The sequence below is a fragment of the Hymenobacter actinosclerus genome (assembly GCF_900111515.1).
Lineage (GTDB): Bacteria > Bacteroidota > Bacteroidia > Cytophagales > Hymenobacteraceae > Hymenobacter > Hymenobacter actinosclerus.
Window position 1 is genome coordinate 1 of record NZ_FOHS01000002.1, and the last position, 113,201, is coordinate 113,201.

Annotated in this window: 102 protein-coding genes and 1 pseudogene (1 of these 103 running past the window's edge); 48 read left to right on the top strand and 55 right to left on the bottom strand. The window is 61.4% G+C overall.

Annotation, left to right across the window (positions count from 1 at the left end; all coding sequences use genetic code 11):
* Positions 1-453: 453 nt before the first annotated feature.
* The 3 genes from BMY67_RS19570 to BMY67_RS18840 all read right to left on the bottom strand — a co-directional run bounded on the left by BMY67_RS19570 (position 454) and on the right by BMY67_RS18840 (position 1,615).
* Positions 454-1,005 carry a Fic family protein gene (locus BMY67_RS19570; protein ID WP_245745006.1) on the bottom strand — a complete coding sequence of 184 codons (552 nt, stop codon included), beginning with the start codon at positions 1,003-1,005 and terminating at the stop codon, positions 454-456.
* Between the two features lie 32 nt (positions 1,006-1,037).
* Positions 1,038-1,301, bottom strand: coding sequence for a DUF4172 domain-containing protein (locus BMY67_RS19575; RefSeq protein WP_245744927.1), 264 nt, complete (start codon positions 1,299-1,301; stop codon positions 1,038-1,040).
* Between the two features lie 182 nt (positions 1,302-1,483).
* Complete coding sequence (locus BMY67_RS18840; protein WP_143069714.1) at positions 1,484-1,615, bottom strand: sensor histidine kinase; 132 nt, start codon at positions 1,613-1,615, stop codon at positions 1,484-1,486.
* An 828-nt stretch (positions 1,616-2,443) separates the two neighbouring features.
* Between BMY67_RS18840 and BMY67_RS19810 the strand changes: the two are divergent.
* The 3 genes and pseudogenes from BMY67_RS19810 to BMY67_RS06400 form a co-directional block, all read left to right on the top strand.
* A pseudogene (locus tag BMY67_RS19810) lies at positions 2,444-2,578 on the top strand (integrase core domain-containing protein); the annotation flags it as partial.
* A gap of 60 nt (positions 2,579-2,638) precedes the next feature.
* Entirely contained in the window at positions 2,639-3,682 is a 1,044-nt protein-coding gene (locus tag BMY67_RS06395) for a sensor histidine kinase (RefSeq protein ID WP_092769674.1), read from the top strand.
* A 21-nt stretch (positions 3,683-3,703) separates the two neighbouring features.
* Positions 3,704-4,417 carry a LytR/AlgR family response regulator transcription factor gene (locus BMY67_RS06400; RefSeq protein WP_245744928.1) on the top strand — a complete coding sequence of 238 codons (714 nt, stop codon included), beginning with the start codon at positions 3,704-3,706 and terminating at the stop codon, positions 4,415-4,417.
* A gap of 1 nt (position 4,418) precedes the next feature.
* Here BMY67_RS06400 and BMY67_RS06405 read toward each other — a convergent pair whose 3' ends face one another.
* The 7 genes from BMY67_RS06405 to BMY67_RS06425 all read right to left on the bottom strand — a co-directional run bounded on the left by BMY67_RS06405 (position 4,419) and on the right by BMY67_RS06425 (position 10,954).
* Positions 4,419-7,502: a lantibiotic dehydratase gene (locus BMY67_RS06405; protein ID WP_092769678.1), complete on the bottom strand. Its 3,084-nt coding sequence runs from the start codon at positions 7,500-7,502 to the stop codon at positions 4,419-4,421.
* A 51-nt stretch (positions 7,503-7,553) separates the two neighbouring features.
* Positions 7,554-7,691: an IS3 family transposase gene (locus BMY67_RS19815; RefSeq protein WP_394333364.1), complete on the bottom strand. Its 138-nt coding sequence runs from the start codon at positions 7,689-7,691 to the stop codon at positions 7,554-7,556.
* The gene (locus BMY67_RS19820) at positions 7,627-8,034 is read right to left on the bottom strand and encodes a DDE-type integrase/transposase/recombinase (RefSeq protein ID WP_092769680.1); all 408 of its coding nucleotides are present in this window, start codon (positions 8,032-8,034) and stop codon (positions 7,627-7,629) included. The genes BMY67_RS19815 and BMY67_RS19820 overlap by 65 nt, the downstream gene beginning before the upstream one ends.
* On the bottom strand, positions 8,031-8,414 hold the full coding sequence (locus BMY67_RS06415; RefSeq protein ID WP_092769682.1) for an IS3 family transposase: 384 nt from the start codon (positions 8,412-8,414) through the stop codon (positions 8,031-8,033). The genes BMY67_RS19820 and BMY67_RS06415 overlap by 4 nt, the downstream gene beginning before the upstream one ends.
* Positions 8,415-8,470: 56 nt before the next feature.
* Positions 8,471-8,731 (bottom strand): transposase, encoded by a 261-nt coding sequence (locus BMY67_RS18845; protein WP_143069715.1) that lies wholly within the window; start codon positions 8,729-8,731, stop codon positions 8,471-8,473.
* Between the two features lie 110 nt (positions 8,732-8,841).
* Complete coding sequence (locus BMY67_RS06420; RefSeq protein ID WP_092769684.1) at positions 8,842-9,138, bottom strand: transposase; 297 nt, start codon at positions 9,136-9,138, stop codon at positions 8,842-8,844.
* A gap of 1,084 nt (positions 9,139-10,222) precedes the next feature.
* The gene (locus BMY67_RS06425) at positions 10,223-10,954 is read right to left on the bottom strand and encodes a LytR/AlgR family response regulator transcription factor (RefSeq protein ID WP_092769686.1); all 732 of its coding nucleotides are present in this window, start codon (positions 10,952-10,954) and stop codon (positions 10,223-10,225) included.
* Between the two features lie 678 nt (positions 10,955-11,632).
* On the opposite strand from BMY67_RS06425, the gene BMY67_RS06430 reads away from it, so the two are divergent.
* Together BMY67_RS06430 and BMY67_RS06435 are read left to right on the top strand one after the other, a co-directional pair.
* Positions 11,633-12,778, top strand: coding sequence for a glycoside hydrolase family protein (locus BMY67_RS06430; protein WP_092769688.1), 1,146 nt, complete (start codon positions 11,633-11,635; stop codon positions 12,776-12,778).
* Between the two features lie 224 nt (positions 12,779-13,002).
* Positions 13,003-13,809 carry an IS5 family transposase gene (locus BMY67_RS06435; RefSeq protein WP_092769690.1) on the top strand — a complete coding sequence of 269 codons (807 nt, stop codon included), beginning with the start codon at positions 13,003-13,005 and terminating at the stop codon, positions 13,807-13,809.
* A 191-nt stretch (positions 13,810-14,000) separates the two neighbouring features.
* Here the strand turns inward: BMY67_RS06435 and BMY67_RS19580 are convergent, their stop codons facing one another.
* Positions 14,001-14,144 carry a hypothetical protein gene (locus tag BMY67_RS19580; protein WP_245744930.1) on the bottom strand — a complete coding sequence of 48 codons (144 nt, stop codon included), beginning with the start codon at positions 14,142-14,144 and terminating at the stop codon, positions 14,001-14,003.
* On the opposite strand from BMY67_RS19580, the gene BMY67_RS19825 reads away from it, so the two are divergent.
* The 4 genes from BMY67_RS19825 (at position 14,127) to BMY67_RS06455 (ending at position 16,728) form a co-directional block, all read left to right on the top strand.
* Positions 14,127-14,651, top strand: coding sequence for a DDE-type integrase/transposase/recombinase (locus BMY67_RS19825; protein WP_394333352.1), 525 nt, complete (start codon positions 14,127-14,129; stop codon positions 14,649-14,651). The genes BMY67_RS19580 and BMY67_RS19825 overlap by 18 nt on opposite strands.
* A 48-nt stretch (positions 14,652-14,699) precedes the next feature.
* A complete protein-coding gene (locus tag BMY67_RS06445; protein ID WP_092769694.1) occupies positions 14,700-15,695 on the top strand; it encodes an aspartate-semialdehyde dehydrogenase in 996 nt (331 codons plus the stop codon).
* A 155-nt stretch (positions 15,696-15,850) separates the two neighbouring features.
* Entirely contained in the window at positions 15,851-16,165 is a 315-nt protein-coding gene (locus BMY67_RS06450) for a hypothetical protein (RefSeq protein ID WP_092769696.1), read from the top strand.
* 170 nt (positions 16,166-16,335) lie between these two features.
* Positions 16,336-16,728, top strand: coding sequence for a hypothetical protein (locus tag BMY67_RS06455; RefSeq protein WP_092769698.1), 393 nt, complete (start codon positions 16,336-16,338; stop codon positions 16,726-16,728).
* Here the strand turns inward: BMY67_RS06455 and BMY67_RS06460 are convergent.
* On the bottom strand, positions 16,710-17,849 hold the full coding sequence (locus BMY67_RS06460; protein WP_092769700.1) for a replication initiation protein: 1,140 nt from the start codon (positions 17,847-17,849) through the stop codon (positions 16,710-16,712). The genes BMY67_RS06455 and BMY67_RS06460 overlap by 19 nt on opposite strands.
* A gap of 1,126 nt (positions 17,850-18,975) precedes the next feature.
* On the opposite strand from BMY67_RS06460, the gene BMY67_RS06465 reads away from it, so the two are divergent.
* Both BMY67_RS06465 and BMY67_RS06470 read left to right on the top strand, forming a co-directional pair.
* Positions 18,976-19,782 (top strand): IS5 family transposase, encoded by an 807-nt coding sequence (locus BMY67_RS06465; protein ID WP_092769703.1) that lies wholly within the window; start codon positions 18,976-18,978, stop codon positions 19,780-19,782.
* Between the two features lie 138 nt (positions 19,783-19,920).
* On the top strand, positions 19,921-20,310 hold the full coding sequence (locus BMY67_RS06470) for a hypothetical protein (protein WP_177189724.1): 390 nt from the start codon (positions 19,921-19,923) through the stop codon (positions 20,308-20,310).
* 24 nt (positions 20,311-20,334) lie between these two features.
* Here the strand turns inward: BMY67_RS06470 and BMY67_RS06475 are convergent, their stop codons facing one another.
* The 3 genes from BMY67_RS06475 to BMY67_RS06485 form a co-directional block, all read right to left on the bottom strand.
* Positions 20,335-21,711 (bottom strand): 4Fe-4S binding protein, encoded by a 1,377-nt coding sequence (locus tag BMY67_RS06475; protein ID WP_092769707.1) that lies wholly within the window; start codon positions 21,709-21,711, stop codon positions 20,335-20,337.
* A 221-nt stretch (positions 21,712-21,932) separates the two neighbouring features.
* Entirely contained in the window at positions 21,933-22,157 is a 225-nt protein-coding gene (locus BMY67_RS06480; protein ID WP_092769709.1) for a hypothetical protein, read from the bottom strand.
* Between the two features lie 38 nt (positions 22,158-22,195).
* Entirely contained in the window at positions 22,196-23,527 is a 1,332-nt protein-coding gene (locus BMY67_RS06485; protein ID WP_092769711.1) for an NAD(P)/FAD-dependent oxidoreductase, read from the bottom strand.
* Positions 23,528-23,728: 201 nt separating this feature from the next.
* Between BMY67_RS06485 and BMY67_RS06490 the strand changes: the two genes are divergently transcribed.
* Both BMY67_RS06490 and BMY67_RS06495 read left to right on the top strand, forming a co-directional pair.
* Positions 23,729-24,133, top strand: a complete 405-nt coding sequence (locus tag BMY67_RS06490) for a hypothetical protein (protein ID WP_092769713.1) — start codon at positions 23,729-23,731, stop codon at positions 24,131-24,133.
* 324 nt (positions 24,134-24,457) lie between these two features.
* A complete protein-coding gene (locus BMY67_RS06495) occupies positions 24,458-25,195 on the top strand; it encodes a carboxypeptidase-like regulatory domain-containing protein (RefSeq protein WP_092769715.1) in 738 nt (245 codons plus the stop codon).
* A 96-nt stretch (positions 25,196-25,291) separates the two neighbouring features.
* On the opposite strand, the gene BMY67_RS06500 is transcribed toward BMY67_RS06495, so the two are convergent.
* Positions 25,292-26,779 carry an APC family permease gene (locus BMY67_RS06500; RefSeq protein WP_092769717.1) on the bottom strand — a complete coding sequence of 496 codons (1,488 nt, stop codon included), beginning with the start codon at positions 26,777-26,779 and terminating at the stop codon, positions 25,292-25,294.
* A gap of 236 nt (positions 26,780-27,015) precedes the next feature.
* Here BMY67_RS06500 and BMY67_RS06505 point away from each other — a divergent pair, with 236 nt between their 5' ends.
* Positions 27,016-29,772, top strand: coding sequence for a hypothetical protein (locus BMY67_RS06505; protein ID WP_092769719.1), 2,757 nt, complete (start codon positions 27,016-27,018; stop codon positions 29,770-29,772).
* 161 nt (positions 29,773-29,933) lie between these two features.
* On the opposite strand, the gene corA is transcribed toward BMY67_RS06505, so the two are convergent.
* The gene (corA, locus tag BMY67_RS06510; protein WP_092769721.1) at positions 29,934-31,145 is read right to left on the bottom strand and encodes a magnesium/cobalt transporter CorA; all 1,212 of its coding nucleotides are present in this window, start codon (positions 31,143-31,145) and stop codon (positions 29,934-29,936) included.
* A 129-nt stretch (positions 31,146-31,274) separates the two neighbouring features.
* Here corA and BMY67_RS06515 point away from each other — a divergent pair, with 129 nt between their 5' ends.
* From BMY67_RS06515 to BMY67_RS06525, 3 genes are all read left to right on the top strand, one after another.
* A complete protein-coding gene (locus tag BMY67_RS06515) occupies positions 31,275-32,312 on the top strand; it encodes a GNAT family N-acetyltransferase (RefSeq protein ID WP_177189725.1) in 1,038 nt (345 codons plus the stop codon).
* Positions 32,313-32,471: 159 nt separating this feature from the next.
* Positions 32,472-33,731 carry an MATE family efflux transporter gene (locus BMY67_RS06520; protein ID WP_092769725.1) on the top strand — a complete coding sequence of 420 codons (1,260 nt, stop codon included), beginning with the start codon at positions 32,472-32,474 and terminating at the stop codon, positions 33,729-33,731.
* A 196-nt stretch (positions 33,732-33,927) separates the two neighbouring features.
* Complete coding sequence (locus tag BMY67_RS06525) at positions 33,928-34,824, top strand: glycosyltransferase family 2 protein (RefSeq protein WP_092769727.1); 897 nt, start codon at positions 33,928-33,930, stop codon at positions 34,822-34,824.
* 218 nt (positions 34,825-35,042) lie between these two features.
* Here BMY67_RS06525 and BMY67_RS19725 read toward each other — a convergent pair whose 3' ends face one another.
* Positions 35,043-36,713: an ArnT family glycosyltransferase gene (locus tag BMY67_RS19725; RefSeq protein WP_092769729.1), complete on the bottom strand. Its 1,671-nt coding sequence runs from the start codon at positions 36,711-36,713 to the stop codon at positions 35,043-35,045.
* Between the two features lie 208 nt (positions 36,714-36,921).
* Between BMY67_RS19725 and BMY67_RS06535 the strand changes: the two genes are divergently transcribed.
* Both BMY67_RS06535 and BMY67_RS06540 read left to right on the top strand, forming a co-directional pair.
* Positions 36,922-38,574 (top strand): hypothetical protein, encoded by a 1,653-nt coding sequence (locus tag BMY67_RS06535; RefSeq protein WP_143069719.1) that lies wholly within the window; start codon positions 36,922-36,924, stop codon positions 38,572-38,574.
* Between the two features lie 90 nt (positions 38,575-38,664).
* A complete protein-coding gene (locus BMY67_RS06540) occupies positions 38,665-39,645 on the top strand; it encodes an acyl-ACP desaturase (RefSeq protein WP_092769733.1) in 981 nt (326 codons plus the stop codon).
* A gap of 127 nt (positions 39,646-39,772) precedes the next feature.
* Here the strand turns inward: BMY67_RS06540 and BMY67_RS06545 are convergent, their stop codons facing one another.
* Together BMY67_RS06545 and BMY67_RS06550 are read right to left on the bottom strand one after the other, a co-directional pair.
* A complete protein-coding gene (locus BMY67_RS06545; RefSeq protein WP_143069720.1) occupies positions 39,773-40,393 on the bottom strand; it encodes a hypothetical protein in 621 nt (206 codons plus the stop codon).
* 185 nt (positions 40,394-40,578) lie between these two features.
* Positions 40,579-40,860 (bottom strand): DUF427 domain-containing protein, encoded by a 282-nt coding sequence (locus BMY67_RS06550; protein ID WP_177189726.1) that lies wholly within the window; start codon positions 40,858-40,860, stop codon positions 40,579-40,581.
* Positions 40,861-40,983: 123 nt separating this feature from the next.
* Here BMY67_RS06550 and BMY67_RS06555 point away from each other — a divergent pair, with 123 nt between their 5' ends.
* From BMY67_RS06555 to BMY67_RS06570, 4 genes are all read left to right on the top strand, one after another.
* Entirely contained in the window at positions 40,984-41,967 is a 984-nt protein-coding gene (locus tag BMY67_RS06555) for a GNAT family N-acetyltransferase (protein WP_143069721.1), read from the top strand.
* Positions 41,968-42,240: 273 nt separating this feature from the next.
* Positions 42,241-43,350, top strand: a complete 1,110-nt coding sequence (locus BMY67_RS06560; RefSeq protein ID WP_092769741.1) for a vWA domain-containing protein — start codon at positions 42,241-42,243, stop codon at positions 43,348-43,350.
* Positions 43,351-43,504: 154 nt separating this feature from the next.
* Positions 43,505-45,067 (top strand): sigma 54-interacting transcriptional regulator, encoded by a 1,563-nt coding sequence (locus BMY67_RS06565; protein ID WP_092769743.1) that lies wholly within the window; start codon positions 43,505-43,507, stop codon positions 45,065-45,067.
* Between the two features lie 5 nt (positions 45,068-45,072).
* A complete protein-coding gene (locus BMY67_RS06570; RefSeq protein WP_092769745.1) occupies positions 45,073-45,345 on the top strand; it encodes a CPCC family cysteine-rich protein in 273 nt (90 codons plus the stop codon).
* Between the two features lie 64 nt (positions 45,346-45,409).
* Here the strand turns inward: BMY67_RS06570 and BMY67_RS06575 are convergent, their stop codons facing one another.
* Positions 45,410-45,676, bottom strand: coding sequence for a hypothetical protein (locus BMY67_RS06575; protein WP_019947317.1), 267 nt, complete (start codon positions 45,674-45,676; stop codon positions 45,410-45,412).
* Between the two features lie 168 nt (positions 45,677-45,844).
* Positions 45,845-46,306: a peptidylprolyl isomerase gene (locus BMY67_RS06580; protein ID WP_092769747.1), complete on the bottom strand. Its 462-nt coding sequence runs from the start codon at positions 46,304-46,306 to the stop codon at positions 45,845-45,847.
* Positions 46,307-46,513: 207 nt separating this feature from the next.
* Between BMY67_RS06580 and BMY67_RS06585 the strand changes: the two genes are divergently transcribed.
* On the top strand, positions 46,514-47,164 hold the full coding sequence (locus BMY67_RS06585; protein ID WP_092769749.1) for a fasciclin domain-containing protein: 651 nt from the start codon (positions 46,514-46,516) through the stop codon (positions 47,162-47,164).
* 122 nt (positions 47,165-47,286) lie between these two features.
* Here BMY67_RS06585 and BMY67_RS06590 read toward each other — a convergent pair whose 3' ends face one another.
* Positions 47,287-48,675, bottom strand: coding sequence for a UDP-N-acetylmuramate--L-alanine ligase (locus tag BMY67_RS06590; RefSeq protein ID WP_092769751.1), 1,389 nt, complete (start codon positions 48,673-48,675; stop codon positions 47,287-47,289).
* Between the two features lie 400 nt (positions 48,676-49,075).
* Between BMY67_RS06590 and dnaB the strand changes: the two genes are divergently transcribed.
* The 3 genes from dnaB to gyrB all read left to right on the top strand — a co-directional run bounded on the left by dnaB (position 49,076) and on the right by gyrB (position 55,525).
* Positions 49,076-51,718, top strand: a complete 2,643-nt coding sequence (gene dnaB, locus BMY67_RS06595) for a replicative DNA helicase (protein ID WP_245744933.1) — start codon at positions 49,076-49,078, stop codon at positions 51,716-51,718.
* Between the two features lie 300 nt (positions 51,719-52,018).
* Positions 52,019-53,374: a T9SS type A sorting domain-containing protein gene (locus tag BMY67_RS06600; protein ID WP_092769753.1), complete on the top strand. Its 1,356-nt coding sequence runs from the start codon at positions 52,019-52,021 to the stop codon at positions 53,372-53,374.
* Between the two features lie 162 nt (positions 53,375-53,536).
* Entirely contained in the window at positions 53,537-55,525 is a 1,989-nt protein-coding gene (gyrB, locus tag BMY67_RS06605) for a DNA topoisomerase (ATP-hydrolyzing) subunit B (protein ID WP_092769755.1), read from the top strand.
* Between the two features lie 233 nt (positions 55,526-55,758).
* Here the strand turns inward: gyrB and rsgA are convergent, their stop codons facing one another.
* The 6 genes from rsgA to BMY67_RS06635 all read right to left on the bottom strand — a co-directional run bounded on the left by rsgA (position 55,759) and on the right by BMY67_RS06635 (position 62,134).
* Positions 55,759-56,685, bottom strand: a complete 927-nt coding sequence (gene rsgA, locus BMY67_RS06610; RefSeq protein WP_092769757.1) for a ribosome small subunit-dependent GTPase A — start codon at positions 56,683-56,685, stop codon at positions 55,759-55,761.
* A gap of 166 nt (positions 56,686-56,851) precedes the next feature.
* Positions 56,852-58,120: a 3-deoxy-D-manno-octulosonic acid transferase gene (locus BMY67_RS06615; protein ID WP_092769759.1), complete on the bottom strand. Its 1,269-nt coding sequence runs from the start codon at positions 58,118-58,120 to the stop codon at positions 56,852-56,854.
* Between the two features lie 231 nt (positions 58,121-58,351).
* Positions 58,352-58,990: a peroxiredoxin gene (locus tag BMY67_RS06620; protein WP_092769761.1), complete on the bottom strand. Its 639-nt coding sequence runs from the start codon at positions 58,988-58,990 to the stop codon at positions 58,352-58,354.
* A gap of 128 nt (positions 58,991-59,118) precedes the next feature.
* Entirely contained in the window at positions 59,119-59,604 is a 486-nt protein-coding gene (locus BMY67_RS06625; RefSeq protein ID WP_092769763.1) for a Fur family transcriptional regulator, read from the bottom strand.
* Between the two features lie 317 nt (positions 59,605-59,921).
* A complete protein-coding gene (locus tag BMY67_RS06630; protein ID WP_092769765.1) occupies positions 59,922-60,701 on the bottom strand; it encodes an enoyl-CoA hydratase-related protein in 780 nt (259 codons plus the stop codon).
* A gap of 164 nt (positions 60,702-60,865) precedes the next feature.
* A complete protein-coding gene (locus BMY67_RS06635) occupies positions 60,866-62,134 on the bottom strand; it encodes an aspartate kinase (RefSeq protein WP_092769767.1) in 1,269 nt (422 codons plus the stop codon).
* Positions 62,135-62,281: 147 nt separating this feature from the next.
* Here BMY67_RS06635 and fbp point away from each other — a divergent pair, with 147 nt between their 5' ends.
* Positions 62,282-63,304: a class 1 fructose-bisphosphatase gene (gene fbp, locus BMY67_RS06640; protein ID WP_092769769.1), complete on the top strand. Its 1,023-nt coding sequence runs from the start codon at positions 62,282-62,284 to the stop codon at positions 63,302-63,304.
* A gap of 88 nt (positions 63,305-63,392) precedes the next feature.
* Here fbp and BMY67_RS06645 read toward each other — a convergent pair whose 3' ends face one another.
* The 3 genes from BMY67_RS06645 to yihA form a co-directional block, all read right to left on the bottom strand.
* Positions 63,393-64,046 (bottom strand): DUF5606 family protein, encoded by a 654-nt coding sequence (locus BMY67_RS06645; protein WP_092769771.1) that lies wholly within the window; start codon positions 64,044-64,046, stop codon positions 63,393-63,395.
* 86 nt (positions 64,047-64,132) lie between these two features.
* Positions 64,133-64,534: an energy transducer TonB gene (locus BMY67_RS06650; RefSeq protein WP_092769773.1), complete on the bottom strand. Its 402-nt coding sequence runs from the start codon at positions 64,532-64,534 to the stop codon at positions 64,133-64,135.
* A gap of 84 nt (positions 64,535-64,618) precedes the next feature.
* Complete coding sequence (gene yihA / locus BMY67_RS06655; protein WP_092769775.1) at positions 64,619-65,239, bottom strand: ribosome biogenesis GTP-binding protein YihA/YsxC; 621 nt, start codon at positions 65,237-65,239, stop codon at positions 64,619-64,621.
* Positions 65,240-65,722: 483 nt separating this feature from the next.
* Here yihA and BMY67_RS06660 point away from each other — a divergent pair, with 483 nt between their 5' ends.
* From BMY67_RS06660 to BMY67_RS06675, 4 genes are all read left to right on the top strand, one after another.
* Positions 65,723-67,945 (top strand): OmpA family protein, encoded by a 2,223-nt coding sequence (locus tag BMY67_RS06660; RefSeq protein ID WP_245744935.1) that lies wholly within the window; start codon positions 65,723-65,725, stop codon positions 67,943-67,945.
* A 132-nt stretch (positions 67,946-68,077) separates the two neighbouring features.
* Positions 68,078-68,806 (top strand): bifunctional demethylmenaquinone methyltransferase/2-methoxy-6-polyprenyl-1,4-benzoquinol methylase UbiE, encoded by a 729-nt coding sequence (gene ubiE / locus BMY67_RS06665; protein WP_092769779.1) that lies wholly within the window; start codon positions 68,078-68,080, stop codon positions 68,804-68,806.
* Positions 68,806-69,582: a type IX secretion/gliding motility protein PorT/SprT gene (gene porT, locus BMY67_RS06670; RefSeq protein WP_177189727.1), complete on the top strand. Its 777-nt coding sequence runs from the start codon at positions 68,806-68,808 to the stop codon at positions 69,580-69,582. Before ubiE ends, porT begins: the two co-directional genes overlap by 1 nt.
* A 108-nt stretch (positions 69,583-69,690) precedes the next feature.
* Positions 69,691-70,440 (top strand): SDR family NAD(P)-dependent oxidoreductase, encoded by a 750-nt coding sequence (locus BMY67_RS06675; protein WP_092769783.1) that lies wholly within the window; start codon positions 69,691-69,693, stop codon positions 70,438-70,440.
* Positions 70,441-70,537: 97 nt separating this feature from the next.
* On the opposite strand, the gene BMY67_RS06680 is transcribed toward BMY67_RS06675, so the two are convergent.
* Both BMY67_RS06680 and cdd read right to left on the bottom strand, forming a co-directional pair.
* Positions 70,538-71,182, bottom strand: a complete 645-nt coding sequence (locus BMY67_RS06680) for an alpha/beta hydrolase (RefSeq protein WP_092769785.1) — start codon at positions 71,180-71,182, stop codon at positions 70,538-70,540.
* Positions 71,183-71,293: 111 nt separating this feature from the next.
* Positions 71,294-71,788, bottom strand: coding sequence for a cytidine deaminase (cdd, locus tag BMY67_RS06685; protein ID WP_092769787.1), 495 nt, complete (start codon positions 71,786-71,788; stop codon positions 71,294-71,296).
* 162 nt (positions 71,789-71,950) lie between these two features.
* Between cdd and BMY67_RS06690 the strand changes: the two genes are divergently transcribed.
* The 3 genes from BMY67_RS06690 to BMY67_RS06700 all read left to right on the top strand — a co-directional run bounded on the left by BMY67_RS06690 (position 71,951) and on the right by BMY67_RS06700 (position 75,079).
* On the top strand, positions 71,951-73,315 hold the full coding sequence (locus tag BMY67_RS06690) for a saccharopine dehydrogenase family protein (protein WP_092769789.1): 1,365 nt from the start codon (positions 71,951-71,953) through the stop codon (positions 73,313-73,315).
* 44 nt (positions 73,316-73,359) lie between these two features.
* Entirely contained in the window at positions 73,360-74,307 is a 948-nt protein-coding gene (locus BMY67_RS06695; protein WP_092769791.1) for a hypothetical protein, read from the top strand.
* Between the two features lie 70 nt (positions 74,308-74,377).
* A complete protein-coding gene (locus tag BMY67_RS06700) occupies positions 74,378-75,079 on the top strand; it encodes an ATP-binding cassette domain-containing protein (RefSeq protein WP_092769793.1) in 702 nt (233 codons plus the stop codon).
* A 54-nt stretch (positions 75,080-75,133) separates the two neighbouring features.
* Here the strand turns inward: BMY67_RS06700 and BMY67_RS06705 are convergent, their stop codons facing one another.
* The 7 genes from BMY67_RS06705 to BMY67_RS06735 form a co-directional block, all read right to left on the bottom strand.
* Positions 75,134-75,856: a tRNA1(Val) (adenine(37)-N6)-methyltransferase gene (locus BMY67_RS06705; RefSeq protein WP_092769795.1), complete on the bottom strand. Its 723-nt coding sequence runs from the start codon at positions 75,854-75,856 to the stop codon at positions 75,134-75,136.
* A 166-nt stretch (positions 75,857-76,022) separates the two neighbouring features.
* Entirely contained in the window at positions 76,023-76,478 is a 456-nt protein-coding gene (gene rnhA, locus BMY67_RS06710; protein ID WP_092769797.1) for a ribonuclease HI, read from the bottom strand.
* Positions 76,479-76,639: 161 nt separating this feature from the next.
* Positions 76,640-78,424 (bottom strand): chloride channel protein, encoded by a 1,785-nt coding sequence (locus BMY67_RS06715; RefSeq protein ID WP_092769799.1) that lies wholly within the window; start codon positions 78,422-78,424, stop codon positions 76,640-76,642.
* 159 nt (positions 78,425-78,583) lie between these two features.
* Entirely contained in the window at positions 78,584-79,408 is an 825-nt protein-coding gene (locus tag BMY67_RS06720) for a mechanosensitive ion channel family protein (protein ID WP_092769801.1), read from the bottom strand.
* Between the two features lie 84 nt (positions 79,409-79,492).
* Positions 79,493-79,894 (bottom strand): hypothetical protein, encoded by a 402-nt coding sequence (locus tag BMY67_RS06725; RefSeq protein WP_092769803.1) that lies wholly within the window; start codon positions 79,892-79,894, stop codon positions 79,493-79,495.
* The gene (locus BMY67_RS06730) at positions 79,891-80,214 is read right to left on the bottom strand and encodes a hypothetical protein (protein ID WP_092769805.1); all 324 of its coding nucleotides are present in this window, start codon (positions 80,212-80,214) and stop codon (positions 79,891-79,893) included. Before BMY67_RS06730 ends, BMY67_RS06725 begins: the two co-directional genes overlap by 4 nt.
* A 75-nt stretch (positions 80,215-80,289) precedes the next feature.
* Entirely contained in the window at positions 80,290-80,724 is a 435-nt protein-coding gene (locus BMY67_RS06735) for a nucleoside deaminase (protein WP_092771589.1), read from the bottom strand.
* A 60-nt stretch (positions 80,725-80,784) separates the two neighbouring features.
* On the opposite strand from BMY67_RS06735, the gene BMY67_RS18855 reads away from it, so the two are divergent.
* Positions 80,785-81,333: a hypothetical protein gene (locus BMY67_RS18855; RefSeq protein WP_143069722.1), complete on the top strand. Its 549-nt coding sequence runs from the start codon at positions 80,785-80,787 to the stop codon at positions 81,331-81,333.
* Between the two features lie 59 nt (positions 81,334-81,392).
* Here BMY67_RS18855 and BMY67_RS06745 read toward each other — a convergent pair whose 3' ends face one another.
* On the bottom strand, positions 81,393-84,554 hold the full coding sequence (locus tag BMY67_RS06745) for a PD-(D/E)XK nuclease family protein (RefSeq protein WP_092769809.1): 3,162 nt from the start codon (positions 84,552-84,554) through the stop codon (positions 81,393-81,395).
* Positions 84,555-84,636: 82 nt separating this feature from the next.
* Between BMY67_RS06745 and BMY67_RS06750 the strand changes: the two genes are divergently transcribed.
* The 3 genes from BMY67_RS06750 to BMY67_RS06760 all read left to right on the top strand — a co-directional run bounded on the left by BMY67_RS06750 (position 84,637) and on the right by BMY67_RS06760 (position 86,992).
* Positions 84,637-85,347: a hypothetical protein gene (locus BMY67_RS06750; RefSeq protein WP_092769811.1), complete on the top strand. Its 711-nt coding sequence runs from the start codon at positions 84,637-84,639 to the stop codon at positions 85,345-85,347.
* 35 nt (positions 85,348-85,382) lie between these two features.
* Positions 85,383-86,303 (top strand): alpha/beta hydrolase, encoded by a 921-nt coding sequence (locus tag BMY67_RS06755; RefSeq protein WP_092769813.1) that lies wholly within the window; start codon positions 85,383-85,385, stop codon positions 86,301-86,303.
* 185 nt (positions 86,304-86,488) lie between these two features.
* Positions 86,489-86,992 (top strand): vitamin K epoxide reductase family protein, encoded by a 504-nt coding sequence (locus tag BMY67_RS06760; protein WP_092769815.1) that lies wholly within the window; start codon positions 86,489-86,491, stop codon positions 86,990-86,992.
* A 108-nt stretch (positions 86,993-87,100) separates the two neighbouring features.
* Here BMY67_RS06760 and BMY67_RS06765 read toward each other — a convergent pair whose 3' ends face one another.
* A complete protein-coding gene (locus tag BMY67_RS06765; RefSeq protein ID WP_092769817.1) occupies positions 87,101-88,351 on the bottom strand; it encodes a TCR/Tet family MFS transporter in 1,251 nt (416 codons plus the stop codon).
* A 157-nt stretch (positions 88,352-88,508) separates the two neighbouring features.
* Between BMY67_RS06765 and BMY67_RS06770 the strand changes: the two genes are divergently transcribed.
* Together BMY67_RS06770 and BMY67_RS06775 are read left to right on the top strand one after the other, a co-directional pair.
* Positions 88,509-89,159, top strand: a complete 651-nt coding sequence (locus tag BMY67_RS06770; protein WP_092769819.1) for a hypothetical protein — start codon at positions 88,509-88,511, stop codon at positions 89,157-89,159.
* A 44-nt stretch (positions 89,160-89,203) separates the two neighbouring features.
* Positions 89,204-89,998, top strand: a complete 795-nt coding sequence (locus BMY67_RS06775; RefSeq protein ID WP_092769821.1) for a M48 family metallopeptidase — start codon at positions 89,204-89,206, stop codon at positions 89,996-89,998.
* A gap of 154 nt (positions 89,999-90,152) precedes the next feature.
* Here the strand turns inward: BMY67_RS06775 and BMY67_RS06780 are convergent, their stop codons facing one another.
* Entirely contained in the window at positions 90,153-93,656 is a 3,504-nt protein-coding gene (locus BMY67_RS06780) for a UvrD-helicase domain-containing protein (protein WP_177189728.1), read from the bottom strand.
* A 391-nt stretch (positions 93,657-94,047) separates the two neighbouring features.
* On the opposite strand from BMY67_RS06780, the gene BMY67_RS06785 reads away from it, so the two are divergent.
* A complete protein-coding gene (locus BMY67_RS06785) occupies positions 94,048-94,770 on the top strand; it encodes an NADPH-dependent F420 reductase (RefSeq protein WP_092769825.1) in 723 nt (240 codons plus the stop codon).
* A gap of 96 nt (positions 94,771-94,866) precedes the next feature.
* Here the strand turns inward: BMY67_RS06785 and BMY67_RS06790 are convergent, their stop codons facing one another.
* Positions 94,867-95,292: an acyl-CoA thioesterase gene (locus BMY67_RS06790; RefSeq protein ID WP_092769827.1), complete on the bottom strand. Its 426-nt coding sequence runs from the start codon at positions 95,290-95,292 to the stop codon at positions 94,867-94,869.
* 235 nt (positions 95,293-95,527) lie between these two features.
* Here BMY67_RS06790 and BMY67_RS06795 point away from each other — a divergent pair, with 235 nt between their 5' ends.
* Positions 95,528-95,719, top strand: coding sequence for a cold-shock protein (locus tag BMY67_RS06795; RefSeq protein ID WP_019947277.1), 192 nt, complete (start codon positions 95,528-95,530; stop codon positions 95,717-95,719).
* 448 nt (positions 95,720-96,167) lie between these two features.
* Entirely contained in the window at positions 96,168-98,084 is a 1,917-nt protein-coding gene (locus tag BMY67_RS06800; protein ID WP_092769829.1) for a DEAD/DEAH box helicase, read from the top strand.
* Positions 98,085-98,370: 286 nt separating this feature from the next.
* Here BMY67_RS06800 and BMY67_RS06805 read toward each other — a convergent pair whose 3' ends face one another.
* A complete protein-coding gene (locus tag BMY67_RS06805; RefSeq protein WP_092769831.1) occupies positions 98,371-98,817 on the bottom strand; it encodes a PA2169 family four-helix-bundle protein in 447 nt (148 codons plus the stop codon).
* 350 nt (positions 98,818-99,167) lie between these two features.
* Here BMY67_RS06805 and BMY67_RS06810 point away from each other — a divergent pair, with 350 nt between their 5' ends.
* Positions 99,168-100,793 (top strand): hypothetical protein, encoded by a 1,626-nt coding sequence (locus BMY67_RS06810; protein WP_092769833.1) that lies wholly within the window; start codon positions 99,168-99,170, stop codon positions 100,791-100,793.
* Positions 100,794-100,938: 145 nt separating this feature from the next.
* Here BMY67_RS06810 and BMY67_RS06815 read toward each other — a convergent pair whose 3' ends face one another.
* Together BMY67_RS06815 and BMY67_RS06820 are read right to left on the bottom strand one after the other, a co-directional pair.
* Positions 100,939-102,192: a BaiN/RdsA family NAD(P)/FAD-dependent oxidoreductase gene (locus BMY67_RS06815; RefSeq protein WP_092769835.1), complete on the bottom strand. Its 1,254-nt coding sequence runs from the start codon at positions 102,190-102,192 to the stop codon at positions 100,939-100,941.
* Between the two features lie 37 nt (positions 102,193-102,229).
* Positions 102,230-103,075, bottom strand: a complete 846-nt coding sequence (locus BMY67_RS06820; RefSeq protein WP_092769837.1) for an NAD(P)H-binding protein — start codon at positions 103,073-103,075, stop codon at positions 102,230-102,232.
* Between the two features lie 153 nt (positions 103,076-103,228).
* Here BMY67_RS06820 and BMY67_RS06825 point away from each other — a divergent pair, with 153 nt between their 5' ends.
* Positions 103,229-104,110: an SDR family oxidoreductase gene (locus tag BMY67_RS06825; RefSeq protein ID WP_092769839.1), complete on the top strand. Its 882-nt coding sequence runs from the start codon at positions 103,229-103,231 to the stop codon at positions 104,108-104,110.
* A 169-nt stretch (positions 104,111-104,279) separates the two neighbouring features.
* On the opposite strand, the gene BMY67_RS06830 is transcribed toward BMY67_RS06825, so the two are convergent.
* Positions 104,280-105,131, bottom strand: coding sequence for a DUF1571 domain-containing protein (locus BMY67_RS06830; protein ID WP_177189729.1), 852 nt, complete (start codon positions 105,129-105,131; stop codon positions 104,280-104,282).
* 179 nt (positions 105,132-105,310) lie between these two features.
* Between BMY67_RS06830 and BMY67_RS06835 the strand changes: the two genes are divergently transcribed.
* Positions 105,311-106,072: a glycosyltransferase family 2 protein gene (locus BMY67_RS06835; protein WP_092769843.1), complete on the top strand. Its 762-nt coding sequence runs from the start codon at positions 105,311-105,313 to the stop codon at positions 106,070-106,072.
* A gap of 144 nt (positions 106,073-106,216) precedes the next feature.
* On the opposite strand, the gene BMY67_RS06840 is transcribed toward BMY67_RS06835, so the two are convergent.
* From BMY67_RS06840 to BMY67_RS06855, 4 genes are all read right to left on the bottom strand, one after another.
* Positions 106,217-107,491, bottom strand: coding sequence for a metal-dependent hydrolase family protein (locus tag BMY67_RS06840; RefSeq protein WP_092769845.1), 1,275 nt, complete (start codon positions 107,489-107,491; stop codon positions 106,217-106,219).
* Positions 107,492-107,651: 160 nt separating this feature from the next.
* Positions 107,652-109,901, bottom strand: coding sequence for a S46 family peptidase (locus tag BMY67_RS06845; RefSeq protein WP_092769847.1), 2,250 nt, complete (start codon positions 109,899-109,901; stop codon positions 107,652-107,654).
* 218 nt (positions 109,902-110,119) lie between these two features.
* Entirely contained in the window at positions 110,120-110,638 is a 519-nt protein-coding gene (locus BMY67_RS06850; RefSeq protein WP_092769849.1) for a YkvA family protein, read from the bottom strand.
* A 142-nt stretch (positions 110,639-110,780) separates the two neighbouring features.
* The gene (locus tag BMY67_RS06855; RefSeq protein WP_092769851.1) at positions 110,781-111,293 is read right to left on the bottom strand and encodes a hypothetical protein; all 513 of its coding nucleotides are present in this window, start codon (positions 111,291-111,293) and stop codon (positions 110,781-110,783) included.
* Between the two features lie 158 nt (positions 111,294-111,451).
* On the opposite strand from BMY67_RS06855, the gene BMY67_RS06860 reads away from it, so the two are divergent.
* Entirely contained in the window at positions 111,452-111,982 is a 531-nt protein-coding gene (locus BMY67_RS06860) for a DinB family protein (RefSeq protein ID WP_092769853.1), read from the top strand.
* 284 nt (positions 111,983-112,266) lie between these two features.
* Here BMY67_RS06860 and BMY67_RS06865 read toward each other — a convergent pair whose 3' ends face one another.
* Positions 112,267-112,905 carry an AlbA family DNA-binding domain-containing protein gene (locus tag BMY67_RS06865; protein ID WP_092769855.1) on the bottom strand — a complete coding sequence of 213 codons (639 nt, stop codon included), beginning with the start codon at positions 112,903-112,905 and terminating at the stop codon, positions 112,267-112,269.
* Positions 112,906-113,001: 96 nt separating this feature from the next.
* On the bottom strand, positions 113,002-113,201 hold the end of the coding sequence (locus BMY67_RS06870) for an SDR family NAD(P)-dependent oxidoreductase (RefSeq protein WP_177189730.1). It continues 676 nt past the right edge of the window; only the last 200 of its 876 coding nucleotides appear in the window; the start codon falls outside the window, past its right edge; it ends in the stop codon at positions 113,002-113,004.

The window sequence follows — 113,201 nt, forward strand, 5'->3', positions numbered from 1 at the left end:
CTGACGATGCAGCAATTTCACTTCCTGGCCTTCGTTACACTCCTGCTGGCAAAAGGCGTTTTCCGAGCCACCAGTCCATAACAGCCTCTAGGGATGACCAAGTGCACGGTGGCCCTTAAGGTATTGGGAGAGAGACTGGTGGCATTACTGGCACTCAGCGATGACGGGACCCGAGCAGATGACTGCACTAGGCATCCACAGCTTCGCCTGTATACCGGCCGCGATATTGCCGACCTGATAGTTGCCACCATTCAGTGGCGGATACTTCCTGCCGCCTTACACGGGCTCCGGCCACTGCAGGCGGTAGCTGCTGCTGCGACCACCCGCGCTATCCTGGCGCAGGATTGCTTTAGCCACCAGGTCGGCGATATCGCAACCGGCGGTATCCTGGGAGCACTTGGCCATGCGGGCCCATTTCGAAGAAGTCAGTTTGCCCTCGAAGTCGTCGAGCAGTCAGGTCACCAGCCGCTGCTGGCGCTCCGTCAGCGCAGTCGACCGGTGCAGCTCCCAGAAACGGGCCCTCGCCAGCACCCGTGCCAGCATCTGCTTGGCCGCTGGCACAGCCCGTCCCAGGCAGGCCAGAAACCACAGGAGCCGAGCCGTCAGATCCAAGGAGCCGCGCTGGCTGGTTTCCAGCAAGTCGTAGTACTGCTGGCGCTCGGCTTGAATCTGGGCCGACATACTGTAGCACCGCTGCCCGCTCTCATCAGCCCGGGCCAGCTGCAGGTCGGCAATGGGGCGGGCGATGCGCCCGGTGCCATCGTCGAAGGGGTGAATGGTCACAAACCAGAAGTGGGCCCGGCCTGCCTTGAGCACCGGGTCCAGTTCAGGCGAGGCATTGAACCAGTCCAGAAACTCCTGCATCTGCTGCTCCAGCGGCTCAGCCGCCGGGGCTTCGTACTGCACGTGCTCCCGCCCCATCGGGCCGGATACGACCTGCATCGGCCCGGTGCGCCAGGCCCCGACCTGCAACGGGTAAAGGCCGCTATAGCCCGTGGGAAACAGCGCGTGGTGCCAGCCGAAGAGGCGTTGCGCGGTTAGGGGTTGATCCGCTTGCTGCGTCGCATCGAGTACATGGCCACAACGCCCTCCGCCCGGCGGTCGACGGCCGGCAGTCCTCCACGCTCCAGACCGAGCCGGTGGGCGAGGGAGGAGCGCACCGAGGCCGGGGGCAGCATTTCGCCCTCGATCTCACTGGACTTGAGCACATCCAGCGTCAGTGTGCGTAAGGTGGCTTCAGTGCGCAGTTCCACTCCCAGGGATTGCACGCGCCCCAGCAGCCGGCCTTGCCGGTAACGCACTTCTCCCAGGAGCCTTTCCAGGGCATCTGGCTGCCAGCTAAACTTCGGTCAAGCCGGGAGTTGATGGATGTAGGGTTTTATTCTCCGCATACTATGCGGTAAATACGCGCATTATTCTCCGCATGCTGCTCTCAGAAAATGAAGACTATAGCCCCTTTTCCACTACATCGACCTGTGGCATGCTAGGCGCAAAACGTCACGGTGAATGTGGTACCCACGTTGGGCTCGCTGCTTACGGCAATGGTGGCGTCCCCGTTCTCAATGAGGCGCTTGATCATGTAGAGGCCCAGCAGGCAATCGGGTACGGTATGCATGGCCGGATCCGAGTCGGTTGTGCGGAGGGCAAATGAGAGAGCTGTTGGGTTCGCAGCCCGTGAATCTTCAGTACGCTGCGAATGCCCCAGAGCTCCACCCGATGGCCCTGGGTCTGTATTTCGGCTAGCAGCCGAAGGGTGCCATAGCGCTGGCTGTGGTGGACAAACGCCTAGAGCACTATCACTTGACCGGCTCGACGGGCGGCCGTTACCGGCAGCGTTGTTAAGCGTAGTAGGCGACCGGGCCACGAGCAGCGCCTGGCAGAGCTGGCGCACGGGCACGCGCGCGGCGCGTTAGGCGATGTGCTGGTCAGTGCTTAACGGGTCGGCTGGCCGAGCCTGCGCTTATAGCAGGCATCTGACTAAGGCTTTTTTTAAATATCGGCCCGCTTGAGGCGGGCGCGGGGACTACGCGCGTTGCAACCGCGCGCCTTCACGCTGCGCATGATCGATTCGATCCACGGGCTGCGTTGCACCCCTAACCGCTTGCTCGACCAACCGGCTCCGACTCATACCAACCAGATGTGGGTCAGTGACATCACTTATTTGCCACTGACCTCGGGGGCGTGGGCTGGCAGGTGCGCGAGATAACGCCCAAATGTTTCGAATTTAGCGAGTTGCGCCGGAGGTTACTGACCCGTACCCCTGCCCCCAGCCTGCTAGTACATTCCGACCGGGGCGGGCAATACTGCGGCAACGCCTATCGGGCTTTGCTGGCCGAGCACGGCTGCCTGCGTTCACAAAGTCGGCGGGCCGAGTGCCTGGAATGCGCAGGCCGAGAGCTTGTGGTCTTAGCTCAAAACCGAAGAGCTCGAAGCACGCGAGTGTCCCGTTTTCCGCGACTTGGCCGCCGCCCAGCAGAGCTTGACCACCTATTTTGACTACTACAATCACGATCGCCGCCATTCAGCGCTAGCCTACCAGAGACCTCAAACCTTTTACCTCCAACAATTTAAAAAATAAACCCCTAAACTGTCCCACCTCAGTGATCCATATTTAATACTTGCCGCTTACTTTCACTCTATGCAAACCAGGGACACAAATTTTAAACCATTCTTATACCACCTCACAGCCTGGGCAGTATTTATCCTATATGAAGTCCTAATTGGAGTCGCCATTAGCCCGGCATCCGTTAGTTTGCTGGAAACCGGAATGGGTTTCTGCATCAATGCCATGCTATTTTATGCCAATTGCCTGGTGCTCATGCCTTGGCTCTTTGCTCGACGGCGCTACCTACTCTACTTTTTATCCCTCTTAGGGTTACTGGCCTGCTTTATCATGTTACGCCATATTCTCAAGGTTGGATTATTTCCCTTATTGAGCATCCCTTCCATCAATCCTGTCATTTCACTTCAGGTCTTCATCGCCGAGTCGCTTTATCGGGGCATGTATTTTCTCTTACCAAGTATCGGTTATTGGTTTGTCGGAAACACGATCCAATTGGAGAAGCAAAAACTGGAGCGGGAACACGAGCTGCGGGTGGCTGAAAAAAGTCTTATGGAGGCAAATATATCCTTCCTGAAAAATCAAATTAACCCCCACTTCTTATTCAACTCGCTCAACTTCCTTTACGCGCAAGTGTATCCCCATTCAGAGAAATCGGCAAAAGGAATTCTGCTGCTCTCAGATATCATGCGCTATGCCTTGAAGGAAGGGGACGATCATGGCAAAGTAATGTTAGAACAGGAAATCCAGCATCTGCATAATTATATAGATATAAATCAATTGCGTTTCAACAATCTATTGCAAGTGCAATTTGAGGTAAGCGGCAGTTTGCAGTTTACAATGATTCTGCCACTTGTCCTGATTACATTCGTGGAGAACTGCTTCAAGCACGGTGACCTATCGGATCCACATAATCCGCTGAAGATTCAACTCAGGGTCATGAATAATGAACTGACTTTTTACACCCACAATATGAAACGTAACGGTCCTAAGGAAAAATCGATGGGCATCGGCCTAGCTAATACGAAGCAGCGACTCAGTTTGACATATCCTAAACGCCACACTTTGACTATACTTGATGAACGAGACTATTATTGCTGCCATCTAACTATAGCACTGTAATTTATGATTTCTTGTCTAATTGTGGATGACGAGCAGGGAGCAATAGATATTCTGCGCACCTTTATCGAGAAAACGCCTTTTTTAACCCTGCAGGGTAGCACGACCAACCCGCTGGAGGCGTTGGCCATGGTTCAAAACCAACCAGTGGATTTGCTATTCCTGGATATCCACATGCCTCAACTCTCTGGTCTTGACTTTATGCGTCTGCTCAAGGGCCATACCAAGGTCATTCTCACAACCGCTTACAGCGAGTTTGCTGTGGAAGGCTTTGAACATGACGCTTTAGATTACCTACTTAAACCTATTGCGTTTGAACGCTTCTTAAAGGCTGCCCATAAGGCGCTTGCCGGCGCGGATGAATCTTCTGCGCATTGGCAGATCGTGGATAAAGAAGATGATTATATATTCATTAAGACGGAGAGTAAAGGCAAAATGACGAAGGTTAACTTCAATGAAATCGTATTTGTAGAAGGTATGAAAAACTACGTTTCCATCAACACTTACGAAGACCGAATTGTCACGCTGCTTAATCTTAAAGACTTGGAAAATCGGCTGCCCTCCAAGCAGTTTATGCGCGTCCACAAATCCTACATTGTAGCGCTGAATAAGATCAAGGCACTCGACGGCAACCAGATTATATTTAATAAACTAAAAGCCTATGTGCCGTTGGGCGAAACCTACCGCATTGCTTTTTTCGATGCTTTAAACGAGAAAGTGTTGGGTGGCAAAAGGTGACTCAACCGCTCTTCTGCCTTATCGCCTGCCGCGACTTATAATAGCGGTGCAGAAAGTCGTAAACCAACAGTTCGTGTAGTCGGGCCTGGGCCGGAATCAGCCGATTGAGCAGCATGTGCAGGTAAGATCCTAGTAATTGCTCTTTGTTCACACCTAGTGTCTGCTGCTGCTCGACTAGTACCATTACTTGTTGGGCTATGGCTGCCAAGTCCGGTGGAACGAAGGCTGCTTCAGTCCGCGTTAGCGCCTGCTCAATGGCCGTCCGGGCCACTCGGTATTTGGCGTCAAGTTGGATCTGGAGAGCCTTATCAAGGTTGAATTCAAGTCCGAAAGCTTCCTTTAGCCCCCGTAGCAAAACTGTTTTTTCCGTTGCCGAGCACTGGAAAGCAGTTAGTAATTCCTCTGCGGCGCTCATTGCCCACAGCCAGTTTTGAGCCTCGTCGCTCTGATCGGCTAGCATGTTCAACACCAACTTGCTCTGGTAGCCAAAAAGCAGTTCGGCCAATTCAATGGCTTTGCCCCCGAAGCGTTCCAGCTCCCGCCGATAGGTATCAGTCTGTACCCTCCAAACCACACCGCTGGCAATGAAAGGCTGCAAATAGTGGTTCAGGAGCGTTATGACTTCCCCAATTCGAACAGGGTCAGGCAGGTAAAAACGCAGCCGCAGGTGGTTGTCGGGGTCAGCGTAGCGAACAAAGAACCAGTTTTCAATCAGCCCCTGTTGCTGTAGTTGTTGAGTTAGCGGTTGAATGACTTGCAGCAGAACGCTGTTGGCAGCTTTCTGACCACAGTATAATTTGTAGTATAACCATTCTGAACCAATAGAAAATTCGCGCTGCTCCGTTTCTGGCTCAGTCATTAGCTTCCTGGGCAGATTGCTTTGGTAGTTTGGCTGCTGGCGCACCAATAGGGCAATGAACTGATGGGCATAAGGCTGCGCCATCGCGTCTTTTACTGCACTAGTGGTAGCATCAAACAGAAACTCTTTTAGATCAACGCGGGAGTGATTACGAATAATATCGAGCCACATCCCGACCAATAGATCGTTTTCTGCATCCACCAGCAGCTCATTATCGCCATCGGCGAGCGTAAATAGGCGGGGCAGCTTCCAGCGCTCCCGAAATTGACGGAAACAGCCTGCAAAATCGGCCGGTTCAGCTGCTAACAGTGGCTGTAGGTCAGCTTGGGTGAAGCGCCAGCAAGCTGGTTGCAGCACCACTTGCTGGTAAATAAGCCGTGGCAGGAATACATGGTGCGGCGATACGGATCGCCAGCTGAAGCCTAGCTCTGACTGCAGGCCCTGAGTTTGCAAGTCGCACAGAAACTGATATACTGGCAGGGCTTCGCGCGAGAAGTTGTGGGCAGTGCTCAGGCGCGGAATAATCTGCTCTCCTGTAACGCTGGAACGCAATACCAGTTGCTGGTTTCGTACTGAGAGTAATAGGTCTTTTACTTGTGCCTGTTCGACCTTTGGCCGGGTCGACTGGGCCAGGTAAGGGATTTCCAGCGCCCGGAAACTGGGGCGCAATAGTATGTTGCCGACGCGACTGGCGGGCAGGTGACAGATTTCGGCGAACGTTATAGCCGGATTGCGTTCTTGTTCCTGCGCAGCGATTACGCTTATTATTTGCCCAATAGCAGGCGAGGCGTGCGCAAAGCGGCCGAGTAAATTAACTGCGCTGGCCCCTCCCACAGTTTCTACAAGTACTTGCCCACCGCCAATGAGGCGAAACATTACGCCCAGAGAGGGGGGCAAAGCCTCGGCCGCTGGTGTAAAGTCCTCTAGCTCCGTGCGTGTCACCTCAACACTGTACTGGCCGGTCTGCGTTGCTGCAGACAGCTTTCGAAGCATGTACTGCTGCACTGACGTGTGTACGGTGGCCCCGCCACTAGCTTCCGCCCAAGGCATAACCAGATCGTCAATCAGGGGCGAGTAGCTGCTCTGGCCATACTCGGTATAAGATAAACCGTTTTCGTTGTCGAGGGCTTCGAGCAGAGGCACCTCCCGATCTTCATAACGAACTTGAAAACGGCGGCGGAAGTCATCGAGCCGCGGGTGTAGCGGGGCCGCACTTAGGTAGCGCAATGCATCCAGTGCCTCAAGCAACTGGTCCTGTATAGTGGTTGCTAGTGTAGGGGCAGCCGATAGGCCCAGCACCATATCGGTCTGAAATAGTTTGCCGGGCTCAATAGGCACGCCCAATGGGGCTAAAGCAGCGACAATTTGCTCATACGAAGCTGAATGGTTGACGGCCGTTTGGTCTAACGCTGCTAGACGCAGGCGAACTACCTCCAGAATTTGAGCGATAGTAGTTAGATCCACTGCCTCAGGGGCAGCCTCTACTATCCGTGTTACTACTTGCTGAATGCGGTGAAAAAACTCATCTCCTGTTACGGTGGGCTCAAGTTCATGGACCAATACTTGAGCCTGTATCAGCTCATCAATAAACTGTGCGGCCTGCGGCTGATCTTGCTCTTCATCACTGAGCATAGCAATCAGGTCCGAATACTGCAAACCTGTTTGGGCCGCTGCCAACAGCTGCAGCAGGTAGGGCGAACTATCAATGGCACTAATCTGATGGTGCCTCACCCCATGCTGGTAATTATACTCAATATAGCGTAGTTCTGCTCCGACTTGGTAAAGGCTATTGTTGGGCCAGTAACGCAACCAGAATTTACTGCTGGGAAGATTGGCCAATTGCTGCGCTAAAGCACATAAATAGTGCATATCCAAGCGCGTGTGCCTAGTTGACTCTGCCGGTAACAGCTCAATCCGGTTATGTTTGCCCCACGTCACGACACTACAGCCGGCAAATAGGCCAAATGGAGTGCAGCGACTGGAACTGCGCAGGTAGTAGCGAGTCAGGGTAGCCTGCAGCCTGCTTATCCTGCGGGGATCAATAAGCTCTCCACTTTGCCACTTGCGGCATTGCTCGTGCAGGGCTGGCGAAGCCAAATAGACCGCCTCCATGAAGCTGGCATTGGTTAGGCTATCCCGGATGGTCGCTTCGTTGATAGCCAGTTGAAAAGGCTGACTGGGGGTGCGCAGAATAAGCTGAGAATGGAAGCAATAAATGTCTTTCATAATGAGTAGTAGGGCATTTTCTGGGGTGGCCCAGTGAAAACGGACAGTAAGCTAAGGTAGGTTGGTTTTCAGGTCCTGCTCAAATTGATGGGGCGAGCAGTAGCCGAGGGCGCAGTGGCGGCGGTCAAGGTTGACGTAGGTGTCCAGGTAATGAGCCACTTCCGGTCGGGCCTCTTCCAGAGAGCGAATGGGCCGTCGCTAGGCAGTAATTCGGTTTTGAGCGTGTTCCATCCGCTTCAGCCTGCGCGTTGTCGTAGGGATTGGCCGGCCGGCGAAAGCTGACCACCGCGTCGGCGGCGATGCGGGCCCGACAGGCGGCACTGGTATGCTGGCAGCCGCGATCAGCATGCATAGCCCGGCGCGGGTGTCGCAGGGGCAGGGCTTGTTCGAGGGTAAAGAGCACGAGTTCAGTGGGCGGCATCTGGGCCGCCAGGTGCCAGCCCACAACCCGGCGCGAATAAGTATTACACCAGGTGGCCAGATAGCACCAGCGTCCGCCCGCCCGCGGCGAATGAGTAATGACTTGACTCACCCATACCTGGTCGGGGGGGGAGCAGGCTGACCGAACAGCCGATTTTCATCCACGATGGCGGCCGGGTCGGCCACCGTCGTGCGCGGCCGGTGCGGGCGGGTGCTCAAGGCCTGCAGCCCGTGCCGGCGCAGCCAAGTGCGCAACGCGTAGCGGCCCACGGTGTGGCCTTCGGCGCGCAATTCGGCCCGCAGCCGCCGGGTGCCGTAGCGTCGGGCGTGGCGCGTAAAAGCCGCTTGCGCCACCACTTGCCACGGAGGCGGAACGGCGGCCGGCCGGTGCCGCCACTGGTAATAGCCGGCCGGGCTCACGGCCAGCACCTGGCAGAGCAGTTGCACGGGCCACGGCTCGGTGCAGGCAGCGATAAAGGCGTAGCGGCTCATGGCTGAGGCGGTTGGGAGAGCCTGCGTCTAAGGCAGGCAACGGGTCACGACTTTTTTTAACATATCGCGCGCCATTTCCACGCGTTTGAGCGCGGCACGTAGCTGCCTGATTTCTTCGCGCTCGGCGCTGCTGGGCACGGCGGCTTCCAGGGCCTGGCGTTGCCAGCGCCCCAGCAAGGCCGGCAAATGCCCTGGGCACGCGCCACGTCGCTCTGTCGGGCACCGGCCGCCACTTGGCGCACGCACTCGGCCTTGAAAGCCGGTGTGTATTTCTTACGGGTGGCGGGCAAGCCGCCAGAATTCAGTTTTTCAGTCATGGGCAGCGGAAGTTAATACTTCGTGCTGTCCGTTTTAGCTGGACCACCCCGCGTTGCGCCTCGTTAAAGCGGTAGCGGGTCATTGGTCCGGTGTCTGCGGGAGCCTGCGCTTAAAGCAGGCAACTGGCAATGGCTTTTTTTAACATTTTCAGTTCCTGCGCCTGCTGCCGATTGGTGGCCCGCAGTTGGCGCAACTCGTCGGCGGTGGCCGGGTCCAGTTCCGCCCCACGAGCGGCGGCCACCGGGGTCAGCGTTTGCTTTTGCCACTGGTAGATGCGTTTGGAGTCAATGTTCGGGGCGCGTGCCGCGGCCTGAGTCGAGCGACTTTCACTGGCCAGGCGCAGGGCTTCGGCCCGGAAGGCAGCATCGTAGCGCCAGCGTTTGCTAGGTTGGGGGCTGTCTTTCATGGCTTTCGAAAGATAAGACCCTATTCTGTCCACATTTACCCGACCACCTCAAGGTCCTCTTTAAGAAAAGGTCTGGTCCTAGAGCGAGTACGTGCCCTGCACGCCTGTGCCGCCGATGGTTCTCTTTAAGAAAAGGTCTGGTCCTAGTCGACCGCTATTTAATTCACCGATGAGCTACCACAACTTGCCCGTCATCAACACTGGTGAGTGGCTTGCTTAGCATAGTTTCGAGAATTGGTACTCCTAATTAGGGAGTTGGTGTAATAATGTTTAGGGAATAGTGGCGTTTAGTTATGTTTGTTCAAGTAAAAAGCATTCACACTTTCAATTCTTCCAACAACAGCTGATGAAAAACGCAAACACTACCGTCAAGTTTAAGCTCACCAAAAAGATTGTTACTCGGTTCACGAAAGGTGCCCATGGCTCAGCCACCGCCCCCACTTCTGTCGCTACCGTCTCGCAGCTGCTTACTACTATGTAAACATCTGCGCTAAGCCGAGAGCTTAGGGCTGCCCGTTCTGATTCAATTGAGCATGGAGCCCCCACACTGCGGCTGAGCGTTACACTTTTATTGCGCTTTTTGACAATGCAATGAATGCAGCTCAATCATATTGAGGACCACTAACAAGAGCTGGCCTAGTATAGCCGCAATTTTGACGCTATGATTAGACCTGTTGTATCGACCAACCACGGGGTTCCGCGCTTAGGACAGTCGTCCTTATTTGCTGGGTATCCTACGGGAGCTGCAAAAACCCAGGGGGGGCACTAATTCAAGCTTGAGTGTCAGCTGCACAGTCGAACAGCAGCATACTCGCACGCGGAACTCTGGCTGGCCCCCTTTATTGTTCGCAATGAAGGGGGCCAGCAAGTGACCCACGCTGCCAACCAAAGCTTTAAGGTGAAAAGCCGCGCGATCAAGCCATCTAAACCTGCCTGTTAAAGGCACCTAGTACGCTTTAGCAGGGCAGTAGTTGAATAAGCGGGGCCTACCTGGAATGCTGATTAGAGGCACTCTAGGTAGGCCTTGCTTTTCCATCATTCCTCTGACTGATCGCGCTGAATCAGCTGATCCAAGCCAAAGGGCTTACTTCCTGCCGACCATAATCTTCTCTTGTAGGGCTTGAAAAAAAGCCGGTCGGTAGGTTTCCCCTAATGGCACGCAAGTTTTTATGTCTTTTATGAGAATTTGATTCCCGTCCAGAGCGCGGATTTTGTTCAGAGCCACCACGTAGGATTTGTGGACGCGCATAAACTGCTTGGAGGGCAGCCGACTTTCCAAATCCTTAAGATTGAGCAGCGTGACAATTCGGTCTTCGTAAGTGTAAATGGAAACGTAGTTTTTCAGGCCTTCGACGTACAGGATTTCATCAAAGTTGACTTTCGTCATTTTACTTTTATTCTCGGTCTTAACAAAAATATAATTATCTTTTTCTTCTGGTGGCATCCACTTCCCAGAAGGCTTTACGAAAAAATTAAGCGCCTTCTGCGCTGATTTCAAAAATCGCTCGAAGGCAATAGGCTTGAGTAGGTAATCTAGGGCGTCATTTTCAAAACCTTCCACGGCAAACTCGCTGTAAGCGGTTGTGAGAATGACCTTACTTTTGCCGTTTAGCAACTTCATGAACTCAATGCCTGAAAGCTGGGGCATGTGAATATCAAGGAAGATTAGATCAATAGGCTGCTTCTGCACCAACTTAATGGCTTCCAACGGGTTGGTAGTAGCTGCTTTGAGCTCTAAAAAAGGCGTCATATTAATGAACGTGGTCAGAATATCTAACGCTCCTTGTTCGTCGTCTACAATGAGGCAGGAAATCATACGCTTATAGGTTCAAATTAAGGTTGCCTGGATAACGCTCGTCCCAGCATCCGTGAATGTAGGGAAAATTGCTCCAGGGGTGCTGCTTCTAGCTGCGTGCGGAGGTACGCTCTTCTAAGCCCCTTAAAAGATATGGTTCCTCTTGCTAACTAAGAGCAGTCAATTCATCGATGCTAAAATCAACGTTCGTCCCTAGAATAACTGTGTTGGTGTATTAAGTAAGAGTGGTCTGTATTCGCTGCCTAAGTTTACTCTACTTAATCACCCAGCCAAGCAAGCGGCTTTTCAGTATTTTCTAAATTCCGTGATACCGACCTGAATCATGACAAAAAAAATCAGCCCAAATAAAGTGTTGTAACGCCATTTTCGTTGGCAACCTAACCGCCGCGCAGGATACGGATCTATAATTAGCTACGCGTCCGTTATAGCGGTTTTGCGAACAGTGTGTATCGTGTTGGAGACGAGACGCAATATTTGCATTTCGTCGTTGACCGACAGTAGGCGCCGGACAATGTCAGCAACAAAGAGACGCAAAATTTGCGTCTTTACGACAGGGTAAACCGTTCACGAAACGGCTATAAAGCACTCTAACTACTAAGCCCGTTCCGATTTTAATACTGCCCTCACCTGCGCGGGTTACTATGCTTTGATGATTAACAAGTGAAAAGGCAGTTGTAAATGGCATACGATGAGGTCATATACGCAATAATTCGCGATAAAAAGAGCGATATTCCGTCGATGGAAAATTCTAGCAGATTGGCTATTTATTATTATTTATTATATCAACGCCTAGGACAAGAGCAAGACTTACAGCATTCAGAAGCGCTATTCAATGCCCAATTAACCCTGGCCTTGGCACCTGACAGCCCGTCAGCTGCTACCGCTGGCGTAGTGGGCTTGGCTTGGTTGCATTCTAACTTGGCTAACTCCCTAGTAAGCCACAAAGGGGCAGCGCAAATAAGCTTACTGGACCAGCACTTGCTTGAGCGAGCCTTAAAGTTGCTACCTGGGAAGGAGCCTGGCGTTCACCCCGAGTTGTGGCATATTATCCGGTATTTCTCCCAACGGATGGCCATCGGACAAGTCCGGGAGCAGCTTCAAATGCTTATTGCTGAGCTATATGGGAGAAATGCCTCGTTAGGTGCAACCGAAAATGTGGATGAACAAGGTTGCTGGACAATTCCGATGGGACTGCCCGGCAGTCTAACCAGCGAAATCGTATTGCTGGCTGAAGTGGGCATTGCTGGCATTCATAATGAGCTAATCCGCCAGCAGGTCCACCAAAGAGTAGAGCTTCTGTTGGCCACCAGACGTGAAATAGATTTTTCGGATGGGTGTTATTCCATGTTCCCGGTGACGGTGGATAAAATCACCTATCAACCCGTTTTTTCAAACCACCTCAGTTTGCTAACTGGTGCTGACCTAGGCGCCTCGCTAGCCTTATACAAAGCGCAGCAACTGTTACAAGACGCTGAATTAGGTCACATTGCCGAGTTGGTTGGGCTCAACACAATATTGCGCACCCAAACGGCGGCCACCAAAATCGAGGGTGCCCAATTTTGTCAGGGGGCCTTTGGGGTAGTCTACGCTTATGCGCAACTTTATTCACTTAGCCGGCACCCGGCTTACTACCAGTCCTACAAGTATTGGTGCACACAAGCCGAGCGTTGGCTTGGGCAGGAGTTGAGCAGTGGACACTATGAGCGGCAGCCATCCGATTCCCTGTGTGGGGCACTCGGGATTGGGCTCATGCAACAGTTGGTTGCAGGGGCCGAACCAGATATTAGCTGGTACGCCGAAGCTATTAGAGCCTGCCTGAATTAAAGCTATGTTCTAATTCAGGCAGGCTGCCCCCCACGCCCCGGGTTGCATTTACCCTGCAGTCCGCAGACGTAATGGGTGCTATACATACTAGTTTACGCACCAACAAGTTATCCTTTGCACAGTGTTGACCAACGTATATTTCTGGCCCATACGTCTGACAATTAGTTGTTAACATATTTTGAGGTGGTCTAGAGCCTGTTATGAACTGATGGCGTAATTTGGGTATGGTACAGCGAAGTGGTTACCCCAGCGACGTGACGGATGACGAATGGGCATTTGTGGCGCCCTATCTGGCGCTGGTGCGCGAAGATGCGCCGCAACGGCAGCACGTGCTCCGGGCCCTGTTCAACGCCCTGCGCTACCTGGTTAAAACCGGCTGCGGCTGGCGCTACCTACCCCACGACCTGCCGCCTTGGCCCGCGGTCTACCAGCAATGGGCGCGCTGGCGCGATAACCGCTGTTTTGAGCATATGATGGCCGATTTGCGCGCGTTGGCCCGCATGCTGGCCGGACGTGAGGCTGAGCCCACGGCCGTCATTTTGGACGCGCGCACCGTGCAAAGCACGCCCGAAAGCGGGGCCCGCGCCGGTTACGACGGGGCCAAGCGGCGCAGGGGTAGCAAGGTGCACGTGGCCGTCGACACGCTGGGCCACCTGCTGGCCGCCGTCGTCACGCCGGCCAACGTGCCTAACCGCGGGCAGGTCGACGCCCTCTGTGAGCGGGTGCAGCAGGTCACGGGCCAAAAAGTGCAGGTGGCCTACGTTGACCAGGGCTACACGGGCGAAGACGCTGCGTACGCTGCCGCCGTGCACGAGATTGACTTACAGGTTATTGCCAAGCCCAAAGGTCAAACGGGCTTTGTGCTGCTGCCCCGCCGCGGGGTCGTCGAACGCAGCTTCGGCTGGGCCGCCCGCTTCCGCCGCTTGGCTCGTGACTACGAACGCCTGGCCCTGACTATGCACCAATTTCACTTCCTGGCCTTTGTTACGCTCCTGCTGGCAGAAGGCGTTTTCCGAGCCACCAGTCCATAATAGGCTCTAGACGAGACGGACATAAGAAGGACGTATATTTCTGCTGTTACGGCAACCAAAACCAGCGGGGCGTCGCCCGACAAACGGTATAAATACGACGAGGCATTTTAAGTAGAGGCCCTGCGCTTGGCCGGCGAGAGCCGCAGCACGCAGGCGGCCAAGCGCCAGCTGGGTATTAGCCCCAGGCTGCTTTACCGCTGGCAGCGGCCCACTTCCTCACTGCCCACATCGGCCAGCGAGCCGGCCTGGCAAGTGGCCGTGCGCGAAGCTTTGCCCACCACAGCCAGTGCTACGGCACTCGCCGGCTGCGGGCCCAAGTGCAGGACCAGGGCCATGCCGTGGGCCGCTGGCGCATTCGCCGCGTGCTCAAAGCCCGCGGGCTGCGGGCCCAACAGCCCCGCTCGTTTGTCCCCCGCACGACCGACTCGGACCCGGCCGTGCGGGCCGCACCCAACCGCTTGCGCGGCCTACCGGCTCCCTGCGCGCCCGACCAAGTCTGGGTCGGCGATATTACGTATCTGCCCCGGCAGGGCGGCGGCTGGCTCTACCTGGCCATCTGGCTCGACCGCTGCCCGCGCAAAATTGTGGGCTGGGACGTGCGCTCTGGCCATGCCCGAAAAGCTGGTCAGCGAAGCGCTCGCCGAATCATCTTGGAGCAGTTTCAAAGCCGAATTACTCGACGGCGGCTCCTTTCCCGGCCTGGCCGAAGCCAAGCTCTAAATCAGCGATCACATCGCCTACTACAACACCGAGCGGCGATATTCTTCGCTTGGCTATCTTGCCCTCAACCACTTCGAAAAGCATCTTCAAACAACCTCCCAACTCTGTCCGGCTTAGCTTGACCAGCTCAAGATAACGGCTTTACCTTTACCAATCAACTGATAAATTATATGAAAGTAGCTGTAGTGGGCGCCACCGGTTTGGTGGGCACCGAAATGCTCAAAGTGCTGGCCGAGCGCAACTTCCCGGTCACCGAACTGCTGCCCGTTGCCTCGGCCCGGTCGGTGGGACAGGAAATCGAATTTCAGGGTAAAAAGTATAAAGTGGTGAGCATGGACGATGCCCTGGCGGCCCGGCCGGCGGTGGCTATCTTCTCGGCCGGCGGCGCTATTTCGTTGCAGGAAGCTCCGCGCTTCGCGGCGGCTGGCACCGTGGTTATCGATAACTCCTCGGCTTGGCGCATGGACCCAACCAAGAAGCTGGTGGTGCCCGAAATCAACGCCCATACACTTACGGCCGACGATAAAATCATTGCCAACCCTAACTGCTCCACCATTCAGCTGGTGGTGGCCCTCAACGAGCTACACAAGCGCTACCGGGCCACTCGCATCGTAGTAAGCACTTATCAGAGCGTAACCGGTACCGGCAAGCAGGCCGTGGACCAAATGATGCAGGAGCGCGCTGGCCAGACGGCCGGCAACCCCGCTTACCCCCACCGCATCGACCTGAATGTGCTCCCCCACATCGACGTGTTCCAGGACAACGGCTACACCAAGGAGGAGATGAAAATGGTGCTCGAGACGAAGAAAATCTTCCGCGACGACTCCATCCGCCTCACCGCCACCACCGTGCGCGTGCCCGTAATAGGGGGCCATTCCGAAGCCGTGAACGTAGAATTTGCCCAGGAATTCGACCTCGCCGAGGTGCGCGAGCTACTGCGCCAAACCGAGGGCGTGGAGTTGGTGGACGACGTAAAAAACAACGTGTACCCCATGCCCCAGGGCGCCCATGGTCGCGACGCCGTGCTAGTGGGCCGCCTGCGCCGCGACGAAACCCAGCCGAAGACGCTAAATATGTGGGTAGTGGCCGACAACCTGCGCAAAGGCGCCGCCACCAACGCCGTGCAGATTGCCGAGGTACTACTGGAAATGGGGCTATTGAAGTAGCTTGCCGCCACTACGCTAAGAACAGCACTTTTCGCTTTGCCGCTGAGCGTATTCCTATTCGCGGGCCTGCTTCTTCCTGATACCTTACCGCCCGTAGCCGCACCCGTGGCCCTGGATTTCACCACCGATTTCCGCACGCTGGGCCGCTCGATACGTTGGTGCCACGCTACGACGTTTTCGTGTCGGGAGAAGCGCACAACAATGCCGGCAACGAGCAGCGTCATTTCAAGCTATTCGCTTACCTACATCAGAAAGCCGGGGTGCGCTACTACGTGAAGGAGGGCAGCTACACCTACGTGTACTTTGTGGACCGCTACGTGCAAACTGGCCAAACGCAATGGCTGGATTCGGCTGCCACGTCGGTTCGAGAGCAACCGAGCAAGCCGTCGGCGGAAATGCAACGGGAGTTCGGGCTGTGGCAGCAGTTGCGGAAGCTCAACGGAGTAGCGGCCGCCGGCCAAAAAACCTAGGTAGTAGCCATCGACACCGAGCCCTACTGGACTAATGGCCGGCTTTGCGACCTGATGGCCCGCCATCCGCGGGTGCCACCTGCGCTGCAGGCAACGATTCAGAAACTACTCGTCCTTCGGTCCCGGTACCAACTGAACGGCGCGAAACTTCATCGGCGCGGGCCTGGGCTTTGGTGCAGGTCCACGAAGCAGAAGCCCTCGCCTGGCTGGGCGATGACTACCGCTACATGGTGGTGCTTGTGAATAACCCGGCGGCTCTGCAACGAAACGAGAGGGAATTGGCCAACAACTTCGAGCGGCTGCAACAGGCGCTACCCGCCGGGGGCTATTTCCTGCAGTACGGCCGGCTGTACACCCACCTTAACACCACCACGCTCACTGGCGCCTGGCTGGCCGGCGAATTACAAAAGCAGCATCGTGTGTTGAGCATCCTACCGAAATACGATAACTGTCTCGCGGCCTGGAATAACCAGCCTTACCCGGACGCCCGCTGTCCAACGAGCGGCTGCAAGCATCATCTGGCTTATCAGCAGTTCCTTGGCACTTACTTAAGCAATGGATAGAGGCGGGGGAATTCCGTTTTAAGCAGGTTAATAGCCGCCCCGCCCAGGTTATCGAAGGTCTTATTGCCGGCCTCAAAGTCGCGCAGCAACGGGTGGCTTATTTTCATGAGCCGGGCAATGAGTGCTTCATCATCGGCCACAAAATCGAGCACGTGCCGGATCTGCGCATCGGTCATGCGGAGTTTCTGCAGACGCGTGACCATGCGCTGCTGCAGCGTGGAGGCGTCGGCGGGCAGCTCCAGGCTCATCTGCGCCTGCGGCGTCCGTGCACGGCCCTTGCCGACGACCTCCGTACCCTGCTCGGCCAGCTGACTCAGAGGACGAGGAATGGCAAAGCGCACGGCGTGCACCTTTTTGCCGTCCTTGAGGGGCTCGTAGGTAACTACCCATCCCAGCGCATACAGCTCTCGCAAAGCAGGCTCAAGCACGTAGCGCTTGAAATCGTAGAACAGCGGATAGGTCACCTCATTGTCATCGCCCAGCACCTGCCGGCGCAGCACCTCGAACGGCACCTCCCACTGGCCCACGTCATCCCAGGATTTGAGCAGCCAGTACAGGCGGTGGGCGTGGGCCGAGCGCAGAGTGAGCAGCGTTTCCAGTTCCACATGGGTGTACTGCTCGGCCAGCTGAAGCAGAAAGGGCTTGATCTCGGGGGCGAAGTTGCCGGTCAGAAACCCAGTGCCCTCGTTTAGGTCCAGGTAGCTGATGATGGAATAAGCCGTAAACCGCCGCCTGTTACCCGTCTGCGACTCGATGCTAACCACTTTTGACATCAGGCTTTTGCAGGCATCGCGAATCGTTTCATACACGCTGCCGCCTTTTTTCTGAGTCATCACCCGGCTCAGGGGAATAGAGATACCTGGCAACTCCGTCTGTCCCTGATGAATACAGCTTAGGGCGAGCGCGAATATGCGGGCCTCCACATGAGTCAGCTTCAGCGGGGCCCTCACCAGGGCATTAGCCTGGTAAGCCCGGGGGTATAGCGGGACGGGCACGGTGGAGGAAGCCATAGCAGATACAATGCCCTCGGTTATAAGGGCCGGGGGCGGCCCCAAGATAAGCGTTTCGCGGCATTCGCGAACGCCCTGATTCCGGCCGTAGATTGGCAAGCCCGGTGCCATTTTTCACGTAGGTAGCCCCATCGCCCGTGACCGCTGTGGCGAGAGTCTGCTAAAGACTGCTGGCCCGGGGCTAAGACACGGGTGCCATTTTTCACGCAGGCGGTGCCAGTGTTCACGCAGCAGAGTGCCATTTTTCACGTAGACAGTGCCAGTATTCACGTAGGAAAGTGCCGTTTTTCACGCAGCAGAGTGCCGTTTTTCACGTAGATAACGGTTTTAAAATACTGTTAAACAGTTAGTTATGAGCCCCTGAATATAGAATAGTAAAAGAATAGCTTTAAGAAGACAGAAGAGACTCTGATTTTTTGAAAGTTAAAAAGGCTAAAGCAGCTTTGTAATCCGGCTAATTTAGCCAAAAAAGGGCCTCCAGGAGTAAATTAGGGCCATATAGGGCGCCGGTAGAATTGCAGGGAATCACGTGGGCCTAAAGGAATTATCTCTTCGAGCGACTACGTGAAAAATGGCACTTGCTTTTTGCGGTCATTCGCTCCACTCGGATGATGTAGAATAAGCCGCCGATCTACGTGAGAAATGGCACCCCCCTCCCCTACGCCCGCGAAGTGATAACCAAAGTTTTAAACAAAGTGGTGCGCAAACTGGAGGAAAAGCTGGCCAACTCCCTGCGCCAGACCATGTAGACGGCCCTACTAGGCGGGATTGCATGCAACGCAACCCCCATTTCCACAAAACTAACTGGGGCGCCACTATCAAAGCTCACCTGCGCTACTACCAGATGGCGCACAAAACTGTGATTGCCAAGCGGCTGGTAGGGTTTGGGCGGCGCGGGCAGGCGCTCACAGCGACAGCGCTGTGCGTGGACTAGACCGGCTTGATAGCCCGTCGGTGGTGTACGCGGGCAAAGTTGGCGCGATACCCGCCGCGCTGATGGCGGTGATAACCTACTTGGTCGTCTTCAATACGGCCATCGTCAACCTGCGCCAAGACCTGCGCGCCTCGGGGGACCGGCTCTTTAGCATGCAATTGGGCGGGGGAGCGACCTAGGCACTCCCGTATTGCCAGCAGCTCATCACCCGGTTTACGGACACCATTCTGGCGCTTATTACCGCCTTGTATGAACGAGACAGCGGGCTAGAGGCTGTTATGCACTGGTGGCGTAATTTAGGGGATGGCACAACGAAATGGTTATCCCAGCGACGTGACGGATGACGAATGGGCGTTTGTAGCGCCCTATCTGGCCCTGGTGCGCGAAGACGCGCCACAACGGCAGCACGACCTTCGGGCCGTCTTCAATGCCCTGCGCTACTTGGTTAAAACCGGCTGCGGCTGGCGTTACTTACCCCACGACCTGCCGCCCTGGCCCGCCGTGTACCAGCAGTGGGCCCGCTGGCGCGACAACCGCTGTTTTGAGCATATGATGGCCGATTTGCGCGAGTTGGCCCGCGTGTTGGCCGGACGAAAGGCTGAGCCCACGGCCGTCATATTGGACTCGCGCACGGTGCAGAGCACGCCCGAAAGCGGGGCCCGCGCCGGCTACGACGGGGCCAAGCGGCGCAAGGGCAGCAAGGTGCATGTGGCCGTCGACACGCTGGGCCACCTGCTGGCCGCCATCGTCACGCCGGCCAACGAGCCCGACCGCGGGCAGGTTGACGCGCTCTGTGAGCGGGTGCAGCAGGTCACGGGCCAAACCGTGCAGGTAGCCTATGTCGACCAGGGCTACACGGGCGAAGACGCTGAGTACGCGGCCGCCGTGCACGACATTGACTTACAAGTCATTGCCAAGCCCGAAGGCCAGACCGGCTTTGTGCTGCTGCCCCGCCGCTGGGTCGTCGAGCGCAGCTTTGGCTGGGCCGCCCGCTTCCGCCGCCTAGCCCGCGACTACGAACGCCTGGCCCTGACGATGCAGCAATTTCACTTCCTGGCCTTCGTTACACTCCTGCTGGCAAAAGGCGTTTTCCGAGCCACCAGTCCATAACAGCCTCTAGGGATACGCACTCTCACTAGCGACCCAAACCGGTTTTCGGTGGGCTATGTGCTAAGCTTCTCTGACGAAGTGGCGGTGCTACGTATTATTAATCGCGACGGTATGCCCACTGCCATCCAATCCTACAATATGGCCGACGTATTTCAGATTGACTACGATGACCAGTATATCCGTCATATTGAATTCAAAGCTGATAATCTGGATAAAGTATACGCTGGCCTTAAATCTCCGGCATTCCTGGAACAGGAGTACCTGACGATACCACTGTTGTTAGAAAGGGCACATGAGCAAGGACAGCTCGTGAATGTGTACACGCAAATCGGCATGGATTACTCGGGCTATGTGCGCCGCCTTACGGCCGAGCAAGTGCTCATGGAGTGCTACACCGAGTATGGCGCTAATGACGGACTGGTGGTCTTCCGCATCGAAGACGTGCAAAACTTCATCTGGAGCAACGAAGATACCCGGGTCCTGGAACTACGCCTGAGCCGCCAGCGGAGTAATACGGATGGAGAATAGGGCGCGGTAGTCCTTACAATCAGCTTAACTCAGAATCCGCAGCGAGTCGGCGTGGATGAGCTGGGAGCCCTGGTAACGGCCTTCGCGGGGGCCGTTTTCGAGGTTGAGCACGCCGCGGGGGCAGGCCGTGGAGCACATGCCGCAGCCCACGCAGGAGGCCCGGATGATGGGCTCACCGCGCTGGGCATACTGCTTGACGTCGATGCCCATTTCGCAGACGTTGGAGCAGTTGCCGCACGAAATGCACTGAGCGCCGTTGGTGGTGATGCGGAAGCGCGAGAAGTGCTTCTGGAGCAGCCCCAGGTAGGCGGCCATCGGGCAGCCGAACCGGCACCACACCCGCGCCCCCATCAACGGGTAAAAGCCCACCCCAATCACGCCCGAAAACACTGAGCCGATGGCGAAGCCGTAGGCCTGGCTGAGCGGCTGCGTAACGGAGGCCAGGGCCGGCACCGCGCCCGAGGCGCCCACCCACAGCAGGGCCGTAAGCAGCACGATAACTACCAGCACGGTGTAGATAATGCGTACTTCCCACTTCCAGGCGGTGCGGCTGGTGTCGGCGAGCTGGCGGTACGGGTCGCCGGCGGTTTCGGCCAGGCCGCCGCAGCCGCACACCCACGAGCAGTACCAGCGCTTGCCGAAAAAGTAGGTGAGCACGGGCACGCCGACCAGGGAAATAACGGCCGTCCAGAACACCATGAACACGCCCAGCCCCGGCCCGCCATCCTTCAGCAGGTAGCCTACGGTATCCGGAAACAGGTACTCCGGCTTGAGGGGCCAGAAGTAGCTGAAATAGAACTCGGGCCGCTGAAAGGCCAGCAGCAGCCCCGGCAGCAGAAAGGCAAAGCCCAGCTGAAAAAACATCAGCACCCCGGTGCGGATGAGGTGGTAGGGCGAGTGGCGGTACTTCCAGAGCGCCCGCCCGCCCATCAGCAAGATGGCCAGCGTGTAGAAGGTGCCGTACAAAAACCACTGGTCGGAGGGCCGGTTGCGCAGCAGCTGGCTGACCGGGTCGAGGGCGTGCACGAGCTGGTTGAGGGGGCCGAAATTGCCCTGGTCGTCGGGGCTGCTGAACCAGTAGAGGATGACGTAGAAGCCCGTGAGCACGAGGCCCGTAACCCAGGCCACGGCCCCGCGGCTGGTGCTGGCGCGCAGCCACAGGTTATGGTTGTGCACTCCCGGCGGCTTGCGGCCGTATTTCCAGGCGGCCCAGCCCAGCGTACCGGCGCTCAGCAGCCCCAGCGCCGCGTAAAAGCACCAGCGGGCCCGCCAGGCATCAGCATCGAACGTGGCGGGCAGCAGCAGCAGCAGCCCCAGGGCCACCAGGCTCAGCAGCAGCTTTTCGGTGCCCGCCACCTCGGGCAGCGGCGCATCGGCAGTCAGGGTTTGGGAGGAATCCATTGGTCAGGCTTGCATATATAAAGAACGTCGTTGCGGGAAGCGCGAAGCAGTCCGGGAATCACCAGCAAAGTTCTGTGAAGAGAAAGCCTTTTAAATAGCCGCGCTGAATAAGGACTTTCTGCTTGGAAATACTTGTCATTTTGCCCAGCCAGATTGCCTCGCGCCGCTCGCAATGACGTGCCCTTTCGCACTTCTCACTTCTCACTTCTCACTTCTCACTTCTAATGATGATGGTGGCCGTCGGAGGGTTTGCCGAACAGGTTGAGCAGCGAGCCAACGATATAGAGGCCCAGCCAGCACCAGTAGAGGTAGAGGTAGCCTTCGGGGCGCGGATAGTCGAGCAGGCGGATGATGAGCTGGGCGCCGCCGCTCATGATGGCGCCCACCAGGGCAATGTACTGGAAGCTGTTGAGGGCGCTGGGGTGGTAAAGCTTGCTGAAATCCATGCGGGAAAGGAAAAATAGAGTCGGAATACGCTGTCCGGCTATACGCGGAACAGGCCCTTGCGGCGGCGCAGCTGCACCGCGTGTTGTGGGAACTGCTGGTTAAAGTCCGCCACAATAATCTTCTCATACTGGCGGAAAAACTCAGGGTCGAAGTTGGCCGCGCCCAGGTTGGCCAGCACCTCGGTAACCGGCGTGCCGGCTTGCAGCCAGGCGGCCCAGGTGTCGTGGCGCTGGCGCAGGCCCAGCACGTTCAGGCCCGTAACGGCCAGCGAGTCGGACCGGAAGTTGATGCGTAGCAGCGCCGCGCGGGTGGGGTGCTGCCAGCAGAAACTGAGTTCGCCCGTAACTGGTTCGGCGGGCACGCGGCCGTAGGTCTGGTATTCGAGGTCGAAGAACTTGGCCGAGTTAAACCACTGGCCGCGCCGGTAGGGGCGGGGGGCGGCCCCGCAGAGGGTGTGGGCCACGGTTTCGCCCTGCTGGCGGCCAGTGTACCAGAGCTGCTCGACGGCCACCTCGCCCTGGGCAACTACCCGCAGCTGGGCACAGTCGCCGGCCGCGTACACGTCGGGGGCGCTGGTTTGCAGGTGCTCATCCACGAGCACGCCCCGGTCGGTTTCCAGGCCACCGAGCTTCGCCAAATCCAGGTTGGGCTCAACGCCGATGGCCAGGCCCAGCCACTGGCAGGGCAGCTCCCGGCCGTCGGTGGTGCGCACGGCCCGCACCCGGCCGTTTGCGTCGCCTATAATCTGCTCCAGCCCGGTTGCGTAGCGCGTAAGGATGTGGTGGGCATCAAGCTGGTGCTGCACCAGCGCGGCTTCCTCGGGCGGCAGCACCGAGCCCCAGTAGCGGGCGTCGCGGATGAGCATGGTAACCCGGATGCCCTTGACGGCCAGCATCTCGGCCAGCTCCACCCCAATCAGGCCGCCGCCCACAATTACGGCCTCGCGCACGCCCTGGCGGGTGTCGCGGGTCATCAGCTCCAGGTCGGGCAGCGTCACGAAGGTTTGCACGCCGGTTAGCTCCGAGCCGGGCCAGATGCCCCGGCGGCCCCGCGAGCCGGTGGCCAGCAGCAGCTTGTCGTAGCTCAGCGCCGGGCCGTTGTCGAGCTGCACGGTTTTGGTGGCGGCATTAAGGCCGGTGGCCGTGGCGTGCACCAGCTCCAGGCGGTTTTCGGCCCAGAACCAGTCTTCGTAGGGCTTAATGTCCTGGTAGCGCAGGTCGCCCAGGTACACGTACATCAGGGCCGGCCGCGAGAAGTGGTGGGCGCTTTCGGCCGACACCAGCGTGATGCGGGCCTCGGGCCGCAGCCGCCGCGCCGTGAGGGCGCAGGTAACGCCGGTGATGCCGTTGCCGATGATAACCAGGTGCATAGCGTCGGTGAGGAAAACGAAAGGGGTAGCGGGCGGTTATACTGTTGCCCGACGCCGCACACCCGGAACACGCGGGGCCGCCAGGTGTTTGAAAGCGAAGACACCCCGGCTCACCTACGAAAGTAGCCCGAATTTAGACTTAACCCCACCTGTTGGCCCCGCGTAAAGCAAACATCTTCTTTCACTCCCTTCGTTAATCCCATGGCTACTGCTAACCAAAACGACAACGACCTGAATACCAACAAGCAAATCGTGAACGACACGAACAGCGCTATTCCCGACAACGAGCAACTCCAGCAGAAGCAGGAGTACGACGAGCTGCTCAGCAACGGCAAAGATGCCTCCGACCCCTCGGCCCAGCGCAACGTGGGCGCCGGCGGCTATACCCAGCGCGCCGACCAGAAGGACCAGCTCGAAAACCTGACTATCGGCGGCGGCGAGGGCGTGCCCCAGGGCGGCAACGACCACTCCGACGCGGCCCCGGCCAACACCGGTCCCGGTTTCGGGGTAGAGGGCAGCTACGAAATGGGCAACGGCGTGCGCACCCAGGACCAGGAGTTTGGCGACGATGCCCCCAGCGGCCCCGCCAAGCCCGCCCACGACTAAGGCGCGACCGGCAAAAATAAAGGCCCCGCAGGGTGTCTGGCTACCTCTGATCGTATCCTCGGATTCGGTGAAGGCAGGCCAGACGTCCTGCGGGGCCTCTGCTTTTATCAGCCGGCCTATTTCAAGGACGAATTGCGAATAATAGGCTAAAGCAACTCTTTCTCTGGGCAGAATTGTTTTTTTAACCGAAGAAAGGGTTGAAAAAGACAGCACGAATCCTATATCTTTAGGAGCCGATAATGTCGGATCAGGATAATACAGAAGCTATTGTCTTAATCCGGCAACTCAGGCGCTCTTCTTTTTTGCTTTTACCAAGCCGCGCTTATGGACCCTTCTACTCCCACCACGCCCGAAACCACGCCCGAAAACGAGGACTATTCGCCCGGTATGTTCCCGGACGAGCAGGAACTGTCGTCGGGCAACGGCCGGCTGGCACTCATTGCCGGCGGCATTGTGGCCGCCGTGCTGGCCGGTTACCTGATGCTGCCGGCCTCCATAACCCAGGCCAGCAGCGCCCCCGAGCTGCCCACCCCTACCATGGAGCTAGGCGAAGCCTCGATAACGGGTACGCGCATCGCCGACGAAACGGCGCCCGCTACGGCTGCCACTGCCACTGCCGCCGCTACGCCCGCCGATGCGGCCAAGCCGACCCCGGCCGCCGCCGCGCGTACGGCTGCCGCTGCCCGCGCCGCCGCCAACCCGGCCACCGCCGCCGCCGATAACGACGCGGATGAGCCAATACTGGCTCCGGTAGTGCCCGCCACCCCCGTAGCGGTGGCAGAGCCCATCGAAACCGCCCCCGCTACGCTGAACATGACCGGCCGGGTGCTGGACGAAAACGGCCGTCCGCTGGCCGGCGCCACCATTCTGCTCAAAGGCTCGCGCGCGGCCACCAGCACCGACGCCAACGGCAACTACTCGCTCGAAGTGCCGGCCGGCACCGAAAACACGCTGCTCTATGGCTACGGCGGCTACGAAGACCAGCTGCTTCGCTCGCGCAACGCCAAAACCCAGGTTGTGACGCTGCTGCCCAAGGAAGGCACCAAGCGCCGCAAAAGGTAGGAGTCAAGTTGAAGAGAAAAAGCTAAAAGGAAAAGCCGTTGAACGCCCGCACGGGGCTTGTTCAACGGCTTTTCCTTTTAGCTTTTTCTCTTCGGCTTACCCTTCTTCCTCTCCCTCCAGCTTCTTGAACCGGTTGCGGAACAGGTAGTACACCGGAATGCCCAGGGCCACGAGCATCAGGCCGCGCTGGGCGAATTTGGAGTTATCGGGGTCGGTGAGCAGGATAAAGCAGAACGTGGAGGCCAGCGCGATGTAGAGCAGCGGTACCACCGGGTAGCCCCAGGCCCGGTAGGGGCGGGGCGCGGCGGGGCGGGTGCGGCGCAGCACGAAAATGCCAATGATGGTGATGACGTAGAACAGAATTATCGAGAACATCACATAGTTGAGCAGCTCGCCATATGAGCCCGACAGGCACAGCAGGCTGGCCCAGGCGCACTGCCCCCACAGGGCCACGCCCGGCACGCCGGCCTTGTTGAGGCGGGCCATACCCCGGAAAAACAAGCCATCCTTGGCCATGGCGTAGAAGGCCCGCGCGCCCGCGAGCAGGATGCTGTTGTTGGCGCTGAAGGTGCTAACCATAATCAGCACGGCCATTACGTAGGCTCCGGGGGCTCCCAGGATGCTTTCGGCGGCGGCCGTGCCTACGCGGTCGTCGGTGGCGTACTGAATGCCGCGGCCCAGCACATCGGTGGCGGCCGGGTCGCCGTGCAGGGGCAGCACCAGCAGGTACACCAGGTTGATGAGCAGGTACAGCGCCGTTACGATGCCCGTGCCCAGGGCCATGCTGAGCACGATGTTGCGCTCGGGCCGCACGATTTCGTCGCCCGCGAAGCCAATGTTGGCCCAGGCATCGGAGCTGAACAACGAGCCCGTCATGGCCAGGCCAATGGCCGTAACGAGGGCGGCCACCGTGAGGGGCGTGCCCTGGCCGGCGGCATCAAAGCTCACGGCCTGCCACACGTTCTGGAAGTTCTGGCTCAGGGCCTCCTGCTTGATGCCGAAAAACACGCCCGACAGCACGAGCAGCGCCAACGCCACCAGCTTGGTGCTGCCGAATACATTGGAAATAAACTTGGCCGCCCGCACGCCCCGCGAGTTGATATAGGTGAGCAGCACCAGCATGGCAATGGCCACCAGCTGCACCATCGTGAACCGAAACGAGCCCAGCAGCGGCATGTTCTGCACCTCAAACAGCACGTTGGTTTCGGAAATCTGGGGTACCAGCACCCCCGTAAACCGGGCAAAGGCCACGGCCACGGCCGCAATTACACCGGTCTGAATGACGAGAAACAGCGTCCAGCCGTACAAAAAGGCCACCAGCTTGTTGTAGGCCTCGCGTAGGTACACGTACTGGCCGCCCACTTTCGGAAACATCGACGACAGCTCGCCGTAGCTCACGGCCCCGGCCAGCGTAATCACGCCCGTCAGCAGCCACACCACCAGCAGCCAGCCCGAGGAGCCCACTTTGCGGCTGATATCGGAGGAAACGATAAAAATACCGGAGCCAATCATGCTGCCGGTGACAATCATGACGGCATCAAACAGCGTAATGGCCCGCTGGAAATGGCCTTGCTTTTCAGACATCTGGTAAAGAGAAGAGAGGGAATGGGGCCGGAAGATAGAGAATGGCCGGTGAATCGGTGAACGGGTGAGTTGGTGACTGAGTGAATGAGCGGGTTGGCGACTGAGTAAGCCAGACTATCCTCTGGACGACCTGCCCGGCTGACAAGGACAACCCACCCATTCACCGAGTCACCGCCCGCTCCGGCCCGATTGCCTATTTTTGCCCACCTCCCCCATTGCGCCCCTGTTCCCTCTGCATGTCGAACCGTGTACTCGTCTGGCTTACCCTGCTGCTGCTGCTCACGGCGCTGGGCTCCTACGTGTACTACCGGCGCACCGTGGCCAGCGTGCCCGTCGACCCCTGGGCCCTGGTGCCCGACGATGCCGTGCTGGTGGCCATGACGCGCGACCACCCCACGCTCATCCGTCACCTCAAGGAAACCCAGGTCTGGGATAACCTGACGGCCGTGCGCTACTTTCAGCAGGTAGAAGAGAACCTGGTGCTGGTGGACAGCCTGGCCGGGGGGCGCGACGTGCTGCTGAAGTTTCTGGGCCGCAAGCGGGTGCTTACCTCGGTGCACGTAACGGGGCCCCAGCAGTTCGGGCTGCTGTTTCAGGTGCCCATTGGCAGCGTGCGCGAGTACCGGCAGGTGCGCGGGCTGCTCGAAAGCCTGGGCCGCGCCCCCGATTTCAAGGTAACCACCCGCGACTACGAGGGCCAGGTACTTACCGATGTGGGCCGCCGCACCGGCGCCGAAGGCGAGGAGAGCCGCGGCCTGACGCTGCTCAATTACCGCAACCATCTCGTGTTCAGCAGCTCGCCGCAGCTGGTAGAAGCCGTAGTTCGGCGCCTGACCCGGCCCGGGGCACCCACCGTGGCCGCCGACTTCACGAGCACCGACTATTTCCGGCTGCGCGACGTGGACGCCACGCTGCTGCTCAACCAGCGGCGGCTGCCCCAGCTGCTGGGCGTATTGTTCCGCAGCGAGCTGACCCCCGAAATGGCCGCCGTAGCCAGCCTGGCCCGTAACGAGCTGACGGAAATGCGGCTGGCGGGCAACAAGGTGGTTTTCCAGGGCTTTGCCAACCCCGAAACGGCCCGCGGCAGCCTGCACCAGCGGCTGCAGGGCCAGCCCGCCCAGCGCCTGCGCATGGCCGAAGTGCTGCCGCTGCGGGCCGCGCTGGTCATTCATCTGGGCCTGGGACCGGTAACGGCGCTGCGCGGCACCCGGCCCCCGGCCGGGGCCACCGACTCGCTGGCCCCGGCCGTGCCGGCGCTGCTCGACAGCCTGCGCGGCCAGCTGAGCCGCGAGGTGGCGCTGTGCTACCTGAGCACGAACTCGGCGCGGGTGCGGCCGGGCAAGCTGGCGCTGGCCTACACCGCCGACCCGGCCCGCGTAACCACGCTGCTGGGCCGGCTGCGGCGGGCCGTGGGGGCCAGCCCCTCGTTTGGCAAAGTGGGCAGCTACCAGCTCTACCAGACCGGCGTGGCCGAGCTGCCCCAGCAGCTGCTCGGCGACCTGTTCACGGGCTTCGGGCCGCGGCCGGTGGTGGCGCAGGTAGGCAGCTACGTGGTATTTGGCGATGATGAGGCCGCCCTGCGCCAGTACCTGACCGATATGGTGGCGGGCAGTACCTGGAGCCGCTCGCCTACGCAGGTGGCCTTTTTGCAGGAAACCCAGCCCCTGGCCCGCCTGCGGGTGCTGCTCGATACGCGCAACTGCTGGAACCTGCTACTGCGGGGCCTGCAGGAGCAGCGCCGCGCCGGGCTGCTGCGCAACGAAACGCTGTTCAAGCGCTTCCCGCAGGTGTCGCTGCAGTGGGTGCCCGCCGACAACGAGCAGGAGGATGGGGCCCAGTACTTCACGCAGTTTCTGCTGCGCCACCCGGCCGAAGGCCCCGCCGAGGCCCGCCCCCAGAACGCCGACGGCACGGGCAGCGTCCTCGATTTCAAGGTGCCCTTGAGTAGCTCGCCCGAGGCCGTGGTGGTGGCCGGCGTCCGACTGCCGGGCGTGCTGGTGCAGGATACGGCCCACGTGCTGCACTACGTAACGCCCGAAAACGTGGTGGCCTGGTCCGACTCCCTGCCCGGGCCGCTGGTGGGGCCAACCGTGCGGCTGCCAGGGGCGGCGGGCTTCCTGGTGGCCACGCCCCGGCAGCTGTTCCAGTTCAACAACAGCGGCCAGCCCCAGCCCAACTTCCCGCTCAACCTGCCCGATACGGTGCGCGCCACTTCGCTGAGCGTGTCGCCGGCCGCGCGCGAGGGGGCCGCGCGCCGGCTGCTGGTGGCCGGGGGCGGCAGCAACCTGTTCATGTACGACACCCAGGGCCGCGCCTACCCCGGCTGGCAGCCCAAGCAGCTGGAGTTCCGGCTCGCCGCCCCGCCGCAGTACCTGCTCGTGGATGGCCGCGACGTGGTGCTGGTACTGCTCGAAAACGGCTACGTGTACGCCTTCGACCAGGCTGGCGGGGCCTTCCCGGGCTTCCCGCTGAGCGTGGGCGCCCGGCTGGCCAGCGCGGCCTTCGTGGAAATTGCACCCACCCTGCGCCGCACCCGCCTGACGGTGGTTAACCAGCACGGCGAGCGGGTGAGCTTCAACCTGAGCGGCGACGTGGTGGCCCGGCGCCGGGTAGCCACCTGGAGCCGCAACTCGCGCTTCCGCCTCGTGGCCGACCAGCAGCAGCGCGGCTACGTGGTGAGCCGCGAAGACGGCGGCCAGCTCACGCTCTTCGACCCCGAGGGCAAAACCCTGCTCAGCCAGTCGTTCCTGACCACGGCCCCGCGCTCGGTGCAGTTTTTCGATTTCGGCCCTAACCGCCAGGCCTACGTGCTCACCGAAACCGGCCCCGGCCAAGCCTACCTCTACGACGCCCGCTTCCGCCTGGTAGGCGGCAAGCCCTTCGACAGCACCACGCCCCGCGTCGACCTCACCTACAACCCCACCACCAGCACCTTCCACCTGTTCAGGGTGAACGGCAACGAGCTGCGGCGCACGGATATTTTGGTGAAGTAGGGAAGTAAGCCGGGGCTAGGTTGATGGCTAGGGGGTAGGAAAAAAACTGTCATCCTGAGCGCAGCGAAGGACCTGTACGGAGGCTGGCATCAGTAGTTAGCTTCTGTACAGGTCCTTCGCTGCGCTCAGGATGACAGGCACTTTCTCACCCCATCACCTTCTCACCGATTCGTCAGCCAACCTTTTCGGTAGAAGTAGGTGAGCTGGCCGATGACGATGAGCAGTAGCAGCACTAGCAGCACCGGGTAGCCCCAGGGGCTGTAGAGCTCGGGCATGTTGAGCGGATTGACGTGGCCGTCGGGGCCTTCGCGCTGGAAATTCATGCCGTACAGCCCCACAATAAAACTTAGCGGAATGAAGATGCTGCTGATAATAGTCAGCACCTTCATCACCTCGTTGGCCCGATTGCTCTGGTCCGACATGTACAAATCGATGAGGCTGCTCACGGTTTCACGGTAGCTCTCGGCCAGATCCAGGGCTTGGATGGCGTGGTCGTAGCAGTCTTTAAAGAACACCTTGATATCCTCGGGCACGTCCTCGTCGGGCATGCGCAGCAGTTCGGCAATTTTCTCGCGCTCGGGGTACACCAGGCGGCGGAAACGCACAATGTCCTTCTTGACGTGCAGGATGCGGCTGAGCACCCGGCGGTCGGCGCGGCCCTGGAAAATGCGCTCCTCCAGCGTTTCGAGGTAGTCGCCGATGGCCGCCATGGTGGGGTAATAGTGGTCGAGCACCACATCGGTGATGGAGTAGGCCAGGTACAGCGGCGGACGGCGGCGCAGGCTGCTGCGGCCGGTGCGCAGGCGCACCCGCACCGGTTCCAGGCAGTCGTCGTAATCATCCTGAAAGGTGAGCACGTAGTTGGAGCCGGTGAAAATGGAGAGCTGGTCGTCTTCGACGGTGAGCAGGCGGGTAAACTCGGTCATGCGCGACACCAGAAACAGGCCGTCGTCGGTTTCCTCTACTTTGGCCCGCTGGTAGTCGCTGAGCACATCCTCCATCTGCAGCGGATGGATGTTGAAGTCCTGCTGCAGGCGCTCCATCAGGTCGAGGTCGTTGTAGCCGCGCACGTCAATCCAGTGCTTGTGCTCGGGGTGCTGCCGGAAAAATGCCAGCAGCTCGTCGTAGCCGGCGTATTCGTGCTCATGAAAGAAATCCTCGCCGTAGCTGGTCAGCAGCAGGCGCGGCGGCAGCGCGTCGGGGCGGATCGTGAGCGTGCCGGGGCGCTGGCCGATGTGCTCCTCGCGCAGGCGGCGGGCCTTTTCCAGCTCCACCAAATCGGCAGCGGAAAGCTCGTGGTCGTGCTCGTTATGAATGGGAGGGGCCAGGGGCGGGGTGGCAGGTACGGGCGAGGCGGGGGGCGGCGGGGTCATGGGCACGGAAAAGCAGAACGGCAACAGTTTACGGGATTTTGCCGGAAAAGTGCGTTCGGCCGCGGCGACGGCCGGGCTCAAGGCCGATGTAAATCATCGTACTTTCGCCTCCCGATTCCGGTTCTGCCCTTGCCTTCGCCCTCTACTACCGCCGTTGCTGCTCATCTGCTGCCGTTGCCTGCTTCGGCCGGGGCGGGCTACGTATTGCGGCGGCTGCCGGGCCCCGCGCCCGCATCGGTGCGGCCGCCGGCCTACGTGCCTTGGCTGTACCTGCGGCCCGCGCACCAGGCCCTGCAGGAGTGGCCGGCGGGCGAGGTGCTGCATTTCTTTCTGGAAGACGAAACCCACACCGTAGCCCAGCTGGCGGTGTACCTGAGTGCCGATGGCCACGCGGCCCGCAGCCCCGGCCGGGCCCCGTTCGGGGCAGTGCAAACGGCCCCCAACCTGCCCGAAAGCGCGTTGCAGGCGTTTCTGGAAGCCGCAGAAAGCGCGCTGCAGGCGCGGGGCGTACGCCATATTATGTTGCGGCCCCACGCCTTCGCCTACGAGCCCGCCGCCAGTGCCCGCCTCACCACCGTTCTGGGCCGGCTGGGCTATGCTGTCGGCCCCGTGGAAATCAACAGCTACCTGCCCCTGAGCCTGGATTTCGAGGCCCACTTGCACCCTTCGGAGCGGCGGCGGCTGCGCAAGTGCGAGCGATACGGACTGCGCTTCGAGCAGGAGCCGCCGCTGCTGCTGCCGCTGGCCTACGAGTTTCTGCGCCGCTGCCGGGAGGAGAAGGGACAGGAGCTTTCTATGTCGCTGGAGCAGCTGCAGGCCCTGTTTCGCGCCCTGCCGCGGCAGACGCTGCTGTTCTCGGTGCGCGACGCGGCCGGCGAGTGGGCGGCCGTGTCGGTCGTAATCGAGGTGCGCCCCGATGTGCTCTACAGCTTCTATCCCGCCAGCCCCCTGGCCTACAACCACCTGAGTCCGGTGGTGCTGCTTACGGCCGGGCTGCATGCCTTTGGCCGGGCCAGTGGTATGCGCCTGCTCGATCTGGGAACATCTATGCTGCCAGACGGGCCCAATGCGTCGCTACTGCGCTTCAAGCGCCACCTTGGCGCTGTGTCGGGCCTCAAGCTGACGTTTAGCAAGGAGTTGGGGGAAGAGGGGCTGAAGGGGAGGTGAAAAAAGGTGCTGTCATCCTGAGCGTAGCGAAGGACCTATCCAGAAGCTAACAGCAAACAATAGCCTCTGGATAGGTCCTTCGCTACGCTCAGGATGACAGTACCTTTGCCCCTCATAGCCTCACGATACCCCTCACCTGCTTACCCATCACCCAAAACAATGACCGAACCCCGCCGCGTAATTATCGGGCGCTTTGTGCGCGGGGCGGCGGGCTCGGGGGTGGCGGTGGTGGCCCGTACGGCGGGGGCGCTGGTGCTCAATAAGCTGCTGGCCGTGTACGGCGGGCCGGGCGGCCTCACGCTGCTGGCCCACTTCCAGAACCTGATGGCCCTGTTCACCACGCTGCCCAACGACGGTACGCACGTGGGCGCGGTGAAGTACCTGTCCCCGCTGCGGCCCGGCTCGGGCCGTTACCGGGCCTGGCTGGGCGCCGCGCTGCTGCTGAACGGGCTGGCCGGCGCTCTGGCCCTGCTGGCGCTTTTGCTGCTGCCTGGTCCGCTGGTGGGCGTGCTGGGTTTGGGGCGGGGCCAGACGCTGCTGCTCGGCGTCGGCATGCTGCCCCTTATTGGCTACGCCCTGACGGTGGCCGTGCTGCTGGCTGCCGGCCGCCTCCGCGCCTACGTCTGGCTGACGGTGGGCCTGAGCGTGGCCGGGCCGCTGGCCGTGGCGGCGGTGCTGCTGCGTGGCGGCCCGGTGCCCGAGGCGCTGCTGGCGTATCTGCTGGCCCAGGGGCTGCTGCTGCTGCCCGCCGCCGTAGTGGCGGGCCGGGCGGGGCTGCTGCCCTGGCCGCGGGGGCGCAGCAGTAAAGCGGCGCTGCGGGGGCTGGGCCGCTTTCTGCTGATGGCCCTGAGCACGCTGCTGTTCACCAAGGCCGTCAGCTTTGTGCTGCGCGAGGTGCTGGTGCAACGCTTCGGGCTGGAGGCCACCGACTTGTGGCAGGCGGTGGCCAAGCTCTCCGACAACTATGGCATGGTCGTGTCGTCGGTGCTGGGCACCGTGTACTACCCGCGGCTGGCGGCGCTGGGCGGCTCGCCCACCGAGCAGGGCCGTTTTGTGCGGCTGGTACTGCTGGTGCTGGCCCCGGCCCTGGCCGCGGGGCTGGCGCTGCTGTGGCTGGCGCGCGCCTGGCTGCTGCCGCTGCTGTTCGAGCCGCGCTTCGCCGCCGCCGGCTACCTGCTGGGCCCCCAGCTGCTGGCCGATTGGCTGAAATTCCTGACCTGGGCGCTGCTGTTCCTGCTTACGGCCCGCGCTCAGGTAGGCCGCTACGTGGTGTTTCAGGCCGTTTCGACGGCAGCTTATGCCCTGCTGCTGGTGCTGCTGCTGCCGCGGCTGGGCCTGCTGGCCGCCCCCTGGGCCCAGGCCGCCGACTACGGGCTGCTGCTGCTCTGGAGCCTGTGGTATTTTAGAAATGAATTATGAATTATGAATTATGAATTATGAATTATGAATTATGAATTATGAATTATGAATTATGAATTAATTTCTGAAAGCTAAAGTGTAGTTTGAAGTCAAGAAAACCCTCTATAACTGTAACCTGTAATTGAATCAGGCAATATGCCTATAATTCATAATTCATAATTCATAATTCATAATTCATAATTCATAATTCATAAAAATGCCCTTAGTCTCCATTATTGCGCTGTGCTACAACCACGCCCGGTTTCTGGAGGCGGCCCTGGATTCCATTCTGGCCCAGACCTACCCGCACCTGGAGGTGGTGCTGGTAGACGATGCCAGCACCGATGGCAGCGCCGATATCCTGCGTCGATATGCGGCGCAAAACCCCGGCTGGCAGCTGCTGCTACTCCCCGAAAACCAGAACAACTGCCGGGCCTTCAACCGCGGCCTGGCCTTAAGCCGGGGCGAGTTCATTATTGATTTTGCCACCGATGATGTGCTGCTGCCCGAACGCATAACCCAGCAGGTGGCGGCCTTCGCGCAGGCCGGCCCGCGCTGCGGGATGGTATACACGGATGCCGAACTGCTGGACGAATCGGGCCGGTTTGTGCGCCATTACTACCGCCGCGACGCCCGCGGCAACCTGCACCCGCGGCCCGCCTCGGGCCTGGTGTTTGCCGATGTGCTGGCGCGCTACTTCATCAGCACGCCCACTATGCTTATGCGCCGGGCTACGCTTGAGGCGCTGGGTGGCTACGACGAAACCCTGAGCTACGAGGACTTCGATTTCTGGGTGCGTGCCAGCCGCGACTGGGAGTTTCAGTTTCTTGATACAATAACGACCTGCAAACGCCTGCACCCGAGTTCCATGTCGCAGCGGGCCTACCGCCGCCACGACCCTTATCTAGCCTCTACTATCCAGGTCTGTCGCAAGGCTTTGGCCCTATGCCGAACTCCCGAGGAGCGGGCCGCTTTGGTAGTGCGCGTGCGCTGGGAGTTGCGCCAGGCCCTACGCCACCGCAGCCGCCCCGAAGCACGCGAGCTATATCAGCTACTAAGCGAGCTGGATGCTGTTAGTCCGCTTGATTGGGTGGCGTTTAAGGTGCTGGGGTAAGAGTTTGAGCACAGAATGCTCAGAATGAAACCCTTGTGCTTTCGGCTCCCGTACCACTTCTCACTTCTCACTTCTCACTTCTCACTTCTCACCTTCTCACTTCTCACTTCTCACTTCTCACTTCTCACTTCTCACCTTCTCACCTTCTCACCTTCTCACCTTCTCACTTCTCACCTCCTCACCTCCTCACCTCCTCACCTCCTCACCTCCTCACCTCCTCACCTCCTCACTTCATACAGCTCCACCAGCCCGTCCTGGGCTACCAGGCGGCGGTTGGGGTACCAGCTGAGCACCGAGTCGGGCGAGTAGCGGATGAGCTTGCGGGTAAGCTCGTCGTTGGCCAGCGTGGCGCGGTTGAGGAGCAGCCAGGCGGGTTGGGCGGGGCTGATGCGGATGGAGTCGCGGGCGAAGTAGCGGCGGAAGCTAAGGCCCTTGGGTACCTCGAATCCGTAGCTGAAATCGTAATTGGGGAACAGAAAATCATCGACCAGCACCGTGCCCCGCACCGCCGGCCCGGCCAGCCGCTGCAGCACCCGTACCTGCGACGCGTGGGCCGAAACCGGCGGCTTGCGCATGAAGTAGGCCGGCCGCACGGCCAGCGCCAGCCCCAGCACTGCTACCACTCCGGCCGCCAGCGCCGGCCGACCCGGCCGCAGTGCCGCAGGCCAGCGCGGCAGCCAGCGGCTCAGCCCCACGGCCAGCAGCGCCAGCCCCGGTAGCAGGTATACCACCGCCACGGCCGTGCGCAGCCAGGCGGTAAGCAGCAGCAGCACGACGCCGGCCGCCAGCGCCCGGCCGCCAGCCCTAGCTACCAGGCGTTGCAGCCCGAACCCTGCCGCCAGGGCCAGTGGCGGCAGTAGCGGCGTAGTCATGCGCGGGAGCAGGGTGATGGGGTTGTAGCTACTCAACGACGTGCTGCCCAGCCAGTAGAAGGCCAGCGTGCTGCCCGCCAGTGCCAGCCAGAACCAACGGTCGGGCCCCTCGCTGTCGGCCCCTTCCGGGCCGTGAGGGGCGGACGGGTGGCCCAGCGCGGCGGCCGCCAGCGTGAGCATCAGCCCCAGCCCGATACCCACGAAAAAGCTCAGCGGCTGCCACGTGATACGGTCCAGCAGCACCGCCCGGTTGCCCACCAGGTAGTTGCCTTCGCTCAGAAACTTGTTGGTCTGCTCGATGAGGTGAATCCGGTACAGCCCATCATCGGTCACGACGTAGTAAAATACCCCGTAGGCCGCCAGCAGCAGCGCCCCCGTGCTTAGCGCCACAACCCAGAACCGGCCATGCCGCCGGCGCACCGCATCGAGGCCCAGCACGCCCAGATAGAAAGGCAGGTAGTAGGCAATGGTTTCCTTGCTGAGCAGGGCGGCAAAGCCGAGCAGGGCAAAGCCCAGGCCCCACCATCCGGCGCGGCGGCCCGGCTCGCGGCCCCGCAGCAGCGCCGCCGCGCCGGCCAAGCACCAGAACATGAGGATGTTATCGGGGTAGAGGTAGTTGGCCAGGTTGAGCGTGAAGTAGTGCAGCCCCAGCAGCAGCATGGCCGCGGCGGCTACTACCGGCTCGCGGCGGGCATACAGCACGTAAATCAGCCCCGCGCAGCCCAGCGTGGCCAGCAGCGGCCAGAGCGTGGCGCTGATGATATTGACGCCGAACAAAGCGAAAAACCCCGCCACCGGCCCAAAAATCAGCCACCGCTCGTGCAGCGGGTCGTGCAGCAGCTCCTGCGGATCGGGGCCCAGCTCGAAGGTGCCGTGCAGCAGCTGGTAGGCGTGGCGGGCGTAGTAGTAGTCGTCCACGCCATATAGCCCTTCGTGGGTCAGCAGGAAATAGGCCCCGGTGAAAAGTATGACGAACAGCAGCGTCCAGCGGGGCAGGGAGTCAGGCAATCGGTTCACCGCCGCAAGGTAACGGTGAATGCGTGAATGAGTGACTCAGTGAACCCACCTGTCATCCTGAGCGCAGCGAAGGACCTGCTTACGCTAGTACCGACGTAGGCATTGCCCTTTTCAGCATAGCAAGGCCCCTTGCCCTGCTCAGGATGACAGGCGGGTTCACTGAGCCACGCATTCACGCATTCACTCATTCCCCGCTACCTTGCGGCCTATGCGTCGTCGGCTCTGGATTCTGTTGCTGCCTCTGGGGCTGCTGCTGCTCAGTGGCGGCCTGCTTGGTACGTACTTTGAGACCAACGACGACCTGGCTATTCTGGGCATGGTGCGCGGCATCACAACCGCCGCCCCGCAGACGGATCTGTACCTCTACTTCCACGGCTACGCGGCCCTCTGGACCTGGCTCTACGCCGCCTGGCCGCTGGTGCCCTGGTACGGCCTGACGCTCTACGGGCTGCTCTACGGGGCTACTGTGCTGGTTGCGGCGGTACTCAACCAGCTGCTGCGGCCCCACCTGCCGCCGGGGCCGCGCTTCCTGGTGCTGGGGCTGCTGTTCGGGTTGGCGTGGCTGGAGCATGGCTTCTGGTTCAACTACACCCGCGTACCGCTGCTGCTGGCCGGGGCCACACTACTGTACACGGCCACCCGGTACACCGCCCGGGGCTGGCGGGTTCTGGTGCCGGGGCTGCTGTTGGTGGGAGCCGCGGCCGGCATCCGGCCCGGCGGCGCGCTGCTGGGGCTGCTGGCTGCCGCACCCGCCGCCTGGTGGCTGGCCGGCCGGCCGGCGCTGGGCGTGCTGGCCGGCCAGCTGCTGCTGGTCGGGGCGCTGGCGCTGATGGTGGGCCAGAGCGAAACGGCCGCCGCCTACCGCCGTTTCGATACGCGGGTGGCCTTTTTCAACGACTACCGCCTGGCTACCGCGCCGCCCGCCGCCCAACTGCCGGACCCCACCGACCGCCTGGCCCTCACTGCTGCCCGCCGCTGGATGTATTCCGACTCCACGCTCACCAGCGAAGCATTTTTCAACCGCGTGGTGCAGGTCCGGCCGGCCGACTACCTGCGCCATACGGCCCCGGCCAAGCTGGCCCGCACCCTGCTGGGCCTGGGGCGCGACTACTTCCCGCTGCTGCTGCTGCTGGGGCTGTCGGCCCTGGCTGTTGGGCAGGGCCGGCCGACGGGCCAGCGGCTGTTCTGGGCGGTGCAGCTGGGCTTTACAGGGCTGCTGCTGGGCCTGGGCACGCTACTGAAGCTACCGCCCCGCGTTGCGCTGCCGCTGCTCGACTTCTGGCTGCTGGCCAACCTGATTTTTGTGGTGCGCCGGGGCCTGTTGCCGCGCCGGCCGCTGGCTACCCGGGCAACCCGCCTGGCGGGGCTGGCATTGCTGCTGGCAACCGGCGCCTACGCCTACAAAACCGCCCACCGCCGCCACGTACTACAGCAGGAGCGGGCTACCAACGAGCAACAGCTGCGCCAGCTGCTGACCGCGGCCGGCCGCAGCGCCGTGCTGGTTACCGATGGGCTAGCCGAGGCGTATAAGTCGTACTCACCCTTCGCGCCGCGTCCCTGGGCGGCGGGCCCGCCGCGGGTGCTTATGCTTACGGGCTGGCCCAGCTACAGTCCGGCGCAGCCGCAGCTGCTGGCGGCCCTCACGGGCACCCGCGCCTTCGGGCCGGCCCTGGCGCGGCTGGTCAGGCGGCCCGATATTGGCTGGGTGCTCACCCCCGGCGGGGCCCGCCTACTTAATGCCCGGTTGGCGCTGGAGGGGTCGGGGCTGCGCTTGGTGCCGGTTGCCGCCCCGCCGCCCGGGGCAGGGGTAAGGCGCTATCAGCCAGCCGGTAAATGGCCGAAACAGAGGACAAGGCCATAATTTTATAAGCCGCCTGGGGCATCTATTTAGGCGAATGCGTGTGGTATAGCTATATCTTTAGCCTGTATTCCGTCTCCAATCCCTACCGCCATGATCACCGCCTCCGTCATCTCCCGTAGCGAAGTACTCCAGAGTATGGAGGGCTTTCTGAAAGAAAATATAGGCACGTTTCTCAAAAGTGTTGAGACCAGCTGGCAGCCTTCCGACTTCCTGCCCGACTCGCGCCAGGAAACGTTCTTTGATGAGGTAAAGCTGTTGCGCGAGCGGGCCAGCGGCTTAAGCTACGACCTGCTGGCCGTGCTCATCGGCGACACGATTACCGAGGAGGCCCTGCCCAACTACGAAGCCTGGTTTCACGAACTCGATGGCCTGAACCGGGACCGGGACAATGGCTGGGCCCAGTGGATCCGGGGCTGGACGGCCGAGGAAAACCGTCACGGCGACCTGCTCAACCGCTACCTCTACCTCACGGGCCGCGTAAACATGCGCGAGTTCGAAGTGAGCACCCAATACCTGATCAACGACGGTTTCGACCTGGGCACCGCTCAGGATCCGTACCGGGCGTTTGTGTACACTTCCTACCAGGAAATGGCCACCAATATCTCGCACCGCCGGGTGGGGCAGCTGGCCCGCACCGCCGGCGACGACCAGCTTTCCCGGCTTTGCGGCATGATTGCAGGTGATGAAAACCGCCACGCCCGGGTGTACAAAACCTTTGTGGAGAAGATTTTCGAGGCCGACCCATCGGAGATGATGCTGGCCTTCGAGGACATGATGCGCAAGAAGATTGTGATGCCCGCCCACTACATGCGCGAGATGGGCGTGGAGATGGGTAAAACCTTCGGCCACTTCACCGACGCCGCTCAGCGCCTGGGCGTGTACACCAGCCACGACTACACCGAAATCCTCGATACCCTCATTCAGGACTGGAAGATTGAGCAGATGACGGGCCTGAACGCCGCCGCCGAAAAGGCCCGCGACTACATCGTGGCCCTGCCCAACCGCCTGCGCCGCGTGGCCGACCGGATGCCGGTGCCGAAGCTGGAGTACAAGTTCAAGTGGATCGACTAGCCATTGAAGTTTTGCCTCTCAAGCCTCTGGCCTGACCAGGCAAGCGGTTAGCCAATATCAACACAAAAAGTCCCCGCCGTAACCACGGCGGGGACTTTTTGTGTTGATATTGGCTAAGCTCTAAGCTCTAGCGGTCCATCGACTGGCCCATTACCAGCTTACCGGAGCCGTCGAGGGTGTACTCAACAGTGCGGTTGCCAGTGGAGGCAGTGCCGTCGGCGGGGGTGATGGGGAAGGTGCGGACGAGCTTGTTGCCGCTGATCTGGTAACTGTCCTGGCCCATGTAGCCTGAACCAGCCTCGCCGACGGGCGTGCCGGGCATCGAAATTGGAGCGTAGCCCCGATCAGTGAACTCGAAGCCGTAGAGGCCGCCGTTGGCTTTCTTATTGTCGGTCATCACGTACAGCTCGGGCTTGCCGTTGCCGTTCATATCGGCCGCCATTACGCTGGTAACGGCTCCGGTAACCGACGTGCGGATGGGGTCCGTCGTCAGCGAAGCACCACGGTAGGAGCGGATACTGAGCACGCGCGAGGCGTCCGAGCCGAAGGTTTTCACCTGGAAGCGGTAATCGCCCTGCGTTACTTCCTGGTTGAACGTAACGTCGCCTTCATCGATGGCGGGCGTGGAGGGCAGCGGGCTCGACGAAGACTCGGTGGTAGCTACCTGACGCGTAGAATCGCAGGCCGACAGGGTGGTAGAAGCAACACCGGCTGCGAGCAGCAAGTAGGAAAGAGAAGAAATACGCATAGGTGAAAAATTAGGGAAGATGCAGTGGTAGCCTCGGCAGCTGCCGGGCAATAGGGCTATCCGGGAGAGGATTTAGACCGATTTAACGCAATGTACGAAGATTGAGTTGTATTTTTCTGGTTGTTTAGCAGCCTGCAGCAACCAAACCAACTGCACCATCGCCCGTTCGGGACTTCTGCAGTGCTTCAGGCCTCCACCCGCACACCTTTCCAGAAGGCCACACGGCCCCGGATATGGTCGGCGGCCTCCTTGGGCTCGGGGTAGAACCAGGCGGCATCCTTGTTCAGTTCGCCGTTCACGCGCAGCGAGTAATAGCTGGCCCGTCCCTTCCAGGGGCAGCTGGTATGAGCAATACTGTCTTCGAAAAACTCCCGCTTGATGGAGTCGGCGGGAAAGTAGTGGTTGTTTTCCACAACTACGGTGTCGTTGCTCTCGGCTACAACGGTATTGTTCCAGATGGCTTTCATGGGCAAAAGGTAAAGGCGGGTAAGCAAGGCCACGGGAGCCGGAAGCCGGGCCGTAGTATCGATACAGCTAAACGTGCATCTTTGCCGGATGTTTAGCCGCCGCTGAAACCCGTGCTGCCCGCCATGTTCCGATACGTCGGCCCCGAAAGCCTCGACCGCGCCCAGTGGGATGCGCTGATTACGACCGCCCCCAATGGCCTTATTTACGCGCTCAGCTGGTACCTCGATATTGTGTCGCCGGGCTGGGCCGCGCTGGTAAAGCACGATGCGCGGGGGCGCTACGTGGCCGCTTTACCGCTGCCGGTGCAGCGCCGCTTCGGTTTTCGCTACCTCAAGCAGCCGCTGTTTGCGCAACAGCTGGGCTTATTCAGTCTGGTAGAATCCACACCCGCCGACTGGGCAGAAATCAGCCAACTGCTGCAGCGTGAGTTCCGCTTCATCACCCGCTATTCCTTTAACACCGACAACCCCGCGCTATCAGGCGCCGCCACAGCCTGGACTGGATTCGAAACTACTACGTTTCATACCTATTATTTATCCCTGAATCTTCCACACAACCAGTTGGTAGCCGCCTATAAGCCCAATCGTCGCTGGCGGCTTAACCAGGCCCGCCGCCGACAACTGAGCCTGGAACCTGGCCACGACATAGACCAACTGCTACGCATTTTTGACGAAAACACGGCACCTAACATCTACGGCATCATCGGCGAGGAATACGAATACCGCTTACTGCGGGCCCTGTATGCTGAGGCCCAACAGCAGGAAATGGCACAGTTGTGGCAGGCCCGCACGGCTGCCGACGAAGTAGTGGCCATGATTATGCTGTTCGAATTCAACGGCCGGCTCACCTATATCTTCAATGCCTCTACTGAAGCCGGCAAGGCGGCCGGCGCTATTTCGCTGCTGCTTGATGAGGTGTTCCGGCAATATGCGACCCGGCCGATATGCTTCGATTTCGAAGCTCCCGAGGTGGCTTCTATTGCTCACTTCTACGGCAGCTTCGGCTCCACGGAAACGCCGTTTCTGAGCATCACCCTCAACCGCCTGCCCTGGCCCCTGCGCCAGCTGAAGGCCGCCCGCACCGCCCTGCTGCGCGCCTGGCGCTAGGGTTCAGTTGCCAGTTGCCAGTTACCAGTTATCAGTTGCCAGGGAGAACGTCATTCTGAGCGCAGCGAAGAATCTCGCGTGCAGTGGTAACCCTGTCATCAGGAATTACTGTGGCACGCGAGATTCTTCGACTTCGTCTCCGGCTTCGCTCAGAATGACGTTCTCCCTGGCAACCGGCAACTCAACACTGGCAACTGAGAAACATTCCGCGGCCGGGCCGTGTTGGGCCTAGTGCGGCTAAGCTCCGCCGCAACTTCTCCCTACTACTATCCTATGTCCGCAGGCTTCCGATTCCGGGATTACGTGCCCGAAGAAACGACTGAAAAGGGCTTTGAGTCCCTGTTCAAGATATTCATGCAGCTCATCACCATCACCAGCGGGGACGTGGGGGAGGGCCTGTCCTGGCTCAATGAGCTGGACAAGCAGTACGGCCTGACCGATGACGGCTACGGCATGGGCAATTTCATCGAAGACCTTAAAAAGAAGGGCTACATCGACGAAAACCCGCAGGAGCCGGGCTCTTTTAACATCACGGCCAAGAGCGAGCAGAAAATTCGCAAGTCGGCGCTGGAGGAAATCTTCGGCAAGCTCAAGAAATCGGGCACCGGCAACCACCGCACGCCCCACACCGGCCAGGGCGACGAGCAGAGCACCGACATGCGCGAATTCCGCTTCGGCGACTCGCTCGACCAGATTTCCATGACCGAGAGCATCCGCAACGCCCAGCTCAACCACGGCATCGGCAGCGGCGACGATTTTATGCTGACCGAGGGCGACCTGGAGGTGCGTGAGAACGAGCACAAGACCCAGACCAGCACGGTGCTCATGATTGACATTTCGCACTCGATGATTCTGTACGGCGAAGACCGCATCACGCCCGCCAAAAAGGTGGCCATGGCCCTGGCCGAGCTGGTAAAGCAGAAGTACCCCAAGGATTTCCTCGACGTGATTGTGTTCGGCAACGACGCCTGGCAGATTGAGGTGAAGGAGTTGCCCTACCTGCAAGTCGGGCCCTACCACACCAACACCGTGGCCGGCCTGGAGCTGGCCCTGGACCTACTGCGCAAGCGCAAAACGAGCAACAAGCAAATCTTTATGATTACCGACGGCAAGCCCACCTGCCTCAAGGAGCCCGGCGGATACTACAAGAACTCGTTCGGGCTGGACCGCAAAGTGGTCAACAAAACCCTGAACCTGGCCGCCGCCGCCCGCCGCCTCAAAGTGCCCATCACTACCTTCATGATTGCCGACGACCCCTACCTGCGCCGTTTCGTGGAGGAGTTCACCGAAGTCAACCAGGGCAAGGCCTACTACAGCTCGCTTAAAGGCCTGGGCCATATGATTTTCGAGGACTACAAGAAGAACCGCCGCAAGAGTTTGTAAGCGTTCAACGGCGGCAGTAGCGCAGTAGCGCGAACTTTGTAGTTCGCTTCCCCGCGCCGTTCCAACAACTCTGGAGGTGCGAGGACGCGAACTGCAAAGTTCGCGCTACTGTCGCCCCCTTTCCAACCCATACCCGTACCCTTCTTCCCTCTATATGCCCGCTTACGATTCGCTTTCCGCTGACCAACTCCAGAAAATAACCACCCTCGGGGCCCTCAAAAAATCCGGTTACCAGCCCCGCTCCGTGAAAACCGAGCTGCGCGACAACCTCATCAAAAAGCTGCAAAGCGGCGAAGACGTGTTTCCTGGCATCTTCGGCTACGAAGAAACTGTGATTCCGGAGTTGCAGCGCGCTATTCTGGCCGGCCACCACATCAACCTGCTGGGTTTGCGCGGCCAGGCCAAAACCCGCATCGCGCGCCTGCTCATCGGTTTGCTCGATGAGGTCGTGCCGATGGTGGAGGGTTCGGAGCTCAACGACGACCCCATGCAGCCGCTGAGCGTGTTTGCCAAAAACCTGCTAGCCGAGAAAGGCGACGATACGCCCGTGGCCTGGCTGCCCCGCGCCGACCGCTACACCGAGAAGCTGGCCACGCCCGACGTATCGGTGGCCGACCTCATCGGCGACGCCGACCCCATCAAGGCCGCCACGCTCCGGCTGCCGTACTCGGATGAGCGCGTGATTCACTTCGGCCTGATTCCCAGGGCCCACCGGGGTATTTTCGTTATCAACGAGCTGCCCGACTTGCAGGCCCGCATCCAGGTGTCGCTGTTCAATATTTTGCAGGAGGGCGACATCCAGATTCGCGGCTTCAAGGTGCGGCTGCCGCTGGATTTGCAGTTCGTGTTCACGGCCAACCCCGAGGACTACACCAACCGCGGCTCCATCGTGACGCCGCTTAAAGACCGCATCGACGCCCAGATTATTACCCACTACCCCAAGTCCATCGAAATCGGTAAGCGCATCACCCGGCAGGAGGCCCGCATCAAGCCGGAGCAGCGGGGCATGGTTACGCTCAACGATACTGTATCGGACCTGGTGGAGCAGGTGGCCATTGAGGCCCGCGGCTCGGAGTTCGTGGATGCCAAGAGCGGCGTGTCGGCCCGCCTGACCATCTCGGCTTTCGAGCAGGTGGTGGCCGGGGCCGAGCGCCGGGCGCTGGTAAACGGCGAAAAGAACACCTACGTGCGCGTGAGCGACTTTATCACGGCCGTACCGGCCGTTACGGGCAAGGTAGAGCTGGTGTACGAGGGCGAGCAGGAGGGCGCCGGCATTGTGGCCGAAAAGCTCATGGGTAAGGCCATCCGCACGCTGTTTCTCAACTACTTCCCCGACCCCGACAAAGCCAAGAAGCTCAAAGGCCGACCCTCGCCCTACAAAACGGTGCAGGACTGGTTCGGCGCCGGCCACACCGTGGATTTACTCCACGACCTGAGCACGAAGGACTACCGCGCCGCCCTCGACCAGGTGCCCGGCCTGCGCGATATCGTAGCCGAGCTGCACCCCAACGAGGACGCCGAGGCCACTTACTTCCTGATGGAGTTCCTGCTCCACGGCCTGAGCGAGTACAGCCTGATTTCGCGCAACCGCCTCACCGCCGGCGCCCAGTTCAAGGACCTGCTCTCGTCGATGTTCACCATGCCTTCCTTCGGCGAAGATGACGACGAAGACGAGGACGACGAAGAGGAAAAACCCCAGCGCGGCCGTCGCCGCTAGGGAGTATGTATGCTGTAAATCTTTTCGGTAAGTATCAATGCCCCTGTTGTGGCTTTTTTACGCTGGACGAAGGGAGAAACAATTCATTTGATATCTGTCCCGTGTGCTTTTGGGAAGATGACAGCTTCCAACTGCATCACCCTGATTCTGGCGGTGGCCCTAATACCCCCAGTCTCAACGAGGCTCAAAATAACTTCCGCACTTATGGAGCTTGTGAGCAGACTATGTTGATTCATGTCCGACCACCCTTTCCAGAGGAAATGCCGGATGATATGTAATGTAAAACGCCCCGCGCACCAATTGGTGCGCGGGGCGTTTTGGTATCAGGCTCCCATCTAAGGCTTATATCTTGCGGGCCTTGAGCTCCTGCTCGGCGCTTTTGAGCTGGTACTTGAGCGACTTGAGCTTAGCGCGCTCCGTGTCCACGAGCCGTTCCTGATCTTTTACCTGGTTGCGCAGGTCCGACACGCGCCCGGCCTGGGCGGCCACCACGGGGTTGCTCGAATCCATGTCGGACTTAAATAGGGTGCAGCTGGCGCTGCCCAGCAGCAGAGCCGCGCCCAGCACGAAGGAGGAAAGTAAGCGGGGGGTATGGATGGAAATGGTCATATCGAAGAAAAAAGACAGCTAAAAAGCAAGCTGCCCTGAAGTGTACGCGGCGCTTACGGTGGAGTTGTGGCCGCGCCGCGCCTACCACGGATTCACTGCAAAAAAATCCCCCGCCTGCAGCAGCAAGCGGGGGATTTTGGGGGAAGTGAGTTGGGGCAACGGGCCGGCTTAGGCCTGCTCGCTCACCACAATCTTCTCGATTTCGTCGTTGGCCTTGATCTGGTCGATGATATCGAGGCCCTCTACTACTTTGCCGAACACGGTGTGGTTGCGGTCGAGGTGGGCCGTGTTGTCGCGCGAGTGCACGATGAAGAACTGCGAGCCGCCGGTGTTGCGGCCGGCGTGGGCCATGCTCAGGGCGCCGCGCTCGTGGTACTGGTGGTCGCCGTTGAGCTCACAGTCGATTTTGTAGCCCGGGCCGCCGGTGCCGGGGCTGCCCTTGGCCCCGTCGCGCGAGTTGGGGCAGCCGCCCTGAATCACGAAGTTGGGGATGACGCGATGAAACTTGAGGCCGTCGTAGAAGCCTTTTTGGGCCAGGTCGGTGAAGTTTTTCACCGTGTTCGGCGCGTCCTGGTCGTAGAACTCAACCTTCATAACGCCCTTGCTGGTGTGGATTTCGGCAGTTTTCATGGAGTTGGCTGTGGAAATGATCAATGGAAATACGGGGTGGAAAGGGAATCTCAGGGGCCTTACGCCCCCGGCCGGCGCGGGTTGCCGCCGGCCGCGCAAAGGTAGGAATTTAGCGGGCGGCCAAACATCCGGTTGCGCTAATGGTTCGTAGGTCCGTAAGCGCCACCGGAAGGTGGCAGCAGTCCCTTTTCTCCCTTTTTCTCTTTTATGCACAAGCTTCTGCGCTCCTCTACTCTAGCCCTCCTGGCCGCTGGTTCCCTCAGCTTCGGCCTCGCCAGCTGCGGCGACACTACCACAACCGAAACCACCACCGCCACCACCGACACTACCACCGCCACCACCGTCGATTCGACGGCTATGATGGCCGACGACGCCCGCATGGGCAAGCCCGAGGGTGTGATGGTGGATGGCGTGGCGATGCTGCCTACCAATACCATCGTGCAGAACGCCGTAATGGCGTCCAGCGTGAGCACGCTCGTGAAGGCCGTGCAGGCCGCCGGCCTCGACGGGACGCTCTCCGGCCCCGGCCCGTTCACGGTATTTGCCCCCACCAACGCCGCCTTCGATAAGCTGCCCAACGGCGCGCTGGCCGGCCTGCTCAAGCCCGAAAGCAAAGAGAAGCTGGCCGCCATACTCACCTACCACGTCATCCCCGGCCGCCTCGTGGCCCAGGACCTGAAGGACGGCCAGGAGCTGACCACCGTGAACGGTGAGAAGCTGAAGGTGATGGTGAAAGACGGTGTGGTAATGGTCGGCAACGGCAAAGACGCCCCCGCCACCGTGCAGGTAGCCGACGTAATTTCGAGCAACGGCGTAACCCACGTCATCGACGGCGTTATTCTGCCCCTGGCGAAGTAATTTTTTTCAACGTCGTTGGAAAACAGAAGCGCCGGCCAAATTGGCCGGCGCTTTTTGGTTTTCGGAACAAGAGAGTCCGCACGATGTAGAGACGCAAGGCTGCGTCTCTACATCGTGCGGACTTACCTCACTACCTCTTCGGCCAACTGCCCCAGGTCCAGCCCGTCGAAGGTGCCCGACGACATCATCAGCAGGTTGGTATCGGTCCAGTTCTGCTGGTGCAGGAAGTCGGCCAGCTCGGCGCTGTCGGTGAACACGCGCAGGTCGGGCCGCCGGAAGGCGGCCTGCACGGCTTCGGGCGGCAGGGCCGGCAGGCGCTTGTGGGCCAGCACGGCCGGGTTGAAGTACACCACGGCCACGTCGGGCGCATCGAAGGTGTGGGCGTACTGGGGCAGGAACTGGGGGTTGAGCGAGCTGAAGGTGTGCAGCTCCAGGCAGGCCACCAGCCGACGCTTGGGAAACTGCGCTTTAAAGGCCGTGGCCGTGGCTTTAAGCTTGCTCGGGGCGTGGGCGAAATCCTTGTACACCACCGAATCTGCACCCTCGCGCAGCAGCTCCAGCCGCCGCGCCGCGCCCTTAAACGAGCCCAGCGCCTCGTAAAACTCCTTGCCCTTGATGCCGAGCTGCTTGCACACCTCCTTGGCCGCCGAAATATTGCGCAGGTTGTGGGCCCCGAATATCTTCACCGGCACCTGTTCATCCTTCTTGGTCACCAAGAAAGTCTGGCCGTCGCGCACCACGTTGTCGTGGGGGCCGTAGCCGATGTACTTCACGTCGGGGTTGCTGGGCACGGTTACCAGCTGGGTCTGCTCGTCGTCGCGGTCGTAAATCAGCACCCCGGCCTTGGGCGTGAGGTCGGCGAAAATCTTGAACTGCTCGCGGTAGATTTCCTCGGTCTCAAACACGTTGATATGGTCCCAGCTGATGCCCGAAATAACGCCGATGTGGTGCTGGTAGAGGTGGAACTTGGGCCGCCGGTCGATGGGGGAGGCCAGGTACTCGTCGCCCTCGATGATGATGATGGGCGCCTCATCGGTGAGCTGCACCATCAGCTCGAAACCCTCCAGCTGGGCGCCCACGGCGTAGTCGAACTGCCGGCCGTGGTAGCGCAGCACGTGCAGAATCAGCGAGGTGATGCTGGTTTTGCCGTGCGAGCCGCCAATGACGATGCGCTGCTTGTCGCGGGAGGCCTCGTAGATAAACTCCGGAAACGAGTACACCCGCAGCCCCAGCTCCTGGGCCCGCAGCAGCTCGGGGTTGTCGGGGCGGGCGTGCATGCCCACGATAACCGCGTCGAGGTCGGCCGTGACTTTCTCCGGAAACCAGCCCTCGGCCTCGGGCAGCAGCCCGGCCGCCGCCAGCCGGCTCTTGGCGGGCTCAAATATCTCGTCGTCGGAGCCGGTTACATGGGCGCCGCGCTGGTGCAGGGCCAGCGCCAGGTTGTGCATAATGCTGCCGCCGGTGGCAATCAAATGCAGGCGGTGGAGCGAAGAAGGAGCAGCAGAAGCCATAGGTATAGAAAAGTAGGGCCCAAAGGTAGCAGTTTGGGGTTTTGGGCCGTCGGCGGCGTTTGGTGAGGGAATAGGGGGGAGACTTGATTTAGGTTTTGTCATTCTGAGCGAAGCCGAAGGCATAGTCGAAGAATCTCTACCGCAGTGCTAATCCAGAATGAATGCAACGAAGCGGTAGAGATTCTTCGGCTTCGCTCAGAATGACGCCCTTTTTTCCAGCCCTTCAGCCCTCTAAACCCCGTCCCAAAAGAAACCTTTGTGGTCGCTCCCGGATTGTAAGGCCCAGCCGTTAGCTTTGTAGCCCTTTGACCGAACGGTTGCGCCGGGCCGGACTGCCGGCCGCGAAAATACCCGTCGCGAAACTCGTCCGGTGTGCTTACCTTGTAGTGTATTTTTTTAGATGAACGACCGGATGGATGACCGCCTCAAACAAGCAGGTTCAAGGGCTAAAGCGGCCTGGAACAGCCGCCCGGCCCACCTGCCCCAGGGCGGGCCGGCCGGCAAGCTGCCGCCCCAGGCCCTGGAGCTGGAGGCCGCCGTGCTGGGCGCGCTCATGCTCGAAAAGGACGCCCTGACCACCGTCATCGACATCCTCAAGCCCCAGAGCTTCTACAAAGACGGCCACCAGCGCATCTTCAAGGCCATCCTGAATCTGTTCGACAAGTCGGAGCCGATAGACATTCTCACCGTCACGCACGAGCTGCGCGAGATGGGCGAGCTGGAAGCGGCCGGCGGCACGCACTACGTAGCCCAGCTCACGTTCAAGGTCAACTCGGCGGCCAACATCGAGTACCACTCCCGCATTATCACCGAAAACGCCATCAAGCGGGAGCTCATCAATATTGCCAGCACCATCCAGCGCGACGCCTTCGAGGACACGACCGACGTGTTCAACCTGCTCGACTCCACCGAGCAGGCGCTGTTCGAGGTGTCGGAGTCGAACATCCGCAAGAACTTCGACGACATGCGCAGCCTGATGGGCAAGGCCATCAAGGAGCTGGAAGAAAAGAAGGACCAGAAGGACGGCCTCACCGGCGTGCCCTCCGGCTTCTCGGCCCTCGACCGGGTTACGAGCGGCTGGCAACCATCTGATTTGGTGATTATTGCGGCTCGGCCAGGCATGGGCAAGTGCCTAGGGCGGGGCACTAAAGTGCTCATGTTTGATGGCACGCTCCGCAACGTGGAAGACGTGTGTGAGGGCGAGCTGCTGATGGGCGACGACTCGACCCCGCGCCGGGTGCTGAGCATTGCCCGGGGCCGGGAGAATATGTACTGGGTGCGCCAGAACAAGGGCGAGGCCTACCGCGTCAACGAAAGCCACATTCTCTCGCTCAAGCGCAGCCGCAACGAGGGGCCCCACCGCCACGGCGACGTGCTCAACATCGAGGTGCGCGACTGGCTGAAAAAGAGCCCCAAGTTCCGCTCGAACTACAAAGGCTACAAGGTGCCCGTAGAGTACGCGGCCCAGCAGGTGCCCCTGGACCCTTATTTCTTGGGCGTATGGCTGGGCGATGGGGCTTCGGACAACTGCCGCATCACGGGCCAGGACCCCGAAATTATTGCCTACCTGCACGAGTACGCCGCCACGCTGGACATGCAGGTAACGGTGGGCGTAGTAGCGGAACGCTGCAACAGCTACGGCATAACCCGCGGCCGGCAGGGCGGCAGCCTGACCCAGTATTCGGTGCAGGATGAGTTGCGCCAATTGAACCTGCTCGGCAACAAGCACATCCCGCAGGCCTACCTCAGCAACAGCCGCGAAAATCGTCTGTTGCTGCTGGCCGGCCTTATCGACTCCGACGGCCACCTCGACCCGGTGAGCAACGGCTACGAAATCACCCAGAAAAACCACCGCCTGGCCCGCCAGATCAAGTTTCTGGCCGACTCGCTGGGCTTCCGCACCTCGCTGAAAAAGAAGCGCGCCGCCATCAGCGCCATTGGCTACGAGAGCGAGGTGTACCGGGTGCGCATCTACGGCGACATCAACTGCGTGCCGGTGCGCGTGGCCCGCAAAAAGGCCCAGCCCTGGGCCTCGGTGGTCGATTGGCGGATGACGGGCATTTCGGTGGAGTTCGACAAGGAGGACGACTACTACGGCTTCAGCATCGACGGCAACCGACTGTTTCTGCTCGCCGACTGCACCGTAACCCACAACACGGCTTTCGTGGTCTCGGCCATGCGCAACGCGGCCGTCGAGTTCAAGAAACCGGTAGCCATCTTCTCGCTCGAAATGTCGTCGTTGCAGCTCGTGAATCGTCTGATTTCGGCCGAGGCGGAGCTGGACTCGGAGAAAATCAAGAAGGGCAACCTCGCCGACCACGAGTGGGCCCAGCTCAACCACAAGATTTCCAACCTTTCGTCGGCCCCGATTTATATCGACGACACGCCTGGCCTCAGCATCCGGGAGCTGCGCACCAAGTGCCGCCGCCTCAAGGCCCACCACGATATTTCGATGATTATCATCGACTATCTGCAGCTGATGACCGGCAACACCGACGGCAAGGGCGGCGGCAACCGCGAACAGGAAATTGCCAGTATCTCGCGGGCCCTCAAGGGCATCGCCAAGGAGCTGAACGTGCCCGTGCTGGCTCTCTCGCAGCTCTCACGCTCGGTGGAAACCCGCGGCGGCGACAAAAAGCCCCAGCTCAGTGACCTGCGCGAATCGGGCTCGATTGAGCAGGACGCCGACATGGTGATCTTCCTCTACCGCCCCGAGTACTACAAAATCACGGAGGACGAAATGGGCAACCCCACCCAGGGCACGGGCGAGGTCATCATCGCCAAGCACCGGAACGGCTCGCTGGAAACCGTGCAGCTCAAATTCATCGGCAAGTTCACCAAGTTCGCCGACCTCGACGGCGGTGGCGGCTTCGATGATGGCTTCAACCCCAGCTCATTTCCCACCAGCACCTTCGACGACGACCAGTCCGGCGGCTTCGCGCCCAATACCATCCGGCTGGGCTCGCGCATCAACAACGACTCGCCACCTCCGGCTCAGCCCTTCCCGCGCAGCAACTTCGACGACGGCCCGCCGCCGTTTTAACGGTCGGCCCGGGGTGCCGTCTGGCTGTTCTCCGGACTTTCCAGTAGAATGCTCCATAGAATGCCAAACGCCCGCTGTAACAGCGGGCGTTTGGCATTCTATGGAGACAGGCCAGGTGGGGGGAATGCTCGCAGCTATGCCGTTTCGCGACGAGAATGCCATCATATCAAATGATTTTTTATAAAAATGATACTATATTGATGCCTGGCTCTACGCGGTCCGTTAACCCGGCAGTTCGATCCGGGAAATGTTCTTATTGACATTACACCTTCCATCTTTTTCACCCATTCACCCTTCCACATGAAAATAGTTGTACAACTTGTTGCCGGTCTGTTGCTGACTTCTGCCACCGCGCAGGCCCAGTGGGTAGCCCAGCCATTCAACTTCGCGCAGCCGCTGGCCGCGGCCGTTTACACCGATGCCGTGGATACCAACACGGCCTGGGCAATGTCGAGCGCCCTGCTGGCTCCCAATTCAGCCAACGTGCGCACCAACCAGGTGGCGCTTACACTGGATGGGGGCAAAACCTGGACGGTAAGAAACGTAACCGGGGTAGCCAGCACCGAAACGCTCACCAGCATTTCGGCCATTAGTGCTTCCACCGCCTGGGTATCCACCTTCCGCACTGCCAGCGGTGGCGGTCGGGTGCTGAAAACTACCGATGGGGGAGTAACCTGGGTGGTGCAGTCTACGGCCGTAATGTTCAGCGAGGCCGATAGTTACCCCAATACGGTTCATTTTTTCGATGCCACCAATGGCATGGTTATGGGTGACGTGGACGGCCGCAACGGTGGTGGCCTGGAAATCTATTATACCTCCGACGGAGGCACCACCTGGACCCGCTCGGCCAAAGTGCCCACCGGCAGCACCGATGAATACGGTACCTATTATCCGCCCGCCGCAGTGGGCAACTCCATCTGGTTTCCCAACAACGAGGGCGACATCTTCCGCTCGAAAGACCGGGGCGTAACCTGGCAGGTGACCAAGCAGGTGGGCAACACCGATAACCCGGTGGGCAGCATTGCTTTCCGCGACGAGCTGAACGGGCTGGCAGTGGTACCCTCGGCCGATGACGCCCAGCACCAGCTCTTCAGCAGTGCCGACGGCGGCGCCACCTGGACCCAGCTCGCCTACACCGGCCCGCTGCACGGCTTTGGCCTGGTGCGGGTACCCGGCAACGGCAACTACCTGTCGGTGGGCCTCGACCTGGGCAATAGCGACCAGGGCTCATCGTACAGCCAGGACAACGGCAAGACCTGGATTAAGATCGAGAGCGAAATCGACCATTTATTTGTAGATGCGGCCAGCCCCACGGCCGTGTGGAGCGGGAACATAACGGCTACCGGAACGGGAGCCAATAAGCTAGCCAGCACTGTGCTGGGCGCGCGCGGAGCCACCCTGGTACTGGGTGCCAGCCTCAGCCCCAACCCCAGTACCAACGGTCAGTTCCGGGTGCAGTGGCCCACCTCGGCCCACACCGGAGCCGCCACGCTTACGGTGTTCGATGCGCTGGGCCGCCAGGTGCAGCGTCGTGCCCTCGATGCCTCGCGCGGAGCCGAAATTCTGCTCGACCTGAGCGCCGAGAAAGCCGGTATCTACCAGGTGAAGCTGGAGTCGCGTAACGGCGTGAGCCAGCTGCGGGCGCAGGTGCAGTAATAAGGGCTTAACGCTATTGAAAAGCCTGGTTTCCGCCCCCGGAAGCCAGGCTTTTTTGTGCCCCGTATGACCAGGCAAAACCGGCCCCGGCGCTGGCAAAAACCGGATTTTTTCGGTATCTTTGCCTACTTACGCACTCCGCGCTGAACCTTCATTTGCAACATGAGCGAAATCACTGAAAAAGTAGCCCCGGCTGAGTATTCGGCCAATAGCATTCAGGTACTCGAAGGGCTCGAAGCCGTGCGCAAACGCCCGTCGATGTACATCGGCGACACCGGCATCAAGGGCCTGCACCATCTGGTGTGGGAGGTGGTCGATAACTCCATCGACGAAGCCCTGGCCGGCCACTGCGACACGATTCACGTTACCATCAACGAAAACAACTCCGTCACCGTCCGCGACAACGGCCGCGGCATCCCCGTCGATTTCCACGAGAAGGAAGGCCGCTCGGCCCTCGAAGTGGTCATGACGGTGCTGCACGCCGGCGGCAAGTTCGATAAGGACTCTTACAAAGTATCGGGCGGCCTGCACGGCGTGGGCGTGAGCTGCGTGAACGCGCTCAGCGAGGACCTGAAAGTGACCGTACGCCGCAACGGCAAAGTGTACGAGCAGGAATACAAAATCGGGGCGCCCCAGTACCCGGTGCGCGAAATCGGCACCACCGACGAGCACGGCACCCAGGTGGAGTTCCTGCCCGATGCCAGCATCTTCACCGAGCACATATACAAGTACGCCACCATTGCCTCGCGCCTGCGCGAGCTGTCGTTTCTGAACAGCGGCATCCGCCTCACGCTCACCGACCGCCGCGAGCCCGGCGAGAACGGGGCCGAGTTCCGGGGCGAAGAGTTCTACTCGACCGGCGGCCTGGCCGAGTTCGTGCAGTACCTCGACGGTACGGAGCGCCACGCCCTTATGCCGGCGCCCATTCACGTAATCAGCGAGAAGGGGAGCACGCCCGTGGAGGTGGCGCTGCAGTACAACGACTCGTACCAGGAGAACATCTTCTCCTACGTCAACAACATCAACACCCACGAGGGCGGTACCCACGTGGCCGGCTTCCGCTCGGCCCTCACGCGCACGCTCAAGGCCTACGCCGACAAGTCGGGCAAGCTGGAGAAGGCGAAGGTGGAGATTTCGGGTGAGGACTTCCGCGAGGGGCTTACAGCCGTTATTTCGGTGAAGGTGCAGGAGCCCCAGTTCGAGGGCCAGACCAAAACCAAGCTCGGCAACAATGAGGTAAACGGCGCGGTGAACACCGTGGTAGGCGAAATTCTGGCCCAGTACCTGGAGGAAAACCCCAAGGAAGCCGGCATCATCGTCGAGAAGGTGATTCTGGCGGCCAAGGCCCGGATTGCGGCCCGCAAGGCCCGCGAAATGGTGCAGCGCAAGTCCGTGCTCGGCTCTACCTCGCTGCCCGGCAAGCTGGCCGACTGTTCCGAATCGGACCCCGAAATCTGCGAAATCTACCTGGTAGAGGGCGACTCGGCCGGTGGAACGGCCAAGCAGGGCCGCAACCGCGCCTTCCAGGCTATTCTGCCGCTGCGGGGTAAAATCCTCAACGTAGAGAAGGCCCAGGAGCATCGCATCCTCGAAAACGAGGAAATCCGGAATATGATTACGGCCCTGGGCGTGAGCTTCGGCGTCGCCGCCGACCCGGAAAAAGGCATCGAGGCCGACTCCAAGGCGCTTAACATCAATAAGCTGCGCTACCACAAGGTCATCATCATGACCGACGCCGACATCGATGGCTCGCACATCCGGACGCTGATCCTGACCTTCTTCTTCCGCTATATGCGCGAGCTGGTGGACCGGGGCTACATCTACATTGCCCTGCCGCCGCTTTACCTGGTGAAGAAGGGCAAGGAGGAGCGCTACTGCTGGACCGAGGAGGAGCGTGTGGCCGCCCAGGAGGAACTGGGCCGGGGCAAGCCCGAAACCGTGAACGTGCAGCGCTACAAGGGTCTGGGCGAAATGAACGCCGAGCAGCTCTGGAGCACTACCATGCAGCCCTCCACCCGTTCGCTCAAGCAGGTAACGGTTCAATCGGCCGCCGAGGCCGACCACCTGTTCTCGATGCTGATGGGCGACGAGGTTGCTCCCCGCCGCGACTTCATCGAAAAGAACGCCAAGTACGCCAAGATTGACGTTTGATTTTTAAACTGTTAGCCATTAGCTGAGAGCTGTTAGCTTTCGTTCTGGTATTCATGAAAAAAGCGCCGGCCCATTACGGGCCGGCGCTTTTTGTTGGTGCCGGTCTGGCGGTAAGAAAGAACGTCATCCCGAGCGAAGCGAAGAATCTCCCGGGCTGATGTTGTCAGTTTATGCTGACGACTTCACGCGAGATTCTTCGCTTCGCTCGGAATGACGTTCTTCCAGCTAACAGCTCACCGCCGGTTGTCGTCGGCCTGTTGCATGCTCAGGTAGCTGTCGTAGCGGGGCAGGGCAATGCGGCCCTTGTCGACGGCTTCGCGCACGGCGCAGCCGGGCTCGTGCAGGTGCTGGCAGTTGTGGTAGCGGCACTGGTTCAGCAGGGCGCGCATTTCGGGGAAGTAGTGGGCCAGCTCGCCGGCTTTCATATCCACGAGGCCCAGCTCCTTGATGCCGGGTGTGTCGATGAGGTAGGTGCCGGGGCGCACTTCGAGCATTTCGGCGAAGGTGGTGGTGTGCACGCCCTTGTCGGAGAACTGGCTGATTTCGGCCGTTTTCAGGTCGAGGTCGGGCACCAGGGCGTTGATGAGCGTGCTTTTGCCCACGCCCGAGTGGCCCGAGAGCAGCGACACCCGGCCGTCGAGCAGGGCATCGACGTCGGCCAGGCCCTCGCCGGTGTGGGCCGAGCAGCGCAGGCCGGGGTAGCCCAGGCTTTCGTAAAGCTGCTGAATCTGGCCTAGGTAGTCGTTGAGGTCATCGTCGTAGAGGTCGGCCTTATTGAAGAGCAGCCGCACGGGAATGTGGTAGGCCTCGGCCGTTACCAGAAACCGGTCGATGAAGCCAAACGAAGTGGCCGGCGAGGCCAGCGTAACCACCAGCAGGGCCTGATCGAGGTTGGCGGCCACGATGTGGGCGTGCTCGGTTTTGTGCACCGAGCGGCGGATGATGTAGTTGCGGCGCGGCGCGATGTGGTGAATCACGCCCGCGCCTTCGGTCTGCTCCTCCACCGTAAATTCCACCTCATCGCCCACGGCCAGCGGGTTGCTCACTTTCAGGCCCTGGTTCTTGAACTTGCCCCGCAGCCGGCAATGGTGGAACTGCCCGGTGCTGATTTCGCGCACCACGTACCACGAGCCCGTCGATCTAACAATAATTCCGGTCATGAAAGCGGTGAATGAGTGACTCAGTGAATGAGTGAAAGGGTTCGAGAACGACAAAGATACTGTCCTCCTGAGCTTGCGAAGGACCTATACACAAGCCATTATCTGGTGTTGGCTTCCGTATAGGTCCTTCGCTCCGCGGATGTCAGATGAAGGAGGGCAGGTAAAATTACTCATTCACCGAGTCGCTCATTGGCTCATTCACCGCTACCCAGCGCATAATTTTGCTTGTAGCGCCGCTGTGGTCGTGCACGTAGTCGAGGCTGAGGTCCTGTACCTGTAGGCGGGCTTCTTCGCGGTAATAGAGCAAGCCGAAAGCCTTGAGCAGCTCGTCGGCCGAATTCACCGGGAAGGCGCAATGCAGCTCCACCAGGTCCTGGGCCTCCTGAAACTTGTGGTAGGTAGGGCCGAAAAACAGGGGCAGGCCGAAGGCGGCGGCCTCCAGCGTGTTGTGCAGGCCCTTACCGAAGGCCCCGCCGATGTAGGCAAAATGGCCGAAGCGGTAGAGCGAGTTCAGCAGGCCCACGTTGTCGATGAGCAGGAGCCGGGCCTGGGCCACGGTTGCGGCCTCGGCCTGCGAGTAGCGCACCACCAGGCCGGGCAGCGCGGCCTCTACCCGGCGCAGGCTGGCTTCGTTGATTTCGTGGGGCGCCACGATAAAGCGCATCTCCTGCTGGTACTGCTGCAATAAAGGCGCGAGGATGGCCAGGTCTTCGGGCCAGCTGCTGCCCACAATCAGCACCGGGCACCAGTCTTCGGTAAACGCCTCAACCAGGGGCAGGGAGCGGGGCGGGGCCAGGGCCGTGCGCACCACCGTATCGAAGCGGGTGTCGCCGGCCACGCTCACCTGGTTCAGGCCGGCGCCGCGCAGCAGCTCGGCCGAGGCCTGGTTTTGGGTGAAAATGTGCGTGAAGGAACCCAGAATACGGCGAAAAAATCTGCCCCAGGGCTGGAAGAATACCTGCTCGGGCCGGAAGATGGCCGACACGCAGATAGCCGGAATATCCCGGCGCTGCAATTCCCGCAGAAAGTAATGCCAGAACTCGTACTTCACGAACACGGCCAGGCGGGGCCGCACCGCATCGAGGAAGGCGCGGGCATTGGCGGCCGTATCGAGCGGGAGGTAGAACACGTAGTCGGCGCCGGGCCAGTTGTGGCGCACCTCGTAGCCCGAGGGCGAGAAGAACGTGAGCACCAGCTTGTGGCCGGGATACTCGGCGCGGTAGGCCTCCATCAGCGGCCGGCCCTGCTCGAATTCGCCCAGCGAGGCGCAGTGAAACCACACGCGCGGGGCGGTTTCGTGGCGCAGTTCCCCCTGGATGCGGCCCAGCAGCCCGCGCCGCCCGGCCGTCCAGGCGGCGGCCTTGGGCACAAGCGGGCTCAGCAGCCGCAGCAGCAGGGCATACAAACGCAGGCCGAAGGAATACAGTAAGCGCAAGACGAAGGAAAGGAGGCAAACAAATCAGGCAGCGCGAGGCGGCCCACTACAAAAGTACGCCCTTCGCCCCACTATCAAGCAAAAAGCCCCCACCCAACCGGATGGAGGCTTCTACCTGGAGAAGTGAGATGGTGAAATGGTGAGATGGTGAATTTGACGTTTTGAGGGCCTATATGCGCCATTTGCGCCGGCAGGTCTTTCGAACATCAAACGCACTATCTCACCACCGCACTATTTCACCGTTTGCTTGCCGAGGTAGCTGGCAACGCCCTCGCGGGTGGCCTGCATGGCCTCTTTGCCTTCCTCCCAGTTGGCGGGGCACACTTCGCCCTTCTCCTCGAAGTACTGCAAAGCGTCCACCATGCGCATGGCTTCGTCGATGCTGCGGCCCAGCGGGCCGTCGTTTACCACCTGGTGGCGCACGATGCCGTCTTTGTCAATCAGGAACAGGCCGCGGTAGGCCAGGGGCGAGCCGATGAAGGTCATTTCGCCGGCTTCGTTGTAATCGTAGTGGCCGCCGAGCACGTCGTAGTTGGAGGCAATGGTTTTGGTAGCGTCGGCCACCAGCGGGTAGGTTACGCCCTCGATGCCGCCATTGTCGCGAGGCGTTTGCAGCCAGGCGAAGTGCGAGAAGTGCGTATCGGTCGAGCAGCCCACTACGGCTACACCTTTGGCTTCGAAATCGGCCAGCCGGTCTTCAAAGGCGATGATTTCGGTAGGGCAAACGAAGGTGAAGTCGGCGGGGTAGAAGTAGAAAATGACGTGCTTCTTGCCCAAATACCGGTCGAGGGAGAAATCCTCCTCGAACTCGCCATCGATAACGGCGGTGGCTTTGAAAGAAGGAGCGCGTTTACCAACGAGAACTGCCATGTTTTGTGATTAAGGTTGAATGTGAATTACAAGAAAATCGGACCCGTAAGCCCGTACGTTGACTGCCACCCGAATTGGGCGGCAAGTCAAAAAAAGTCGTTTGAAAAGACCCGCGCCGGCACCAGCCGTCAGGCCGACTGCTGGGCCGAATCGGCGGTGGGCGGGTCGGCCACGCGGCTGCCGGTTACGTGCAGCGAGAAGGAGTGGGCCTGGAAGCCCGGCAACCCTTTGGCCGCAAAAAAGCCCCGGATGAGCTCATCCAGCTGCGGGTCGCAGTAGTCGATGATTTCCTGCGTATCGGCGCATACCAAGTGGTGATGCTCGGTGCAGTCGGCGTCGTAGCGGCGGCGCGAGCCCTCGGCTGAGGCCACCCGGCGGGTAAGGCCGGCCGCCACGAACGAATCGAGCGCCTTGTACACGGTGCCCAGCGAAACCGACGGCAGCTGCCCCGTAACGCGTTGGTGCACCTGCTCGGCCGTGGGGTGGCCGGGCAGCACCAGCAGACTCTCCAGAATCAGGAGCCGCTGGCGGGTGGCCCGCAACCCAGCCTCGGCCAGTTGCTGCTGGAGTTGCTCGGGCGTGGGAGCCGGTTGATGATGGGGGTGAATGGACACAGATAAGAATGATTCTCCGCAAAGATAGAGCTATAAGCGTTGCGAAGGGAAAATTGTTTCATCTGCGGGGGTAATGGGGTGATGGGGTAATAAGGTGAGGAGGGAATGTAGTGTCATTGCGAGCGAAGCGAAGCAATCCGGGGGAGCAACGTGCTGAGCCTCGTAATGCGTCAGGTCCTGGCGTCAGTGCTGGCGTTAGAGACTTTGCGCTTCTCGGGGCTTGTCATTTTGTACAAACGGATTGCTTCGCTCCGCTCGCAATGACCCGTCTCTTTTCCCGCCCCATCACTCCATCCCCCCATCACCTCCTCACCCAATTACCGCCCCTTGAACTCCGCCGGGCGCTTTTCCACAAAGGCGGCCATGCCTTCCTTCTGGTCTTCGGAGGCGAAGGTCATGTAGAAGTTCTTGCGCTCGAAGTGCAGGCCCTCATCCAGGTGGGTTTCAAAAGCGCGGTTGACGGATTCCTTGGCCAGGCGGGCCGCTACCGGCGACATTTTGGCGATGCTCGCAGCCAGCCGGAAAGCTTCCTCCAGGTACTGGCCCACGGGCACCACGCGGTTCACGAGGCCGTGGCGGGCCGCTTCGTCGGCGCTCATGGGCTCGCCGGTGAGCACCATTTCCATGGCCCGCGCCTTACCAATGGCGCGCGTCAGGCGCTGGGTGCCGCCCGCGCCCGGCATTGTGCCAATGCGGATTTCCGGCTGCCCGAACCTGGCCGTTTCCGAAGCCACAATCATGTCGCAGGTCATGCACAGCTCGCAGCCGCCGCCCAGCGCAAAGCCCGACACGGCCGCTATCAGCGGTTTGGTGGTGCGCCGGATCTGGTCCCAGATGCTGAACTGGTCAATCAGCAGCATGTCGATGGCCGTGCGGCCGGCCATCTGCTTGATGTCGGCGCCGGCGGCGAAGGCCCGCTCGTTGCCCGTGAGCACGATAACGCGCACCTCGGGGTCCTGGTCGAGCTGCTGGAGGGCGGCGGCCACTTCCTGCATCAGTTGCAGGTTGAGGGCGTTGAGCTCCTTGGGCCGGTTGAGCTGAATCAGGGCCACCTGGGGCCGCGCCTGGGGCGTTACGAGAATGAATTCGGGAGTCATAAGGAAAGATTCTGGAGTACTAACAAGGGCAAATATACTGTCATCCTGAGCGGAGCGAAGGACCTTCTTACGGTGACACAGACGCTACAACAACTCGTGCTACCGTAAGTAGGTCCTTCGCTGCGCTCAGGATGACAGGCGCTTCTCCGGTTTTTTACTTCCTCTTACCCCGCCCGGCACACGAACTGGAACGTCTGGCGGGTGCGCTGTTCCAGCAGCAGCTCGCGGCCGGCCGTGAGGCGTTGCAGGCTGGCAGTGTCGTAGTTTTTGATGGTGTAGAGCTCCAGGCCGGTATTGTAATGGATGGTGAACTGCCCGCGCAGCCGCGCCAGCAGCTGTTCGAGGCGGTCGGGCAGAAAATCCAGGCACACCGAGAAGCTGATGGCCGAGTTCTGCATGAGCCGGATTTTCAGCCGCACCTGGGCCAGCACTCCAAAAATAACCTCCAGGTTTTCCTCCGAAATAAAGTCCAGCTCCTTCGACTCGAAGGACACCAGGCACTGGTCGGTTTTGCGGATGAGGGCGGGCACCAGCAGCCCGTGGCGGCAGTCGTGGATGCGCGTGCCCTCGGCCGTGGGGGCCAGAAACGACTTCACCAGCAGCGGAATACCGCGCACGGCCAGCGGCTTGATGGTTTTGGGGTGAATGACCGAGGCCCCATAGTAGGCCATTTCGATGGTTTCCTGGTAGCTGATTTCCGGGTAACGCACTGTATCGGGGAAGATTTTGGGGTCGGCGTTCAGCAAACCGGCCACGTCTTTCCAGATGGTAACCGACTCGGCCCCCAGGCAGTAGGCGAGAATGGCGGCCGTAAAGTCGGAGCCCTCACGGCCCAGCGTGGTGGTGAGGCCGCCGGCCGTGCCGCCGATAAAACCCTGCGTCACCACCGGCGGACCCTGCGTCAGTTCCGCCAGCGGCAAAGCGGCCTGCAATGCGGCTTCGGTGGCGGACCAGTCGAGGCGGCCCTCGCGCCAGGTTTCGTCGGTGCGGATAAGCGGGCGGCAGTCGAGCCAGCGGGCCCGCAGAAACGCGGCCACAATGCGCGTGGCCAGCAGCTCGCCGAAGCTTACCACTTGGTCGTAATGCTGGTCCAGACCAGAAGGAGCAACGTTGGCGGCGGCAACCAGCCGGCTTTCCAGTTCGCCCAGCAACTCCCGCAGCAACTCGGCCGCTGGCAGGCCCAATTCGGTTGCCACGGCCGCGTGGAAACTGCTCAGTGCCCCCAGCTCGGTGGCGTAGGGCTGGCCGGTGTGGGCCAGTTGCAACAGGGCCTCCAGGGCGTTGGTGGTTTTGCCCATCGCCGATACCACTACTACCAGCGGGCCCGGCCGGCCGTGCTCGGCCACAATGCGGCCCAGGTTGCGAATAGCGGCGGCGTCCTTCACCGAGGCCCCGCCAAATTTGTAAACTTTCAGCTGACTCAACTCGTGCATGGGCCCAAATGTAGGGCCGAAGCGCGGCTTCGCGCCCGCCCGCCCCGCCAATGCCGCCGCGAAAAGCCGAGCGAAGATTCGCTTTGGCCGGCCCGAATTGGTTACTTTTGAGCTTTCCCCCCGAATCTCATCTTCCCACATCTTCTAATGGACAATCACGACAAGCTCGCGCTGCCCGTCGGCACCACCCTCGACCGCTTCATCATGCGCAAGCAGGAGGATTTCCCCTACGCCACCGGCGAGCTAAGCCAGCTGCTGCGCGATTTCGCGCTGGCCTCCAAAATCGTTAACCGCGAAATCAACCGCTCGGGCCTGATTGACGTGGCCGGCGCCTACGGCAACCGCAACGTGCAGGGCGAAGAGCAGCAGAAGCTCGACGTGATTGCCAACATTCGCTTCATCCGGGCCCTGCGCAACGGTGGCGAGGTGTGTACCATCATCTCGGAAGAGGATGAGGAAATGATTCAGACGGGCAACGTGCAGGGCAAGTACGTGGTGGCCATCGATCCGCTCGACGGCTCCAGCAACATCGATGTCAACGTAAGCATCGGCACGATTTTCAGCATCTACCGCCGCGTATCGCCCACCGGCACCGAGGGCACGGCCCAGGACTGCATGCAGACCGGCACCCACCAGGTGGCGGCCGGCTACGTAATTTACGGCTCCAGCACCATGATGGTGTACACGACCGGCAACGGCGTGAACGGCTTCACCTACGAGCCTTCGCTGGGCGAGTTCTTCCTCTCGCACCCCAACATTCAGACCCCCGCCACGGGCAGCGTGTACTCCGTGAATGAGGGCACGTCGGAGTATTTCTCCGAGGGCATGAAGAAATATGTAGCCCACTGCAAGGAGCAGAATTACTCGGCCCGCTACATCGGCTCGCTGGTGGCCGATTTCCACCGCAACCTGCTCAAGGGCGGCATTTATATGTACCCTGGCACCAGCAAAGTGCCCAACGGCAAGCTGCGGCTCATGTACGAGTGCAACCCGCTGGCCTTTATTGTGGAGCAGGCCGGCGGCAAGTCGAGCAACGGCCACCGCCGTACCCTGGAGCTGGAGCCTACCGAGCTGCACCAGCGTTGCCCGGTATTCATCGGCTCGACCGAGATGGTAGAGAAGGCCGAGGAGTTTCTGGCCGCCGAAATGAAGACGGCCGAAGCCGAATAGATAACCCCAGAAGACCCCGAAAACCACAAAAAAGCGCCGGCGGCCCATTGGGTCGCCGGCGCTTTTTTGTGGAGAGTGTTTGCTGAGACTACTCGGCCTTTTTCTTGGCCGGCGCTTTCTTGGCAGGTTTGGCCGGCTGGGCCTCGGGGTTGCCGGCGGCGTTGTCCTCGGCCGTGGCCGGAATGATGCCGGCCGTGCTCATGGCTTCATCAGCGGCGGGCTGAGCGGCCTTTTTGGTGCTTTTTTTCTTGGGCGAAGTGTCGGCGGCAACAGGAAGGGCCGGGGCCTTGTCGGCGGCCTGCCCGGCTGCTTCATTCTCCGTTGCCTTATCCTCCTCAGTGGCCGGGGCCTGGTATTCGAGGCGCTGGCTTACAATGTTGTACCACTGCACCAGCTTCTTGATATCGGACAGGTACACCCGCTCGCGGTCGTAATCCGGGATGATACCTTCCATGAAGCTCACCAGCTCCTGGTCGTTCGACTTGTTGCTCAGGCCCAGCTCGGCGCCGTGCTGCTGATGAATGCGGTCGAATACTTCCGTCAGGGGCACCGTCTGGTCGTAATCCTGGGTATAGATGGAAATTTCCTGGAGCAGCGACACCTTGTTCTGGGCGGCGGCTACCGAGCGGCTGCCCTTGTCGTTGAGGGCTTCGATGATAACGCCGGCGCGGGTGGGGCGCACGAGGCGGTACAGACCGGGCATTCCGCTGATGGCGGCAATTTCCTTCAGGTCGTAGGGCATAGCAAAAAAAGCAGTGGTTGAAGAGGCGAAGGTACGCAACGCCCGCGAACGGGCCGGCCGCGCGGCTGGGTACGGCTTGAAACCGGCTACAGCTTGAACGTGATGGGCAGGCTGGTCAGCACGGCGTAGTCGGGCTTGTTGAACTTGAGCAGCTTCACCAGCCGCAGGGCCTCGTCGCCGCAGCCGCCGCCAATCTGCTTCACCAGCTTGATGCCCGAGAGCGTGCCATCGGTATTGAGCGTGAAGCTGACGATGCACTGGCCCTGGATACGGTTGCGCCGGGCCATTATGGGGTACTTGAGCTCCTGGTTGATGAAGGCATACATTGCATCCTGGCCGCCCTCGTAGTACTCGGCCACCGGAATGGTTTTACCCGAGTGGGCAGCGTCGGCCGCGGCCGGGGCCGGGCTGGCCGTCTGGGCCAGGGCCGGGGCGGCCGAGAAGGCCAGCAGGCCACCAAGGCCGAACAGGAAAAAGGCGTTGTTCATCTTCAAAAGAAACAAGATTGAGTTGAAAAAGGAAGGGATGCGGTTATGGCAACGGGCGAGGCAGCCTGCAAGAACGAGGCCAGCTTAGGCGTCGGCCCCGGCCTGGGTAGCCATGCGCTGATTGGTATCGGCCACAAAGCCCAGCAACTCGTCGCGACCGTTCTTCTCTTCGGCCGACGTAACAAAATGCAGGGGCAGCTCGTCCCAGGTTTCGCGCATTTTTTCCAGGTACTGCACCACATTCTGGCTCGTACGCGACGACGACTGCTTGTCGGCTTTGGTGAACACCATCACAAAGGGCACGCCCTCGGTGCCGAGCTGCTCCATGAATTCCAGGTCGGCCGCCTGCGGGGCATGGCGCGAGTCGAGCAGTACCATCACGCAGGTCAGGTTGGGGCGCTGGCGCAGGTAGAAGTTGATCATGCGCGCCCATTTGGCCCGGGCATCCTTGCTGATTTTGGCGTAGCCATAACCCGGTAAATCGACCAGGTACCACGCCTCATTAATAAGGAAATGGTTGATAAGCTGGGTTTTGCCAGGCTGCGACGAGGTTTTGGCCAGTCCTTTCTGGTTGGTGAGCATATTAATGAGCGACGACTTGCCCACGTTGGAGCGGCCAATGAAGGCATACTCGGGCAGCGTGGGGGCGGGGCATTCTTCGACCCGCGAGTTGCTCGTTAAAAATCTGGCGTCCTGAATAAGCATCTGGGGCAATTAATTGGAAAGGACAAAGATAAATATTCCGGGCGGGCCGGGCGGGCCCATCATTTTTTGAAGAAAAACCTTGTAGTTTACAAGGGTGCCCTATATTTGCGCATTCCCCGGCCCCAAAACAGTGTGTAAACCTACCGGGCCTGACCAACCTGATTGTGCGCTATTGCCTTATTTCCTTGAGATTGGATGAGACCAAGGCTGTATTATAAAATTTATATCTTTGCCCGCTAACATGAAAGTCTGGTATCTGGCGGAGCGAAATAAACCTGACCCGAGCGGTTACTAACTGCTTGTGGTGTCTTTTTTGGGCACTATTTCTCAACTCTACTACCGGTTTTCAGTATAAGGGGCAACCCGTAAAAGACCTTTTCGTAATTGGCGGTCGATACTTTCTCCCTTGCAACCCCTCGTTTCCCTAATCCCTCCTCAATGGACAACTTAGTCAGAAGGTTATTAAAAGCCTCGTGCGCTGTCATGCTCACGACTGCTATGGCCCAGCCTGCCCTGGCTCAAAGCACCCGACAGCAACTGAAAACGGCTAACAAGTTTTTCGGTCAGGAAAACTACCGGGCTTCGTTGCCTTACTATGAGCAGGTGCTGGCCAAAGACCCCAACAACGCCCAGGCGCTGTTCCGGGCGGGTATTGCCTATATGTCCTTTGACAAAGAGAAGGCCAGCGACTATATCTACAAGGCGCAGCGCCTGAAGAAGAATGTAGCCAAGGACGTGGAGTACTGGCTTGGCCGGGTTGACCACCTCAACTACAACTTCGACGAGGCTATCAGCCACTTCCAGGCCTACAACGCTACGCTCAAAACCAAGGACTCGCGCAAGCGTGAGCTGGCGCAGCTGATCCAGCACAGCAAGAACGCCAAGGTGCAGTTCAACAGCCCCAAGGACATCTTCGTTAAGAACCTGGGCCCGACTATCAACACCCAGTGGTCGGAGCACAGCCCCGTTATTTCCAACGACGATAAAGTACTGCTCTTCACCTCGCGCTCCGACAACATGAGCGGCGTGGGGGCACTGCAGGCCGCCGAAGGCAAAGACAGCAAGAAGCTGGCTGCCGACGGCCAGTACTATGAGAACATTTACGAAGCCCGCCGCATCGACGACGAGAACTGGGACAAGCCCCGTTCGCTGAGCGGCGTGCTCAACGGCAAAGGCCACGATGCCTCGATTCAGGTGTTCGACAACGACACCAAACTGCTCATGTACCGCAACGACGAGAATGGCGACATTCTGTACGCGGAGAAAAGCGGCAACGACTGGACCGAGCCCAAGCGCCTGAATAAAAACATCAACACGTCGGCCTTCGAATCGGATGCCTACATCACGCCCGATGGCCTGACGATTTACTTCTCGACGGCCAAGTACTCGGAGGACGGCACGCTTGATATCTACTTCTCGACCCGCGTACCCGGCGGCGACTGGGGCCCGGCCAAGACGATTGGTAACGCTATCAATACGCCTTACGACGACGACAGCCCGTACCTGAGCCGCGACGGCAAGACGCTGTACTTCTCCTCGCGGGGCCATAACACCATGGGCGGCTACGACATCTTCAAGTCGGAGTACGATTCGATTGGCCGTAAGTGGGGCCGGCCCGAGAACATGGGTTACCCCATCAACACGCCCGACGACGATACCTACTACCGTTTGAGCCCCGACGGCTCGTACGCCTACCTGTCGTCGTACCGCATTGGCGGCTACGGGGAGAAGGACATCTACACCATCAACTACATCAAGAACGCTACCATCCGGGGCCGCGTGCTGGCCATGCAGGACAGCAGCGCCATTCCGGGTGCCGAGCTGGTGTTCAGTGGCACCCAGGCCGACAAAACGGCCCTGAGCTACCGTGATGTAAGCAAGCCCCTCACGGGCGAGTACCAGGTAAGCGTGCTTTCGGGCCGTACCTACCAGGTGGCCGTGAGTAAGGATGGTAAGAACATCGAAACCCAGGAGTTTGCCGTTCCCATCTCGACCAACGACTCGACGGTCATCGAGAAGAACTTCTACGTCAACTACATCGATACGACGGCGGCCAACATGGCCAACATCAACCCGATTTACTTCGACACCGACAAGTACACGCTGCGGCCCGAGTCGATTGTGGAGCTGAACAAGGTGAGCCAGCTGCTGGCCGCCAACCCCGGCATCAACATCTCGATTGAAGGCAACACCGACTCGCGCAACACCGACGAGTACAACATGGTGCTCGGCCAGAACCGCGCCAACGTGGCCTACAATTACCTGAAGAAGGCCGGTATTGCCGAAACCCGCATGGTAACGGTAAGCTACGGCGAGCGTCGCCCGGTAGCCCCCAACGATTCGCCGGAGAACATGCAGCTTAACCGCCGCACCGACTTCCGCGTGATTGTGAAGGAAGGCGAAGGCATGCCGAAAATGAACCGTCCGGCTCCTGCGCCGAAGCCCTCGGGCAGCACCGGCACCGGCGACAACATGGGCATGGGCACTACGCCAACCGTACCGCTGCAGCCCGGCAAGAGCAAGGTGAAGCTGGAAGACGGCACCAAGGTGAAAACCAAGGTGGACGAGGACAGCGACAAGGTGAAGGTGAAAACCAAAGGCCCGAACGACGAGAAAAGCAAGACCGTAACCAAGGACGGAACCATTGATGCCAAGGCCAAAGACGCCGAAGGCAACAAGGTTAAAGTGAAGACCGACAACGACTAACCGACGGTTTTCAGGATGAAACGGGCGGGCCGGGCTGTATGCCCGGCCCGCCTTTTTTTAACATAATTGGGCAAAAGCCGTTGTAATGAGGCAATTTTGCCCGCCCCTTCGCCGTTCCTTGCTCCACGAGCCATGTCCGTAGTACCTTACAAAGATGACGCCGCCGACAAGAAGTCGCAGGTTGCCCAGATGTTCAACAGCATCGCCGGCAAGTACGACTTCCTCAACCACTTCCTGAGTGCGGGCACCGATATTTACTGGCGCCGCAAGGCCGTGGATGAACTGCGGCAGCTGCGCCCGGCCCGCATTCTCGATATTGCCACCGGCACGGCCGATTTTGCCATCGAAACCCTACGGGCCGCCACGCCCGACGCCCAGGTAACGGGCGTGGATATTTCGGAAGGTATGCTGGAGGTAGGCCGGCGGAAGCTGGCCGCCAAGGGCCTGGGCCACCGCATCCGGCTGGAGCTGGGCGACTCGGAAAGCCTGCCCTTCGAAGACAACTCGTTCGATGCCGTGACGGCCTCGTTCGGCGTGCGCAACTTCGCCAACCTGGAAAAGGGCCTGGCCGAAATGCAACGGGTACTGCGCCCGGGCGGCAAGCTGGTGGTACTGGAGTTTTCCAAGCCCACGGCCTTCCCCATGAAGCAGGCTTACAACTTCTATTTCAAGAACATTCTGCCGGTTTTCGGCAAGCTGATTTCCAAAGACCGCGCCGCCTATACTTACCTGCCCGAGTCGGTGCAGGCTTTCCCGGACGGCCCGGAATTTTTGGCGATTCTGCGTAAAGTCGGCTTCAACTCTCCCGCATGGCAACCCCTTACCTTCGGCATCAGCTCCATCTACACGGCGCAAAAATAATGCGCTGCACGCTGCTGGCCGCTGCCGTGCTGGCCCTGCCACTAAGCACGCTAGCCCAGAAAACCAGCCGCAGCCGGGCCAAAGTCGGCCGCGGTGGCCAGGTGAAGTCGATTACTTCCGACAACCTGGTGGGCTACGACGACCGGGCGCTGCACCTGGGCCTGTACGTGGCGCCCAACTTCTCGCGCTACCTGATCGAGCAGGCCCCCGGCTACCCCAGGCAGGAGCACGTGTCGGCCAACTCGATAATCAGCCCGGGCTTTTCGGTGGGCTTCCTGGGTGATTTGCGGCTGGGTAATTACGGGGCGCTCACCTTCGCACCCGGCGTGAGCTTTCTGACCCGGCGCATCGAGTTCAAGGACCAGGGCTACGTGCAGAACGCGGTACAGTACCCCAACGACCCCGAGAAGATTGAGGACCAGGAAATCGGCAGCACGCAGGTTGATTTCCCGATAATGTTCAAGCTGAAATCGGAGCGCCGGCGTAATACGCGGGTGTACCTGATTGCGGGCGTGAAGCCGAGCCTGAACATCGGGGGCAGCCGCAAAAATCCCGACGTGAATCTGTTGCAGGCCGCCGACTCCGACTTTGCCATCGAGTACGGCGTGGGGCTCGACCTGTTCTATCCGTTCTTCAAGTTTTCGCCCGAGCTGCGTTTCTCCAACGGCCTGAAAAACCTGTATGTGCCCAGCACCAACGACGTGTACAGCCGCAGCCTGCAGAGCATGAAAAGCAATACCGTTACGCTCTACCTCAACATCTGGTCGGGGCGGTAATTTAGAGCTGCAAGCCGCAAGCTACAGGCTGCAAGCTTTTGCTGGTAACCTGACTAAAGAAAGCTTGCAGCCTGTAGCTTGCGGCTCCTAACTTCTAGCTTCTCAAGAATGAAAACTGCATTTATTACCGGCGCTTCGTCGGGTATCGGGTGGGCGGCGGCCGTGGCGCTGGGCCGGGCGGGCTTTCAGCTGGTGCTGACGGGCCGGCGGCTGGAGCGCCTGCAGGAACTGGCCCGCGAGTTGGGCGACCAGGTGCCCACGCACCTGCTCACGTTCGATGTGCGCGACCGGGCCGCCGTAGAGGCCGCCGTAGCCAGCCTGCCAGCCGAATTTGCCGATGTGGATGTTCTCATCAACAACGCCGGCAACGCCCACGGGCTGGCCCCCATTCAGCAGGGCAACCCCGATGACTGGGACGCCATGCTGGATGGCAACGTCAAGGGCCTGCTTTATGTGAGCCGGGCTGTGCTGCCGGCCATGACGCGCCGCAACACCGGCCATATCATCAACATCGGCTCCATTGCGGGCCACGAAACCTACGCCAACGGCAACGTGTACTGCGCCTCGAAAGCGGCCGTAGCGGCCCTTACCAAAGGCATGCGCCTCGATTTGCTGCCCCACCATATCCGGGTGGCCGAGGTGAACCCCGGGGCCGTGGAAACCGAGTTTTCGCAGGTGCGCTTTAAAGGCGATACCGAGCGGGCCGCCGGCGTGTACCAGGGCTATGAGGCCCTGCGCGCCGAAGATGTGGCCGATCTGCTGGCCTTCATGGTCACGCGCCCGGCCCACGTCAACATTGCCGAGGTTCTGATTCTGCCTGCTGCCCAAGGCGCGGCCACGGTTATCCGCAAAGAATAAAGCCGTCGTTCCAACAAAGCCGGAAGCCGGACCAGGCCAACGGACACCATCGTTCAGTGACTTTAGTCCGGCTTTCGCTTGCGCTGGAATAAGCGTTCTAGCCTGCCAGCGCCGTCAGGGTTTCGCGGTCGAGGGTGTGGGTGCCGGCAAAGCGCAGCAACGTGGGCTCAACGCCCAGTCGGCGCAGGAACTCCCGCTGCTTCCGCAGGTCCTCGTCCTTGATAAACTCGTCGTTGGTGCCGCAGACGAGCGTAACGGGCAGGTGGCGCAGCAGGTGAGTGGCTACCGAAAAATCCATATCGGGCGGGAAGGCACCGGCCCAGAGGATGAGCCGCGCCGGCCGGAAGTTGGCGCGGGCCAGCCAGCGGCCAACGGTGGCCGCCCCCTGCGAAAAGCCCAGCACCGTAACGGCTGCATCGGGCGCGGCGCGGGGCAGAATGGCGGCGGCCAGCTGGTTGAGGTAGGCCACGTAGTCGTCGATTTCGGCCAGGCGGTCCTCTTTGGTCATCCAGGTGGCCCCCACCCGGCCGCCGGTACCGTTGAGGTAGAAGCGCGACAGCCCTTCGGGGGCCACCACCACCAGATGCGGATCGGCGGCTACCAAGTGGGCAAAGTGCCGCACGAAATAAGCCGCCAGCTGCCCGTAGCCGTGGGCCACAAACCACACCCGCCGCGTAGCCCCCGATAGCTCGCCCAACTGCTGATAACGGGCCGTGCGCGCAACGGTAAGCTGGTGTTCCATGAGGTGAAATAGTGAACTGGTGAACTGGTGAGTTGATGTGCCGGGGGCCTCGCGGCGCAAATAACGCAATCAGGGCCTCCCGAACATCAAACTCCTTCTTCTGCCAGCTTTCTATTTCACCTTGGGTAAGTCGTCGGCGTTGAAGCCGAAGGGTAGCAGGTCGGAGAGGGAGCGGAAGCGGTAGATGCTGCCATCGGGGCCCGGCAGCAGCAGCGGAATGGCCTGCTGCTGGCGCTGCTCGTACTCGGCCATTACCTGGCGGCAGGCCCCGCAGGGGTTGGCGGGCCCGAAGGCCCCGCCGGCGGGCCGGGCGGCCACGGCCATGCCCACAATGCGGCGCCCCGGCCGCGCCACGGCCAGCCCAAACAGGGCCGTGCGCTCGGCGCACAGGCCCGAGGGGTAAGCGGCGTTTTCCTGGTTGGAGCCCCCGAACACCGTGCCATCGTCGAGCAGTAGGGCCGCTCCTACCTGAAAGTGGGAGTAGGGCGAGTAAGACGTTGCGGTAGCGGCCTGCGCGGCCTGCCAGGTGGCGGCTTCGGCGGGCGTCAGGTCGGCTTCGGTAGCCAGCACGTCGGCCGTGATGGTCAGGTTGAGGGTGTGGGCCATGCGGGCAAAGAAGCGGGTACCGCAAGCGGCCCCGGGAAAGTGAAAAGGGGCGACGAATGTACGGGTTTTTAGCGGAAACGGGGAATAAATGGCCGGGTGAGTGTTTACCAGCTCACTCATTGCCCGTTTCCCTAACTTGCCGCCCCACTTACTCACCTGCTTATGTCGCGTATTCTGCTGCTGGGTGCCGGCCGTTCGGCTTCCTCGCTTATTCAATACCTGTTGCACCACGCCCCGCGGGAGGGGTGGCAGGTGACCGTGGCCGACGTGCAGCCGGCCCACCTGGCGCCGGTGCTGGCCGCCCACGCCGCGTATGCCCGGGCCGTGCCGTTTGATGTGCACGATGAAAACCGCCTGGAAGAACTGGTAGCCGAAGCCGACGTGGTGGTGTCGATGCTGCCGGCCCTGTTTCATGCGCCGGTAGCGCGGGCCTGCGTGCGGCACGGCCGCCACCTGGCCACGGCCAGCTACGTGAGCGACGAAATCCGGGCGCTGGGGCCCGAAGCCGAAGCGGCGGGCGTTACGCTGCTCATGGAGTGCGGCCTCGACCCCGGCCTCGACCACATGTCGGCCATGCGCGTGCTGGCCGAAATCCGGCAGCAGGGTGGGCGGGTTACCTCGTTCAAGTCGTACTGCGGGGGGCTGCTGGCACCCGAGGCGGAGGCCGGCAACCCCTGGCGCTACAAGTTCACCTGGAACCCGCGCAACGTGGTGCTGGCCGGCCAGGGCACGGCCAAGTTTCTGGAGGCCGGCCGGCTGCGTTTCATTCCGTATCAGCAGCTGTTTACGCGCCTCGAAACCGTGGCCGTGCCCGGCTTCGGTGCGTTTGAGGGTTACGCCAACCGCGACTCGCTCAGTTACCGCGCCCCCTACGCCCTGGAGCACGTGCGCACCATGCTGCGCGGCACCCTGCGCCGGCCGGGCTACTGCGCCGCCTGGCAGCAGCTGGTGCGCCTGGGCCTCACCGACGATGCCGTACAGCTGGGCAACCCCGCCGACCTGACCTGGGCCGAGCTGGTGGCCGCCTACCTGCCGCTGCCCGCGGACCCGCACGAGGCGTTGGCCGCCCGCGTGGCGGCGCACCTGGGCCTGGCGCCCCAATCGGTAGAAATGCAGCAGCTCAGCTGGCTGGGGCTGTTTGATGACGTGCCGGTAGGCCGGGCCGACGCCACGCCGGCCCAGTTGCTGGAAAAGCTGCTCACTGAAAAGTGGGCCCTCTCGCCTACCGACCGCGACATGATTGTGATGCAGCACCAGTTCGAGTACGAGCTCGACGGGCAGCGCCACGGCCGCAATTCGTCGGTAGTGGTGCTGGGCGACGACGCCACCCACACGGCCATGGCCAAAACCGTGGGCCTGCCGCTGGGCATGGCCGTGCGGCGGCTGGCCACCGGGCAGCTTCGGCAGCGCGGCGTGGTTATCCCAACCCTGCCGGAGCTCTACGAACCCATTCTGGACGAGTTGGCCGCATATTACGGCATCGTCTTCGTGGAAGAAGAGCAGGGCGTTCTGGCAGCGCTACAATAAGCAGGCAGTTCAGCAGTTATAGCCTCCTGACAAACCAGACGCCAATGAAGCCGTACCTGCGCCTCCGGGCCCGACTGCTGGGTAGGCAGTTGCGGGAGTTGGGCTGGTGGCGGCTGGTGATGCTGGGTGCCTTTTTGGGGTTGGCGGCGGCCCGGGCCCTGTTCACGGCTGCCGCGCATCCGGCCTTGGGCTGGGCCGTGCCGCTGGCCGTGGCGTTGGTCGTGCTCAGCCTGCACCGCCGCCGGCTCGATTTAGCTTTTCTGCACCTTAGCGCGCCCGAATTCCGGGGCTGGCTGGCGGTGGAGTATGCCCTGGGCAGCCTGCCGGTAGCGCTGGTTTTACTGGGGTGGGGCCGCGTTGGGCCGGCTCTGCTAACGGTGGCTGCTGCGGCCACCGTGGCCCTGGTACCGCCCGCTACGGCTCCGGCCAGCCGGACCCGGCGGCCAACGTGGTTTCGGAGCGTGGCCTTTGAGTGGGTGAGGGTGGGCCACCGGCCGGCGCTGGGGCTGGCGTGGCTGGGGCTGCTGGCAGCGGCCATTGCTACCCGGGCCGGCAGCACCGGCCCGGCGCTGGCGGTGCTGGCCTGGCTGCTGCTCACGCTGGAAACGTACAGCCCGGCCGAACCCTGGAGCTGGCTGCTGCCGGCCCTGCGCACACCGGGCGCGTGGCTGCGGGCTCGGGTAGGGTGGGGGATGCTGTATTTTGGTCTCACGGTGGCCCCGCTGGCGGCCGTGCTGGCCAGCGGAGCAGCCGGGGTGGGCGGTACGGCGCTGGTACTGGGCTGGTGCGCTGTGGTCCTGACGATGGTGGTGCTGGCCAAATACGCGTTCTACCCCCACGCCACGCTGGGCCGCCTCACGCAGGCCGGAGCCGTGCTGGTGGGCCTGTCGGTGCTGGGCAGCAACCCGGCGTATCTGGCGCTGCTGCTGGCCGGCTTTCTGGGCCTGCTGCTGAAAAGCCGAAGCCAACTGGAGCAGTATCGAAAGGAATAGAATTGCCGGTTGCCAGTGGCCAGTTGATAGGGTGTTCTGGCAACTGACTACTGACAACTGACAACTGAATATGTTAGCAATCGAAGGGTTGGGTAAGGATTTTGGCACGCATACCGTGCTCCACCGCATCGACCTGGAGGTGCGGCCGGGCACACTGCATGGGCTGGTGGGGGCCAACGGGGCGGGCAAAACCACGCTGCTGCACTGCCTCTACGGCCTGCACGCCGACTACCGGGGCACGGTGCGCGAAACTGATAGTCGGGCCATCCGCGAATGCACTGGTTTGCTGCCCTACGAGCCCTATTTCTACCCGCGTATCACCGGCCGCGAGTACGTGGAGTTCTGCCTGCAGGCCCGCGGCCGGCCGGTGCCCAGCCTCGCGGGCTGGAACGAGTTGCTGGAACTACCCCTCGACCAGTACGCCGAAGACTATTCGGCCGGCATGAAGAAGAAGCTGGCCCTGCTGACGCTGCTCGTGCAGGAGTTTCGCTACCTCGTACTCGACGAGCCCTTCAACGGCCTCGACTTAAGCGCCAACCTGCTGCTGATGGAAGTGCTGCGCCGTCTGCGCCAGCAGGGCACCGGCATCCTGCTTACCTCGCACCTGCTGGGTTCCCTCACCGAGCTGTGCGACGAAATAACGGTGCTCGCCGAGGGCCGGGTGCTGCGCCACTACCCCGCTACGGACTTCGCCCGCCTGCCCACCGATTTGCTGGGCCAGCTTCACCAGCAAAAGCTTGGAGTACTGGCCTCGCTGCTGCCGCTGGCCTGAGAGCAGCGGATGAAGCAGCAGGGGCAACGGACGGTGCGACTCAGTATTTGCCGCTTACAAGGCCAGGTAGAACGGCCCTAGCTGCTCCCGAAACCAGGCAGTATAGGCCTCCGAATCCGGCTCGTGCAACGGTAACTCGTGCTGCTGCACCGGCCTAAGCTGCCGGCCGAATTCTACGATGTGGCGCAGCGGCTTGCTGGTGGCGCGGTGGCGGAGTATGAGCCGGGTCGTCGGGAACAGGCCCGCCGTGGCCGCCTCGCGCTCGAATTCCTGCATTTCGGGTGGGGGCAGCAGTACCGTCAGGCGGCCGGCGGGCGACAGGAAGCCGGCGGCGAAGCGGGCCAGCTCGGCGAAGCTGAGGGTGTCATCGGCGGCGTGGCGGGCTCTGGTGCGCCGGGCATCGGGCGAGCGGAGGGCGTGGCGGAAGAAGGGCGGGTTACAGATGATATGGTCGAAGGGCCGGGGGCGGGCCGCGGCCAATTGCGCCAAGGGCCGCGCGTGCAGTTGCAGCCGGGCACTCCAGGGGCTGGCCGCAAAATTGGCCGCGGCCTGCGCCGCGGCCGCCTCATCCAGTTCCACGGCTTCGATGGTAGCCGTGGGGTTGCGCTGGGCCGCCATCAGGGCCAGCAGGCCGGTGCCGGTGCCAATATCCAGGATCCGCGCCGCATCTTCCAGGGCGGCCACTGCGCCCAGCACGCAGGCATCAGTGCACACCTTCATGGCGCAGGCCTGCTGCTCGATTCGAAACTGCTTGAACTGGAAGTAGGAATTAGCCATTTTTTCAGTTGCCAGTTGCCAGTTGCCAGTTGTCAGTTGCCAGTTGTCAGGGTTAGGAAAAAGCACGCGAGATTCTTCGCTTCGCTCAGAATGACGTTCCTCCCTAATTCCTAATTCCTAATTCCTAATTCCTAATTCCTAATCCCTAATCCCTAATCCCTAATCCCTACCCCAGCGCCTCGTAGCCGGCATCAATCAGCAGGGGGCCGCGGGTGGCGCTGCGCACGGCCAGCTGGTCGCAACGCTCGTTTTCGGGGTGGCCGTTGTGGCCGCGCACCCAGCGGAACTGCACCGTGCGCTGCTTATAGATTTTGATGAAGCGCCGCCACAAATCCTCGTTGGCTTTTTTACCGAAATCGGCCTTGTTGGCCCAGCCGAACACCCATTTCTTCTCCACCGCATCTACCACGTAGCGCGAATCGGTGACTACCGTGACGGGTAGCTCGGGGCGGTTGATGGCTTCCAGACCCACAATCACGGCCAGCAGCTCCATGCGGTTGTTGGTAGTGAGGCGGAAGCCCTCGGTGAGCTCTTTCTCGTGGGCCCCGAAGCGCAGTAGGGCGCCGTAGCCGCCCGGCCCGGGGTTGCCCCGCGAGGAGCCGTCGGTAAACAGGTAAATCAAGATTTTGAGCTGTTAGCTGAGAGCTGTCAGCTGTTAGCTTTCGTGCCGGATGTCAGCAGTCGGCCAGCCAGGCAGCCGGAAAAGCCGCAAGTTACGGCTCCGCCCCGGATGCGGGCTTAAAAAAGCCAACAGCCAGCAGCTCTCAGCTAACAGCTCAAAGTCTAATCCCCGCTGTCCTTGAGCAGCTGGCGGCGGTAGTTGGCCAGGATGGTGGACTTGAGCAGGAAACCCAGGTAGCGGCCGTCGGTGTCGAGCACAGGCAGGGCCCAGGCATCGAGCTGCTCCATGCGGCGAAGCGTGTCGAGCAGCGCGTCGTCGGGGCGCACGACGGCCAGGGGCTCGTCCATGAGGTCGCGCACGCGGGTGGTGGTGTAGCGCGTATCGTCGAAGAGGGCGTGGCGCACGGCATCGAGGCTGACGACGCCCAGCAGCCGGTCGTCGTCGTCGACTACCGGAAACAGGTTGCGCGAGGCGTGGCGGAAGGTGTGCACCAGCTCGCCCAGCGTATCGTTGGGGTGCACGGGCTGAAAATCGGTCTGCAGCAGGCTCGTTACGTCGAGCAGGGCCAGCAGGCCCCGGTCGCGGTCGTGGTTGACGTACACGCCCTTCTGCACCAGCTTGCGGGTGTACACCGAGTAGGGCTCGAAGTAGCGCGTAATCAGGTAGGAGCCTGAGGTAACCAGCATCAAAGGCACAAACAGGGCGTAGCCGCCCGTTATTTCGGCAATCAGGAAGATGGCGGTGAGCGGGGCGTGCACCACTCCGGCCAGCGTGCCGGCCATGCCCAGCACGATGAAGTGGACTTCTGAAATCGGGTACAGGCCGCTTAAATTGATGAGGCGCGCAAAGATGAAGCCGCACAGCGCCCCGGCAAACAGCGACGAGCCGAACATGCCGCCGTTGCCGCCCGAGCCGATGGTGATAGTGGTAGCCACCACTTTCAGCAGCATACTGCCCGCGGCTACTACCAGCACCAGCCAGGCACTCTGATCTTTGAATACATCGAAAAGCGAGCCGTCGACGAGCTGCTCGGAGTGGCCGCCCAGCAGCAGCTGCACAATGTTGTAGCCTTCGCCATAAAGCGGCGGAAACAGGAACACCAGCCCGCCCAGCGCCAGCCCGCCGAGCACCACCTTCCAGAAAACCCCGGAATAGTAGCTGAACTGCCGGTCGGCCCAGAAGTACACCCGGATCATGTACACCGAGAGCAGGGCCGTGAACAGGGCCAGCATCAGGTACAGCGGCACGGCATCGACGGGCCAGCTGGTGGTGATGAGCACGAAGGGCTGGCCCGCATACAGGGCTTTCGAAACCATTGTGGCCGTGGCCGAGGAAATGAGCAGGGGCACGAAATAGGCCGCCGACAGCTCGGAGAGCAGCACCTCGACGGCGAACAGCACCCCCGCAATGGGCGAGTTGAAGATGGCCGCAATGCCGCCCGCCGCCCCGCAGGCCGTGAGCAGCCGCCGCTGCCGCCGCCCAATGCGCAGCACCCGGGCGGCGTTGGAGCCAATGGCCGCGCCGGTAACCGAAATGGGGGCCTCCAGACCCGCCGAGCCGCCAAACGTCACCGTCAGGAACGACGATACGAGCTGCGAGTACAGCTTGCTGCGCGGCACGATGCTGCCCTGGCGGGCCACGTTGTAAATCACCGGCCCAATGCCCCGACCCAGTTCGCCACCCAGAAAATAGCGCGTGAACAGCACCGTGAGGGCAATGCCGATGATGGGGTAGAGGGAGCTGCTGAACACCTGGTACTGGCTGGGCACCCAGGCATTGAGCAGGCCCTGCGAGTCGTGGACCAGGGTTTTGAGCACCACCGCCGCCAGCCCCGCCAGCAAGCCAATCAGGATGCTGACCAGAATCAGGTAGGCCCGGTCGCTGATGTGGCGTACGCGCCACAGGAGCAGCGGCAGCAGCAGCCGATGGATGGAGTTCTGGGACATAGGCAGCGAGGGTCGCGAAGCGGCCCGGCAGGCAGGAAACTGCAACCTAACGAAAAGCGCGCTCGGTTTGCATATCCGGCCAAGAAGCCCGGCCGCCCGGCCACGTGGCCGGGCCGGGCTAAGCGGGGCATATTTTCGGCATTTACCGGGCTGGCGGGGCTACCCCGCCAGCGCCGGTACCTGGAAGCCGGCCCCGACAAGCTCCTGCTTTACCTCCTGCATCAGCCGGCTCTTCAGCTGCAGCACCCCGCGGCGGTAGTCGTCCGAATCGCCCCAGAAATACACCCGCAGGTCGACGGTGGTGAGGGCGGCCTTTTCCAGGTTCACGTAGGGGGCTTTGGCACCGGTATGCACCTCGGGCACGGTTTTCAGGTAGTTGAGGATGATGTGGGTAGGCTGGTCGGGCGTGGCATCGGCGCCCAGCTCCACGGTCAGCAGGAAGTCGGAGCGCAGGTCGCCGTCGCGGGTGTAGTTGGTAAGCGGTTCCTTGAGCACCATGGAGTTGGGCAGCGAAATATGCTTGCCATCGAAGGAGCGCACCAGGGTGGTGCGCAGGTTCAGGGCTACCACATGGCCCACCAAGTCCTTTATCTGCACCGTATCATCAATATGAAACGGCCGGTTGAAGGCCAGAATGGCACCGGCCAGGAAGTTTTCGGCAATATCCTTGAAGGCGAAGCCCACAATAAACGCCGACACGCCCGCCGCGCCCAGCAAGCTGCCCACCACGCCCGAAAAGCCCAGCACGTTGAGGGCCACCAGCAGCGCAATCAGGCTCAGCACCCACCGGCTGATCTGGGTCAGGAAATCGGCCAGCAGCGGGTCGGCGGAGCGGCGGTGCAGGCGGCGGCTGAACAGGGCGCTGAGCCGGCCGGCCAGGAACAGGCCGATGGCCAGCAGCACCAGGGCAATCAGCAGCTTGGGCACTACAAACAGAAACCGCTCCCAGTAAGCCAGCAGTATTTGGTGGAAGTCCGTGTCCATTCTGAGGGAAGCTAGGAATTAATAGGAAGCTCATGCTGAGCGCATCACCCAGAAGGACGTTTTTTTGGCTTCAAGGTTGGCTAATTAGCCTGTGGGGCCGGCGGGCCGGTTCAGCCAGAGCCCGAATACCAGCCCGCCCAGCGCGTAGGCCAGCACGTCGCGCCAGTCGGCGGTGGCGCGGGCATCCAGGCGGGGCAGCAACCATTCGAACCACAGGCTGAACACCAGCCAGGAACTGAAAATCCAGGAGCGGGGCAGCACGAAAGCCGGCCGGCGAAAGTAGTAGCGCCGCAGCCCCCACAGCTCCAGCGTGAGCAGCAGGGGCAGGGCCAGCGCATCGGCCAGGTGGGCGCGCAGCAGGGCTGGGGGGCGGGGCCAACCCGCTACCAGCGGACTGCCGGTTTTGTAAAGAATCAGCACCAGATAGGTTGCCACGCCCGCCACAAACAGCGGGTGGCGCAGCTCGGCGGGCAGCCAGCGGCTCATCCGGCCACGGCGCTCAGCAGCCACATCATAAAAGCCATAAACGCCCCGAACGCCAGCTGCCCACCCCGGATAATGTACTTGAAAAACCGCAGTGCCGGGCCGTCGTCGGGGTTTATCTGGATGAGCATCAGCCCCTCAGACAAGGGTGCGTCGGCCTGCTGCTGGCGGTGCTCATCGGCCGCGGCCCGCTGGGGCTCCAGTACCTGCCCGCAGTGCTGGCAGCGGTCGGTGGGCCGTTGCTGCCACTCGGTCCAGCGGCCGCAGTGCGGGCACTTTTTGGTGGCGGTAAAGGGGGCGTTGGGGTCGGCAGAATCGGGCATGGCAGGAAAAAAGAAGGGCCGGAAGCAGCGGCCGTTCCCGGCAGGCACTCCCGGCCCTTAACGTAAGCAAGGGGCTTATAGCTCCATAATATCTTCGTTCCAGAGCTCGGGCTCTTCTTCAATGAAGCTTTCCATCATGCGCACGCACTCGTCGAGGTCGAGGATTTCCACTTCCACGCCGTGGCTTTCCAGGAAGGCCTTCGACTCGCCGAAGGTGCGCGACTCGCCCACCACGACTTTCGGGATTTTGAACTGCACAATGGTGCCGGCGCACATAAAGCAGGGCATCAGGGTGGTGTAGAGCACCGTGTCGCGGTAGGTGCGCTGGCGGCCGGCGTTCATCAGGGCATCCATTTCGCCGTGCTTGATGGCGTTGCCCTCCTGCACGCGCTTGTTGCGCCCGCGGCTCACGAGCTGGCCATTACGCACGAGCACCGAGCCAATCGGAATACCGCCTTCCTGGCGGCCCTGGCGCGCTTCGTCAATGGCGGCCTGCATGAATTCGTCCATCGTATGGGGGGTAAAATGAACCACAAAGGTATCTTCGCCAGCCAACAAAGCGGGTACGGCATGAAAAATCAGTTCGAATTGCAATTGCTAACTATCGGCTGGATAGAAAACCTGGAGGAAGAGCTGGACCTGTGCGCGCACGGTAAGGTGCTGGCCCGCATCGGAACTTCCATCGTATCTGATGCCAATGCGCCGACCTGGACAGTAAGCGCCGCGGCGCTGTACTTGTTACGCACGCTTACGCTGAATCATACGCCCGCCGCGCCTGTCTGTGACCAATTGTTGCCATGTTGCGGATTTTCCATGTGGCCCGACCCTAGCCCGGAGGCCGCCGCTACTGCCGACGTATTGATCTGGGGCTGCCCGAACGGCATCGACTGGGCCGTGGAGCACTTTACGGCGGGTGTGCAACTGACCACGCCGGCTGGCGAGCAGGTAATTGTGTCCCACCAAACGTATCAGCAAGCCGTACTGCAGTTCGCCGACGAGGTAGAAGCTTTTTACCAGCGCAGCCAGCCCAAAGCGCGCCCGGCCGACGCCGAAGATGCGGCCGGCTACGAGGCCTTCTGGCGCGAGTGGCACCGGCGCTACCGGCAGTTTAGTTCCTAAGCCCAACGTTGCCTGCACTGGCTTGCTGCAACTGAGGCGCCGCTGCTCTCCCGTAGGTATTATCGAGCGCAAATGCCCCGGTAGGGGCAGTACTGGCACTTATCCAGGTCGTCGGTTTTGCGGATGGGCTCGGCGGGGTCGAGGATGCGGCGCACCAGCTGGCCCAGCAGCTCCTCGCTGTGGCGGCCAAAATCCTGGCCCTCGGCGGTCAGAAAGCTCATGTCGGCCGACATGGGGCCGGCCGTGAGGTTGCGCAGCGAGATAATGGCCGCGTCGGCGGCGGGGCGGCCCTGCTGAGCCAGCAGGAAGCGGTAGAGCCAGAGCTGGCGCACCTTGTCGGCCGCCGGGGTAGCGTCGGTGAGCAGGCGCCCGATGGCCGCGGCGGGGGCTTCGTGGCGCTTGAGCAGCTGCAAGTGGTGCTTTTCCACGAGGCCCGTTTTGTAGTCGACCACCCGCAAGTCGCCGTTGGGCAGCTGGTCGACGCGGTCGGCCAGGCCCAGCAGACTTACGGGCAGCTTCTCGCCGCTTTCCAGGGTTACGTACACAGTGGTTTGCAACGGCTCTTCGAGGCTCTGGATGTGCAGGGGCAGGGCGCCTTCGGTGTCGAGCAGGCTTTCGAGGTAGCGGCGCACGAGCTGCTTGGCCACCTGGCCCAGCACGTGGTTGAGGCCCTCGTCGGCGCGGGCGTGGCGGCCGGCTTCTTCCTTGCGCAGGGCCTTGGCCACCATAATGGGCGCCAGGGCCAGCAAACCCGGAATATCGGCCACCGTAACGGCCGGGGCGCGGGGCGTCTGCTGCTGGGCGAAGGGCTGAAACAGCTCCTCCAGGGCCTCGTGCACGGCCGTGCCAAAACCGTCGGGCCCGAGGGCTTCCTGGACCTCCTCACTTTCCCGAAAACGGGCAATGCGCTGGAAATAGAATTGCAGCGAGCAATTCAGGTACTGATTAAGCGCCGTGGGCGAGAGGCCCTTTTGCAGCAGTGCCCGCAGGGCCAGCAGCATCCCGGCGTCTTTTTCCAAGATTAAATCCGTGCTGATGGCTACCTCACCCCCTAGCCCCCTCTCCTCGGGGAGAGGGGGAACTAGCTCTAGCTTTTCTATACTAGGTTCTGTACCAGAATTAAAAGCTAGTTCTCCCTCTCCGGAGGAGAGGGGGCTAGGGGGTGAGGTGTCGGCGGTAACCGTCAAATCCAGCAGCTCCAGCAGGGGGTTCTGCAGGGCCAAATCGTTTTCGAGCTGGAGCAGGAAGCGGCTTCGCTCGCCGGTGCGGGTGCCCTCGGCGCCGGGCAGGATGTGCAGCAAATCGACCTGGCGGGCGCGCTGGAGCAGGCGCCAGAACTGGTGGGCGGTGGCGGCCTCGTGGTCGGCGTAGGTGGGCAGGCCGAAGGTCGTGAGCACGTCGTAGGGAAACAGGGAGCTGTGGCGCTTGGGGGCCGGCAGCACGTTCTCGTTGCAGCTGAGAATGATAACGTGGTCGAAGTCGAGGGCGCGGGTTTCGAGCAAACCCATCACCTGCACGTCGGCAATCGGTTCGCCCGAAAAAGGCAACCGGGTGTTTCGCATCTGCTCATACAAAAACCGCCTAAAAGAGCGCACCGACAGGCGCTGCTCCCGGCAGTCGAACACCGAGTGCAGGCGCTTGATGAGGGTGTAGAACAGGTACAGGTACTCGGCCTCGATGGCCGAATGCTGGTCCTGGTAGGCCTTTTTGAGCAGGTCGATGAGTGTCTGGCAGGCCGCGATGATATCGTCGCAGTTGTTCCAGGTGGCAAACAGGGCCGTCAGCAGCGGGTGGCCCTGGCCGAGTTCCACCAGTTCCTCGGCCGGCAGCAGCACCGCGTGGCGCTGCACGATGGCCCGGCACACCTTGTCGAGCAGTCCTTTTTCTTCGTCGGTCGTGCTTTCCTGCTTGTCGAGCCAGGTTTGGTAGCGTCGCAGAAACGGGTGCTGCAACAGCTTCGTGACGGCCAGGTGGTGGTAGCGGGGCACGCCGTAACCGGTTTCGGCCGAGCCCTCGCGCACGCCGGTCAGGTGCACCTCAAACAGCAAATCCACGAGGTTGAACAGGGGCGTGCTCTGAAAATTAAGGCCCATCGTGACGTTGTACTCGGGCACCTCGCGCGGGGGCAGGCCGTGCAGGACCGGCAGCAGCAGGGTTTCGTCGGGCAGCACCACGGCTACTTTAGCGGTGGGGTTGGCCTGGCGGGCTTCGGCCAGCAGCTGGCCCGCCACTTTGCCCTGCATCGAGGAGTTGGCCACGCCCACCAGCCGCACCTGGCGCGGCAGCTGGCGCAGCAGCTCGGCCGGCCCGCCGAAGTTGTCCCAGGGCAAATCCAGCCGCTCCTTGTACTGGCGCAGGTGCTGGCCGGCGCGGTTGGGCGAGCCGGGCTCCAGATAGAAGGCGTCGCCGTCGAAAAACACCTCGGCGCGGCCAGCCTTGCGCAGGTGACGGATGAGGCGCTCCTCGGCTTTGGACAAAAAGCCCAGGCCCACGAACACGTGCCGGGGCAGGGCTACGTCGCCTTTTTCGAGCTGCTCGCGCACCCGGCGCTGGGCCAGCCGGTAGGCCAGGCCGGGGTAGGCCAGCCGATCCTGCCGCATGCGCTTTTTGAGGCGGAAGTATACCTTGTCGAGGTCGTCCCAGAAGCGGAAATAGGCCGTGGTGCTGGCCAGGGGCTGGTAGTCGGCCCCCAAATCCCAGCGTTCCAGGGCCTTGGCCTGGCTCAGGTACTCGAACACCTTGCGGGGCGAGGCCAGGTTCTGGTCGAGGCTGGAAAAGTCCTGGAGCAGCAGGGCCGACCAGCCCACGAACTGGTCGAAATCGAGCTGCGGGTCGATGTCCTGCAGAATCTCAAACAGCAGCAGCTGCAGGGCAATGGGCTCCTCGACGCGCACGCCGGCCAGCTCCACCATGTAGTCTTCCATCGAGGCCACCCGCGGGCTCCACACGGCCTGCCCGGCCTCGGCGGCCAAACTCAGCTCGTTCTGCAAATACACCACCGCCCGCCGCGTGGGCACCACCACCACCAGATCCGACAGCTCGCCGGTGGGGCCGTACTGGGCCACCAGTTCGCGGGCTACGCGGGCCAGAAAGGGTGTGGCATCGGGGCCGGTTTGGGGAGCGGCCGGGCGGGGCTTGAAGGCGGGTTTAGCGACCGGTTGGGGTGGGGCAGCGGCAAACAGGGGCAGGTTGGAGAGCGAAGCGGCGGATTCGGATTTCATCGTCAGTAAAGATACCTTGCCTTACGCTTACTTCCCGCCCCGACTGCCCGGTAAATCTGAGAGTGCTTGCTTTTAGGAGACTATGCAATTCGAGGTTCAACAAACCATCATTCCGCCGCCGGTGGTGCCCCCAACTTCTTTTTGGGAAGATGTGCAGGCCGTACCGCTTGTGGTGGGTGTTGCAGCGGCGATAGTAGTGATGGCGATACTGGTGGTGCCCATTCTGCTGGTGGTGGTGGCGTGGGAGAATCGGCTGCGACTGGTCGGGCCTGTGCGGCGGCGGCTGGGTTACCCGCCCTTGCCGGAACCGCCGCCGGTGGCGGCCGAGCAAACCGTGCTGCTGCGCCGCGGGCCGCTGGAGCTGCTGGGCATCGAGCAGCTGGAGCCGGACCGGGAAAAACTGGGGCCGGAGTTTCGGGCCTGGCTTGACCAATGGGAAGAGCTGGCTTCCCAGGAGCAGCACTACCCCGGCCTGCATCGCCTGCAAACCCAGCCCGAAATTGCGGGCCTGCACGGCCAGCTCGTCAGCGACTTAGCCCGCGAGTGGCCCGGGGGCATGTTTCTGCAGTTCGTGGAGCCCCGACCCGGCCAGACGCCCGCGAGCACCACCTGGCTCGCGTACCTGGAATTCGCTACGTTGCGCTGGGAGCGGGTGGCCGAAACGCACGGCTACTACCTGCTGCCCCAGCACCTGGAATCCGGATTAGCGTTCAACCCCGAGCTATTCAGAGGCGTCGATAGCCTGGGGGCTGAACTTGTGTTGCGGGTGCAGGCCGGGCCGGGCGAGTATTAAGCAGAAAACCTGTTCAACCACAACCCTTCTTTCCTATGAAAAACGTACTGCTTGCCCTACTGCCGCTGGTATTGGCTGCCCCGCTGGCCCAGGCCCAGCGCCGGCTGCCGCTCTACTCGGGCGTCATCCCCAACGCCACGCCCAGCGCCGTGCAGGAAATCACCGAAAAAGCATCCGACGGCTCCGAGCGGGTGCGGCAGGTGGTGCAGCCCGAGCTGGTGGTGTACCGCGCCCCGCTTGATAAGGCCAACGGCACGGCCGTCATTATTTGCCCCGGCGGAGGCTACGAGTCACTGTCGATGGGCAAGGAAGGCTACCAGGTGGCCGAGCGGCTCAACGAGCTGGGCGTTACGGCCTTCGTGCTCAAGTACCGCCTGCCCAACGACGCCGCCCAGCCCGACAAAACCCAGGCCCCCCTGCTCGATGCCCAGCAGGCCGTGCGGCTGGTGCGTCAGCAGGCCGCCCAGTTCAACGTGCAGCCCACCCGGATTGGCCTGCTGGGCTTTTCGGCTGGCGGGCACCTGGCGGCCTCGGCTGGCACCCACTTCGCCCAGCCGCTGGGGCCCAATCCAGGCACCACCTCCGTGCGCCCCGATTTTCTGGTGCTCGTTTATCCGGTTATCACTATGGCCGACAGCCTCACCCACGCCGGCTCGCGCACCCGGCTGCTGGGCGCCACGCCATCGGCCGAGCAGGTGAAGCTGTATTCCGGCGAGTTGCAGGTGTCGGCCCAAACGCCGCCTACCTTTTTGGTGCACGCCCAGGATGATAAATCGGTGCCGGTACAGAACAGCCTGCTCTTTTACCAGGCATGCCTGCATCACGCCGTGCCCGCCGAAATGCACCTGTATCCCAAAGGCGGCCACGGTTTCGGCCTGCGCAACGCCACCACCAAAGACGACTGGATGGAGCGCCTGCACAACTGGCTGGACGCCAACGGCTGGCTGACGCGGTGAGATGGTGAGTTGGTGAGATAGTGAGTTGATGTTTAGCCGGCGCGGGTGGTGCGGGGGCGGGCGGTAGGGGCCAGGCGCCACCGGAACCCCGGCCGGCAAGGGCGCGTAGGTTTCAGGAAGGAAAGCACTGGCTGGTTTTGGGCCGGCGCTTTTCCTTTTGACTTTTCCCCCTTTGACTTAAAACCATGAACCCCACCCAACTCAGCCACGAACTGCGCGAGGGCCAGAGCCCCGACATGACCCGCCGCCGCTGGATAATCGGCCTCTCGCTGGTCGGCGTGGCCGCCGGTCAAATCGTGAGCCTCTACCAGACCGGCATCATCCACCACCTGCCCGACCCGCCCATCGGCCCCTTCAACTCCGACAAAGTAGACGCCTCCGACTACGCTTACAAGCGCGTCGACACGCCCGATGCGCTGCCCATGATTGTAACGTATGGCCTCACCGCCGCCCTGGCCGGCGCCGGCGGCCTGAAGCGCGCCACCGACAAGCCCCTGCTACCCGTGGCCATGGGCGCCAAGGTGCTCTTCGACGTGCTGAACACCGTGAAGCTGGGCCAGGAAGAATGGCAGGAAAACAAAGCCCTGTGCTTCTACTGCCAGGTCGCCACCGTGGCCTCCTTCGCCTCGCTGGCCCTGGCCGTCCCCGAGGCGCTAAAGGGGCTGAAGAAGCTGCTGGGCAAGGGATAATTGGGGCAGAAAACGACCTGTCATTCTGAAGAACGGTCATTCAGAATGACCGTTCTTTATTCACCCATTCACCCATTCACCCATTCACCCATTCACCCATTCACCGCCTCACTCATTCACCGAGTCGCTCGCCGGCGCCAGGTAGCTGGCCAGGGCGCGGGTGGCCAGGGCCAGGCTGATGAGCGTGAGGCCGGCGGCCAGCAGGAAGGGCGCGCCGGGGAAATACACCGGGGCCTCGGGGCGGGTGAAGTAGCGGAACAGGCTCGTCATCAGCACCGGCCCCACGATGGAGGTGAGGCTGACCAGGCTGGTGAGGGCCCCTTGCAGTTCGCCCTGCTCGTTGGCCGGCACCTGCCCCGAAATAATGCCCTGCAAGGCCGGCCCGGCAATACCGCCCAGGCAGTAGGGCACCAGAAAGGCGAACATCATCCAGCCCTGACTGGCAAACGCGAACAGCACGAAGCCCACCGCGTACAGCAGCATGCCGAAGAAAATAGCCCGCTTGGGCCCCAGCGCCGGGTTGATGCGCCGGATAAGCACGCCCTGCACCAAGGCCACCAGCAAGCCCACCGTGGCCAGCGAGTAGCCCACCAAATCCTCAGTCCAGCTGAATTTCTCGATAACGTAGTAGGTCCAGGTGGTTTGGGTGGCGTGGGCGGCCACGTAGATGCAGAGCAGCGAGGCCACCAGCCCCAGAATAACGGGGTAGCGGGCCAGCAGCCGTAGGCTGCCCACGGGGTTGGCCCGGCTCCAGGCAAAGGGCCGCCGCCGCTCCACGGGCAACGACTCGGGCAGCACGAAGTAGCCGTACACCACATTGAGCAGCGTGAGGCCCGCGGCGGCCAGAAACGGCAGCTGGTGGCTGTACTTGCCCAGCACCCCGCCCAGCAGCGGCCCCACAATGAACCCCAACCCGAAGGCCGCCCCAATCAGCCCGAAGTTCTGGGCCCGCTTTTCGGGCGTCGATACATCGGCAATGTAAGCCGAGGCCGTGGTGACGCTGGCCCCGGTGATGCCCGCCACGGCCCGGCCCACAAACAGCCAGCCGATGGTGGGCGCAAAGGCCAGAAACAGGTAATCGATGCCGAAGCCGAGCAGCGAAAACAGCAGCACCGGCCGCCGCCCAAACTGGTCGGAGAGGTTGCCCAGCACGGGCGAAAACAGGAACTGCATGGCCGCGTAGGCAAACACCAGCCAGCCGCCCACCTGCGCCGCCTCGCTCACCGAGCCGCCCGTCAGGTGCTGAATGAGCTTCGGAATGACGGGGATGATGATGCCGATGCCCGTCACGTCGAGCAGCAGGGTGATGAAAATGAAGGTGAGGGCCGAACGGGGCGCGGGCGTAGCAGTGGGTTCCATGGGGCAGCGGGCAAGCGGGCCGCAAAGCTACAAGGTTAGCGGCCCGCTTGCCCGGCGCCAATGAATCGGAGGAATATCGAAAGATTCAGGTTTTTCTTCGTTCTTCGCGCCGCCGTTGATGGTACATTTCTACGCAACCATTGCCTAAAACCAGTACATGCTGTTTTTCTACGGAACCGGCTCCTCCCGCCTGCTTACTGCGCCCCTGCTCACTACCAGCTGCACGCACTGCGGCACCACGGGCCAGCTCAGCGCCACCGTTTTCTCCCGCTACGCCAGCCTGTTCTGGACCCCGATTTTTCCGTTCAGCAAACTAAGCGTCACCGTTTGCGGCCATTGCCAGCAGACGATTGCCAGGCTCAAGCAGATGCCCGAAGGCTACCGCCCGCCGGTGCAGCAGCTGCAGCAGCAGGCGCGCTACCCCATCAGCAATTTCGCGGTGCTCATTCTGTTTGGCCTGGCGCTGGCCTTCATTTTCGGCGTCGGCTGGTTTAGCGACCCCACGCCAGCTACCGCCCTATCAGCCGCCGAGCAGCCGGTAGTGGAAACCGACGTAATGGAAGGGGCCCGCTACAAAACCATTGGCATGACGGATGAGGACACCTACGCGCTAGCCGAAGTCACCCGCCTCACGGCCGATACCGTGTACTTCAAAACCACCGGCCTGCTGCGTAGCCCACTCACGGCGGCCAGCGCCACGGTGGCGCTGCGCGATTCCGTCCCTGCCGGGGTGCCCATCAGCAAATACCCCCGCAACCTGTGGCACTTTCTGGTGCAGGGCGAAGGCCGGTTTCGGCGTATCAATTAAACGTTTTCCTTCCATTCAATTCTTTTACCCCTTTCCCTTTCTGTATGCGAACCTGTTTACCCAAACTGCTGCTGGCCTCCGGCCTGCTGCTCGGCACCGGCCTTAGTGCCCAGGCCCAGCTCAAGCTCAACACCAAAACCATTGGCGCGGGCCTGAAAGCCGCCAAAGCTGCCACCGTTTCCGATGCCGAGGTAATCGAGCACACCAGGGAGTACGTGAAGTGGAGCGACGAAAACAACCCCGTTGCGCCCGCCAACTCGCCCTACGCCCAGCGCCTGAAGAAAATCGTGGCCGGCCTCGATACCTACGACGGCATGAGCATGAACTACAAGGTGTATCTGGTGAAGGACGTGAATGCCTTTGCCTGCGCCGATGGCAGCGTGCGGGTGTTTGCCGGCCTCATGGACCTGATGAGCGACCAGGAAATTCTGGGCGTCATCGGCCACGAAATCGGCCACGTGAAGCACAAGGATTCCAAGGACGCCATGCGCACGGCCCTGATGGCCTCGGCCCTCAAGGAAGGCGCCAGCTCGCAGGGCGGCGCCGCCGGCGCCCTGAGCGACTCCCAGCTCGGCGACCTGGGCCAGGCCATTGCCAACGCCTCGTTTTCGCGCGCCCAGGAAAGCAGCGCCGACGCCTACGGCTACGACCTGCTCAAGGCTCAAAAAGTGAATCCCTGGTACATGGCCACCGCTTTCGGCAAGCTCAACGACCTCTCGGGCGGCGCCAAAGCCAGCAAAGGTGCCCAGCTCTTTTCCTCGCACCCCGACAGCGAGAAGCGCATGACCATCGTGATGGAGAAGGCCCAGAAAGACGGTTTCGCCAAGCCAACGAAGTAAGCTGATAACGTAAGGTACTGTCATCCTGAGCTTGCGAAGGACCTATACAGAAGGCATAGTTTGATGTTAGCCTCCGTATAGGTCCTTCGTCCTCGCTTGATGCGCGACATGCTCAGGATGACATACTTCTTCCTTCCATTCTTACCGCATCCCCTCATTCCCCCACAATCCACTCCACCACTTCCCGGCTGTCGAAGTAGTACAGCACGCAGCGCACCTGTTCGTAGCCCAGCTGCCGGAACAGGGCGGCGTACTGCTGCAACGGCACACGGTGGCGGTATTCGGCGGGTGGCAGCTTGAAGTCGAGCAGCGTGACGCGGCGGCCCGTGCCGCTGCCCCCCGACTCGAACACGATGCGGTCGGGCTTGTAGTCCTGCTTGCGGGTGCCGCCCACCAGAATCTCGCGCTCGGTTTCGGCCGCTACCTGGGGGCTAAAATAGTGGGCCAGCCGCGCATCGTCGGTTACCTCGCGCAATTTGGCCAGCAGCGCGGGCCGCTCCTGGAGGCTGATGAGGCCCTCAGCGGCCAGCTGCGAGGCCACGCGCTCCACGTCGGCGGCCTGTTTCACGCGGCGCAAGGCGTAGTGCAGGCGGCGGTTCCACTCGCGCTGCTCCTGTTGCTCATCGAAATCGAACACCGTGTTGGCGTGCCGCCGCAGCTTCAGCCGCTTCTCCCAGGGCGTGCTGGTCAGGTTGGTTAACTGGAGTTCGTTGTTCGTGTTCGGTTCTTCGTTTTTCGGCGCCGGCTTCTGGCCGTTTGATTCGCCCGACGAAGAGCTATCAGCTAACAACTCTAAGCTATCAGCTGAAGAAGCTAAAACGTACGCCATCTGCTCGTCGTCCCACTGATTGGTGCTTACGAGGTAGCGGTACAGCAGTTCGGCCACCGTGCCGGCGGTTTTTTCGGGGGCATTTTCGCCGTCGTCTTTGCCGCTGGCTTTGGCGGGCCGGGGCTTTTTGCTGATGACGTAGAGGCGGTGGCGGGGGCGGGTGAAGGCCACGTAGAGCATGTTCAGGCCTTCCAGAAAGGTCTTTTCCAGCTCCTCGGTGTACTGCGCGGCCAGGGGCGTGAGCAGCAAATCCTGCTTCTGGCTGAGCACGGCCACGCCGGGCATCTCGGCCACCGGGCGGTCGGCCACCGCGGGCAGCCGGCCCCAGAGCAGCGTGCCCATAAACGGCCGCAAGCTCCAGTCGGCAAACGGCACAATCACCACCCCGTAGGCCAGGCCCTTAGCCTTGTGCACCGTTGTGATGGTGAGGGCGTCGCGGCCGGCGGGGGCGTTGATGCTCAGGCTGCTCTTCTTCTGGTCCCAGTAGGCCAGGAAGTTGTTGAGGTTGTTGCCGTAGCGCAGGCTGTATTCGAGGGTCAAATCCAGAAACCGGAACAGGTACTCGCGCTCCGCCGCCCGCTCCAGCAGCTTGAACAGGCCCAGCAGCCGCTCGGTCAGCTCGTAGAGGCCCAGGTTGCCGGTTTCCTGCTCCTTCAGGTCGTAGCCCAGGGCCCGCAGCTCATCAAAAAACGGCTCGGCCGACTTATCATTGGCCAGCTCGGCCCAGCGCCGGGCCCGGTCGGGGGTGGGGGCGTGGCCCCGCACCACGCGGTCGACCAGTAGCAGAGCTTCGGCCCGGGCCAGCGTGTCGGCGGGCCGGTTGAGCACCCGGAACACCGCCACCAGCAGGTTCACGACCTCCGCGAATTCCAGGGACAAGGAGTCGGCCGAGATAATGTCGTAGCCCCGTTCTTTCAGGAACTTGGCGGTGCGGCGGCTGTTGCCGCGGGTGCGGCAGAGCACGGCAATGTCCTGGAGCCGGTAGCCGTCGGCCAGCGCCTGCTGCACCAGTTGCAGCGTGAGGTAGAGCGTGCTTTCGTCGTAATCCAACGTCTGGCCCACCAGGTAGCCGGGCAGCAGCTCGGGCGTGAAGGTGCCGGCCGTGGCATCGTAGCGGGTGGCGGGCGCGTCGTCGTCGGTAAACAGCAGCTCCACGTGGGCCGCGCGGCCCTCGCCGCCGGGCGGACTTTGCTGGGTGAAGTCGGCATCGAACAGCGCCTGCACCAGCGGCAGGGCGCCGTGGGTGGCGCTTACGTGGCCGAAAAAGGCGTTGTTGAACTCGATGATGCCCCGGCCCGAGCGGTAGTTCACGTTCAGGTTGCGGGGCTCCAGGGCCTGGTCGACGGTCTGGTAGCGGTCGGCCAGGCGCTGGCGGGTTTCGGGGTCGGGCACCCGGTCGTAGAGGTGACGGGTTTCGTTTTTATACAGGCGCAGAATCTGCTCCATCTCGCCGCCCCGCCAGCGGTAGATGGCCTGCTTGGCGTCGCCCACGGCCAGGTTGAGGTGGCCGCTGCCCAGGGCGTTTTCCACCAGCGGCAGCAGGTTGTTCCACTGCAACACCGAGGTGTCCTGAAACTCGTCAATCAGCAGGTGCTGGTACCGGTCGCCCAGCCGCTCGTACAGGAATGGTACCGGCTCGTGCAGCACAATCTGGGCAATGCGGCGGTTGAACTCGGCAATCAGCACCACGCCCCGGTCGCGGCTAAGCTGCTCCACGGCCTTGCTCAGCTCGCTCAGCAAGCTCACCTGAAACACGTAGGGCAGCATGCCGGTGGCCAGCAGGTAGCTGGGCAGCAGCCGGGCCCGCAGCTGCTGGAGTTGCGTAAACACCTCGGCCAGCGTTGGGGCCACAGCCGCTACGTCGGCTTCGCGGCCCTGCTTTTTAGCGGCGGCGCTGCCCCATTTATCGGTTTCTATGGTTTTGAGGGCGGTAGCCGTGGGGAAGTTGGCCTCTTTGGCGGGGGCCTCCAGCCAGCGGTGCCAGTTCTGGAAATGCCCGTAGATGCCGTTGGCCCCGCTGGCCAGATGCTCGGCTGCCAGCCCGGCCTCTGCCAGCGTTTCGAGGGCTACGGCGGCGGTTTGCCGCACCAGGGCCTCAATTTCCTGCTGCCGGGCCCGCAACCCCTCGTGCAGCCGCCGGTAGTCGGCCAGGCTCAGTGCCTGCAACTGCTGCATGGCCTCGTGCACCGGCTCGCTCAGCAAAAACTGCCCGAACTCGACCAGCTCCTCCGGCAAATTGTTCCAGCTCTTGCCCTCCTCGGCCTTGTTGAGGGCGAAATCGGAAATCGTGCGCGACAGCAAATCCGCATTCGGGTCGCGGTTTACTCTATCCAGCACCAGCGCTACCGCCCCTTGCAGCACCAGGGCACTATCCAGCTCCACCTCAAACGTGGCCGGCAGCCCCAGCTCGCGGGTAAAGGCCGTTACAATACGCTGCACGAACGAGTCGATGGTGCTCACGGCGAAATCGGCGTAGTGGTAGAGCGCCAGCCGGAACGTGGCCGCCGCCCGCTCGCGCAGCACCCGCTCGCGCTCCGCGGCCGTTTCGAGGTGGGCCAGCGGCCCCTCGGCGGCCAGCTCGCGGGCAATATCGGCCAGCAGCGGGTCGGTCTGGCCCTCGGGCAGGCGCGCGAACCGCCGCAGCGCCCCCAGAATCCGCTGCTTCATCTCGCCCGCCGCGTCGTTGGTGAACGTGATGGCCAGAATGCTCTTGAAGTAGCCCGCCTCCTCCGAGCCCAGCGCCAGCTTCAGGTATTCCTTGGTGAGCTGGTAGGTTTTGCCGGAGCCGGCCGAGGAGGAGTAGATGCGGAAGGTGGGCTGGGAGGGCATGGGAGCAGCGATACGGTAGCTCTGCAAAGGTCGAATTAATCCCTCTACCAATCGGGCAAATAGCGCAAATTTCGAGTTCAGGTACCGGGTGTAAAGACGCAACAGCTGGCGTCTCGTCGTTGCTGACGTTGTGCTACTGAGCCGCTCACCGACGAGACGCCAACTAGTGCGTCTCGACACCCGGTACCGCAACCTGAACATTGCTGTAAGCGCGTCGGCGAAGGCGTGCCGGCTGAGCGGGACAGCGCGTTTTTTGCCGCTTGGCACAACTACCCGGCCGGCGCTGGCGGGGCGTCGGCCGGCTCGGGGCCAAACAAAGCGGCCGGCCAGGTGGTCTTAGAACCGGGCCGCGCAGTTGCGGTTTCCCCTTTCACTTGCCAACAACAGCCTTATGAACATTGGAATTATCGGCGCCGGCCACATCGGCAGCGCCCTCGCCGTCCGGCTCGTCAGCCTCGGCCACTCGGTACGCATTGCCAACTCCCGCGGCCCCGAAACCCTGACCGACGTAGCCCAAAAAACCGGCGCCACGCCCGCCACCGCCCGCGAGGCTGCCCGCCATGCCGACCTTATTGTGGTGACCATCCCGCTCAAAAACATTCCCGACCTGCCCCAAGACCTGTTTGAGGGCGTAGGCGCCGAGGTGCCCGTCATCGACACCAGCAACTACTACCCCATGCTGCGCGACGGCCAGATTCCGGAGTTGCAAAGCGGCGACCTGACCGAGAGCGAGTGGGTGCAGCAGCACCTGGGCCGGCCGGTGGTAAAGGTATTCAACAACATCTACGCCGACCACCTCGAACACAAGGGCCAGCCCGCCGGCACGCCCGGCCGCATTGCCCTGCCCGTCGCCAGCGACGACAATGCCGCCAAGCAGCAGGTGATGAAGCTGGTGGAGGAGCTGGGCTTCGACGCCGTGGACGATGGCACCCTGCACGAGTCGTGGCGCCAGCAGCCCGGCACGCCCTCCTACGGCGCCGATATGCCCGCCGGGAAGCTGCGCGAGCATCTGGCCAGCCTGGGCACCGAGCGCACCGAAGCCCAGCGCGCCGAATTCGCGGCCAACCACGCCGCCCAGGAGCAGGAAATGAAAAACCAGGGCGCCCAGCTCTAGCAATGGGTTCTACCCCTTATACAGAAACGGTCCGGTTGCGCGCAGGCGTGGCCGGACTACCTCTTTGTAGAAGGGCTGCCCTGGATGCGAATGAGCTTACCCCACCGGCCCCCACAAATAGTCGCGCATGCCGGCCTCAATGCGCAGGGGCCGCTTGCTGACGGGGTCCAGCAGCACCCACTGCGTTTCGGCTTCGCAGAGCAGCTTGCCGTCGGCGGCGCGCTCGATGCGCACGAAGCGCTGGCACTGGGCGCCGCGCACTTCGCCAATCCAGGTGGTGCAGCGCAGTTCATCGTGCAGCAGGGCCGGGTGGCGGTACTGGATGCGGTGCTCGCGCACCACCCATATATAGGTGTGGCCGGGCGTGCCGGGCGGGTAGGCGGCGTGCCAGTGCGCGGTGGCCGTGTCCTGGACCCAGCGCACGTACTGCACGTTGTTGGCGTGGTCGAGGTCGTCGATGTCGGCGGGCTGCACCCTGAGCGGGTGGGCGAAGCGGAAGGCAGGGGTGGCGGGCGTATCCATGGAGCTCAAAGGTACGGCGGCCGGGCAGTTGGCGGGCCGCCGGGGTAGCCCGGGCACACTAAAATTTCGGACCCGACGTTGCCATCCGCTTCCAGTTCTAAAATATACCTGTATATTTGATGCAAGTTAAGAATAAGCGGTTTCGTTGCCCGGTTGCGTTTCTGTCAAAAGATAGCCTAATCAAGCTCAGGCTGCTTTTCTAGCTACAAAACATCCATCATCATCAAGAGTACCCATGCAGACAGGAACTGTAAAATTCTTCAACGAGACCAAAGGTTTTGGTTTCATCAAAGTGGACGAGACCGGCGAAGACGTTTTCGTACACGTGACCGAGTGCATCGACGAAATCCGCGACCAGGACAAAGTTGAGTTCGAAATCGCCCAGGGCCGCAAAGGTCCTAACGCTGTTAAAGTAAAGCTCGCCTAAGCGACCTTCTTTTTAGATAGCATAGAAAGCAGGCTCCCTACTAGGGAGCCTGCTTTTTTTTTGGCGAATGGAAATAGGGTGCCAAAAGAACCGTCATGCTGAGCGGAGCCGAAGCATCTCTACCGCAGAGGTAATACTATCGTTTGATTTCTGTCGCGACGAAGCGGTAGAGATGCTTCGGCTCCGCTCGGCATGACACGTTCTTCCACTCACCTTTTATCCTCCTTCACCTTAAACTAGCTTTTCCCGGCAAAAAACCATACCTTTGCACCCGCATTTGAGAACGGCCACGTTCCGCGCAGCTTATGGCTGCCTATAGAAACTTGTTGGGCCGGCTTTGTCTTCCGTCCGTTGCTTCCGTCACTCGTCGTTGTGGAGAGAGTGGGAGAAGAGCGTCGCTGAATCCGCTGTTTTCAGAGCTTATCTCTCTCACTCCATTAACATCGATATGGACCAGGAAACCCCCAAAACCAAGTTCAGCGAGCTGACCCTCTCTGAAGAAATGCAGCGTGCCATTGCCGAAGTGGGCTACGAAGAAGCCTCGCCCATCCAGGCCGCCGGTATTCCCGCGCTGCTCGCCGGCCGCGACGTAATCGGCCAGGCCCAGACGGGCACCGGCAAAACGGCCGCCTTCGCCATCCCCGCTATTGAGCTGATTGACACCGACTCGCGCGAAGTGCAGTGCCTCGTGCTCTGCCCTACCCGCGAGCTGGCGGTGCAGGTATCGGGCGAAATCCAGAAGCTCGGCAAGTACAAGCGTGGCCTCGCCGTAGTGCCAATTTACGGTGGCTCGTCGTACGACCGTCAGTTCCGGGCCCTGGAGCGCGGCGTGCAGATTGTGATTGGCACGCCCGGCCGCGTGATGGACCACATCGAGCGCGGCACGCTCAAGCTGGAGCATTGCAAAATGATCATCCTCGATGAGGCCGACGAAATGCTCGATATGGGCTTCCGCGACGACATCGAGACGGTGCTCAAAAAGATGCCCGAGCAGCGCCAGACCGTGTTTTTCTCCGCCACGATGAGCAAGCCCATCATGGAGATGACCAAGCGCTACCAGAAGGAGCCGCAAATCGTGAAGGTGAATCATCAGGAGATGACCGTTACCAACATCGAGCAGAGCTACTTTGAGGTGCGCGGCCCCCAGAAGAAGGACGTGCTCACGCGCCTGATTGATATGTACAATATCAAGTCGGGCATTGTGTTCGCCAACACCAAGCGCATGGTCGATGACATCGTGGGCGACTTGCAGGCCAAGGGCTACTTCGCCGAGGGTCTGCACGGCGACATGGGCCAGCAGCAGCGCCAGAACACGCTCGACAAGTTCCGCAAGGGTACGCTCGAAATCCTGGTGGCCACCGACGTAGCCGCCCGCGGCATCGACGTGGAGAACGTGGAAGTGGTGGTCAACTACGACCTGCCCGCCGACGAGGAGTACTACGTGCACCGCATCGGCCGCACCGGCCGCGCCGGCAAGCAGGGCAAGGCCTTCACCTTCGTGAGCGGCCGCGACATCTACAAGCTGCGCGACATCATGCGCTTCACCAAGGCCACCATCAAGCAGGAGCGCGTGCCGTCGTTTGAGGATGTGTCGGAGGTGAAAACCACGCTCATGCTCGCTTCGATTAAAGACGTAATTGAGAAGGGCAACCTCGACAAGTACGTGAGCCGCGTGCAGCGCCTCATCGACCAGAGCACCGACGAAAGCATTACTTCCCTCGACATTGCAGCCGCGTTGCTGAAGATGACGATGAAGGAAGACAAGCGGGCCCAGGAAAGCCTCGACGCCAGCCGCACCCAGGGTGCCGCCCGGGCCGGCTTCACCCGCCTGTTCGTGACCATGGGCAAGAAGGACCGCCTGCACCCGCGCGACATCGTGGACCTGATTGCCGAAAACACCAGCCTCACGGCCGGTAAAGTGGGCGACATCGCCCTCTACGACAAGTTCAGCTTCGTGGAAGTGCCCAACGAGTTCGTGGAAGAAATCGTGACCCAGCTCGGCCGCAGCTCCATCCAGGGCCGGCCAGTGGCCTTCAACATTGCCACGCCCCTCCAGGAAGGTGATGCCCAGCAGGAAGGCGGCAACCGCTTCGGCAACGAGCGGCCCCGCAAGGGTCCGGGCGGCTTCGGCGGCGGTGAGCGGCGCGAAGGCGGCGGCAGCTACGGCGGCAACCGCGGCGGTGGCTCGTACGGCGGCAACCGCGACGGTGGCAGCTACGGTGGCAACCGCGGTGGCGGCAGCTACGGTGGTAACCGCGGTGGCGGCAGCTACGGTGGCAACCGCGACGGTGGTTCCTCCTACGGTGGCAACCGCGGTGGCAGCTACGGCGGCGGCTACAAAGGCAAGCGCCGCGACGACGAATAAATCACTGATCCTCGCTGATTAACCGTGATTTCACTGATCATCGGGTCAGCGTAGATTAATAGAATCAAGCAACTAGCCCCGGCCTCAATGAGGCCGGGGCTAGTTGCTTTTGGTGCTTAGGGGCTTGGAAGCTGTTTGAGTTACCTTAAAACAGTAACTTGTAAATGCGCGCAACATCAGCTTACACAAAAAAGGACGCTTCAGAAGAAGCGTCCTTTTTTGTGTAAGCTGATGTTGCGCGTCAAAAAATCAGTGAAATCACGATTAATCAGCGAGAATCAGCGATTTATTTGGCCGCGTCGCGCAGGTCCCGGATTTCGTCGTGGGCCTGCTTGATGCCGGCGGCCTGCTTTTCGACAACGGCTTTGAGGGCTGCGGGAGCGTCCTGAATCTTCAGGGCCTTCTCGTAAGCAGCCTTGGCGTAGTCCTCGCCCCGCTCGCACTCGGCCAGAATGCTGTGGCGGTCCTTGCCGGTTACGAGGCCTTTCAGGTTGATGAAGGCGCGGTGTACGGTGCCGGTGATGGACGATTCCTCGTCGGGCTTGAGGTCCAGCTTGAACATCTGGTCTTCCAGCTCCGTGATATATTGAGCGCGCTGGGCGGCGTATTTCTTGAAAAGCTCTTTCAGGTCGGCGTCCTCTACGTCGGTCATGGCCTCGGCGTAGCCTTTCTGGCCGTCTTTGAGGGTTTCGATAAGTTCGTTGAGGCCGGCTTGCATTACTTTGGAATCCATAAGGAAAGAAATTTAGGGTTAAGAAATGGGAAAGTGTAATGCCTCCCTTTACTCCTAAAGCCCGTGTGGGGTTGCCTGCCGGGGCGGGTTGATGGTAGCCGAACGAGTAGGGGTATGCCGGGTAGCATTGGCCGTAGCAGTACGCATGAGCTTGGTAAAATGCTGTTGTTTATTTCAATAAGGAAAATGAAAACCAACGGCACAGTAGCGCCGTCTGAGTTGCCTGCCTGATTCAAAAAGTGCAAATACCCAATAATTTGCACGTTATTAATCCAAACGGTACGGAATAGAGGGCGTATGAACTACCAGTTTACCCGCATTCATTCATCCACTACTAATCCCGCCCTACAATGGAAAATGAACAAAAGAAGACTTCCGATTCCACCACCAATAGTTCGTCGGCCTCGGGCATGAGCTCGGGTAGCTCGTCGGGTGCCAGCGGCTCGATGAGCGGCACCGGCAATGCTACCGGCAACAACTCGGGCATGACTACCAGCAAGGAGTTGGCTTCGGCTGAGATGAGCGTTGGCAAGGGCGCGCTGGGCGACACCAAGAAGCAGCCCAACAAGGAGGCCAACCCTTCGTCGCTCAAGCCCGATGCTAAAAAGTCAGGCTCGACCAGTACCGGCAAAGCGTCGGATAGTACGAGCAAGTCGGGCAAGAAAGACTCGGACAAAAAAGATTCTGCCGCTAAAAAAAGTAGTGCAGGTGCCTCCGCCCAACATTCGGGCAGCACCGACGCGGCCACTACAACTAACCATCAATCTTCTAACTCACAGAACGCTATGAACAATTCCGAAAATCAGAACCGCGACAATCAGTATGGTAACTCGATGAACTCCGGCTATCAGGACCGGAACTCGATGCGCAGCAGCCAGCAGGGCTACGGCCAGGAGCGCGACAACGACCGCAGCTCGGGCAACAGCGGCAGCTACAACAGCCGCAACGACTACTCGTCCTCGTCGTCGGATAACTACGGACGCTCGTCGTACCAGGACCGCGACAACGACCGCCACGACTCGAACAATAGCTACGGCAGCCAGAACGACAACAACCGCAACTGGATGAACTCCGGCAGCTCGCAGCACCAGGGCAGCTACGGCCGCCAGGGCGACGATATGGGCATGGGCAGCAACAGCAACATGCGCAGCAACAACTACGACAACGACCGCCAGGGCCGTAGCAGCTACGGCAGCAGCAATTACGACCGCAACGACAACTATGGCGGCAGCAACAGCTACGGCGGCAGCAGCAACTCGGGCCGCGACAATGACTACCGCGGTGGCAGCAGCAGCTACGGCTCCGACCAGGACCGCAACTACGGCGGGTCCTCCTCCTACGGCCGCAGCTCGTCGTCGGATTACGATAACGATTACCGCTCGTCGGGCAGCGGCCGCGACCGGAACTCCGGCGGCTACAGCAACCGCGACAACGACTATTCATCGGGCAACCGTGGCATGAACAGTGGCATGGGCAGCGGCGGCTACGGCAGCCGCGACAATGACCGGAACTACGGCGGTAGCAGCTACGGCGACAACCGCGGCAACAGCAACTATGGCGGTGGCAGCTACGGCCGCGACGACGACAACTACGGTCGCAGCAACCGCGGCTACAGCCAGAACAGCTACAGCCAGGACGACTACAGCCAGCGTAACCGCTCGATGAACCAGGGGGGGCGCAACATGAACAGCGGCTACGGCAACGACGAGTATTCGTCGGGCAACCGCGGCATGGGCAACGGCGGCTACGGCAGCCAGCGCGGCAACTACGGCTCGCAGTCGTACAACGACGACAACTCGATGAACCGCGGCGGCTCGATGGGCAGCAACAGCAGTTATGGCAGCCAGGAGCGCGACAATGACCGCAACTACGCCCAGAACCGCCGCAACCAGGACCGTTACAACAGCTCCTCGGACGATTACTCGTCGTCGCGCCGCAACAACCGCCGCGACGAGGACTACGACAACCGCTACTAGCGTCTGATTTGCCCCGGCGCCGGCCTGTCGTCCGGCCCCGACGCAACCAGCCTACTCAGTGCAAAGGGGCTCCGACCATTGGTCGGAGCCCCTTTTTTGTGGTTTAAGCTGTAGGTCGCTTGGGTTTGGGATACCTGAATCTGAATCAGGCCTCGGGCGGCCGGCTCATGGCGCGGCCGGCCAGAAAACCGGTCGTCCAGGCCGCCTGAAAGTTGAAGCCGCCGGTAATGCCGTCAATGTCGAGCACTTCGCCCGCAAAATGCAGGCCCGGCACGAGGCGGCTTTCCATGGTCTGCATATTGATTTCGGCCAGCGAGATGCCGCCGCAGGTCACGAATTCCTCCTTGTAAGTGGTTTTCCCCGAAACCGGCAGCGCCGTACGCAGCAGGGCCTCAATCAGGCGGTTCTGGAGCTTGGCCGGCAGCTCGTTCCAGCGGGTTTCGGGGCCGATGCCGGCCTGCTCGGCCAGCGTGCGCCACAACCGTTGCGGCAGCCCCAGCAGCGGGTTCGAAACCACCAGCTTGCGGCCGTGGGGGCCGCGGTGCTCCTGCAAATGGTTGCGCAGGGTGTCTTCGGTGAAATCGGGCAGCCAGCTAACCAGCGCAATGCTACGGTAGTTGAGCTCGTGCAGGCGGCGGGCACCCCAGGCCGAGAGCTTGAGCACGGCCGGCCCGCTCAGGCCCCAGTGCGTAATCAGCACGGGACCTTCGTAATCGAGCTTTTCGCCGGCCACCCGCACGCGGGCCCAGGGCACGCTCACGCCCGGCAGCTCGCGCAGCGGCGAGTCGGGCACGTTGAAGGTAAACAGGCTGGGCACCGGCTCCTGCACCGCGTGGCCCAGCTGCCGCAGCCAGTTGTACTGCTCCGATTTGGGCGCGCCGCCGGTAGCCACCAGCAGCCGCGCCACCCGCCGCGTGGCTGCGGCCGCCGCGCCGCTCAGCGTCAGCTCGAAACCGCCCTCGGGCAGCGCCCGGATGCGGTCGGCGGTGGTGTGGGTCAGGATTTCAACGCCGGCCCGGCGGGCCGCTTCGAGCAGGCACTGGGCCACGGTTTCCGAGGAGTCGGTGACCGGAAACATGCGGCCGTCGGGCTCGGTTTTGAGCTGCACGCCACGAGCGGCAAACCAGCGCACCGTGTCGGGGGCGCCGAAGGCGTGGAAGGGCTGCTTGAGCTGGGCGCCACCGCGCGGGTAGTGCTGCACGAGCTGGGCGGGTGTGTCGGCGGCGTGGGTGACGTTGCAGCGGCCACCGCCCGAAATGCGCACCTTGCTCAGCAGCTTCCCGGTTTTTTCCAGCAGCAGCACCCGCAGGGCCGGGTTGGCCTCGGCGCAGGCAATGGCCCCAAAAAAGCCCGCCGCCCCGCCACCTAGTACAGCTACTGTCGTCCGTTCATCCTTCACCCGGCAAAATTAACCACAGATCAGCAGTTATCCCGCATCAGCAGAACGAGAGGGCGGCCACCACATCGTCGTGGCGGAACTGGTAGGAAGTGAGTTGACGAATGGCCGAGGAATCGACCAGTTTGCCGCCCGCGGTGCTCTGCTCGAAGGTCGGCGGCTCCAGGCCCAGCTGGGTAGCGGCAGCGGTGTAAAACGTGAGCCGGGAGGGATGGGTGGCCGCGCTGGCATTAAACGTGTGGCCCCAGAGGTTCTGCGCCAGCACGTTCAGCAGCAGTCCAATACAGTCGTGCAGATGAATCAGGTTGACCGGGGCCTCGCCGTGGGCTACGCCCGTACGCCCCGCCATAAACCGGCCCGGCGCCCGGCCCGGCCCCATCAGGCCCGCCATGCGCACCACCGTATGGGCCGGCCCCTGAAACAAGGCCTCCCCCCGCAGCAGGTGCGAACCGGCCTCGGCTGAGGCGCGGGCATCCTCCTCGTGCATCGTGCGGGCATCGTCGGGATACACGCCGGTGGAGCTGACCAGCAGCACGTGAGATACCCCGGCGGCCGCCGCCGCTGCGGCCACGTGGCCGAGCATAATGGGGTACGCCTCGGCCTGACCGGGCCCGCGGCCCGGGGGCACGTTGAGCATCAGCACGTTTACTCCCTGTAGCAGCGCGTGCAGCGTGTCGGCGTCGGTGGGGGTGAGGGCGGGGGCGAGGCGCAGCAGGTAGGGCCGAATGCCGGCGTCGCGTAGCAGCAGCAGCCGGCCGGGCGTGGTTGTGCTGCCGTGTACCGGGTAGCCGGCCGCCACCAGCGCCTGGGCCAGCGGCAGCCCCAGCCAGCCGCAGCCCAGCACGGCTACAGTTGGCAGGGCAGCAGAAGAAGCGGGTTGAGTCATGGGGGCTAAAGGTGGCAAAAAAACTTTCCCGGGCAAGCGGGCTGATATCAACCGGCCCGAAAAACGGAAGAAATAGCGTTCTTGTGAAAATCGGCCGCCTTTTCGGTGGTCGCTCACTTCTTCTCAACTTTCCACTTTACGCTTCCTCCCCTTATGGCCTCTGCCCATCCCTACGCCCAACCCATGCTCCGCGACAACGCCCTGCAAGGCAAAACCATCGTCGTGACGGGCGGCGGCACCGGCCTCGGCCGGGCCATGACGACGTACTTCCTGCAACTCGGGGCCAACGTGGTTATCAGCTCCCGCAAGCTCGATGTGCTCGAAAAAACGGCCGCCGAGCTGCGCGAGCAAACCAACAACGCCAACATTCTGGCCGTGCAGTGCGACGTGCGCAAGTACGACGAGGTGGAGGCGCTGCTCGAAAAAACCATCGAAACCTTCGGCGGCGTTGATGTGCTGCTTAATAATGCGGCCGGCAACTTCATCAGCCCCACCGAACGCCTGAGCCACAAGGCGTTCGATGTGATTGTAGACATCGTGCTCAAGGGTTCCTACAACTGCACGCTGGCTTTCGGTAAGCGCTGGATTGCCGATAAAAAGCCCGGCACCATCCTCAGCATCGTGACCACCTACGCCTCGGTGGGCTCGGCCTACGTGGTGCCCTCGGCGGCCGCCAAGGCCGGCGTGCTGGCCATGACGCGCTCCTTGGCCGTGGAGTGGGCCAAGTACGGCATCCGGGCCAACGCCATTGCGCCCGGCCCGTTCCCGACCGAAGGCGCCTGGAGCCGCCTGTTCCCCGAGCCGCTGGCCTCCAAGCTCGACCCGGCGGCCAACGTGCCCCTCAAGCGCGTGGGCGACCACCAGGAGCTGGCCAACCTGGCCGCCTATATGGTGTCAGACTTTTCGGCCTACATGAACGGGGAAGTCGTAACGCTCGACGGCGGCGAGTGGCTCAATGGCGCCGGCGAGTTCAACAAGCTCGAACTGCTCACCCCCGATATGTGGGACCACATCGAGAAAACCATGCGCCGCTAGATCACAGATTAGCACGGATTTTAGCGGATTTCACGGATTTTGTAGGCGATTGAAAAACCGTTGCTTAGAAAAGCCACCTCAAGTGAGGTGGCTTTTTTCTTTAGCTACAGGACGAAAGGACCGTCTACAAAATCCGTGCAATCCGCTAAAATCCGTGCTAATCCGTGATCTAGAGTTTGTACCCTTTGAAGCCTTTGGCGAATTCGGCGGCGGGGATGGGCTGGTTGGCGACGAGGTCGGAGAATTCAAACTTTTCGAACAGGCCCTTGTCGTCGTTTACCTGCACGACGAGGGGTAGGTAGAGCTTCTGGTCGATGCAGATGGTGATGCGGCTGCCGTAGGCGTTGGGCACCTGAATGGTTTTGCCGGCGGCCACGGTGGCACCCGGGCCCAGGCCGTTGCGCTCCATAATGCGGTACTCGCCGCAGCCGAACTTCTGGGCAATGGTTTTGGTGGTTTCGGCCTTCGTGGGTTTATAGCTCACGTAGCGAAACTGCGGAAACGAAGAGCGCAGGACGTGGGCCGGCCGGCCCAGTACCGTTGTGTCGCCGGTGTAGCGAAAGGTTTTCTCGAAGCCCGGATTCAGGCGCTGGCCCGAGTCATCAAGCAGTTCGGAAATGGTGCCGTAACCGGCTTCCAGGGCACTATGGTGCTGGCCCTTGCGCATAATGGAACCCTGCGGATCGAGGCTGAGCGTGACGTAGGGAAAGCTGTTGGGGTACACCCAGGCGTCGCCGCCGTTCTGGCCCGTTACGTAGAGCACCTCAATGCCCTGGTCGTTGCGCAGGTACACTTTGTAGGGGTTAAAGCTCATCTTCATCGTGGTGCGGGCCTGCTGGTATTTGCCCGCAATCCGCTCCTGGGCCCGCACGTTGCAGCGCAGGGTTTTCAGGTTGTCGATGGCCGTAGTCAGGCGGCTGATGAGCGTTTCGGTGGAAATGGCCGGCGCAGCGGGTATGGCGCTGCTGCTCAGCAGGCCCGTAAGCGCCAGTAGGGGCAGGCAGTAAGAACGACGAAGCATAGAAAGTAAAGGGGTAACCAGGGGTTCGAAGGCTGGACCGCAGGCACAAACCGCGCCATTTGCGGGGCTACCAGGGAGCATGCGTGGCGCAGGTGCCCCGGCTAACGGTTTGGGTAGCGTAAAAGTTGGAAAGCCGGGCCGGGGCGCAACTTTTTTTGGGTTTCGGCGGAATAGCCACCATGCACTTCTCCGTTATCACCCCCACCCACAACCGCCTGGCCTACCTGCCCGAGGCCGTAGAGAGCGTCCGGGCCAGCGTTTCGGCGCCGCTTGATTTCTCGTTTGAGCACCTGATCTGCGAAAACGCCTGCTCCGACGGCACGGCTGCCTACCTGCGCGAGGCCGCCCAACAGTCTGGCCCGCCGCTGCGGGTGCGCGCCCAGCCCAAGCTGCTGCGCGCCGGCCCCGCCCGCAACCAACTCATCCGCCACGCCGACGTGCCCGCCGACGCCTGGCTGGTGCCCCTCGACGACGACGACCTGCTGCTCCAGCGCACCCTGTTCCAGTACGGCCAGCAAATCAGCCAGCACCCCGGCCGGCCCTGGCTGGTGGCCGACTTCCTGCGCGTCGACCAGAACCGCCGCTACCTGCCCGCCGACGACTACTACGCCTGGCAATTTGATTCGCCCCAGGATATGCTGCGGGCCATTTTCCGGGCCGAGCACTTCATCCAGGGCAACGTCTGCTACAGCCGCGAGCTGTTCGATTCGGTGGGCGGCTACGACGAGCAAATCGAAATGGCTGAAGACCTCGACCTCTATGTGCGCTTTGTGCTGGCCGGCCATCTGCCCGTCATCTGCCCCCACATCAGCCACCTGCACCGCTTCCACGACAGCAACGTCAGCATCGGCGTCGACGCCGACAAGCACGCGCAGGACTTGCGGGTGATTTATGACAAGTACGCCGGGCAGTTGGGCGAGATGGGAATTGAACGGCCGTAAGTAGGACTACTCATGAAATAGAACTGTCATTCTGAGCAGCGCGAAGAATCTCGCGTGCCAAAGTAACCCTGATAGTGAGGTTACCATTGCACGCGAGATTCTTCGCGCTGCTCAGAATGACAGTTCTGTTTTTACTCTATAGCGCTATTTGTCAACTACCATCCCGCCCTTCACCACCAGCTTCACCTGCCGCAACGCGCTGATATCCTGCGTTGGGTCGCCGGAAACGGCGACCATATCGGCGAGCAGGCCGGGCTTTAGCTGGCCCCGGTCGGGGAGCTGGAAGAGGCGGGCGTTGGTGCTGGTGAGGCCGCGCAGGGCCTGTAGGCTCGTCAGGCCGTACTCGCGCACCAGCAGCTCGGCTTCGCGCAGGTTGTCGCCGTGGGTAAACACGCCCACGTCGCCGCCAATGGCCAACTCCACGCCGCTTTGTAGGGCCGCTTTCATGCTGAGGCGTTTCTGCTGGATGCGTTCGGGCTCGGGGCCGGTCCCTTTTTGCCAGCCCCGGTACTGGGCCACGGCGTCGCCGGCGGCTACGGTGGGGCAGAGGGCCACGCCGCGCTGCTTCATCAGCTTGAAGATTTCCAGGGTGCCCCCGTCGCCGTGCTCGATGGTTTGCACGCCGGCCAGCGTGGCGCGGCGCATGCCCTCGGGCGTACCGGCGTGGGCCACCACGGGCCGGCCGGCACTGCGGGCAGTCTGCACAATCAGGTGCAGCTCGTCCTGCGAAAACGTGGGCCGGCTGGGCTCGTTGGGGCCCCAGCGGTAGTCGGCGTACACCTTAATGATGTCGGCGCCCTTGCCGATTTGCTCGCGCACGGCCCGGAGGAGGCCATCCACGCCGTCGGCCTCCTGGGCGCCCTGGGGCACCTCAATATCAGCGGAGAGCTTGGGGCCATACGAGCCGGTGGCCACCAGCGCGCGGGTGGCCACCAGCAGCCGGGGGCCCGGAATCAGGCCCCGGTCGATGGCCTGCTTGAGGCCCACATCGGCGTAGCCGGCCCCCTCGCTGCCCAGATCGCGGGCCGTGGTGAAGCCGGCGGCCAGCGTGGCGCGGGCGTGCGCCGTGGCCCGGGCCACGCGCAGGGCCTCCGATTCGAGCAGCACCTGGTCGTTCCAGCTCGTTTCGTTGTAGGGATGGAGCAGCAGGTGGCTGTGGCCTTCGATGAGGCCGGGCACCAGCGTCAGGCCCGGCAGTTCCAGCGTGCGGGTGCCGGCCGGGGCCGTTAGCTGGGCGGCCGAACCTACCACCTTTATTTTGTCGCCCTCCGTCAGTACTGCCCAGCCGGGGTGCAGCGTCTGGCCATCGAACACGGCGGCAGGCCGCAGCAGCAGCGCGGGTGGGGCGGGGGCAGAGGGTTGGGCTCGCAGTGGGCCGGCAGTCAGCAGGGTAAAGGCAGCGAGCAGGAATGGGCGCATGGGCAGCGGAAGGAATTGGGGTGGTGCCTAAAGCTACGGCCGCCGCCGCAGTTTTTATAGTGGCCGGCCCGCCCAAAACGGAAGCAGCCCGGGGCGGGAGTTGGTGCACCAACTCCCGCCCCGGGCTGCCGGTTCGGTTAAAGCAGATCGTACGAAGCTGCTAGGCCTTCTTGCGCTTCACTTTTACTTTCTTCAGCTTCTTGTCGGGCGTCGCCTCGGTACCCGAATCAGGAGCGCCGACGAGGGTCATTTCCTTTACCAGGTGGCCGGCGCCGGCAAACTTATCTACTACGAACAGCATGTAGCGCACGTCGAGGGTGATGTTGCGCACGCGGTCGGGGTCGAACATAATATCAGACATGGTGCCCTCCCAGTTGCGGTCGAAGTTGGTGCCAATCAGCTCGCCGCGGCCGTTGATGACGGGCGAGCCGGAGTTGCCGCCGGTGGTGTGGTTGGTGGCAATGAAGCACACCGGCACCGAGCCCTTGTAGGCGTAGGGGCCGTAGTCCTTATTTTTGTGTAATTCCGCGAGGCGGGCCGGTACTTCAAAGTCGGGGTTGGTGGGGTCGGCCTTCTCCATGATGCCGTCGAGGGTCGTGTAAAAATCGTACTGCACGCCGTCGGCGGGCTCGTAGCCGGCTACCTGGCCGTAGGCGAGGCGCAGGGTGGAGTTGGCATCGGGGTAGAACTTACGCTCGGGCTGTTGCAGGCGCAGGCCGGCCACGTAGGTGCGCTGGAGCAGGGCAATCTGGTCGGTGGCCACGTTGTAGGTGGGCAGGATGGCCGTGCGGTAGGTGCTCACAATGGCCGCCGCGAGCTGCATGGCGGGGTCCTGGCGCAGGGCGTCGGGCTTGCCGGCCGCTACCTCGTCGAGCACGGCGTAGGCGCCGGCCTCCGTCGTCAGGCGCGACTTAGCGTAGAGCTGGGCCACATAAGCGTTCCAGCCAGTGGTGGCATACTGCTTTTGCAGCTGCTTCACGTAGGCGGGCAGCAGCGCGGCCGGGGTGCCGTTGGCGTAGAGCGGCAGCAGCTGGGCGGCCACCTTCTGGTCGGTGGGGGCACTGTAGTTCTTGAAGAACCGGACCGAGCCGTTTTTGGCTTTTTCCACGGCGGCAGCCAGTTCGGCGGCGGGTGCTTTGATGCCGCCCGTGGTCAGTTCGTACACGGCCATCAGGCTGTTGGCGTAGGCCACCAGCTCCACGCCCAACGCGGCCTCGCTCACGTAGTCGCGGGCCAGGGTGTAGTCGCGCACGGTGGCGTATTGCTGCTTCAGCTCGGGCAGCAGCCCGGCAAAGGCCGCCCGGCGGGCCGCGTCGCCCGACTCGGCCCAGCGCTGGAACTCGGCTTCGCGCTCTTGCTTCACGCGTACGGCATCGAGCTTGCGCAGACCGCGGTTTTCGCCAATCCACTTCTTCCAGTAGTTGGCCAGGCTGGCATACTTGGCGGCGTACTGAATCCGGATTTTATCGGAGGCCTTCATGTCGGTGTCGAGCTGCTTCAGCTTGGCGTCGCGGATGGCGATTTTAGCTGGGTTCGACAGCGAATACACCTCATCGACGCCCCAGCTGGTGAGGTACTCGTTGGTGCGGCCGGGGAAGCCAAACACCATCGTAAAGTCGCCGGGCTGTACGCCGGCCAGCGAAATGGGCAGGTGGTGGCGGGGCTTGAAGGGCTTGTTGGCGGGCGAGTAGGGGGCGGGCTTGTTGTCGGGGCCGGCGTAGATGCGGAACAGACTGAAGTCGCCGGTGTGGCGGGGCCAGGCCCAGTTGTCGGTGTCGCCCCCGAACTTGCCGATGCTGCTCGGCGGCGCGCCCACCAGCCGGATGTCCTGGAACACCTCGGTTACAAACAGGTAATACTCGTTGCCATTGAACATAGGCCGCACGAAGGCCTGGTAGCCGGTGCCCTGCACGGCGGCCTGGGCCACGCGCTGGCTGTTTTGCAGCACCAGCTGCTCGCGCTGGGCCTCGGCAATGCCGGTGGCCGGAATGCCGGCCAGCACCTGGCCCGTCACGTCTTCCATGCGCACAATAAAGGTGGCCGTCAGGCCCGGGTTGGGCAGCTCCTGGCCGGGCGTCATGGCCCAGTAGCCCTTGGTCAGGTAGTCGTTTTCGACCGAGGAGTGGCTCTGAATCTGGCCGTAGCCGCAGTGGTGGTTGGTAAGCAGCAGGCCCTGGTCGGAGATGATTTCGCCGGTGCAGCCGCCGCCAAATTGCACGATGGCGTCTTTGAGGCTGCCCTGGTTGATGGAGTAAATCTGCTCGGCCGTCAGCTTGAGGCCTTTTTTCTGCATGTCGGCCTCGTTGAGCTGCTTGAGCAGCAGCGGCAGCCACATGCCCTCATCGGCGCGGGCCGAGAAGGTGGTAAGAAGAGTGAGGGCCAGCAGCGCCAGCCGGGAGCGTAGGGTCATGAAAACGGAAATGGGTGGAAATAGCAAGACGCTAAATTACAGCTTTAGCTGCTTCCGGGCCGGGCGAATGGCTTTCTTGGACTCGGCGAATAGCTTTCCCGCAGAGGTGCGCAGAGGTTTTCGCAGAGGTGCGCAGAGGCAACAAAAACGCCCACCCGAAAACCGGATGGGCGTCAAAAAAATCAGCGCAATCAATTTAATCAGCGCAAATCAGTGATTCAGGAGTGCCCCAACTCGGCTACGGCGGGCAGCTTTTCGGCTTTGGTGTACGATTCGTTGGGCTGACCGGCAGTCGAAGAAGTACCGGCAGCTTCAGTAGCGTGGGTGCCTTCCCACTCCCGGAATTTCTCCAGTTCATCCTGAAACTTGCTGACGAACCAGCTGATCAGGGCCAGATCGTCCAGGAAACCTACAACGGGGATAAAATCGGGCACCAAATCGATGGGGCTGAGCACGTAGAGCAGCACGCCCAGGCCCGAGACAATAGTGCTGGTTTCCACCTGCCGGTAGTCGCCACTGACGTAGCTGCGCACGAGGCGGATAAGCGTGTAGGCCACCGAAAAGAGCTGCTTGAACTTGTTGTCGCCGCTTTCCTTGCTGGCGAGTTTTTCGGCCGTTTCGTTGAGTACGAGGATAACCTTGAACGGGCGGCCCAGCAGCTTGCCGGCTTTGTTGATGAACACGCTGAAGAGCGCATTTTTGGAAATCGAAAGTCCCTTTTCGACAAGTGAAGACATAAAGTTTTTTAGACGGACTTACGCGGGTAGGGGACTGGGGGTTATAGTAGACCCTAAAACGTACGAGGCGGTTTTCCGCAGAAGAACCAAGTGATGAAAGTAGCAGCAGTTGAGCTATTAGGCCTGATACCAACAATGTAGTTTATTCATTCCATATCTTATTCGCTATATCATCAGATGATAATTCAAAATACTTACCGTTGGCATCCTGTTGACGATTGAAGAAGCTGTATTTATATTTTTTAAAATTTATTTTCAGGAAATTGAAATAGTATTCATGAATGCAGTGGATGAATTGATAGTCAACTGCCTCATATTCATCTAAATCGGTTGAGTCCGAAGTGTGCTTTAGTCTGTGAATAATTTCGATCAGCTCATCCCGCGTAATATTTTCAGTCTTAACAGGGAGTGGTAAGGCTATTATGTAGGCCAACGTTTCCGCTCCTTCTTCCTCCCACCACTCCCAAAGGTTGTATGCTGATATATCCTTTCCGGTGAGTTGGTGCAATGTACTTTCGAGGCTTGCGTAGCGGATGCTGCTTTCATCTCCACTCTTCTCGTAGTCGTCAGCGTACTCCAGAAGAAGGCGTAGAATTTCTGGATATAGACTTCTGGCAGTTGCAGTCTTTGGTTCTATTTCTTGTCGTAGTATCATCCTTTTTAATGCAGTGAAATCTGTTTTTACAATGTAAAAGGCTCGGGCGCCGGCTCGACGTGAGCGGTTGCCCTGGGCCTGGACTGATAGGGGCAGGGGTTGCTGGCGGCGTCAGCGCGTGCTACGTTGCAGAAACCTTAATGCCCTATCTTCGAACCATGAACCCGTTTCTGACCCCACCCGCCACCACCGAATACGCCCCGTTCTACGCCAACTACATCCGTCTGGCCGGCTCCGACCCCTTGCAGGCCCTCTGTTCTCAGCCCCCGCTGCTGCACCAGCTGCTGGACGGCCTCAGCGACGAGCAGGCCCGGTTCCGGTACGCGCCGGGCAAGTGGAGCATCAAGGAGAAGCTGGTGCACATGATTGATACAGAGCGTATTTTTGCCTACCGCGCCCTGCGCATCGCCCGCGGCGACGCTACCCCGCTGCCCGGCTACGAGCAGGACGATTACGTGCCCCTCTCCGACGCCGATGCCCGGCCGCTAACCGATATTCTGGCCGAGTATGATGCCGTGCGCGCCGCCACGCGCTGCCTGTTCAACTCGTTTGGGGCCGCCGCCGCCGCCCGCTGTGGCACGGCCAGCGGCCAGCCGGTGAGTGTGCGCGCCTTAGTGTATATGCTGGCCGGCCACGAAGCCCACCACCTCCAGCTTTTGCAGGAGCGGTACCTGCCCAATCTGGCGTAACTTCCGGTACTGCGGCCCTGCTCAGGCGCCCCGGCACAACACCTTTCCCGGCCAAGCGTTATCTTAGCCAGATTCACCCCTAAACCCTACTACTATGGCTAAAGCCCAGGAGCCCCGCAAAGAGAAAAAGAAAGAGCCGGCCAAAACCACCAAGGAGAAAAAGGCCGCTAAAGACGAGAAAAAAGCCCTCAAGGCCCGTCAGCAAGACTAACTCGTTGCTGTCAACCAGCCATAAGAAAGGCGCTGCAACTCCGGTTGCGGCGCCTTTGCGGTTTAAGAAAAGCTCAGAAAGTATAGTACACCTCTTTCTGCTTGTCGTGGTGCTTGATGTAGCCGTGCAGCGTGAGCTTGATAAGGGTGCGGTAGGCGCGGCGCTGGCCGATGTTGAGCAGCTTCTGGTACTGGGCCAGCGTAATGCGCGGGTGCTGGCGCAGATACTCCAGCACGGCCAGTTCCTCGCGGTTGAGCGGAATCCGCTCGAAGCGGCCGGTTTCGGGGGGCAGTTCGCGCTCCAGCACTTTTTCGGTGAGCTGGCTGGTTTGCACGCTCTGGTCGCGCACCCGCACGTAGGCCCGCCAGTCGCCGTCGGCCACCTGGGCGCGGTGGGGCTTGGCGGTGCTTTCGGGCACGGTTACCACCAGCACTGTCCGGCCCTCGTGGTCTTCCACGGCCCGAAACTGGAGCTGCTCTTCCAGCGGTGGGTCGATGTAGTGGCGGGCGGCTTCGCGCAGCTGGTAGAGCTCCTCTTCCACGTCGCGCACGCCCGTTACGCGGCCTTTGTCATCGACGCCCACCAGCACCCGGCCGCCGCGGGTGTTGGCCAGCGAGGCCAGCGTGCGGGCAATGCGCGTGGGCCGGGTGGTGCGCTGCTTGAACTCCAGCCGCTCGCCCTCGCCCTGCCGGATTAATTCGAGTAAATCCATAGCCAGCAAACAGCCAAAAGAGCCAAAATGTCCGAAAAAATACCCCGGTAGCCTCCGTTTCAGGTGCCGGCTTATTCAGGGCCGGTACTGGCGGGCTTACTCGATGCCGGTTTCCTCGGCCGAAATCCGCCAGAGGCGGCTGGCTTCGGTGGGGCTGCTGGCCCGGTCGGAGCAGCGGGCCACGCGGCGGCCGGTTATGTACTGACCGTTCAGGCGGGCGGCTTCGGGTGCGGCGGCCAGGTAAAGCGTGGTTTCGGCCCCTTTTTCGGGCGCTATCATCAGGGGTTTGGCCATCC

Bases quoted from the DNA above. Each gene is read 5' to 3' on its own strand.
- BMY67_RS06690 (WP_092769789.1), top strand. From the start codon at position 71,951: ATGTCGCGTATTCTGCTGCTGGGTGCCGGCCGTTCGGCTTCCTCGCTT.
- BMY67_RS06800 (WP_092769829.1), top strand. From the start codon at position 96,168: ATGGACCAGGAAACCCCCAAAACCAAGTTCAGCGAGCTGACCCTCTCT.
- BMY67_RS06445 (WP_092769694.1), top strand. From the start codon at position 14,700: ATGAAAGTAGCTGTAGTGGGCGCCACCGGTTTGGTGGGCACCGAAATG.
- BMY67_RS06855 (WP_092769851.1), bottom strand. From the start codon at position 111,293: ATGATACTACGACAAGAAATAGAACCAAAGACTGCAACTGCCAGAAGT.
- BMY67_RS06730 (WP_092769805.1), bottom strand. From the start codon at position 80,214: ATGCCCGATTCTGCCGACCCCAACGCCCCCTTTACCGCCACCAAAAAG.
- BMY67_RS06760 (WP_092769815.1), top strand. From the start codon at position 86,489: ATGAACCCCACCCAACTCAGCCACGAACTGCGCGAGGGCCAGAGCCCC.
- BMY67_RS06845 (WP_092769847.1), bottom strand. From the start codon at position 109,901: ATGACCCTACGCTCCCGGCTGGCGCTGCTGGCCCTCACTCTTCTTACC.
- dnaB (WP_245744933.1), top strand. From the start codon at position 49,076: ATGAACGACCGGATGGATGACCGCCTCAAACAAGCAGGTTCAAGGGCT.
- fbp (WP_092769769.1), top strand. From the start codon at position 62,282: ATGGACAATCACGACAAGCTCGCGCTGCCCGTCGGCACCACCCTCGAC.
- BMY67_RS06830 (WP_177189729.1), bottom strand. From the start codon at position 105,131: ATGCTTCGTCGTTCTTACTGCCTGCCCCTACTGGCGCTTACGGGCCTG.
- BMY67_RS06850 (WP_092769849.1), bottom strand. From the start codon at position 110,638: ATGTCTTCACTTGTCGAAAAGGGACTTTCGATTTCCAAAAATGCGCTC.
- BMY67_RS06725 (WP_092769803.1), bottom strand. From the start codon at position 79,894: ATGAGCCGCTGGCTGCCCGCCGAGCTGCGCCACCCGCTGTTTGTGGCG.
- BMY67_RS06700 (WP_092769793.1), top strand. From the start codon at position 74,378: ATGTTAGCAATCGAAGGGTTGGGTAAGGATTTTGGCACGCATACCGTG.
- BMY67_RS06570 (WP_092769745.1), top strand. From the start codon at position 45,073: ATGTATGCTGTAAATCTTTTCGGTAAGTATCAATGCCCCTGTTGTGGC.
- BMY67_RS06695 (WP_092769791.1), top strand. From the start codon at position 73,360: ATGAAGCCGTACCTGCGCCTCCGGGCCCGACTGCTGGGTAGGCAGTTG.
- BMY67_RS06430 (WP_092769688.1), top strand. From the start codon at position 11,633: ATGGCATACGATGAGGTCATATACGCAATAATTCGCGATAAAAAGAGC.
- BMY67_RS18845 (WP_143069715.1), bottom strand. From the start codon at position 8,731: ATGACTGAAAAACTGAATTCTGGCGGCTTGCCCGCCACCCGTAAGAAA.
- BMY67_RS06500 (WP_092769717.1), bottom strand. From the start codon at position 26,779: ATGTCTGAAAAGCAAGGCCATTTCCAGCGGGCCATTACGCTGTTTGAT.
- yihA (WP_092769775.1), bottom strand. From the start codon at position 65,239: ATGCTTATTCAGGACGCCAGATTTTTAACGAGCAACTCGCGGGTCGAA.
- BMY67_RS06565 (WP_092769743.1), top strand. From the start codon at position 43,505: ATGCCCGCTTACGATTCGCTTTCCGCTGACCAACTCCAGAAAATAACC.
- BMY67_RS06705 (WP_092769795.1), bottom strand. From the start codon at position 75,856: ATGGCTAATTCCTACTTCCAGTTCAAGCAGTTTCGAATCGAGCAGCAG.
- BMY67_RS06520 (WP_092769725.1), top strand. From the start codon at position 32,472: ATGACCGAACCCCGCCGCGTAATTATCGGGCGCTTTGTGCGCGGGGCG.
- BMY67_RS06635 (WP_092769767.1), bottom strand. From the start codon at position 62,134: ATGCACGAGTTGAGTCAGCTGAAAGTTTACAAATTTGGCGGGGCCTCG.
- BMY67_RS06580 (WP_092769747.1), bottom strand. From the start codon at position 46,306: ATGAAAACTGCCGAAATCCACACCAGCAAGGGCGTTATGAAGGTTGAG.
- BMY67_RS18840 (WP_143069714.1), bottom strand. From the start codon at position 1,615: ATGCATACCGTACCCGATTGCCTGCTGGGCCTCTACATGATCAAGCGC.
- BMY67_RS06480 (WP_092769709.1), bottom strand. From the start codon at position 22,157: ATGGATTTCAGCAAGCTTTACCACCCCAGCGCCCTCAACAGCTTCCAG.
- BMY67_RS06840 (WP_092769845.1), bottom strand. From the start codon at position 107,491: ATGCGCCCATTCCTGCTCGCTGCCTTTACCCTGCTGACTGCCGGCCCA.
- BMY67_RS06835 (WP_092769843.1), top strand. From the start codon at position 105,311: ATGCACTTCTCCGTTATCACCCCCACCCACAACCGCCTGGCCTACCTG.
- BMY67_RS06865 (WP_092769855.1), bottom strand. From the start codon at position 112,905: ATGGATTTACTCGAATTAATCCGGCAGGGCGAGGGCGAGCGGCTGGAG.
- BMY67_RS06470 (WP_177189724.1), top strand. From the start codon at position 19,921: ATGGCCGACGTATTTCAGATTGACTACGATGACCAGTATATCCGTCAT.
- BMY67_RS06755 (WP_092769813.1), top strand. From the start codon at position 85,383: ATGAAAAACGTACTGCTTGCCCTACTGCCGCTGGTATTGGCTGCCCCG.
- BMY67_RS06650 (WP_092769773.1), bottom strand. From the start codon at position 64,534: ATGAACAACGCCTTTTTCCTGTTCGGCCTTGGTGGCCTGCTGGCCTTC.
- BMY67_RS06460 (WP_092769700.1), bottom strand. From the start codon at position 17,849: ATGGCACCGGGCTTGCCAATCTACGGCCGGAATCAGGGCGTTCGCGAA.
- BMY67_RS06810 (WP_092769833.1), top strand. From the start codon at position 99,168: ATGGAAAATGAACAAAAGAAGACTTCCGATTCCACCACCAATAGTTCG.
- porT (WP_177189727.1), top strand. From the start codon at position 68,806: ATGCGCTGCACGCTGCTGGCCGCTGCCGTGCTGGCCCTGCCACTAAGC.
- BMY67_RS06735 (WP_092771589.1), bottom strand. From the start codon at position 80,724: ATGGACGAATTCATGCAGGCCGCCATTGACGAAGCGCGCCAGGGCCGC.
- BMY67_RS06505 (WP_092769719.1), top strand. From the start codon at position 27,016: ATGTCGAACCGTGTACTCGTCTGGCTTACCCTGCTGCTGCTGCTCACG.
- BMY67_RS06420 (WP_092769684.1), bottom strand. From the start codon at position 9,138: ATGAAAGACAGCCCCCAACCTAGCAAACGCTGGCGCTACGATGCTGCC.
- BMY67_RS06795 (WP_019947277.1), top strand. From the start codon at position 95,528: ATGCAGACAGGAACTGTAAAATTCTTCAACGAGACCAAAGGTTTTGGT.
- BMY67_RS06535 (WP_143069719.1), top strand. From the start codon at position 36,922: ATGCGTCGTCGGCTCTGGATTCTGTTGCTGCCTCTGGGGCTGCTGCTG.
- BMY67_RS06590 (WP_092769751.1), bottom strand. From the start codon at position 48,675: ATGGCTTCTGCTGCTCCTTCTTCGCTCCACCGCCTGCATTTGATTGCC.
- BMY67_RS06545 (WP_143069720.1), bottom strand. From the start codon at position 40,393: ATGCGTATTTCTTCTCTTTCCTACTTGCTGCTCGCAGCCGGTGTTGCT.
- BMY67_RS06405 (WP_092769678.1), bottom strand. From the start codon at position 7,502: ATGAAAGACATTTATTGCTTCCATTCTCAGCTTATTCTGCGCACCCCC.
- BMY67_RS06825 (WP_092769839.1), top strand. From the start codon at position 103,229: ATGGCCTCTGCCCATCCCTACGCCCAACCCATGCTCCGCGACAACGCC.
- BMY67_RS06395 (WP_092769674.1), top strand. From the start codon at position 2,639: ATGCAAACCAGGGACACAAATTTTAAACCATTCTTATACCACCTCACA.
- BMY67_RS06620 (WP_092769761.1), bottom strand. From the start codon at position 58,990: ATGGCAGTTCTCGTTGGTAAACGCGCTCCTTCTTTCAAAGCCACCGCC.
- BMY67_RS06715 (WP_092769799.1), bottom strand. From the start codon at position 78,424: ATGTCCCAGAACTCCATCCATCGGCTGCTGCTGCCGCTGCTCCTGTGG.
- BMY67_RS06660 (WP_245744935.1), top strand. From the start codon at position 65,723: ATGCTCACGACTGCTATGGCCCAGCCTGCCCTGGCTCAAAGCACCCGA.
- BMY67_RS06475 (WP_092769707.1), bottom strand. From the start codon at position 21,711: ATGGATTCCTCCCAAACCCTGACTGCCGATGCGCCGCTGCCCGAGGTG.
- BMY67_RS06600 (WP_092769753.1), top strand. From the start codon at position 52,019: ATGAAAATAGTTGTACAACTTGTTGCCGGTCTGTTGCTGACTTCTGCC.
- corA (WP_092769721.1), bottom strand. From the start codon at position 31,145: ATGACCCCGCCGCCCCCCGCCTCGCCCGTACCTGCCACCCCGCCCCTG.
- BMY67_RS06680 (WP_092769785.1), bottom strand. From the start codon at position 71,182: ATGGAACACCAGCTTACCGTTGCGCGCACGGCCCGTTATCAGCAGTTG.
- BMY67_RS06750 (WP_092769811.1), top strand. From the start codon at position 84,637: ATGCAATTCGAGGTTCAACAAACCATCATTCCGCCGCCGGTGGTGCCC.
- BMY67_RS06775 (WP_092769821.1), top strand. From the start codon at position 89,204: ATGCGAACCTGTTTACCCAAACTGCTGCTGGCCTCCGGCCTGCTGCTC.
- BMY67_RS06525 (WP_092769727.1), top strand. From the start codon at position 33,928: ATGCCCTTAGTCTCCATTATTGCGCTGTGCTACAACCACGCCCGGTTT.
- BMY67_RS06645 (WP_092769771.1), bottom strand. From the start codon at position 64,046: ATGCCCTACGACCTGAAGGAAATTGCCGCCATCAGCGGAATGCCCGGT.
- BMY67_RS06675 (WP_092769783.1), top strand. From the start codon at position 69,691: ATGAAAACTGCATTTATTACCGGCGCTTCGTCGGGTATCGGGTGGGCG.
- BMY67_RS06485 (WP_092769711.1), bottom strand. From the start codon at position 23,527: ATGCACCTGGTTATCATCGGCAACGGCATCACCGGCGTTACCTGCGCC.
- cdd (WP_092769787.1), bottom strand. From the start codon at position 71,788: ATGGCCCACACCCTCAACCTGACCATCACGGCCGACGTGCTGGCTACC.
- BMY67_RS06585 (WP_092769749.1), top strand. From the start codon at position 46,514: ATGCACAAGCTTCTGCGCTCCTCTACTCTAGCCCTCCTGGCCGCTGGT.
- BMY67_RS06415 (WP_092769682.1), bottom strand. From the start codon at position 8,414: ATGAGCCGCTACGCCTTTATCGCTGCCTGCACCGAGCCGTGGCCCGTG.
- BMY67_RS06805 (WP_092769831.1), bottom strand. From the start codon at position 98,817: ATGGATTCCAAAGTAATGCAAGCCGGCCTCAACGAACTTATCGAAACC.
- BMY67_RS06555 (WP_143069721.1), top strand. From the start codon at position 40,984: ATGTTCCGATACGTCGGCCCCGAAAGCCTCGACCGCGCCCAGTGGGAT.
- BMY67_RS06550 (WP_177189726.1), bottom strand. From the start codon at position 40,860: ATGAAAGCCATCTGGAACAATACCGTTGTAGCCGAGAGCAACGACACC.
- BMY67_RS06860 (WP_092769853.1), top strand. From the start codon at position 111,452: ATGAACCCGTTTCTGACCCCACCCGCCACCACCGAATACGCCCCGTTC.
- ubiE (WP_092769779.1), top strand. From the start codon at position 68,078: ATGTCCGTAGTACCTTACAAAGATGACGCCGCCGACAAGAAGTCGCAG.
- BMY67_RS06785 (WP_092769825.1), top strand. From the start codon at position 94,048: ATGAACATTGGAATTATCGGCGCCGGCCACATCGGCAGCGCCCTCGCC.
- BMY67_RS06490 (WP_092769713.1), top strand. From the start codon at position 23,729: ATGGCTACTGCTAACCAAAACGACAACGACCTGAATACCAACAAGCAA.
- rsgA (WP_092769757.1), bottom strand. From the start codon at position 56,685: ATGACCGGAATTATTGTTAGATCGACGGGCTCGTGGTACGTGGTGCGC.
- BMY67_RS19580 (WP_245744930.1), bottom strand. From the start codon at position 14,144: ATGGCCCTGGTCCTGCACTTGGGCCCGCAGCCGGCGAGTGCCGTAGCA.
- BMY67_RS06780 (WP_177189728.1), bottom strand. From the start codon at position 93,656: ATGCCCTCCCAGCCCACCTTCCGCATCTACTCCTCCTCGGCCGGCTCC.
- BMY67_RS06790 (WP_092769827.1), bottom strand. From the start codon at position 95,292: ATGGATACGCCCGCCACCCCTGCCTTCCGCTTCGCCCACCCGCTCAGG.
- gyrB (WP_092769755.1), top strand. From the start codon at position 53,537: ATGAGCGAAATCACTGAAAAAGTAGCCCCGGCTGAGTATTCGGCCAAT.
- BMY67_RS06560 (WP_092769741.1), top strand. From the start codon at position 42,241: ATGTCCGCAGGCTTCCGATTCCGGGATTACGTGCCCGAAGAAACGACT.
- BMY67_RS06435 (WP_092769690.1), top strand. From the start codon at position 13,003: ATGGTACAGCGAAGTGGTTACCCCAGCGACGTGACGGATGACGAATGG.
- BMY67_RS06720 (WP_092769801.1), bottom strand. From the start codon at position 79,408: ATGGACACGGACTTCCACCAAATACTGCTGGCTTACTGGGAGCGGTTT.
- BMY67_RS06465 (WP_092769703.1), top strand. From the start codon at position 18,976: ATGGCACAACGAAATGGTTATCCCAGCGACGTGACGGATGACGAATGG.
- BMY67_RS06540 (WP_092769733.1), top strand. From the start codon at position 38,665: ATGATCACCGCCTCCGTCATCTCCCGTAGCGAAGTACTCCAGAGTATG.
- BMY67_RS18855 (WP_143069722.1), top strand. From the start codon at position 80,785: ATGAAAAATCAGTTCGAATTGCAATTGCTAACTATCGGCTGGATAGAA.
- BMY67_RS06495 (WP_092769715.1), top strand. From the start codon at position 24,458: ATGGACCCTTCTACTCCCACCACGCCCGAAACCACGCCCGAAAACGAG.
- BMY67_RS06425 (WP_092769686.1), bottom strand. From the start codon at position 10,954: ATGATTTCCTGCCTCATTGTAGACGACGAACAAGGAGCGTTAGATATT.
- BMY67_RS06630 (WP_092769765.1), bottom strand. From the start codon at position 60,701: ATGACTCCCGAATTCATTCTCGTAACGCCCCAGGCGCGGCCCCAGGTG.
- BMY67_RS06770 (WP_092769819.1), top strand. From the start codon at position 88,509: ATGCTGTTTTTCTACGGAACCGGCTCCTCCCGCCTGCTTACTGCGCCC.
- BMY67_RS06820 (WP_092769837.1), bottom strand. From the start codon at position 103,075: ATGACTCAACCCGCTTCTTCTGCTGCCCTGCCAACTGTAGCCGTGCTG.
- BMY67_RS06745 (WP_092769809.1), bottom strand. From the start codon at position 84,554: ATGAAATCCGAATCCGCCGCTTCGCTCTCCAACCTGCCCCTGTTTGCC.
- BMY67_RS06575 (WP_019947317.1), bottom strand. From the start codon at position 45,676: ATGACCATTTCCATCCATACCCCCCGCTTACTTTCCTCCTTCGTGCTG.
- BMY67_RS06765 (WP_092769817.1), bottom strand. From the start codon at position 88,351: ATGGAACCCACTGCTACGCCCGCGCCCCGTTCGGCCCTCACCTTCATT.